General features: G+C 38.3%; 104 protein-coding genes and 1 pseudogene (2 of these 105 cut by a window edge). 62 read left to right on the top strand and 43 right to left on the bottom strand.

Going from position 1 to position 115343, the window contains the following annotated elements; translation table 11 throughout:
* From L0B53_RS15625 to L0B53_RS15615, 3 genes are all read left to right on the top strand, one after another.
* A protein-coding gene (locus L0B53_RS15625) for a TRAP transporter large permease (protein ID WP_235060336.1) crosses the window boundary here: on the top strand, positions 1 to 906 show its 3' portion. It extends 384 nt beyond the left edge of the window; only the last 906 of its 1290 coding nucleotides appear in the window; the start codon falls outside the window, past its left edge; the stop codon is at positions 904 to 906.
* A 50-nt stretch (positions 907 to 956) separates the two neighbouring features.
* Positions 957 to 2006: a TRAP transporter substrate-binding protein DctP gene (gene dctP / locus L0B53_RS15620; protein WP_235060335.1), complete on the top strand. Its 1050-nt coding sequence runs from the start codon at positions 957 to 959 to the stop codon at positions 2004 to 2006.
* Between the two features lie 115 nt (positions 2007 to 2121).
* Positions 2122 to 4140, top strand: a complete 2019-nt coding sequence (locus L0B53_RS15615) for an alpha-glucosidase (protein ID WP_235060534.1) — start codon at positions 2122 to 2124, stop codon at positions 4138 to 4140.
* Positions 4141 to 4237: 97 nt separating this feature from the next.
* Here the strand turns inward: L0B53_RS15615 and L0B53_RS15610 are convergent, their stop codons facing one another.
* From L0B53_RS15610 to L0B53_RS15600, 3 genes are all read right to left on the bottom strand, one after another.
* On the bottom strand, positions 4238 to 5542 hold the full coding sequence (locus L0B53_RS15610; protein WP_235060533.1) for a sigma 54-interacting transcriptional regulator: 1305 nt from the start codon (positions 5540 to 5542) through the stop codon (positions 4238 to 4240).
* The gene (locus tag L0B53_RS15605) at positions 5485 to 6156 is read right to left on the bottom strand and encodes a hypothetical protein (protein WP_235060532.1); all 672 of its coding nucleotides are present in this window, start codon (positions 6154 to 6156) and stop codon (positions 5485 to 5487) included. The genes L0B53_RS15610 and L0B53_RS15605 overlap by 58 nt, the downstream gene beginning before the upstream one ends.
* 286 nt (positions 6157 to 6442) lie before the next feature.
* Positions 6443 to 7183, bottom strand: coding sequence for a sulfite exporter TauE/SafE family protein (locus L0B53_RS15600; RefSeq protein ID WP_235060531.1), 741 nt, complete (start codon positions 7181 to 7183; stop codon positions 6443 to 6445).
* Positions 7184 to 7456: 273 nt separating this feature from the next.
* Here L0B53_RS15600 and L0B53_RS15595 point away from each other — a divergent pair, with 273 nt between their 5' ends.
* The 6 genes from L0B53_RS15595 to L0B53_RS15570 all read left to right on the top strand — a co-directional run bounded on the left by L0B53_RS15595 (position 7457) and on the right by L0B53_RS15570 (position 15924).
* A complete protein-coding gene (locus L0B53_RS15595) occupies positions 7457 to 9988 on the top strand; it encodes a formate C-acetyltransferase/glycerol dehydratase family glycyl radical enzyme (RefSeq protein WP_235060530.1) in 2532 nt (843 codons plus the stop codon).
* A gap of 160 nt (positions 9989 to 10148) precedes the next feature.
* Entirely contained in the window at positions 10149 to 11114 is a 966-nt protein-coding gene (locus tag L0B53_RS15590; RefSeq protein ID WP_235060529.1) for a glycyl-radical enzyme activating protein, read from the top strand.
* Positions 11115 to 11781: 667 nt separating this feature from the next.
* The gene (locus L0B53_RS15585) at positions 11782 to 12642 is read left to right on the top strand and encodes a class II fructose-bisphosphate aldolase (protein ID WP_235060528.1); all 861 of its coding nucleotides are present in this window, start codon (positions 11782 to 11784) and stop codon (positions 12640 to 12642) included.
* Positions 12643 to 12873: 231 nt separating this feature from the next.
* Complete coding sequence (locus L0B53_RS15580; protein ID WP_235060527.1) at positions 12874 to 14124, top strand: AGE family epimerase/isomerase; 1251 nt, start codon at positions 12874 to 12876, stop codon at positions 14122 to 14124.
* A 193-nt stretch (positions 14125 to 14317) separates the two neighbouring features.
* Positions 14318 to 14947: a dihydroxyacetone kinase subunit DhaL gene (gene dhaL, locus L0B53_RS15575; RefSeq protein ID WP_235060526.1), complete on the top strand. Its 630-nt coding sequence runs from the start codon at positions 14318 to 14320 to the stop codon at positions 14945 to 14947.
* 560 nt (positions 14948 to 15507) lie between these two features.
* Positions 15508 to 15924, top strand: a complete 417-nt coding sequence (locus L0B53_RS15570) for a hypothetical protein (protein WP_235060525.1) — start codon at positions 15508 to 15510, stop codon at positions 15922 to 15924.
* A gap of 200 nt (positions 15925 to 16124) precedes the next feature.
* On the opposite strand, the pseudogene L0B53_RS19610 reads toward L0B53_RS15570, so the two are convergent.
* The 5 genes and pseudogenes from L0B53_RS19610 to dhaK all read right to left on the bottom strand — a co-directional run.
* A pseudogene (locus L0B53_RS19610) lies at positions 16125 to 16364 on the bottom strand (ISAs1 family transposase); the annotation flags it as partial.
* 307 nt (positions 16365 to 16671) lie between these two features.
* Positions 16672 to 17772, bottom strand: a complete 1101-nt coding sequence (locus tag L0B53_RS15565; RefSeq protein WP_235060524.1) for a glycerate kinase — start codon at positions 17770 to 17772, stop codon at positions 16672 to 16674.
* A 192-nt stretch (positions 17773 to 17964) separates the two neighbouring features.
* Positions 17965 to 20364: a phosphoenolpyruvate--protein phosphotransferase gene (ptsP, locus tag L0B53_RS15560; protein WP_235060523.1), complete on the bottom strand. Its 2400-nt coding sequence runs from the start codon at positions 20362 to 20364 to the stop codon at positions 17965 to 17967.
* Between the two features lie 2 nt (positions 20365 to 20366).
* Positions 20367 to 21005 carry a dihydroxyacetone kinase subunit DhaL gene (gene dhaL / locus L0B53_RS15555; RefSeq protein WP_235060522.1) on the bottom strand — a complete coding sequence of 213 codons (639 nt, stop codon included), beginning with the start codon at positions 21003 to 21005 and terminating at the stop codon, positions 20367 to 20369.
* Position 21006: 1 nt separating this feature from the next.
* Entirely contained in the window at positions 21007 to 22071 is a 1065-nt protein-coding gene (dhaK, locus tag L0B53_RS15550) for a dihydroxyacetone kinase subunit DhaK (protein ID WP_409202841.1), read from the bottom strand.
* Positions 22072 to 22410: 339 nt separating this feature from the next.
* On the opposite strand from dhaK, the gene L0B53_RS15545 reads away from it, so the two are divergent.
* The gene (locus L0B53_RS15545; RefSeq protein ID WP_235060520.1) at positions 22411 to 23496 is read left to right on the top strand and encodes a glycerol dehydrogenase; all 1086 of its coding nucleotides are present in this window, start codon (positions 22411 to 22413) and stop codon (positions 23494 to 23496) included.
* A gap of 216 nt (positions 23497 to 23712) precedes the next feature.
* On the opposite strand, the gene L0B53_RS15540 is transcribed toward L0B53_RS15545, so the two are convergent.
* From L0B53_RS15540 to L0B53_RS15520, 5 genes are all read right to left on the bottom strand, one after another.
* On the bottom strand, positions 23713 to 24180 hold the full coding sequence (locus L0B53_RS15540) for a 4Fe-4S binding protein (RefSeq protein WP_235060519.1): 468 nt from the start codon (positions 24178 to 24180) through the stop codon (positions 23713 to 23715).
* Positions 24180 to 24785 (bottom strand): molecular chaperone, encoded by a 606-nt coding sequence (locus tag L0B53_RS15535; protein WP_235060518.1) that lies wholly within the window; start codon positions 24783 to 24785, stop codon positions 24180 to 24182. Before L0B53_RS15535 ends, L0B53_RS15540 begins: the two co-directional genes overlap by 1 nt.
* 205 nt (positions 24786 to 24990) lie before the next feature.
* Positions 24991 to 25755 (bottom strand): DmsC/YnfH family molybdoenzyme membrane anchor subunit, encoded by a 765-nt coding sequence (locus tag L0B53_RS15530; RefSeq protein WP_235060517.1) that lies wholly within the window; start codon positions 25753 to 25755, stop codon positions 24991 to 24993.
* On the bottom strand, positions 25755 to 26381 hold the full coding sequence (locus L0B53_RS15525) for a DMSO/selenate family reductase complex B subunit (RefSeq protein WP_235060516.1): 627 nt from the start codon (positions 26379 to 26381) through the stop codon (positions 25755 to 25757). Before L0B53_RS15525 ends, L0B53_RS15530 begins: the two co-directional genes overlap by 1 nt.
* Before the next feature lie 3 nt (positions 26382 to 26384).
* Positions 26385 to 28802 (bottom strand): DMSO/selenate family reductase complex A subunit, encoded by a 2418-nt coding sequence (locus L0B53_RS15520; RefSeq protein WP_235060515.1) that lies wholly within the window; start codon positions 28800 to 28802, stop codon positions 26385 to 26387.
* A 693-nt stretch (positions 28803 to 29495) separates the two neighbouring features.
* Between L0B53_RS15520 and L0B53_RS15515 the strand changes: the two genes are divergently transcribed.
* The 6 genes from L0B53_RS15515 to L0B53_RS15490 all read left to right on the top strand — a co-directional run bounded on the left by L0B53_RS15515 (position 29496) and on the right by L0B53_RS15490 (position 37655).
* Positions 29496 to 31271: a solute:sodium symporter family transporter gene (locus tag L0B53_RS15515; RefSeq protein ID WP_235060514.1), complete on the top strand. Its 1776-nt coding sequence runs from the start codon at positions 29496 to 29498 to the stop codon at positions 31269 to 31271.
* Positions 31272 to 31520: 249 nt separating this feature from the next.
* Positions 31521 to 33845, top strand: a complete 2325-nt coding sequence (locus L0B53_RS15510) for a molybdopterin-dependent oxidoreductase (protein WP_235060513.1) — start codon at positions 31521 to 31523, stop codon at positions 33843 to 33845.
* A 69-nt stretch (positions 33846 to 33914) separates the two neighbouring features.
* The gene (locus L0B53_RS15505; RefSeq protein ID WP_235060512.1) at positions 33915 to 34658 is read left to right on the top strand and encodes a YoaK family protein; all 744 of its coding nucleotides are present in this window, start codon (positions 33915 to 33917) and stop codon (positions 34656 to 34658) included.
* 338 nt (positions 34659 to 34996) lie between these two features.
* A complete protein-coding gene (locus L0B53_RS15500) occupies positions 34997 to 35500 on the top strand; it encodes a hypothetical protein (RefSeq protein WP_235060511.1) in 504 nt (167 codons plus the stop codon).
* A gap of 176 nt (positions 35501 to 35676) precedes the next feature.
* Positions 35677 to 36516, top strand: a complete 840-nt coding sequence (locus tag L0B53_RS15495; protein WP_235060510.1) for an SDR family NAD(P)-dependent oxidoreductase — start codon at positions 35677 to 35679, stop codon at positions 36514 to 36516.
* A 275-nt stretch (positions 36517 to 36791) separates the two neighbouring features.
* A complete protein-coding gene (locus tag L0B53_RS15490) occupies positions 36792 to 37655 on the top strand; it encodes a hypothetical protein (protein ID WP_235060509.1) in 864 nt (287 codons plus the stop codon).
* 278 nt (positions 37656 to 37933) lie between these two features.
* On the opposite strand, the gene L0B53_RS15485 is transcribed toward L0B53_RS15490, so the two are convergent.
* On the bottom strand, positions 37934 to 38269 hold the full coding sequence (locus L0B53_RS15485; protein WP_235060508.1) for a YbjQ family protein: 336 nt from the start codon (positions 38267 to 38269) through the stop codon (positions 37934 to 37936).
* A 149-nt stretch (positions 38270 to 38418) separates the two neighbouring features.
* On the bottom strand, positions 38419 to 38706 hold the full coding sequence (locus tag L0B53_RS15480; protein WP_235060507.1) for a helix-turn-helix transcriptional regulator: 288 nt from the start codon (positions 38704 to 38706) through the stop codon (positions 38419 to 38421).
* Between the two features lie 169 nt (positions 38707 to 38875).
* Between L0B53_RS15480 and L0B53_RS15475 the strand changes: the two genes are divergently transcribed.
* The 5 genes from L0B53_RS15475 (at position 38876) to L0B53_RS15455 (ending at position 43851) form a co-directional block, all read left to right on the top strand.
* Complete coding sequence (locus L0B53_RS15475) at positions 38876 to 39979, top strand: permease (RefSeq protein WP_235060505.1); 1104 nt, start codon at positions 38876 to 38878, stop codon at positions 39977 to 39979.
* A 175-nt stretch (positions 39980 to 40154) separates the two neighbouring features.
* The gene (locus L0B53_RS15470; protein ID WP_235060504.1) at positions 40155 to 40631 is read left to right on the top strand and encodes an MFS transporter; all 477 of its coding nucleotides are present in this window, start codon (positions 40155 to 40157) and stop codon (positions 40629 to 40631) included.
* The gene (locus L0B53_RS15465) at positions 40607 to 41383 is read left to right on the top strand and encodes an MFS transporter (RefSeq protein WP_235060503.1); all 777 of its coding nucleotides are present in this window, start codon (positions 40607 to 40609) and stop codon (positions 41381 to 41383) included. Before L0B53_RS15470 ends, L0B53_RS15465 begins: the two co-directional genes overlap by 25 nt.
* Positions 41384 to 41603: 220 nt before the next feature.
* Positions 41604 to 42383, top strand: a complete 780-nt coding sequence (locus L0B53_RS15460) for a class II glutamine amidotransferase (protein WP_235060502.1) — start codon at positions 41604 to 41606, stop codon at positions 42381 to 42383.
* A gap of 31 nt (positions 42384 to 42414) precedes the next feature.
* On the top strand, positions 42415 to 43851 hold the full coding sequence (locus L0B53_RS15455; RefSeq protein WP_311197301.1) for a glutathione synthase: 1437 nt from the start codon (positions 42415 to 42417) through the stop codon (positions 43849 to 43851).
* Between the two features lie 109 nt (positions 43852 to 43960).
* Here the strand turns inward: L0B53_RS15455 and L0B53_RS15450 are convergent, their stop codons facing one another.
* The gene (locus L0B53_RS15450) at positions 43961 to 44989 is read right to left on the bottom strand and encodes a substrate-binding domain-containing protein (RefSeq protein ID WP_235060500.1); all 1029 of its coding nucleotides are present in this window, start codon (positions 44987 to 44989) and stop codon (positions 43961 to 43963) included.
* 634 nt (positions 44990 to 45623) lie between these two features.
* Here L0B53_RS15450 and L0B53_RS15445 point away from each other — a divergent pair.
* The 8 genes from L0B53_RS15445 (at position 45624) to L0B53_RS15410 (ending at position 56490) form a co-directional block, all read left to right on the top strand.
* Positions 45624 to 47063: a carbohydrate porin gene (locus tag L0B53_RS15445; protein WP_235060499.1), complete on the top strand. Its 1440-nt coding sequence runs from the start codon at positions 45624 to 45626 to the stop codon at positions 47061 to 47063.
* 214 nt (positions 47064 to 47277) lie between these two features.
* Positions 47278 to 48297, top strand: coding sequence for a LacI family DNA-binding transcriptional regulator (locus L0B53_RS15440; RefSeq protein WP_235060498.1), 1020 nt, complete (start codon positions 47278 to 47280; stop codon positions 48295 to 48297).
* A gap of 14 nt (positions 48298 to 48311) precedes the next feature.
* On the top strand, positions 48312 to 49556 hold the full coding sequence (locus L0B53_RS15435; RefSeq protein ID WP_235060496.1) for an ABC transporter substrate-binding protein: 1245 nt from the start codon (positions 48312 to 48314) through the stop codon (positions 49554 to 49556).
* A 236-nt stretch (positions 49557 to 49792) separates the two neighbouring features.
* Positions 49793 to 50779 (top strand): carbohydrate ABC transporter permease, encoded by a 987-nt coding sequence (locus L0B53_RS15430; RefSeq protein ID WP_235060495.1) that lies wholly within the window; start codon positions 49793 to 49795, stop codon positions 50777 to 50779.
* Positions 50780 to 50837: 58 nt separating this feature from the next.
* Positions 50838 to 51647, top strand: coding sequence for a carbohydrate ABC transporter permease (locus tag L0B53_RS15425; protein ID WP_409202840.1), 810 nt, complete (start codon positions 50838 to 50840; stop codon positions 51645 to 51647).
* 10 nt (positions 51648 to 51657) lie between these two features.
* Positions 51658 to 51798, top strand: a complete 141-nt coding sequence (locus L0B53_RS15420) for a hypothetical protein (RefSeq protein WP_235060493.1) — start codon at positions 51658 to 51660, stop codon at positions 51796 to 51798.
* Complete coding sequence (locus L0B53_RS15415) at positions 51798 to 52889, top strand: ABC transporter ATP-binding protein (RefSeq protein WP_235060492.1); 1092 nt, start codon at positions 51798 to 51800, stop codon at positions 52887 to 52889. The genes L0B53_RS15420 and L0B53_RS15415 overlap by 1 nt, the downstream gene beginning before the upstream one ends.
* A 169-nt stretch (positions 52890 to 53058) precedes the next feature.
* Positions 53059 to 56490, top strand: a complete 3432-nt coding sequence (locus L0B53_RS15410; RefSeq protein WP_235060491.1) for a hypothetical protein — start codon at positions 53059 to 53061, stop codon at positions 56488 to 56490.
* A gap of 238 nt (positions 56491 to 56728) precedes the next feature.
* On the opposite strand, the gene L0B53_RS15405 is transcribed toward L0B53_RS15410, so the two are convergent.
* Positions 56729 to 57529 carry a siderophore-interacting protein gene (locus tag L0B53_RS15405; RefSeq protein ID WP_260115552.1) on the bottom strand — a complete coding sequence of 267 codons (801 nt, stop codon included), beginning with the start codon at positions 57527 to 57529 and terminating at the stop codon, positions 56729 to 56731.
* Positions 57530 to 58034: 505 nt separating this feature from the next.
* Here L0B53_RS15405 and L0B53_RS15400 point away from each other — a divergent pair.
* From L0B53_RS15400 to L0B53_RS15350, 11 genes are all read left to right on the top strand, one after another.
* The gene (locus L0B53_RS15400) at positions 58035 to 58814 is read left to right on the top strand and encodes a DUF3450 domain-containing protein (protein ID WP_235060490.1); all 780 of its coding nucleotides are present in this window, start codon (positions 58035 to 58037) and stop codon (positions 58812 to 58814) included.
* A complete protein-coding gene (locus L0B53_RS15395) occupies positions 58815 to 60158 on the top strand; it encodes a MotA/TolQ/ExbB proton channel family protein (protein ID WP_235060488.1) in 1344 nt (447 codons plus the stop codon).
* A 2-nt stretch (positions 60159 to 60160) separates the two neighbouring features.
* Entirely contained in the window at positions 60161 to 60703 is a 543-nt protein-coding gene (locus tag L0B53_RS15390; RefSeq protein WP_235060487.1) for a MotA/TolQ/ExbB proton channel family protein, read from the top strand.
* The gene (locus L0B53_RS15385; RefSeq protein WP_235060486.1) at positions 60694 to 61098 is read left to right on the top strand and encodes a biopolymer transporter ExbD; all 405 of its coding nucleotides are present in this window, start codon (positions 60694 to 60696) and stop codon (positions 61096 to 61098) included. Before L0B53_RS15390 ends, L0B53_RS15385 begins: the two co-directional genes overlap by 10 nt.
* Positions 61098 to 61724, top strand: coding sequence for an energy transducer TonB (locus L0B53_RS15380; protein ID WP_235060485.1), 627 nt, complete (start codon positions 61098 to 61100; stop codon positions 61722 to 61724). The genes L0B53_RS15385 and L0B53_RS15380 overlap by 1 nt, the downstream gene beginning before the upstream one ends.
* Entirely contained in the window at positions 61721 to 62890 is a 1170-nt protein-coding gene (locus tag L0B53_RS15375) for a lipopolysaccharide assembly protein LapB (RefSeq protein ID WP_235060484.1), read from the top strand. Before L0B53_RS15380 ends, L0B53_RS15375 begins: the two co-directional genes overlap by 4 nt.
* A gap of 332 nt (positions 62891 to 63222) precedes the next feature.
* Positions 63223 to 65262: a TonB-dependent receptor domain-containing protein gene (locus L0B53_RS15370; protein ID WP_235060483.1), complete on the top strand. Its 2040-nt coding sequence runs from the start codon at positions 63223 to 63225 to the stop codon at positions 65260 to 65262.
* Positions 65263 to 65335: 73 nt separating this feature from the next.
* Positions 65336 to 66292, top strand: a complete 957-nt coding sequence (locus L0B53_RS15365) for a siderophore ABC transporter substrate-binding protein (RefSeq protein ID WP_235060482.1) — start codon at positions 65336 to 65338, stop codon at positions 66290 to 66292.
* Between the two features lie 160 nt (positions 66293 to 66452).
* On the top strand, positions 66453 to 67409 hold the full coding sequence (locus L0B53_RS15360) for an ABC transporter permease (RefSeq protein ID WP_235060481.1): 957 nt from the start codon (positions 66453 to 66455) through the stop codon (positions 67407 to 67409).
* Complete coding sequence (locus tag L0B53_RS15355) at positions 67402 to 68352, top strand: iron chelate uptake ABC transporter family permease subunit (protein ID WP_235060480.1); 951 nt, start codon at positions 67402 to 67404, stop codon at positions 68350 to 68352. The genes L0B53_RS15360 and L0B53_RS15355 overlap by 8 nt, the downstream gene beginning before the upstream one ends.
* 9 nt (positions 68353 to 68361) lie before the next feature.
* Positions 68362 to 69120, top strand: a complete 759-nt coding sequence (locus L0B53_RS15350) for an ABC transporter ATP-binding protein (protein WP_235060479.1) — start codon at positions 68362 to 68364, stop codon at positions 69118 to 69120.
* A 110-nt stretch (positions 69121 to 69230) separates the two neighbouring features.
* Here the strand turns inward: L0B53_RS15350 and L0B53_RS15345 are convergent, their stop codons facing one another.
* Both L0B53_RS15345 and L0B53_RS15340 read right to left on the bottom strand, forming a co-directional pair.
* Positions 69231 to 69539 (bottom strand): DUF3861 domain-containing protein, encoded by a 309-nt coding sequence (locus L0B53_RS15345; RefSeq protein ID WP_235062269.1) that lies wholly within the window; start codon positions 69537 to 69539, stop codon positions 69231 to 69233.
* 17 nt (positions 69540 to 69556) lie between these two features.
* Positions 69557 to 70324, bottom strand: a complete 768-nt coding sequence (locus tag L0B53_RS15340; RefSeq protein ID WP_235060478.1) for a glutathione S-transferase family protein — start codon at positions 70322 to 70324, stop codon at positions 69557 to 69559.
* Positions 70325 to 70592: 268 nt separating this feature from the next.
* Here L0B53_RS15340 and L0B53_RS15335 point away from each other — a divergent pair, with 268 nt between their 5' ends.
* Complete coding sequence (locus tag L0B53_RS15335) at positions 70593 to 71021, top strand: MarR family winged helix-turn-helix transcriptional regulator (RefSeq protein ID WP_235060477.1); 429 nt, start codon at positions 70593 to 70595, stop codon at positions 71019 to 71021.
* 230 nt (positions 71022 to 71251) lie between these two features.
* Here L0B53_RS15335 and L0B53_RS15330 read toward each other — a convergent pair whose 3' ends face one another.
* The 3 genes from L0B53_RS15330 to L0B53_RS15320 all read right to left on the bottom strand — a co-directional run bounded on the left by L0B53_RS15330 (position 71252) and on the right by L0B53_RS15320 (position 74700).
* A complete protein-coding gene (locus L0B53_RS15330; protein ID WP_235060476.1) occupies positions 71252 to 72001 on the bottom strand; it encodes a YrhK family protein in 750 nt (249 codons plus the stop codon).
* 67 nt (positions 72002 to 72068) lie between these two features.
* Positions 72069 to 73082, bottom strand: a complete 1014-nt coding sequence (dgcA, locus tag L0B53_RS15325; protein ID WP_235060475.1) for an N-acetyl-D-Glu racemase DgcA — start codon at positions 73080 to 73082, stop codon at positions 72069 to 72071.
* A gap of 1 nt (position 73083) precedes the next feature.
* Entirely contained in the window at positions 73084 to 74700 is a 1617-nt protein-coding gene (locus L0B53_RS15320; RefSeq protein WP_235060474.1) for an ABC transporter substrate-binding protein, read from the bottom strand.
* A 103-nt stretch (positions 74701 to 74803) separates the two neighbouring features.
* On the opposite strand from L0B53_RS15320, the gene mpaA reads away from it, so the two are divergent.
* Positions 74804 to 75505 (top strand): murein tripeptide amidase MpaA, encoded by a 702-nt coding sequence (gene mpaA / locus L0B53_RS15315; RefSeq protein WP_235060473.1) that lies wholly within the window; start codon positions 74804 to 74806, stop codon positions 75503 to 75505.
* Here mpaA and L0B53_RS15310 read toward each other — a convergent pair.
* Positions 75502 to 75804 (bottom strand): hypothetical protein, encoded by a 303-nt coding sequence (locus L0B53_RS15310; RefSeq protein ID WP_235060472.1) that lies wholly within the window; start codon positions 75802 to 75804, stop codon positions 75502 to 75504. The genes mpaA and L0B53_RS15310 overlap by 4 nt on opposite strands.
* A gap of 184 nt (positions 75805 to 75988) precedes the next feature.
* Between L0B53_RS15310 and L0B53_RS15305 the strand changes: the two genes are divergently transcribed.
* Positions 75989 to 76588, top strand: coding sequence for a pentapeptide repeat-containing protein (locus tag L0B53_RS15305; RefSeq protein ID WP_235060471.1), 600 nt, complete (start codon positions 75989 to 75991; stop codon positions 76586 to 76588).
* 227 nt (positions 76589 to 76815) lie between these two features.
* Here L0B53_RS15305 and L0B53_RS15300 read toward each other — a convergent pair whose 3' ends face one another.
* On the bottom strand, positions 76816 to 78078 hold the full coding sequence (locus L0B53_RS15300; protein WP_235060470.1) for a carboxylesterase: 1263 nt from the start codon (positions 78076 to 78078) through the stop codon (positions 76816 to 76818).
* Positions 78079 to 78185: 107 nt separating this feature from the next.
* On the opposite strand from L0B53_RS15300, the gene L0B53_RS15295 reads away from it, so the two are divergent.
* Positions 78186 to 78449 carry a DUF1513 domain-containing protein gene (locus L0B53_RS15295; RefSeq protein ID WP_235060469.1) on the top strand — a complete coding sequence of 88 codons (264 nt, stop codon included), beginning with the start codon at positions 78186 to 78188 and terminating at the stop codon, positions 78447 to 78449.
* 27 nt (positions 78450 to 78476) lie between these two features.
* On the opposite strand, the gene L0B53_RS15290 is transcribed toward L0B53_RS15295, so the two are convergent.
* Together L0B53_RS15290 and L0B53_RS15285 are read right to left on the bottom strand one after the other, a co-directional pair.
* Positions 78477 to 78902: a universal stress protein gene (locus tag L0B53_RS15290; RefSeq protein ID WP_235060468.1), complete on the bottom strand. Its 426-nt coding sequence runs from the start codon at positions 78900 to 78902 to the stop codon at positions 78477 to 78479.
* 12 nt (positions 78903 to 78914) lie between these two features.
* The gene (locus L0B53_RS15285; protein WP_235060467.1) at positions 78915 to 79916 is read right to left on the bottom strand and encodes a YeiH family protein; all 1002 of its coding nucleotides are present in this window, start codon (positions 79914 to 79916) and stop codon (positions 78915 to 78917) included.
* A 339-nt stretch (positions 79917 to 80255) separates the two neighbouring features.
* Here L0B53_RS15285 and L0B53_RS15280 point away from each other — a divergent pair, with 339 nt between their 5' ends.
* Positions 80256 to 82082 (top strand): alpha/beta fold hydrolase, encoded by a 1827-nt coding sequence (locus L0B53_RS15280; RefSeq protein WP_235060466.1) that lies wholly within the window; start codon positions 80256 to 80258, stop codon positions 82080 to 82082.
* A gap of 3 nt (positions 82083 to 82085) precedes the next feature.
* On the opposite strand, the gene L0B53_RS15275 is transcribed toward L0B53_RS15280, so the two are convergent.
* On the bottom strand, positions 82086 to 82988 hold the full coding sequence (locus L0B53_RS15275) for a LysR family transcriptional regulator (protein WP_235060465.1): 903 nt from the start codon (positions 82986 to 82988) through the stop codon (positions 82086 to 82088).
* Positions 82989 to 83172: 184 nt separating this feature from the next.
* Between L0B53_RS15275 and L0B53_RS15270 the strand changes: the two genes are divergently transcribed.
* A complete protein-coding gene (locus L0B53_RS15270; RefSeq protein WP_235060464.1) occupies positions 83173 to 83562 on the top strand; it encodes a DoxX family protein in 390 nt (129 codons plus the stop codon).
* Between the two features lie 61 nt (positions 83563 to 83623).
* On the opposite strand, the gene L0B53_RS15265 is transcribed toward L0B53_RS15270, so the two are convergent.
* Positions 83624 to 84043: a nuclear transport factor 2 family protein gene (locus L0B53_RS15265; protein ID WP_235060463.1), complete on the bottom strand. Its 420-nt coding sequence runs from the start codon at positions 84041 to 84043 to the stop codon at positions 83624 to 83626.
* Positions 84044 to 84643: 600 nt separating this feature from the next.
* Between L0B53_RS15265 and L0B53_RS15260 the strand changes: the two genes are divergently transcribed.
* The 8 genes from L0B53_RS15260 to L0B53_RS15225 all read left to right on the top strand — a co-directional run bounded on the left by L0B53_RS15260 (position 84644) and on the right by L0B53_RS15225 (position 92443).
* Positions 84644 to 85234: a sigma-70 family RNA polymerase sigma factor gene (locus L0B53_RS15260; RefSeq protein ID WP_235060462.1), complete on the top strand. Its 591-nt coding sequence runs from the start codon at positions 84644 to 84646 to the stop codon at positions 85232 to 85234.
* Entirely contained in the window at positions 85221 to 85895 is a 675-nt protein-coding gene (locus L0B53_RS15255; protein ID WP_235060461.1) for a ChrR family anti-sigma-E factor, read from the top strand. The genes L0B53_RS15260 and L0B53_RS15255 overlap by 14 nt, the downstream gene beginning before the upstream one ends.
* Before the next feature lie 74 nt (positions 85896 to 85969).
* Positions 85970 to 86686: an SDR family NAD(P)-dependent oxidoreductase gene (locus L0B53_RS15250; RefSeq protein ID WP_235060460.1), complete on the top strand. Its 717-nt coding sequence runs from the start codon at positions 85970 to 85972 to the stop codon at positions 86684 to 86686.
* Positions 86683 to 87969, top strand: a complete 1287-nt coding sequence (locus L0B53_RS15245) for an NAD(P)/FAD-dependent oxidoreductase (protein WP_235060459.1) — start codon at positions 86683 to 86685, stop codon at positions 87967 to 87969. Before L0B53_RS15250 ends, L0B53_RS15245 begins: the two co-directional genes overlap by 4 nt.
* Before the next feature lie 2 nt (positions 87970 to 87971).
* Positions 87972 to 88886 (top strand): DUF1365 domain-containing protein, encoded by a 915-nt coding sequence (locus tag L0B53_RS15240; RefSeq protein WP_235060458.1) that lies wholly within the window; start codon positions 87972 to 87974, stop codon positions 88884 to 88886.
* 9 nt (positions 88887 to 88895) lie between these two features.
* Entirely contained in the window at positions 88896 to 90206 is a 1311-nt protein-coding gene (locus tag L0B53_RS15235) for a cyclopropane-fatty-acyl-phospholipid synthase family protein (protein ID WP_235060457.1), read from the top strand.
* Positions 90207 to 90455: 249 nt separating this feature from the next.
* A complete protein-coding gene (locus L0B53_RS15230; protein WP_235060456.1) occupies positions 90456 to 91778 on the top strand; it encodes a DUF2878 family protein in 1323 nt (440 codons plus the stop codon).
* A gap of 59 nt (positions 91779 to 91837) precedes the next feature.
* The gene (locus L0B53_RS15225) at positions 91838 to 92443 is read left to right on the top strand and encodes an HAD family phosphatase (RefSeq protein WP_235060455.1); all 606 of its coding nucleotides are present in this window, start codon (positions 91838 to 91840) and stop codon (positions 92441 to 92443) included.
* Between the two features lie 62 nt (positions 92444 to 92505).
* On the opposite strand, the gene L0B53_RS15220 is transcribed toward L0B53_RS15225, so the two are convergent.
* The 8 genes from L0B53_RS15220 to L0B53_RS15185 form a co-directional block, all read right to left on the bottom strand.
* The gene (locus L0B53_RS15220; protein WP_235060454.1) at positions 92506 to 93879 is read right to left on the bottom strand and encodes a BatD family protein; all 1374 of its coding nucleotides are present in this window, start codon (positions 93877 to 93879) and stop codon (positions 92506 to 92508) included.
* 65 nt (positions 93880 to 93944) lie between these two features.
* Positions 93945 to 95567, bottom strand: a complete 1623-nt coding sequence (locus tag L0B53_RS15215; RefSeq protein WP_235060453.1) for a VWA domain-containing protein — start codon at positions 95565 to 95567, stop codon at positions 93945 to 93947.
* On the bottom strand, positions 95567 to 96580 hold the full coding sequence (locus L0B53_RS15210; protein ID WP_235060452.1) for a VWA domain-containing protein: 1014 nt from the start codon (positions 96578 to 96580) through the stop codon (positions 95567 to 95569). Before L0B53_RS15210 ends, L0B53_RS15215 begins: the two co-directional genes overlap by 1 nt.
* Positions 96577 to 97164 (bottom strand): DUF4381 domain-containing protein, encoded by a 588-nt coding sequence (locus tag L0B53_RS15205; RefSeq protein WP_235060451.1) that lies wholly within the window; start codon positions 97162 to 97164, stop codon positions 96577 to 96579. The genes L0B53_RS15210 and L0B53_RS15205 overlap by 4 nt, the downstream gene beginning before the upstream one ends.
* Entirely contained in the window at positions 97164 to 98195 is a 1032-nt protein-coding gene (locus L0B53_RS15200) for a DUF58 domain-containing protein (RefSeq protein ID WP_235060450.1), read from the bottom strand. The genes L0B53_RS15205 and L0B53_RS15200 overlap by 1 nt, the downstream gene beginning before the upstream one ends.
* Positions 98196 to 98210: 15 nt before the next feature.
* On the bottom strand, positions 98211 to 99179 hold the full coding sequence (locus L0B53_RS15195; protein WP_235060449.1) for a MoxR family ATPase: 969 nt from the start codon (positions 99177 to 99179) through the stop codon (positions 98211 to 98213).
* A gap of 99 nt (positions 99180 to 99278) precedes the next feature.
* Positions 99279 to 100064: a formylglycine-generating enzyme family protein gene (locus L0B53_RS15190; protein ID WP_409202814.1), complete on the bottom strand. Its 786-nt coding sequence runs from the start codon at positions 100062 to 100064 to the stop codon at positions 99279 to 99281.
* 174 nt (positions 100065 to 100238) lie between these two features.
* Positions 100239 to 101813 (bottom strand): arylsulfatase, encoded by a 1575-nt coding sequence (locus L0B53_RS15185; RefSeq protein ID WP_235060448.1) that lies wholly within the window; start codon positions 101811 to 101813, stop codon positions 100239 to 100241.
* A 483-nt stretch (positions 101814 to 102296) separates the two neighbouring features.
* On the opposite strand from L0B53_RS15185, the gene L0B53_RS15180 reads away from it, so the two are divergent.
* The 5 genes from L0B53_RS15180 (at position 102297) to L0B53_RS15160 (ending at position 107469) form a co-directional block, all read left to right on the top strand.
* Positions 102297 to 102896 (top strand): response regulator transcription factor, encoded by a 600-nt coding sequence (locus L0B53_RS15180; RefSeq protein WP_235060447.1) that lies wholly within the window; start codon positions 102297 to 102299, stop codon positions 102894 to 102896.
* A gap of 10 nt (positions 102897 to 102906) precedes the next feature.
* A complete protein-coding gene (locus L0B53_RS15175) occupies positions 102907 to 104178 on the top strand; it encodes an anaerobic sulfatase maturase (protein ID WP_235060446.1) in 1272 nt (423 codons plus the stop codon).
* Positions 104179 to 104288: 110 nt separating this feature from the next.
* Positions 104289 to 105170, top strand: a complete 882-nt coding sequence (locus L0B53_RS15170; RefSeq protein ID WP_235060445.1) for a LysR family transcriptional regulator — start codon at positions 104289 to 104291, stop codon at positions 105168 to 105170.
* A 185-nt stretch (positions 105171 to 105355) separates the two neighbouring features.
* A complete protein-coding gene (locus tag L0B53_RS15165; RefSeq protein WP_235060444.1) occupies positions 105356 to 106546 on the top strand; it encodes a M20 aminoacylase family protein in 1191 nt (396 codons plus the stop codon).
* 197 nt (positions 106547 to 106743) lie between these two features.
* On the top strand, positions 106744 to 107469 hold the full coding sequence (locus L0B53_RS15160) for an SDR family oxidoreductase (RefSeq protein WP_235060443.1): 726 nt from the start codon (positions 106744 to 106746) through the stop codon (positions 107467 to 107469).
* Between the two features lie 37 nt (positions 107470 to 107506).
* Here L0B53_RS15160 and L0B53_RS15155 read toward each other — a convergent pair whose 3' ends face one another.
* A complete protein-coding gene (locus L0B53_RS15155) occupies positions 107507 to 107650 on the bottom strand; it encodes a DUF2256 domain-containing protein (RefSeq protein WP_235060442.1) in 144 nt (47 codons plus the stop codon).
* Positions 107651 to 107972: 322 nt separating this feature from the next.
* Between L0B53_RS15155 and L0B53_RS15150 the strand changes: the two genes are divergently transcribed.
* Positions 107973 to 109394: an anaerobic C4-dicarboxylate transporter gene (locus L0B53_RS15150; RefSeq protein ID WP_235060441.1), complete on the top strand. Its 1422-nt coding sequence runs from the start codon at positions 107973 to 107975 to the stop codon at positions 109392 to 109394.
* 108 nt (positions 109395 to 109502) lie between these two features.
* Here L0B53_RS15150 and L0B53_RS15145 read toward each other — a convergent pair whose 3' ends face one another.
* From L0B53_RS15145 to yqeC, 6 genes are all read right to left on the bottom strand, one after another.
* The gene (locus L0B53_RS15145; RefSeq protein WP_235060440.1) at positions 109503 to 109844 is read right to left on the bottom strand and encodes a thiamine-binding protein; all 342 of its coding nucleotides are present in this window, start codon (positions 109842 to 109844) and stop codon (positions 109503 to 109505) included.
* A gap of 17 nt (positions 109845 to 109861) precedes the next feature.
* Entirely contained in the window at positions 109862 to 110191 is a 330-nt protein-coding gene (locus L0B53_RS15140; protein WP_235060439.1) for a VOC family protein, read from the bottom strand.
* Between the two features lie 31 nt (positions 110192 to 110222).
* Positions 110223 to 110699, bottom strand: coding sequence for a prolyl-tRNA synthetase associated domain-containing protein (locus L0B53_RS15135; RefSeq protein WP_235060438.1), 477 nt, complete (start codon positions 110697 to 110699; stop codon positions 110223 to 110225).
* A 183-nt stretch (positions 110700 to 110882) separates the two neighbouring features.
* The gene (yqeB, locus tag L0B53_RS15130; RefSeq protein ID WP_235060437.1) at positions 110883 to 112475 is read right to left on the bottom strand and encodes a selenium-dependent molybdenum cofactor biosynthesis protein YqeB; all 1593 of its coding nucleotides are present in this window, start codon (positions 112473 to 112475) and stop codon (positions 110883 to 110885) included.
* Positions 112476 to 112574: 99 nt separating this feature from the next.
* Positions 112575 to 112901, bottom strand: coding sequence for a hypothetical protein (locus tag L0B53_RS15125; protein ID WP_235060436.1), 327 nt, complete (start codon positions 112899 to 112901; stop codon positions 112575 to 112577).
* Positions 112882 to 113370: a selenium cofactor biosynthesis protein YqeC gene (yqeC, locus tag L0B53_RS15120; protein WP_235060435.1), complete on the bottom strand. Its 489-nt coding sequence runs from the start codon at positions 113368 to 113370 to the stop codon at positions 112882 to 112884. The genes L0B53_RS15125 and yqeC overlap by 20 nt, the downstream gene beginning before the upstream one ends.
* Before the next feature lie 34 nt (positions 113371 to 113404).
* On the opposite strand from yqeC, the gene mocA reads away from it, so the two are divergent.
* The gene (mocA, locus tag L0B53_RS15115; RefSeq protein WP_235060434.1) at positions 113405 to 113986 is read left to right on the top strand and encodes a molybdenum cofactor cytidylyltransferase; all 582 of its coding nucleotides are present in this window, start codon (positions 113405 to 113407) and stop codon (positions 113984 to 113986) included.
* Positions 113987 to 114379: 393 nt separating this feature from the next.
* Positions 114380 to 115343: the start of a putative selenate reductase subunit YgfK gene (ygfK, locus tag L0B53_RS15110; RefSeq protein WP_235060433.1), read on the top strand. It continues 2138 nt past the right edge of the window; 964 of the gene's 3102 nt are visible here — the first part of the coding sequence; its start codon is at positions 114380 to 114382; its stop codon lies off the right edge, out of view.

Genomic DNA, 115343 nt, shown 5'->3' with positions numbered 1-115343 from the left:
AAGTATAAGTATGACACGGCTTACTCTGCGGCATTAACGGCGGCGGCAACGGTACTGGGAACGATTATTCCTCCATCGGGTATCATGCTGATTTATGCCTTTGTGATGAACACCTCGGTGGCGGCGATGTTCATGGCCGGTATCGTCCCGGGACTGATTTTCTGTCTTGGTCTGATGGTGGTGAACCGGATTCAAATTACCAAATTCCCGGATGTTCAGCCGATTGAGCGTGCAACCAAGCTTGAACGTAAGCAGAGTTTGCAGATGGCTATTTTACCCTTAATGACCCCAGTGATTATTTTGGGTGGCATTTACGGGGGGATCTTTACGCCAACAGAAGCTGCCGCGGTTGCCGTGCTGTACGCCATCTTCTTGTCTGTTTTTGTTTTAAAAGTGACCAACTTAAAAGCAACGTACGCCCTATTTGCAAAAGTGGCGGTCAATGCGGCCGCGGTACTGATTATCGTGGCGGCGGCGAGTGGGTTTGCATCGGCGATTAGTTTCTCGGGTATCTCGAAAGACGTGGCTGACTTCTTTAATGGCATTACTGATAACCCTTACTTACTGTTCTTCATCATCAACATCTTCTTGTTTGTGGTGGGCATGTTCTTGGATGCGGGCCCAGCGATCTTAATCTTCGCCCCAATCATTGCCCCAATCATGATCAATGCCGGGATTGACCCTGTGCACTTTGGTGTGGTGATGGTCTCTAACTTATCAATCGGTTTAGCAACCCCCCCGATGGGCTTGGTGTTGTTTGTTGCCTCGGGGGTCTCCGGTGTCTCACTGCAGAAGATATCGAAAGCGATTATCCCGTTCTTAATTGTCGAGTTTTTAATTATCTTCCTACTTTCATTCTTCCCTCAATTAGTGATTGGGCTGCCGAAGTTGTTAGGTGTGATGTAATCAATTTAATTTTCAATCGTGATACGGATTTTTTTTAAAGGACAATAAAAATGAAAAAGACATTATTAGCCGTTGCAGCCACCACCCTGTTAATGGCAGGCGCGGCCAATGCAGCCAAATATAAGCTAACGGTTCCCCACGTGACCAACTTAGACGGGTATAACCACCAGTCGCTGCTTGTGTTTAAAAATTATGTAGAAAACCGCTCAAACGGTCAGATCCAAGTGGATATTTACCCATCAGGCCAGCTTTGTGGTACCGCCAAAGAGTGTTTAGCGGGTGTGCAAGCGGGGATGTTTGATTACTTCCAAACCACGGTGCCAGAGCTCGCGTATTACTGGGAGCCAATGAGTGCATTGGATTTACCTTATATTTTACCCAACGATCGCGTTGCTGAGTGTGTTTATAACAACGATGAGTTTGTCGGTGAAATGCGTGGCAAGTTACTGCAAAAAATGCCGAATGTTCGTTTAATGATGGTCTCTAACTCAGGCGGCTGGCGTAACATTGCCACCACCAAAAAAGAGATCCACTCTCCTGCGGATGTTGAAGGCCTGAAGTTACGTACCGTGCCGGCACCCATCCAACAAGAGCTTGTGAAGCAGTTGGGCGGCGCACCAACCCCTATCGCGTGGCCAGAAGTGTATACCGCATTGTCAACGGGTGTCGTGGATGGCACCAAAAATGGCATTACAGACATCGTGATGAACCGTTTCCAAGAGAGCTTAAACTACATCGTGCTTGATGGTCATGCCTACATGGGCGGGGCATGGGTCTTCAATAACGCGAAATTTAACGCTTTCCCGGATGAGTTGAAAAAAGTGGTTATCGACGGCGCAGCGGCACAGAACCAGTACCTGCGTGCTTACCCTAAACACCAAGAATTTGAAGCTTACGAAGAGTTCCGTAAAGCCGGGGGTAAAGTCTATAACCCAACAGCCGAAGAGCGTGAAGCCTTTAAAACGGCGGCAAAACCGGTTCGTGATTTCTTCTTAGAAGAGTCGGGTGCTGAAGGCGCGGCATGGTTACAACGCGTTGAAGATCAAATTGGCTTGTGTGAAGCGAAAATCCAAACCTCATACGATATCCAAACAAAATAGCGACGTGTTATTCGTCCTGTAACAATAAAAATAATAAGCAATAGGGCGCCATCACACAGCGAGGGTGCCCACTTTATACTCAGGTTAAACGAGTAGAGTGACTAAGGAATAAACAGTGAAACTATCTTATAGCGACAACCACCTCACCATCACCCATAAAAATAACACCGTATTTAGCCACTCAACTGACGCGCCAGCGATCTTCTTGGGTGTCGGTGAAGGTAACTTCGATATGTATCGTGGTAACTTTGACATCACAGACTACGTGGTTGAGCGTACCGCTTTGCGTCAATTTAAAGTGGAAGAAATTGAGAATGATGGCAAAGTAAGCTACAGCATTTCATTTTTTGCAAACTCAAACGTTGCGTTGAATCTTCTGGTGTCTGAAACCAAAGAAGAGCGCCTAAAAGTGGCGTTTGAAGCGGCTGATAAGACCTTTAACCGTTTTTGGTTCCGTGTTGCTGCAACAGAAGAGGAAAAAGTCTTCGGTTGTGGTGAGCAGTTAACGTATTTCAACCTGCGCGGTAAAAACTTCCCACTGTGGTCTTCTGAGCCGGGTGTGGGTCGTAATAAAAATAGCTATGTGACATGGCAAGCGGACGTTCATGATAAAGCGGGCGGTGATTACTACAATACTAACTACCCACAGCCGACCTTTGTGTCCGATAAGAAGTATTTCTGTCATTTAGAAACCACCGCCTATGCCGACTTTAACTTTACCAATGACGGCTTCCATGAGCTGCAGTGTTGGGACATTCCACAATACTTATTGCTTGGCAGTGAAGAGACCTTTGTTGAATTAATGACCAATATTACTGACCACTTTGGTCGCCAGCCTGCATTGCCGGATTGGGTCTATAATGGCGTCATCCTTGGTATTCAAGGGGGCACTGACCTGACCTTTGAAAAGATCCAACAAGCAAAAGACGCGGATATTGAGCTAGCTGCAGTGTGGAACCAAGACTGGCAAGGGATCAAGATGACGTCGTTCGGTAAGCGTCTTCAGTGGGATTGGCAGTGGAACAAAGCGTTGTACCCTGAGCTTGATACGAAGATCCACCAACTTAAAGAAGACGGTGTCCGTTTCTTAGGTTACATCAACCCGTATGTACTGGAAGATTTCCCACTTTATAACGAAGCCAAAGCCTTAGGGTATTTAGCGACCAAAGAAGATGGCTCGAAATATGTGGTCGATTTTGGTGAGTTCTACTGTGGCGTGGTTGATTTTACCAACCCGGATGCATGTGAGTGGTATAAAGGGGTGATAAAAACCAACATGATCGATTTCGGCCTAGACGGTTGGATGGGTGATTTTGGGGAATATCTGCCAACAGATTGTTCATTAAGCAACGGCGTGAGTGCAGAAATTGAACATAATAAATGGCCATACCGTTGGGCAAAAGTACAGCACGAAGCGATTGAAGAGTCAGGTAAAACCGACGATATTCTGTTCTTCATGCGTGCAGGCGGTGCGGGCATTCAAGGTTACTGTCACACGTTATGGGCGGGCGATCAGTCTGTTGACTGGTGCATTGATGATGGGTTAGCGTCAGTGATCCCAGCTGCGCTCTCTTCAGGCCTAATGGGGAATGGTATTCACCACAGTGACATCGGTGGTTATACCACACTGCACGGCATGAAGCGTGATAAAGAGTTGTTGCAACGTTGGTTCGAGATGGCGGCATTTACCCCGATCATGCGTACCCATGAAGGTAACCGTCCGGGTGATAACCACCAGTATGATACCGATGCAGAGACGTTGGCGCACACGTCACGCATGAGTAAAATGTATAAGCACCTTAAGCCTTACATTAAAGCTGCCGTTGAAGAAAATGCAGCCAAAGGTATTCCGGTTCAGCGACCACTGTTCATGCATTATGAGCAAGATAGTGAAGCGTACGACATTAAGTTTGAGTACCTATTCGGCCGTGATCTACTGGTTGCCCCGGTTTATAACCAAGGTGAAGTGGAAAAAGCGGTTTACCTGCCTGACGATGAGTGGGTTCATGTTTGGACTGGCGATACTTACACCGGTGGTCACATCACGGTTGATGCCCCAATTGGTCAGCCTGCGGTATTCTACCGTAAAGACAGTGAGCATGTTGAGTTGTTTAAAGCGTTGAACAATATCTAATTGTTACACTATCAACAGATGTAAAACCTAAAACCTAAGAGTTAAAAAAGACCAGCGAGAAGTGATCTCGTTGGTCTTTTTTATTACTTAATTTTAATTAATTACCTATATTATATTTTTTAATTTTCCGCCAGAGCGTTGTGCGGCTTACATTGAGCGCATTAGATATCTCATTTATTTTCCCGTCGAATACTTCCCAAGCATGCTTAATGGCATCTTTTTCAATTTCTTCCAAAGATTGAATTTTTTTACTGAAATTAGCATTATCTTCAATGTTATCACTGAGTTCTTGAGGGATATCTTTCATCGTAATAATATCCTCTTTTCTATTGAGTAAGAGTTTCTCAACTTTATTTTTGAGTTCAGATGAATTTCCGTACCATGTGAAACCCTTTAAACTCTCCATTGCATGGTAATCAATATGAATAGAAGTATTGTGCTTTCGGTTATACTCATTGATATGATTATCAACGAGATATTGGATATCTTCTCTTCGTTCTCTTAATGGTAGGATTTCGATATCATTTGAAGTCAGCTCATAATATAGTTGTCGGCCAAAAATTCCTTTTTCGACGTAAGAGTAAAGATCGATGGTTGTACTGGTGATTAAATTTAACTTCACAGGAATTAAGCGTTTGCTGTTTCTGCGTGAGATTAAACCTGTTTTTAGGTAATTTAAAAGTGCGATTTGAAGCTCTTGGGAAATAAATTCGATGTTTTCGAGATATAAAGTGCCAGTATGCGCCAGTTCTAACTTAGACGTCGAGCCATGACTCTCATCGCTGCCTAATATATTCTCTATAAGCACTTCAGGATCATAATTTTTGCAGTTTACAATAATAAAAGGGCCACTTTTAAATGGGCTTTCATTGTGAATGGCCATCGTGAAATCAAGTTTGCCAACCCCTTCTTCACCATTAATAAAGATAGGTAACCCTGTTTTTACACTGCGCTTTGCTATCGTAATAATGCGTTTAATCGATTTGGACTGAGAAACAATATTGTCAAAAGTGAAATTGGCTGAGTTACCTATTTGTCTCTGTGCTAATTGACGGATCTTTTCCATGGGATGAATGAACATTAATACTGCATCATGCGATAGTGTATGGATAGTAATGAGTAATTCAATAAAACGATTACCTACTTCAACTGTCGTTTGTACTCTATGGACTGTTATTTTTTCTGCTATATGATGGGAGATATTAGGTGGAAATTTAATTATATCTTGATAGTTTTTATTGATGATTTCGTTCTTTTCTACTTGTATTAAACCTTCAGCTTGCTTATTTATTGAAATGATTTTACCATTATTATCCCAAGTGATGAGACCATCATCGATATATTCTAGGATAGAATTGTATTCACTAGAAAACTTATTACTCGATACTCTTTCAAATTCCAAATCAAGAGATAGTGATACCTCTTTTGCACAGGAAGAGATAATAGTGATATTTTCTTGGTTAAAATGTTCATTTCTCGAAAAGAGGAAGATAATACCTTCATTTTTTCCAGTTTGGGAAAAAAAGGTGATGCACAAGACGAGTAGGGGTGCAGTGCTTTTTTGTAATGCTCTGCAGCAAATACTTTTTCTGATTCATGTGATTGAATTGCCAGGTTAATACTATTCGTTCCTACTTGTCCTTCATTAAAAAATGTTCCAATTTTAAAGCCCAGTTGCTCTAGCTCTGTTGTGATATTTCCATTTCCAGATAGGTGCATAATACAACCATAAGCATCAGTCATACCAATAGCGATTTCGGATGAAAGTGTATCTAACGTATTATCAATAATGGGGGATACAATGGAGGTAATTAAATCATTTTTTCTTTGAATTGAACTTAAAGTATAACCACTTGCCGACTGAGGTTTTGTCCATTTATAGGCATTGGACTGTTGGTGGCAACGTTCCCATGATGAGACAATCGCAGTAAAAGAAAAGTCAGGAGAGACCCAATGATGCTTTTGGAAAAAGTCCCAACGTGTATGAGTTTCATCTAAAGTGGTACTTTTTATCATATGGATTCTTACTTCGTCATTTCACATTTATGACTTATTATATAATTATTTTTTCCTTACTGACATAATTACTCTTTGATAAGAGAGATTAAGTTGCTATACCTTTCATACTTGAAGTCGCTAGGCTGTTGGCTGCACTTACTCGCCGCCGACTAGCAACTCCAATTATTTTAGGTATAAGTTAGCTTAATCCGGTTGGTTAAACTGTATTGTTAATATAATAACACCTTGTTAACTATGGAAGGTTAACAAGGTGTTTTGTTATCAACTTTTAATCAGTATTAAATTAAAAGCTAATATTTTTATATATTAACATGCAGCCTAAGAATAATAAGAATAGATGAACAATTTTATGATAATCAATCTTATATTTTTGTAAAAGGTGATATCCGATCATACCAAGTGCTAATCCAACTGCAAATGCAGGGAGTGCCGAAGTAACATGAGAGATAACTTCCTCTGTAATTAACCCTTCATTCCAAAAACCAATGTTAGCGCCAATCATTTGTAACATAAAGAAAAAGGCTAATGTCGATTTTGTCTGATCAGCACTCCATGGTTGCATTGAAGTATAAGCAATGACTGGTGGACCTGATTCACCGACACTGGCTCCTAATACACCAGATGTAAAACCTGCACCGACTGTAATTGGCATTGATGCTTTTTGAAATAAAGGCTTAGTTGAGCGCATAGAATGGATGCTTGATGCAACTAATACACCGCCCATGGTTAATAAAATATATTGTGAAGGCATGCTAGCGAGTAGCTTGGCGCCAACAAAAGAGGCTGGAATTGAGCCGGCAAAAAGGATTAAGCCTGTTTTTATCTCAATTGAAGCTCGCATTTTCCATACGATAGGTAGTGTGACTAACCAACCAAATATACCTGCAATAGGTACAGCGGTTTGAGCGCCAACAAGAATAGAAAGAAGAGGCACTGAAACTAGAGCAGAACCAAATCCCGTTAACCCTTGAGTAAATCCTGCAAGGGCGATGATCATCGAAATTAAAATTATTGTGGTATCCATATCAAATTTTTATAGTTGACTTTTTGTAGGGGTACTATATTCCAATGATAATTAATTACCACAACATACGTCACATTTTGTCGTTTTTTGTGGTTTTTAGTATTTTATAGTTCTTTTTTGTGATGTTTACCCTATCCCTCTGGGTACCACTTTAGTATAGTAAGGTTGTGCGTAATTAGGTATGAAATACTAATAAACAACTGTTTTTAGTTGGTATTTGTATTTTATGTTTATGTTGAATTATGTTTGTTTTTGTAAATTTGCGAGGGTAGGATGGATAACTTTCAAGTAGGTAATGAATACCTAGAAAAGGATAAAACTGGAAAACATACAGATGCAAGAGGAACAGAACCTTTTGATAAAGTCTATGGTTTAGGTTATGAAGTGGGTCATGAAGATTGGTCGCCGTTTCCAAGGGTGAACTATTTAAGACAAACCTTTTTAGATCGCTCTTATGATATTGATGTTGAGCGTTTACGATTGATCACTGAGTCTTATGAACAAAATGAGTCTTTACCAAAAATATTACAATGTGCTTATGCATTCGAAAATATATTGTTAAATTCGTCACTTCATATTTATCCTGAAGATTTAATCTTAGGCGAAATTGCAGCACCAGCGAAAGCATCACCAATTTATCCAGAATTCTCAGTGGATTGGATCATTGATGAAATTTTAAACTCACCATTTGAAGAGCGATCTAATGATCAGTTTTATATAAAAAGTGATCAAGATAGAGAAGAAATACTACAGCTGTGTGAGTACTGGAAAGGTAAGAGCGCAAATGAGTTCATTACTGCCCACCTAGATGAGGACCAAAAGAAAGGTTCTCATATGGGAGAAAAGGTTTTTCAGACCAATAATTATCATTTCGCGGGTATTGGCCACTTTGCGATGGATTTCAGTAAGTTAATGTCTTTAGGTTATAAAGGGGTTATTGACCAAGCCAAAGGTGCATTTAGCCAGCTTTCTAAACAAGATCCCGATTATAGTGAGAAACGAGATTATTATAAAGCGACCCTCATTTCACTTGAAGCGGCAGTAAAATATATTACGCGTTATGCCCTACTTGCAGAAGATCTGGCTTTTGCAGAGCAAGATGAGATTAGAAAACTTGAACTACAGAAAATATCCACGAACTGTTATCAAATCGCATCGGGAATACCACAAACGTTTTGGCAAGCCGCACAATTATTTAATTTTGCAGTAACAATGACTCAAATTGAGGGTAACGGACACTCTATTTCTTATGGTCGAATGGATCAGTGGTTGTATCCTTTCTATGAGAAAGATATTCAAAGTAATAGCACAACAAAAGAAGAGGTCCTTGAGATCCTTGAGGTGCTATATGTGAAGATGAATAATCCGACAAAATTAAAAGATAAAGGTACGGTTAAAGTTCGTAATGGTCGCGGATTTGGCGGGGAAAGTTTAACCATTGGCGGGGTTGATGAACAAGGAAATGACGCCACAAATGATCTAACCATGTTGTTGTTAGAAGCTTCTGCACATACTCGTATGATGAATCCATGGGTATGTCTTAGAATTCATGAAAATACACCTTACGAACTAAAGATTAAAACGGTTGAATGTATTCGTGCGGGTTATGGTCATCCGAAGTTATTTAATGATGGGCCAGCAATTAAAGCCATGATCGGGAAAGGTGTAACTGTAGAAGAGGCACGTAATTATGCTGTTGTTGGTTGTGTAGAGCCAACCATTCCAGGTAAAGAACATGGTTGGCTAGATGCCGGCTATGTGAATACGGTTAAAGTGATGGAGATGGTCATCAATGGTGGACGTGTATTATCTGGCCCGAATGCAGGAATGCAATTGGGCCCAGATACTGGAAGCTTGGAAACTTATCGTACTTTTGATGAAGTATTAGAGAGTATAGATAAACAATTTTCTTACTGGTGTGATCAGCTCTGTAGTTGCCTAAATATAACAGATAAAATTCATCGCCAAATTAAGCCAACACCGTACATCTCAGCATTTTTTGAAGGATGTATTGAGTCTGGTAAAGACATGACAGCCGGTGGCGTAAAATATAATGGAACTGCACCGCAGGCAGCGGGCATTGCTACCTGTGCAGATTCATTATCAACGATTAAAAAGCTGGTTTTTGATGATAAGAAATATACCGGTAAAGAACTTCTTGATGCACTAAAAGAGAATTGGGAAGGGCATAAAAAGTTGTATGCGTTAGTGAATAGCTCAAAGATCCCTCATTATGGTAATGATATTGATGAAGCTGATGAACTCTTCTCCTTTATGTTTGAAAGTTACTGCCGACATATTAAAGGACGTCAAAATCCAAGAGGCGGGAAGTTCAGTCCGGGCGTTTATACCGTTAATGCGAATGTTGGAATGGGGCTATATACCAATGCTTCATTAGATGGACGTAAAAATGGCGAGCCTATCTCAGATAATATGGGGCCTGTACATACTCAAGGTGGCTCACATGATATTAATGGACCCACTGCCGTTATCAACTCCGTAACGAAGGTTGATCATAGCCTTGCGACAAATGGAACATTGCTTAACTTAAGGTTTCCTGAAGATGCCGTTTCAGGTGATGCAGGACGCGATATTTTAGCCAGCTTTATTGAGGAATATATCAATAAGCAAGGTATGCATGTCCAATTTAATATTATGAGTTCTGATAAAATGAGGGCTGCTCAAGAAAATCCAGAACTTTATAAAGACATGTTGGTGCGTGTTGCGGGGTATAGTGCTTACTTTATTGAGTTAGGGAAACCGCTTCAAGATGACTTAATTCAACGAACAGAACTTAGATTCTAATTACTTTATACCCATCATACTTGACGTTGCTAGGTTGTTGGCTGCACTCATTTTCCGCCTACTCGCAACGCCAATTATTTTAGGTATATCTTACCTTCCTCCAAGTCTTAAATTATCAAGTAACTTAAGGCTTGGAGAGTTATTACAGTAGAAACTATTTATGTCAGAACTAGGAACTATATTTAACGTTCAACGATTTACATTGGATGATGGTCCCGGTATTCGCACTGAGTTATTTTTAAAAGGATGCCCTTTACGCTGTGATTGGTGTGGGAATCCTGAAAGCTTCAAGAGAAAAATTGAGGTTGGGGTGTACCATAGTAATTGTATTGCTGTTGATAACTGTGGCTCATGTAAAGAGATTTGCCCAGATAGCAATATGTTAATCTACTCCGATAGTATGCTTAAAGAAATTGATTACTCTCAATGCAGCAATTGCCTAAATTGTGTGGATGAATGTCCCTCTGATGCAATAAAACAGTGGGGCGAAGAGATGACTGTCGATGAATGCATGGCACTTATTTTAAAAGATAAAGGCTTTTATGAGAGATCAGGAGGCGGAGTGACGGTCTCTGGAGGTGAGCCACTACTACAGAGCCACTTTGTTGCTACTCTTTTTGATAAGTGTAACAAGGAAGGAATTCACACGTGTTTAGAATCTAGTTTTTATGCCAATTGGAATCGAATTGAAAAGGTACTTCCTTATACTGATCTGTTTATTTCTGATATTAAATTAATGGATAGCCATGCGCATAAAAAATATACCGGTGTCGATAATCGGAAGATTTTAAAAAATATTAAGCAAGTTGCACTATCAAATAAAGATCTTATTCTTCGTATTCCGGTCATTCCAAATATTAATGATGATGATGAGAATATTCAGGCTACGGCTGACTTTATTGAAACTGAGCTAAAAGGGCGAGTCAAAGTCTTACAATTACTGAGTTTTATGCGATTAGGGGAAGAGAAGTATCGTTCTCTTGGTTTACCTTATAAGATGAAAGATCTTGAGTTCGACCGTCATGAGTTCCAAGATCGTGTTAATGCTATTGCGGATTATTTTAATCGTCGAGGGATTCATTGTACGGTTGGTACTAAAATGAATAGAAACCCTGAACCAGCTTAATAATATATCCCCGTCATACTTGAAGTCGCTAGGTTGTTGGCTACACTCGCTCGCCCCAATCATAGAGTACACCTATGTTCATGAGGCCTCACTTGCTTGCCGCCTACTAGCAACGCCAATTATTTTAGGTATAAGAAGATATGTTAATCAGAATTAATATATCTTCTTACTTGAAGCTGCTAGGTCGTTGGCGTCGCTCGTTCCCCTCAATCATATAGAAAACCTATACTCATGGCGCCTCATTCACTTGCCGCCTACTATCCACTCCAATTACTTTGGGTATATATACCCGTTGCTAGGTTGTTGGCTGTGCTCATTCGTCCCAATCATATAGAGCGCCTATACTCATAGGGCCTCACTCACTTGCCGCCTACTAGCAACGCCAATTACTTGGGGTATATATTGCAAATACATTGCAAGAAATAAAGAGTTAATGAGTCGTTAAGTTTCTAGTTTGTTAAGTCTCTTTTTTTTCATATTTTAACAATGCCACTTTGAATGTTTTTTGTCCACTTTAGAGTTGTTTTGGTGCTTTTTATAACTTCTATGTGATTAATTTAGATATTATTTATGATTATGTGACAAAACCGACAGAAGTGAGCATCTGGTGTTGTATAATTTACACATATCGACAAGTTAGTTATTTAATTTAGAAAGGAATAAACCAATGCCATACGTTTCTGGTAAGACAATGATTCAAACAGCATGGACTAATAACTATGCTATTGGCGCATTTAGTGCACATAATGCTGAGTCTATTAAAGCCATTCTTCTTGCTGGGCAAGCGGAAAATTCTCCAATTATGATTCAAGTTGGGCAAAAAGTTATTCAAACTATGGGTTTGAAACCAATGAAAGATATGATTGATACTTTCATGGCTCAAGAAAATATCACGGTGCCTGTATGTATTCATCTTGATCATAGCCGTAATTTTGACCAAACAATGGAAGCAGTACGAGCTGGCTTTGATTCAGTTATGTTTGATGGTTCAGGTCTTCCTTTTGATGAAAATGTAAAAATCACCAGAACCGTGTGTGATGTTGCACATGCACTAGAAATTGGTTGTGAAGGCGAAATTGGTAAAATTGGTGGAACTGAAGATGACATCACCGTTGATGAAGCTGATGCAATGATTACAACAGTAGAAGAAGCACTGGACTTCTCTAACCGTACGACTGTTGACTATCTAGCGGTATCTATTGGTACAGCACATGGCGTATATAAAACAACGCCTCAATTAAACTTTCAACGTTTAAAAGAGATCCGTGAAGCAGTTAAAAAACCAATCGTTTTACATGGCGGTTCAGGTGTTCCTGATGATCAAATCATGGAAGCTGTAACGTGTGGTGTGGCGAAAATCAATGTTGATACTGAATTACGTCAAGCTTTCACCCATGGTGTTCAAGCTCATTGGGCTGAAAATTCAGAAGATTTTGTTCTTGCTGACTCTTTAGGTGCTGGTCTAGAAACAATGAAAGAAACAGTGAAAGAGAAGATTCGTTTATTTGGTTCTTCTGATAAAGCTTAATCTTTTAATTTTAATATAAAGCTCCTGAAAATATTCTGAATTGGGGCTTTATATTTCAACTTAATTTTTATTTAACTCTCTTTTTAAATTTTTAATCATTCATCAAGTGACATAGTTTTTAATATTAAATACAGCATGACTTTTTATTTCTTTAATTTTTTAATAAAAGAGCATGTCCTATTTAATGACTTTTTAAGTGACTTGATACCTAATAAAAATAGGAACTTATCTATGAAGTGGATCAATACCAAATCTCATAACGCTTGGCTAGATGTTGAAACAGACCGTATTTTTGAATTTGGCCGTAATTCTGTTGTTCCTAATGGTTTCGGTTGGATTGGTAACAATGGCAATGTACGTGAAGAGATGGGAACTCGTCTTTGGATCACGGCACGTATGCTGCATTGTTACTCTTTAGCCGCATTAATGGGACGCCCTGGTGCTTATGATCTTGTAGAGCATGGTATTGCTGCATTAGAAGGTCCACTAAAAGATAATAAACATGGTGGTTGGTATGCGACTATCGATAATGAAGGCGAAGGCATTATCGATGCTTCTAAGCAAGGTTACCAACACTGTTTTGCGCTTCTTGGTGCGGCAAGTGCGGTCACGACGGGTCACCCACGTGCTCAAGCTTTATTAGATGAAGCAATCAATGTTTATGAGAATCACTTCTGGGATGCAGAAAAGCAGATGTGTTACGAGTCTTGGGATGAAACATTCTCAGAAACAGAAGACTACCGTGGCGGCAACGCAGCCATGCACTCAGTTGAAGCATTCCTTATCGTTTATGATGTGACGAAAGATAAAAAATGGTTAGATCGTGCGTTGCATATCACTGACTTCATGATCCATAAAACAGCAAAAGGTCTTAACTACCGCGTTAACGAACATTTTGATGCAGATTGGAATACATTACCCGATTATAATAAAGAGACACCAGCGAGCCATTTCCGTGCATACGGCGGTACACCCGGTCACTGGATCGAGTGGGCGCGTCTGATCTGTCACCTACGTGAAACACTAACGTCAATTGGTGCAGAAACGCCAGCATGGTTACTTGAAGATGCGATTGGTCTATTTGATGCGACGGTACGTGATGCATGGTCTGTTGATGGCGCACCTGGTTTTGTTTACTCTGTCGATTGGGATGGTCAGCCTGTTGTACGTGAGCGTATTCGTTGGGCACCAGTAGAAGCGATTGGTACTGCTTATGCGTTATTTACGGTTACCGGTGATAAGAAGTATGAAGAGTATTACCGTACTTGGTGGGATTACTGCCGTACTTACTTAATTGACTATGAAGGTTGTTCTTGGTGGCAAGAGCTTGATGCAAATAACCAAGCGGGAACAAGCAAGGTATGGGATGGTAAGCAGGATATCTACCACCTCATGCACTGTTTAGTTATTCCTCGTTTACCGCTAACTCCTGGACTTGCACCTGCGTTGGCGAGTGGCTTACTAGATACCACAACGAATTAATATTAGTTTGTAAATTAAAGAAGGGATCTGATTAAATTCGATCCCTTTTTTTGTTTGAAAAATTTAGTTTTGATTACTTGATCTAAGATAACTTATATTGAGAATACCTTAATAAAGAGCATTTATATTCTGGTAATTTTAAGCTAGAAGAGTTTAAATAGATTGAATTCATTTTTTGATGGTAAATGTCATAATGATAATAACAAAAGATAATATCGTTAATTGGTTGTTGATTTTTGTCGACAATATTATTGATAATAAAGACAACCTTAATGCACTTGACCGAGATATTGGTGATGGTGACCACGGCACAAATATGTCTCGTGGGGCTTTACGAATAAAAACTGAAGTAGAACTTTTATCAAATCAGAATACAAATACGTTATTAAAAAATATAGGTCAGCTTTTATATAATAGTGTTGGTGGTGCAAGCGGATGTCTTTATGGTACTTTCTTTAATCAATTATCAAATTATATTGGCAATAGAGATACTTTTTCATTAGAAGAGTTATTTAATGGTTTAAATCAGGGGTGTGAAGGGGTTGTACAAAGAGGGAAAGCAAACCTTGGAGATAAAACCATGTGTGATGTTTTAACGCCGGTGGTGACGGGAACATTGACTGATATTCAGAGTGGAATGTCAGCTCATCAAGTCATGCAAAATATGGTTGTTCAGGCAGATGTTAAAGCGATGAATACAATTGAAATGATAGCAAAGAAAGGACGTGCAAGTTATTTAGGTAAACGTAGTGTTGGTTTTCAAGATCCAGGGGCAACCTCTGCAAACATTCTATTTTTATCATTAAATAAAGCGTTGGTTTAATATTTATTTAAAATGACACATGAGTTGATTATGTTTAAGTCTGGTTAAAGTTGGCACTAATTTGGTCGTTCAAATTCACAAAATATTCTCCAGTTATTTGAAGGTATAAGGTTTTCAGGGCAACCGCATGAGTGGTTTTTTATAAAAAAGCGTGTGATTTGTTGATACACAAAAATATACCTGTATTAACCTTAGTATAAGTTCTCAAATAATGAGCGATTTTAGATGGAGATCATTCAAATATGAACAATATTAGATTAATAAAATCAGGATTTAATATTAATTTAACTTGTTCGATCGCCCTCGTTATCTATAAAGTAGAACTATAGCGATTAAGTTACTCGTTGAGATTTAGTTAATCAGCCAACTTTATCTGATAATAACAATAAAAATATCCATAATGGTATGATAACTATCACAAAAAATTATTTATAAAATGCTATAATCCATGCTTAGATACTTTTATCTACTTACTTAATTATGATTGATATTTAAGCAATATTTAATCTAATTACTCAATACATAAAGAGTTAATTTCAAAATATAACTAAGAGAATATAATGGACAACTTAATTAAAACACTAACAAAAAGCGCAGTTTTTATTAGCTTATATATTGCGCAAGTAGCACTATTTTGGACTGCATTTGAGAAGTTTTCCGGCGCACCCCAATGGTTAACAGACATGTTAGGAAATTCACCATTAGCTTCAATGACAAGTTTAGGTTGGTTCATTATCGGTATTTTAGAATTATTAGTTTTAGTATTGATAATTATAAGTATTATAAAACTTGAATTTATTGGTGAGAATAACGCTATTTATATTAAAGCTGCAATTTCAGTTGGTATGGTTGCATTAGCAGTTATGGCAATGGGTACCAGCTTCGCGAACGACTTTTCAAGCAAGGCTAGCTTTATTTATTATTTAGGTGCTCAAGCTATACTTTATATCATTGCTAATAAAGAGTCACAACGATAAGATATTATTATAAATTCCAAGTAATTAGGCGTAATTAATACGCCTAATTATAATTAGGTTATTTTACTGCTATCCCAACAATCATTCTATTAGCGTTTCCTAACGATAATAAAACAACCATCTATTATAGAAAGTGAACATGCACTCCTATTCTTAAAGGATGTTATGTTACTAAGTAGAAGTGAATAAACTTTCGAAGATAGCTTATTTGATGATGTATAAGGACTCACCATATGGATGGTGCTTGGCTTCATCTTATGGTCATATGAACTGCGAAGTGTCTTACCATCAATGGGAATGACTTGCTCGTTAGTTAATGTATGAATCGATGACATCCAGCTAACGAAACATTCATGAAATTCCTTCGGTTCAATAGTTGAGACAATACGAGTAATGTTGTCACCAATAGGGGTACCGTTTAAAAACAGGTTGTTACGGGGTGTTGTGGAGCTAAATGATGTATCCTCGAATACAAACTAACCTTTTTCACCTTGTCTTTGATCTGTTAGCCATTGAAAATGTTCTTTGAAATAGCCAATATACATATGGCTTCTCCCTAAAAAGAGAGTATATGTTCACATCTAGATATGATCGTCAAATCGATCGTGCATTTGTACGGAAAATATTCATGGTATTGCCCTGAACAGGCTATTCATTTCACTTGCTCATTTGTTTGCTGGTAATACTTTATTTTAATGATTAAATAGGAAAAGAGTAATAAAATTTATTTGTTACTCTTTTTTATGTTTATAACATTGTTATTAAGCTGGCAATACTTTTTGATGTTTGTTCAATATTTATTTTTGCTTCATCTAAGGCTACAGATAACTCAACCGGCCTTGGTGTAATACTAAAGATCGCTTCGATGCCGCTGTCATCAATTACATTGTCATTAGCAGGTATACAACCTGTGATTGCGACAATTGAAGTGTCATATTTCTTTGATAAATTGACGACATTGTGTATTAGTTCATGCTCAGTAAACGGTGATAGTTCACCTTGACCAGTGATAACAAGACTTGCAGTTTTAATGTGTTTATCTAATTTGAACATTTCTGAGAAAATATCAATGATTGATGATTGGTTGGTATTTAGAATTGATGCTAATCCAGCCATGAAATTTTCTGCAGAATTTTCTTTTACTATTATTGGATTTCCGAATTGCTTTTTAATAATATGAGAGAAATTGACTAAGTTATTATTAATACTGCTTTCAATCTCTTTTTCATCTGGAATATTTTGAGATTGAAAGGGGTTTTCATTCATGTTTACCGCGGCGTCATCGTTTACAACGAGATCAAATGTCACATTCTTTAAGTGAGGATGCATAAATCGGGTATCGATTCTGCATAAGTTAATCAGCTCTTGGTTTTCAAACGGTATATTCATCCCTTGATGGTCAATAAGCTGCATTCCTAAGGCTTGAAGAGCCCCAATTCCTCCGTCATTAACGATGTCTTCATTAATGATTAAAACAATGCGTTTAACTCCTTTATCAAGTGCATCCTTAATTTGCTGGCCGACACCCATGCTGGTAGTTGATTTATGGGGTGTTAGTTTATTCAGATTAGATAAGGTGGTATCAATAAACGCAATATGATCATCTTCAGAAAGGCCATAGGTACCTTGAATTTTATCTCCGACTAAATCGACAACTTGGTGTGAAATATTCTGTCCATTGGTTGCAAAAACTAGCGACTGTATTATGTCTGAACGATGAGTAGAAATAGGAAGTTTAATATATTCTTCATTTGGAAGAATACGTTTAAATCCTTTTTCTATTGCCGAGGCAACTTCTATCGCGGTTAAACAATCTTTAAAAGAATCAGGTGCAATAACAATTTTCATAATGTAATTCAACTAATTTTATACCCAAAGTAATTGGCGTTGCTAGTAGGCGGCAAGCAAGTGAGGCCCCATGAGTATAGGTGTACTCTATGATTGGGCGAGCGAGTGTAGCCAACAACCTAGCAACTTCAAGTAAGAAGGGTATAGTTAAGGATCAAAAAAAAGGCCCATGTAAAAACATGAGCCTTAATATTACGCTAAGCTTAACGTTCTAATCTTAGCTTTCATACTTGGTATCAGGGATGAACTGGCACTTAATTTAAGTACACCTGTTTCAATCAATAGCTGAGAAACGTCTGTATCACCCGCCATTTCACCACACATGCTAACGGGAATATTGTTAGCTTTAGCTGCTCGACAGGTCATACTAATCGCTTCGATAACGGCACTCTTGTTATAATCAACAAGGTTACTGACACTGGTATTGCCTCTATCAGCCGCCATAACGTATTGGGTTAAATCATTAGTACCAATACTAAAGAAGTCGGCTTCTTTGGCTAACGCATCTGCATTAAGCACTGCAGCTGGAACCTCAATCATGATACCCACATTCATTGGGTAGTCACTTTCAGGAAGAGCTAATGCTTCTCTACACTCTTGAATCAATGCTTTAACAGTAATGAGTTCTGATGTTTCTGAGATCATTGGGATCATCAACTGAACATTTGGGTAGTCTTTAGCAACACGTAAAACCGCTTTGAGTTGAGGTATAAATAAATCAGTATCGGTTAAACAAAGTCTAACGCCACGCAGCCCTAAGAATGGATTTTCTTCTGATGCCATCGGATAAGACTCAAGCGGCTTATCACCACCAACATCAAGGCTTCGAATGGTTAAAGGACGACCGTCTAATGCATCTGCGATATCACGATAGATCTGATACTGCTCATCTTCGGTTGGTAACGTTTTCGAGTTTTGGAAAATGAACTCAGTTCTTAATAATCCAACACCTTCCGCACCAAATTCAACGGCTTTAATCGCGTCTTGTAAATTACCAATATTGGCGTGAATATCGACTTGTTGACCATCTTTTGTGATCGCTGGCTGATGAGCGCTTTCTTTATCTTGATTACGATCAGCTAACCATTGTTCTCTTTGCTCTTGAATAGACAGACTGAATTGTTCATCAAAATCAATATAAACAAGACCTTGTCCACCATCAATAATAATGGTCTTCTCATTTTCGATTTCAGATAAACATCCTGTGACTTTAACCACCGCAGGAATACCTAATGCTTTGGCAATAATTGCACTATGCGATGTTTTGCCGCCCGCTTCTAAGCAAATGCCAACGACTTTTGTCGGATCAAGTTGAGACGTTTCTGTTGGAGATAGGTCTTTAGCAACAATGATGGAGTTATCACCAATCTCAAGTTTTGATTCTTCAATTCCGTCAAAGCAGAGTAGTGCTTGCTTGGTGACATCCCATACATCAGCTTCTCGTTCACGCATATACTCATTGTCAATTTGACCATAGCTATTTGCCATGTCCGACATAACGGCATAAAACGCATCAATCGCAGGGGTTTCACTTTCAATCTTCTCAATAACAAGTTCTTTGATCTCAGGATCTGAGATTAAAGCTTTGTGTGCCATGAAGATTGCAGCGTGTTCTTTTCCTAATGTCGTTATTGCTTCTTTTTCATTTGTTGTTATTCGTGCAACGACATTCTGTAATGCATCAAGGAAGATTGATTTTTCATTATCGATTGATGTAAATGATGATTCTGGTAAACGAGGCATCATATTTTCTAAGCGTACAACTTGACCAATAGCATAGCCGTCACACACTGGGATACCCGATAAGGCACCATTGACTTTAACTAATGGTTTATCTTCGACTTTGACTGATTCAACTGCCGGTTGATTGATGTCTTCACCAAAGTGATTATTTGCAAGCTCTGTAATACTTGATATTACGTCTTTTGCATCATTGCCTGAAGCCATGAAGGTTATTTCATCGCAACATTTAACACCCATTTTAGCAATTGAATTTAAGCTTTTCGCGTTGGCTTGGTCTTCGCCACGTTTAATCACAATATCAGATTCAAAACCGGCTGTAACGCCAACTAAATTTGCAGTTGGCCTTGCATGTAGGCCATGAGGGTTATGTACTTTCCAACTAAACGCTAACGAATCTGCACCAAGAGTTAAAACCGGTGTCTCTTGTACTGTTTCAACAACATCACCGAGATGAGTCTGCTTCGCTTCTAAACAGTTTCGAGTCTCTTCAAGAATCGTTTCCATCGGTAGACCTGACATCGCTGCAACAGATGCTGCCATCGTGCCTTCTACGATAGGTGCTGAACATAGCGTGATATTATCTACCATACTAGGATCAAGAAGTTCGAGTGCAGTTTCTGTACTTAATAGCGCAGAGCCCATATCCATTAATACAAGAACACCACTATCATCATAGACTTCTTCAATCGCCATCATGATTTTAATCGTATCTGTGCCAATTGGGTTTTCTGGGTCATCAACACCGCCAGCCGCTGCGATGTTGCAGCGACCTTGGGTCATTTGAGACGCCAGTTGTACAACACCATTAGCTAATAATTCACTATGTGATACAACAACAATGCCAGCCATGATTAACCCTTACTAACGACTTTAGATAACGTTTCAATCATTAGCATGGTTGAAACTGAACCTGGATCTTTATGACCAATACAACGCTCACCTAAATAGCTAGCACGCCCTTTTTTAGCGCGTAGTGGTATAGTGCGTTCAACGGCATGATTCGCTGCTTCATTCATTGAAGTTAATGCTTCATTTACGGATAGATTAGATTCATTCGCTTTATTAGCTGCACCAATGACATCCCACCAAACATCACACATGGTTTTATCATTTAATTCAGCTTTACCGCGTGCAACGACACCATCAACACCAGCTTGAAGTGCTTCTGTGAATTCTGCTAACGTTAGTTCTTGTTTACCCATTGTTTTTGTTGCTGCACGGATAAAGAAAGTACCATATAAAGGGCCAGATGCGCCGCCGACTTTAGAGAGCAGAGACATACCTGTTGTTTTGAATATCATGCCGATATCTTTATCAGCAACAGTTGGTAACTTTAATGCGACATCTTTAAAACCACGATCCATGTTTAATCCGTGGTCAGCGTCACCAATGGCAGCATCTAACTCAGTTAGCATTAATTGGTTTTCTGTATATAGTTGGCTACAGTCTGTTAACCAAGTGATGATTTGTTCTTTAGTAATTGTCGACATATTAGCATCCCCAACGCATAGAAGTTGTATTTACAGGTTCATTCCAAAGCTTCATCGTCTCTTCATCCGCTTTTAAAATCGTGATAGAGAAACCTTCCATATTTAAAGAAGTACAATAATTACCAACTAATGATGCAGCAATGTTGAAACCTGCACTTTCAAGCTCAGTATGAACTTTACGGTATGCGCCTTGAAGTTCTGATTCTGGTGTACCACCAAGACCATTAACAAGAACAATGATGTCATCACTGGTACTTAATTCTTCCGTTGTGATCTCATTTTCAATCCACAAACCGTCATTACGATCCCAAGTCTTAAGGGTACGAGTATAAGGCTGAGAACCCAGTAATTCTTCTAGCATTTGAGATGTTACTGAATCAACATCTTTGTAGCTACGGCGCTCAATACCAGCTTCACCATGAATACCAACACCAAATTCAATTTCATCATCTGCTAATACAAATGATGGCTTGCCATTTGCAGGAACAACACATGCAGATAATGCAATACCGAATGAGCGAGCTCGGTTATTTAATTTCATCGCAAGTGCTTCACACTCATCAATGCTATAACCATTTTCTGCAGCGGCACCAACAATTTTTTCAATTAGAACCGTTGCTGCTACACCACGACGACCAGCAGTAAAGGCTGAATCTTTTACGGCAACATCATCATCAATAACAACTGAACCGACTTTTACACCTTCCATATGCAGCATTTCTACTGCCATCTCGAAGTTTAAAATATCTCCGGTGTAATTTTTAATAAAGTAGAGTACACCAGCATCACTTGCTAATTTCTGACCACACTCAATCATTTGGTCTGGAGTTGGAGATGTAAATACAGCACCAAGACATGCACCGGTTAACATACCTTTACCAACAAATCCCGCGTGTAGAGGCTCATGACCAGAACCACCGCCAGAAACTAATGCCACTTTGCCTTGACTCTGTTCGTGGTAAATATAACAAGGGTCTTCATTTAAAATTAGGTTTTTATTGGCTAAAACTAGCCCTTTAGCTTGCTCAGCAACTACATTTTCAACGTCATTGATTAACTTTTTCATCATTAAGCTCTCTTATAGAGTGATTAGAATGACCTCATCCTAATATAGGAATTTTTAAGAACAAAATTAATTGAACTATTTCAAAATGAAACATAATGAGCTGTTTCATATGTTTCAATATGGAACATGAATACGTGGGATAACTTGCTTTTGTGATAGGTATCTAATTTAAATTGATAGTAACAGGGGTGAATAAGGTGATTTGTTTTATTGATCACAACTGCAAAGGAATAATCATTAAAAAGTTTCTATAAATATGAATAAATAAATAAGATGAATTTCTAAAGTTTTTAGTTGTATTTAAATTTAAAATTAATTCATAAATAAAAGGTTAGGATCATGGATAAAATCATTATTAGTCCAAGCAAGTATGTTCAAGGCAAAAATGTATTAGAAAATATTGGAGAATATGTTTCTCCATTAGGTAAAAAAGTCTTAACTATTGCCGATAATTTTGTAACTGGATTGGTAGGCACAACCGTTGCTAAAAGTTTTGATACAGCTCAAATCGATTTTAAAATGGAAGAATTTAACGGTGAATGTAGCCGTCCTGAAATTGATCGCCTAATGTCAATTGCAAAGGAAATGGGCGCTGAAGCTGTTGTTGGTATTGGTGGTGGTAAAACATTAGATACAGCAAAAGCGATTGCTTACTATAATGATATCTCAGTCGTTGTTGTACCAACAATTGCTTCAACTGATGCACCAACAAGTGCACTTTCAGTTATCTATACACCTGAAGGTGAGTTTGCTGAATACCTAATCTACCCAACAAATCCAAACATGGTTATTATGGATACGGCCATTATCGCAGGAGCACCTGTTCGCCTTCTTGTTGCTGGTATGGGTGATGCACTATCAACGTATTTCGAAGCTAGAGCGAATGGAATTTCAGGTAAAGCAACCATGGCAGGTGGTGCACCCACTCGTTCAGCTCAAGCATTAGCTAAACTTTGTTATGAAACACTGCTTGAAGATGGTTTAAAAGCCAAAATTGCATGTGAACACAACCTTTCAACTACTGCAGTTGAAAATATTATTGAAGCGAATACTTACTTATCTGGTATTGGTTTTGAGTCATCAGGTCTTGCTGCGGCGCATGCGATTCATAATGGTCTAACTAAGCTTGAAGAATGTCATCATTTATATCATGGTGAAAAAGTTGCGTTTGGTACATTAACTCAATTAGTACTTGAGAATGCTCCATTAGCAGAAATTAATGAAGTGATTGATTTCTGTCGCTCAGTGGGTCTACCAACAAACTTAGCAGAAATGGGCGTGAAAGAGATCAACATGGATGCAATGATGGCGGTTGCTGAAGCATCTTGTGCTGACGGTGAAACAATTCACAATATGCCATTCGTTGTGACACCTGAAGCGGTTCTTGCTGCAATGTTAACAGCTAATCAACTAGGTACTAAATAATTCTATTCTGAATTAAAATTTTAGTTGTAATAAAAAAGTGAACATTTTTGATGTTCACTTTTTTTATATATAGATAATTTATTTAATTAAAAATGGAGACGCTAAGAATTAAGAACCAGCTTCGGTTTTTTATTCTTCTCTTTTTCTGTTGTATTCTCTTTTAACGGTTGAGATAAGAGTTCTAATTATTTTAGGTATAGAACGCCTTGATGGATATTACCTTGCAACAAGCCTTATTGCGTTAAACTCACACTCATTAATACACTCTCCACAACCGTTACACCTTTCAATATCAATAGCTGGTTGTTTCCCTTGCTCAATAATTAATGCCTTATTTGGACACACTTCGAGACAAGATTGACAATAAATAGCCATTTTTGGTGAGCATTGAGAACCAATTTTTATGATTAAATTAGACTTTTGAAGTGCGCCAGATTTACAACTTTTGACACATGCTAAACAGTCATCGCATCTATTTTTATCTGTCAGAGTGGGGTAGTCGTGTTCCAGTTTGATAATGTTCATTGGGCAAGCTTTGATGCAATCATTACATTGGTTACATAAGCTTAAGAATGACACTTCACTCTGAGCAAAAGGCGGCCGTAAAGCGCCTTTATTTTCCTGTTCAATAGGAGGAGCAAAACGAGAGAAAAGAGCTCTTCTTTTTGGATTAAATGTGGTCACTATTTGAACAATCTCACTTTTATCTCAGTGTCAGAAATACCAAAATCTTGTTGCAGACCATTTAAGCAAAGTTGTGAGTACTGAGCCAATGCTGCATAAAACGGGCTGTATGGATTGTTGCTGAGCAACTCAAGATAACGATAACCCCATGGTAGTAAATGTTCTTTAAGGAGTTCAATAATCGCCTGCTGGTTATCATCGATCTCTTCTTCACATAATGCGGCAAGGGTCCACAACATTAAAGCAAAGTGATCCAACGGCTGATTATGGATGTTAAATTCAATCCTATTTTTATTGATGAATTTTATAAACTCTGCGGTTGTGTCACCCATCACAATATTATCTTTATTTAGGTATACTGACCCCCAAGGTGGTGCCAGCATTTCGCCTTGTCCTTCAAATAGCACTGAATATTCATAACGTGTTAGCTGATCAAGGCTCTTTTGCATTTGAGTGACAAATGTATTGGCCATAATGCTATCTTGCCATGCAAAACGATGACTTAAAAAGCTTAAATCAGACGTCACATCTTTAAATGTTGGATGCTCTGGTGAGTAAAAATATAGCACCCCCAGTGCACGAGGGAGTAAAGCTAGATTATTCATTGATGAACCTTAACTCTTAAATTGAGCATTAAATAAGGAGTCCGCTTTTAACTATCCCTTTCATACTTGACGTCGCTAGGTTGTTGGCTGTACTTGTTCGCCTACTAGCAACGCCAATTATTTTAGGTATAAAGAGTAAAAGTAGAACTCCTTTAATTATTAAGATTTTAAATATTCCCTTTTATAATATTAAAAGAAAATAGGATTACATTCCGATTTGCCAGAGGTCATAAAAGCCAATTCGCCCACAAAACTCAGCCACAATAATAAAGATCGCCGCTAAACTAATTAATGAAACCTCTTTACGCTGTAATGCCAGACTCAATATAGCTAATGCTGACAATAAAACTTTGGCATTGATTAATTGAATATTATTGATCAATAAAGCCGCATCAACATTGGCTAAATGAGCTAAGTAGGTCGGCAAAACAATAAAGCCCACTAATAAGCCCAGAATAGTGAGAAGCGAAAATACGCGACTCTTACAGACTAAATAGACAACAACAGGACCGACTGTAAATGCGGTTAAGATCATTTGGATAGGCGTCAATGGACTATTCCACTGCGGGATGGTGCTGAGCTCATAAATACTTGGGATCACAAGTAATAGAGCAAACCCGACAATAGAGGTAATTAACCCTAATAGCTTAACTAATGATGCAGACTTATTGAGCACAGTACTGACACAAGTTAAAAATAGAGCCGAACCAAAGACGATCACCATAATGATTTCATTACTCATCGGTGAACTGCCGATGCGCGACAAGGCATTAATCGCACGTAATGGTTGACCTAAATGAAATAGGGATGCGATACCACCAAAAGCCATGACCACTAAAGCGATAATCGTTAATGTTTTATATTGCTTATCATTTACTTTACCAATAAAAAGAGCAAGGGTGGCAAATAGCGCAATACCTACGGCAGATTGTGCCAAAACGGTCAAAAAGACCAATGGTAATTCATGCATTATTTCACCTCTTCTTTATTTTGTAGTGAGCCGACACCCTTATTCTTGTTTGAAACCGCGTTAGTGTGGCCTCTAACAATTAGGTTTGGACTGGTTAAACGTGAATCGGGTAGAGGAGCAATGTCACGTTGCTCACCGTACTTTTCACGTAACTCATTAATATCACCAAACTCAATGGCACGTTGTGGACATGAGTCAACACAAACTGGGTTTAGTCCTTGCTCTAATCTATCGATACAACCATCACACTTAGACATGACATTTTTATCAGTATCAAATTGAGGAGCACCGTAAGGACAACGCATTGCACAATATTTACACCCAATGCATTTCTCTTGATCGACCAGCACTAAACCGTTGTCTGTACGTTTGTGCATGGCACCTGTTGGACAACCCTGTACACAAGTTGGATGGCTACAATGGTTGCAAGAAATTGAAAGATAGTAAGCAAATGTTTGATTTTCCCAAACACCAGGTTCAATTTCACTCCAGTTACCACCACCATATTCGTAGACACGACGATATTTACGACCGACATCGATATGGTTTTTATCTTTACAGCTGACTTGGCAAGTTTTGCAGCCTGAGCAGCGAGATGAATCAATATAAAATCCTAGCTGTTTCATCTATTAAGCCCTCATGATTTCGACAAGATTAGTGTGTTGTGGATTACCTTTAGCAATCGGCGAGAAATTATGGCTGGTTAAACTATTGATACAACTTCCAATGTCGACTCCATTTTTGACAACAGACCAAGCACCTTGTGGCATTGCTGTTACACCCGGCATGACACGATTGGTTACCTTAGCGGGAACGAGAATTTTGCCATAATCGTTGAATACTTGAACCATTTCACCTGGTTTAATATGGCGTAATCCAGCATCAATGGGGTTGATCCAAATTTCATCTGGCACGGCTTCGGCAAGTACACTGACACTAGCGTAAGTGGAATGGGTGTGCCCCTTAGTGTGGAACCCTGTCATTTGTAGTGGATACTTGGATTTTTGTGGTTTATCCATGAATGAGTTCGGTACTTCTAAAAACTCTGGAATTGGCGTGATCTTATCACCCGTCGGAAGTGTCCATTTATCTGCCAATTTTTGAAGGTTTTCAGAGTAGATCTCGATCTTTCCTGATGGCGTGGTCAATGGATTTGCAATAGGATCTTGATAGAAATCACTATGAGCAACACTCTTAGACTTTGGTGCACGTTGTTGATCAATAATACCCGACCCTTTCACGTCCTTAAATTCTGGAAGATAAGTACGCTTTTCTCGAATCGTCTGGTAGTTGGTTTCAATCCACTGAGCTTGCGTTTTTCCTAATGTAAACTCTTCTTCGATACCTAAATGTTTAGCAATATCAGCGCAAACATCATAAGTACTTCTCACTTCCCACATAGGAGTAATGGTTTTTTCCATTGAGATCATATAGTGGTTAGAGCCGGATGCATAAGAATTATCAACCAGATCATCGGCTTCTAAATACGTAGTCTCAGGCAGTAAAATATCTGCAAATTTAGCCGTTGGTGTCATATGGTTATCGACGACCACTATCATCTCTAATAACGATTCGTCTGCTAATATCTCACGAGTTCGGTTTAAATCACCATGTTGGTTTGCTAATACATTACCAGCTTGTTGCAGCATAAACTTAATGCCAGTCGATAGCTTTTCTGCATTGCGAAGACCAAAGCCATTTTGGGTAAACTTCTCTGGATGAGCAACGGCATCTGTCCAAGAGAAGACCGGAATTGCCGTTTTCACTGAATTTGTTGCTACAGGTAATCCAGGAACACCATATTTTGTTGAGTATGGCCAGTTACCAGAGTTAGTACCTGCACGACCAAATTGACCTGAGATAATACATAAAGACTGAATAGCACGAACACTTTGTTCACCATTATGATGGCGTTGTGGTCCCCAACCTTGAGCAATATAAGCAGATTTAGCGGTCGCAATTTGACGAGCAAGTTGCTTGATGCGTTTGGCTGGAATACCTGTGATTCGAGCTGCCCATTCCGGTGTTTTTTCAATACCGTCATCACCGCTACCCATAATGTAGTCTTTATAGCTTGCATTCGTTTTAGCTGAAGCTGGTAAAGTATCACGGGTAAATCCTACCGCATATTTACGGATTTCATCGTGATTAATCAGCTCTTCTTTGACCATGGTATGAATAAGGCCTGCAACGAAGGCAGCATCTGATGTTGGTCGAATTGCTAACCATTCTGCATCGTCAACAATGGCTGAGTCGGTATAACGTGGATCGATAATGACTACTTTAGCGCCTGATTTTTCAAGAGCTCGACGTAGTTCTTCAACTTGACCGCCACCAGACATACGAGTTTCTGACAGGTTTAGACCAAAAAGAACCACGAGATCAGAATCTTCAATTTCACTGAAATGAGTGCCGACATATTTACCATAGGTATAGGGAGTGACACCGTTAATTTGAGCAGTAGAGTAGGAGTTATAATAGTTAAGATAACCACCGGCTAGTGCTAATAAACGAACCCAAGCATTACGTCCCTGTGTATGGTAGTAAGCACCTGTGCCATATTGATTATAAATGGCTTCTGAGCCGTACTCTTTACGAATCCGTGTTAACTCTTCAGCAATGGTCTTTGTTGCTTCTTCCCATGTAATGCGTTCAAATTTACCTTCACCACGTTTGCCAATACGTTTCATTGGATATTTCAAACGATCTGGATTATAAACACGATAACGGTTAGATCGACCACGTAAACAAGGTCTGATTTGATGCTGACCAAAAACGGCATCATCCGAGGTGTCTTCTGGCTCTACCTCAATAATTCTATCATTTTGAACTTTAACTTTTAATGCACAACGACTGCCACAATTAACAAGGCAAGCACTATGTTTAAATTCTGTTTTATCGGTAGGGACGGACTGGGCGTGAGCTTTTTTACTTAAAGGTAATGATCCTAGAGAAGCAGCTAGCGTAGTGGCTGCCGCAGCTTTGCTAGAATAATCTAACAGCTTTCTTCTGGATGTTTCTATATTAAGAAACGGAAGCTTTGACATATTTTATCCTATGGTATTTTCTACTGTACTTGTTATGCAATAAATGTAACAAGCGACCAAGAAATGATTATGAACCAATACTACTAAAGTGGTATTGATTTGGCGCAATGTATTAAAAATTTATATTGAATAAGCAGAGCGAAAAATATCATTGATTTTAGTTATATTTATTGTTTGATTATTAATCTCTTATATTTTTAATAATGTATCTATACCTTTCATACTTGAAGTTGCTATGTTGTTGGCGTCACTCATTCGCCCCAATCATATAGTACATCTATACTCATGGGGCCTCATTCACTTGCCGCCTACTAGCAACACCAATTACTTTGGGTATAGTTTCATTTGGGTGCAGTACGCTTTGTTATTATTTGAGATGATTCTTATGGAGTAATAAAATCTTATCAACGCTTATTTGATGTAAAAAACGAAATTTCCATTTATTTTATGATGTTAAATTAATCGTTACCTGTGTTTTATTTGCGCGTTTTCTCATCCTTCTTATGTGATCCCCTTCAGTTAATAGAAATAAATAACCATTATTCTTATTAATTGTTTCGTTTAATTCATTATCAATTTATTTATTACATGTGAAAATGCAAAATGGTAAGTAATGATAGAGTCTGGGGTATCTGCATGTTTATAGATATTTAAGAGAGTAAGTAAATCAGACATCGTAAAGGGAGAACATTGATGCTGACTATTATTTCATTTCTATTTTTTACCGCACTAGTTGCTATTATTTCATATCAGAAAACAAGGAAAGAAAATCTGTCCAATGTGACAGGATATTTTTTAGCTGGACGAAGTTTACCTTGGTATGTTATTGCTGGTTCACTTTTTTTAACCAATATTTCAGCAGAACAATTAACAGGCTTAAATGCGAATGCTTTTCGTAATGGTGCGAATGTAATGGCATGGGAAGCGACTTCCGCCTTAACGTTAATCGTATTAGCATTTATATTTTTACCTCGATTTTTGCGATCAGGTATTACGACTATTCCACAATTTCTAGAGCGTCGTTATGGTAAAAGAATGCGTATTATCTCTTCTGCGATCTTTATCTATGCAATCGTCATTGGATTTCTACCTTTTGTGCTTTATGCCGGCGCGATTACCTTAGGAAAGCTGTTTGATGTTAGCGCAATATTAGGTATCTCTGATTACGCAACGACATGGTTAATGGTAATTGCTATTGGAGTGATTGGTGGTTTATATGCTGTATTTGGTGGCTTAAAAGCTGTTGCTGTTTCGGATACGATTAATGGTGTTGGATTATTAATTGCCGGGTTATTGATCCCTATTGTAGGGTTATATCAGTTAGGCACTGGAGATATTAGTGATGGATTTAATATTCTTCTCACTGATGCCCCTGAACGAATGCAAGCGGCTGGATTAACAGAGAGCAGTAATATCCCTTGGCATGGCCTTATCTCGGGTGTATTAATCATTAACTTATTCTATTGGTGTACAAATCAAGCGATTGTTCAACGAACTTTAGCGGCAAAGAATCTGGCTGAAGGACAAAAAGGTATTTTAGCTGCTGCCGCCCTAAAGATATTAGGTGTTGTGATGCTGGTTCTGCCTGGAATTATCGCATGGCATATGCACCAACGAGGAATGTTAGCGATTCCAATGAAAGCGGGATCTGATATCTTAAACTCAGATATGTCTTATCCGATTTTAGTTCGTGAAGTGCTTCCTACTTGGTTAACCGGTTTCTTTGGCGCGGCCTTATTTGGTGCTGTATTAAGTTCATTTAATAGTGGGGTAAATAGTTTATCAACATTGATAAGTCTTGATATTTATAAACAGTTGATTCGTCCCGCGGCGAGCGATGCAGAAACAGTTCGTATTGGTAAAATCTTTGGTATTGCGACAATTGTGATTTGTATTGTTATTGCACCATTTATTTCTACCGCTGAAAGTTTATATACATTAATGCGAACAATTATGGCGGTGATTAATGTCCCTATTTTTGCTGTGATTTTGATGGGTGTTCTATCTAAACGAGCCCCTGCATTAGCCGGTTATGTAGGTTTAGTGACTGGAATGGTCTTTTTCTTTATCAGTAACTTTATTTTAAAAGGGAATTTTGGATTATTTACTGTTCATTGGTTAAATCTTGTTGGAATGAATTTAATTCTAATGTTAGCGGTCATGACGGTAATTCGATATTGGAAGCCAATGGATAAGCCTTATGTTCAACCAGATAATAGTGCTGTTGATATTGTTGAATGGAAACATGCTCGTTTAGCGAGTTGGATTTTGATCTTCTGTTTTATGGCATTATATATAGTATTCTCGCCACTTGGTGTCACATCAGATACCGGTTCTACTGCAAAAGTAATCATTGCATTAACGGGGAGTATGCTGGTTTTTTATGTTTTATATCATTTGGTAAAAACTGTCTTACTAAGACGTAATCCTGATAATAAAAAAGTAAAAGTACAGCTTCAGTCTGAGTAATAGTCAGTTTTTATTATTCATTATGACGCGAGTGATAACCATCAAAAGCATCTCAAACTGAGATGCTTTTTTATTTCTAATGAATTTGGGCTTTGATGCAAGATATTATCTTTTATGGTGTATCGTTTAACTTTAACAAGCAACTAGCCTCAGTCTTTGATCTATAATTTGTAGCTTCCATGATTAAGATCTGTTTATCTCTCCTTATGCTATTATTGATTATATTTAATTTAGTCACTGAGCCCTTCCATGCAAGAATCGCGTAGCAACTCTGTAGAACATATTCCTTCTTATTGTACTCAATGTATCTCACGTTGTGGTTGCACTGCGATTGTAGAAAATGGTCAGTTAAAAACAATAGAAAAGCTAGAAGGCCACCCGACAGGAAACGTGATTTGTGTTAAGGGTAAAGCGGCACCAGAGATGGTTTATCATCCTAATCGAGTATTAACGCCTTTAAAACGAACAAACACTAAGAGAGAGTTGCCAGCAAAATGGCAGCCGATATCGTGGCAACAAGCTTATGATGAAATAACCACTAAGCTCGCCACTATAAAGTCAGAATCAGGTGCTGAAAGTGTTTGCTGGGGAGTGACAACCCCAAGTGCGACGGCGATGTGTGACAGTTTTATGTGGGTAAATCGTTTAGCTCGTGCCTTTGGTTCTCCTAATGTGTTATTTGCGACAGAGAATTGTAATTGGCATAAAGATTTTTCCCCGACCATTACATCTGGTCAGGGAATTGGAATGCCAGATTACCAACATACCGATTGCATTATATTATGGGGTGTTAACCCGATAGCAAGCTGGCCTAGCCATGCAGAGCAAATATTAAAAGCGAAAAAACGTGGGGCAAAATTAATTGTTATTGATCCACGTAAGACTCAAATTGCACAGCATGCTGATATCTGGTTACCGATAAAGCCATCGACTGACGGAGTTTTAGCGCAGTTTCTTTCATGTTATTTAATTGAACAAAATGTGTTTAATCATGAGTTTATTCAATCTTGGAGTAATGCGCCCTTATTGGTGCGTGAAGATAATGGTGAATTCTTAAAACGATCAGATATCCACTGTTTATCATCGACAGAGCGTGACTCTTTTCTAGCTTGGAACAGTTCTACTCAATCTTATGTGACGTCTTTTATTTCAGAAAATCGTGCAGCAATGCCGCATTTTTCTTGTCCTGAGAGTCAGTTAGCGTTATTGGGTGAATATATGGTTAATGGAATTCAATGTCGACCAGCATTTGATTTTTTCTATCAGTCAGTAAAAGAATTTACAATTGAAAAAACGGCAGAGTTAACAACATTATCTACTGAACTATTACAACAATTAACTATTTTGCTTGCTGATTTAATGAAACAACAAAAAAGTATTAGTTATTTCACATGGACAGGGACTGGGCAACAAAGTGAGTCGACACAAACGGCACGTGCAATAAGCTGCTTGTATGGATTAACAGGATGTTTAGATAAAAAAGGCGGCAATGTCTATTTTAATAAAGTAAAACTGAATAACTTTATTGGTTATGACTTACTTCCTTTAGAGCAGCAAGAGAAAACCTTAGGATTAATGCATACATTGTCACCACAAGCAAAAGGATGGATTAATTCGGCAGATCTATTTCAAAGTGTGGTCAATGGGGCGCCATATTTAACGCGAGCAATGGTCTCATTTGGTGGTAACCCAATAGCGACAAAACCTAATAAAGAGATGATCAGCCAAACATTAGAAAATTTAGAATATTATGTTCATTGTGATCTTTTCATTAATGAATCTGCCAATTATGCTGATATTATTTTACCCGTTTCTTCTGCTTGGGAGCGATCTGGTCTTTATGCTAATTTTCAAGTTAACCAAGAGGCTGAGTCTTATATTCAGCTAAGACGACCTGTTATTTCAACGATAGGTGAATCTAAATCAGATACCGATATTGTGTTTGAGTTAGCCTGCCATTTAGATCTTCAACAACACTTTTTTGAGGGGAAAGTGCCGCAAGCACTAAACGCAGTGTTAGCACCGAGTGGCGTTACCTTGCAAGCGTTGAAAGACAATCCAGCCGGTATTGATTTAGCGTTAAATACTGAATATCAAAAATATCTTAAACAAGGTTTTGCAACCTCAACAAAAAAGTTTGAGTTCTATTCTGAAGCATTATTAAAAGACGGTATTTCACCGGTGCCGACTTTTTCTATGGTACAGACAGATGTTGAATATCCTTTGTTATTAACAACCGCAAAATACCCCTCTCGCTGTCATAGCCAACATACTGAGATTAATCGGTTAAAATCATCTAAAGCATATCCAATCGTGGAAATGTCAACTCAATTAGCTAACGATAAAAGTATCGAAAATAAAGAATTAATTGAGATAAAAACAGCGATTGGAAGTATTAAAGCCATAGTTAAACTCAATCATAATATTCAAACAGATACGATTTGCATTGATTATGGATGGACAGGTGAGAACAACCTTAATGCTATTTTAAATCATCAATTAGCTGACTCAATTTCGGGTTCAAATAACTTAAAAACACAACCTTGTTGTATTAGCAAAATAGAGGATAATTGAATGGAAGGTTATATCCTCCATACGTGACGCTGATAATGTGAACGTCAAATTATTCTTGTTGAATAAGGTATGAGTTTGATTGCAGTCAATGTCATGTTCAATCTCTGTGAGTATAATATTAATCTCTTTTATTTAATCTTTATATTCATGATAAAACGCATTCCTAACTGGTTATTATTTGGCTCTGTCTTATTAGCATTTACGGCAGGTTTTATTAATTCTGTTGCGCTATTATCTTTCCAGCATCATACCGTCTCTCATGTGACGGGCTCAATTACTCAAGCGATGAGCAGTATTGTAAAACCTGGCCATTTAGTGAATAGTCATGTGTTAAGCATTGTTGGGATGTTCTTTTTAGGTGCTGCAACATCGGGGCTTATCATTCGCAACAAAGTGCTTTATTTGGATCATCGGTATAGTATTGCATTATACTTAGAAGCCTTTATTCTGTTTGGGGCAACGTACTGCTTTTATAAGGGGCTAGTGTCTGGTGAAATGTTGGCGTCTTTTGCCTGTGGGTTACAAAATGCGATGTTGGCAACTTACAGTGGTTCAATTCTTCGTACTACACATTTGACTGGCATTATATCGGATTTAGGGACAGCATTAGGACAATGGCTTTCAAGGAAAGAAGTAAAATCTAACCAAGTAGCGATGCAACTTTTTATCCTAGTTGCATTTTCAGTTGGCGCACTGTTAGCTTCAGAATTATTGACAATATATGGACCACTGGTCATGTTGATACCTGCGATTTTAGTATCGTTTATTGCAACACTGTATATGGCAACATTAAATTATAAATTAAAAGCTTAACTACTTTTTAGATTCTCTTTTTCCTTAATAAACTATACCGTTTGTACTTGCTGGACTGAGCGGAAGACCCTGTTTTTATGTGGTTAATGAAGTAAAGGCGTAATAGATGGTATAATTTAATACCTCACCACTAATTAGATAGGCAGCTTATCTATTATCCACATGAATTTATTGATATTTTACGATGGATATTTATATTTCAAATGGCTATATTAATTCTGTTATTTTTTTAATTTTAAATCTTAATATTTATCTGACATAGTTAAATTGTACTTATATAGACTATTCCTGATTAGTACCTTTAGTTTTTTACTTATCGATATAGAAGGATATAAGTTATGTCATTTATTAATAGCTTTACAGAGGGCGATATTGTATACCAATATAAAGTGTGTGCTCTTGAGAAAAGAAGTAGTACGAGTTGGGGTAAGAATGAAAATTACTATCAGCGTGCATTTATTCTAGGGTTTGTGATCACAAAGATTACGATTACTTATTTCTTGGTTGTTGATGCTGAAGGGAATGAACATAAGTTCTCCTCAAAGAATGGAAGAGAATTAACCACTATTGATAAAAATAAGATTCAATTGATCACTAAACAAGAGTTATTAACTAAACATGTTGAGTTATATAAGAGTTTTAGTTTCTACTCAGCTTTCAAAGAAGTAGAGCTGTATTGTGAAAAATTAGATCAACTAGCCGATTACCCTCATCATAAGGATGATCCACGATCCCCATTGAAGGCTAAAGAACTAGATGATGCCTTAACACTACATCAAATATATCAGGATTTTAATCTATATATTGACTCAAAATTAAATGCTATCGAGGCGAGAGTATGAATGCTTATGATTCAATAAGAATTTTAAGTGTTTAATTTAATGTTTTTTTGGTTATTTTTAACAAAATTGAAAAAGGCATTCTCATTTTTGCAAACTCGAACTAGAGGATTTACCAGTTATTCCTGCCACCACTTAATGGATAATGCATCACATATTAGCCAACTCTGGAAAAGTGAATGAACGTAATTATTCTTGGTTTAAACAGTGGATTCAGTAATTCTATTTTAAATAACTTACCTGCGGATACGAAAATTGTAGGAACGGGGCGAGGCGTCAATCGTTATAGTCATGATGAACGTGTTATCGGCTTTCTGAGTATGGATATTACCAACGATGAATCAGTTGAAGATGCGATGAATAATGCGATTTCAATGCTCGATGATAAAGTTGATGCTGTCATTAATTGTATCGGTATGGGTACACGAGGTTATAGCGAAAAGTTCACAACAGATCAGATGAAAAAAGTTTTTGATATTAATATTTTTGGAACGCAGCGACTTTTTAGAGCGATTCTACCGCAGATGAAAAAACAACGATTTGGCAGTATCATCACAGTCACAGCTTTGCTTGGTCGCTTTTGTGTTCCGTTTTTAGGGCCTTATACATCATCGAAATGGGCACTTGAAGGGCTTTTAGAATCATACCGACATGAGTTAAAAAAAATGGGTATCGGTGTTTTTGTTGTTGAGCCAGGTGCACAAAGTACAAATTTTGGTGTCAATGCGATGCTTCCTGACGCTGAAGAGGCGACAAATCGTCACTATGATGAATATGATAGTTTAGAAGTTGAATTCTTCAAAACATTATCATCTGTAATGAAAGAGCATACTGAACAAGATCCAGCACAAGTAGGGAAAGCGATTGCAGATGTGGCATTAAATCCTCTTGATGCCCCTTTCCGGGTTGAAGTTGATACAACCGTGATTGGCGAAGAGATTAAGAAGTTAAATGCCTCTTACGAAGCCTCAATGGACAAAATATTTGAAGGTTATCAAATAAAGTCACTCCTTAAATAAGTTGTCATTAATAATAAATCTTGTTTTCTAGTAATAAGTGAATATTACTAGGAACTTCATGTTTTATTTATCTCTTTTTATAAGGAGGCATAGACGATAATTTAAATTAACCACGACAATGTAATAAAAAAAACACTCTAATCCTTACGGGTTTGTAATAAACATGACTTATCTACATCTTCTTAATTGAAGATATTTTCTGTTGGCGGAATTTGTTTGTCAATTAATAACGTCAATTATTTTATGTATATAAGTGAATAAACTGGAAATACTTAATGAAAAAATTAATCACTAGCTCACTTTTAATTTTAACTTTTATAGCTAGCAATACTTTCGCAGAAACAAAAATTGATAATCACCATAAAACTGAAACACTTGCACAAGTTTCTAAGAAACTAAGTGATCCAACATCGAATGTTTGGGCGTTATTTACTTCGGTAAACTTTACTGGTTATAGCGGTTCAGATGTTACCGGTGACAAATATGGTCAAAATATTGTCTTCCAACCTATTATGCCATTTCATCTTACTGAAGATGTTAAATTGATCACTCGTCCAGTTATCTCTTTTAATAGCCAACCTGCATTGGTGTCAGAAGGGCATACTGAACGTCATTACGGTTTAAGTGACTTACAATTGCCTTTGATGGTTTCTCCTAAAAGCGATACAGATTTCTCTTGGGCATTTGGTCCATCGTTTATCTTACCAACTAATACCGGTGATTTAGAGAAAGGGCATGTATGGCAAGGCGGTGCAGCAGCATTAATGGTTTGGAAACCAAAAGGGTATGTACTTGGTACACTAAACCAGTACTGGCGAAATATCTCTAGTGAAGATAAAGAGAATGAGCAAGATCACGGTCAAATTAATCTGTTTTTAATTAAGTCATTAGGTGGCGCTCAAGAGATTGGTATTACACCAACGATCACTTATGATAATAAAATTAATAATGGTGGTGGCAAATGGAATGTACCACTAGGATTAACCTATTCATTTATGCATCGGTTTGGTAGCACACCAGCAAAAGTTCAAGTTGGACTAGAGAAGTCGGTGATTAAGAATGACGAGTACGGTCAAGACTGGAACCTGAAAATCAATATTATTCCAGTTGTAAACGTTAAAATGGATCCGTTATTCTAATTAGATAACTTGTTTCCCCCCTCGACCAATATCGTTATTAGCGATTAATTCTTAAATCACGATTTGATTGAGGGGAATGACATTTATACCCTTCATTCTTGAAGTTGCTAGGTTGTTGGCTGCACTCATTCGCCCCAATAATATAGTACTCCTATACTCATGAGGCCTCATTCGCTTGGCGCCTACTAGCAACTCCAATTACTTTGGGTATAAGCAGTAAGGATACACCTAAAATAGTTGGAGTTATTAGCCGCTTCAAGTATGAAGAGGATATACATTTAACGAACCACGGCGGCAGTGCCTGTTATCGTCACCATCAGCATCTCTTTATCACCACCGGAAATTTCTTCTACATCAATCGCGATGCCAATCACAGCGTTACATCCCATCTTTTCGGCTTTATTTTTTAAATCTTCAATTGCTTCTTGTTTTATATCGTCCAATTTACTCATATAGCTATTGGATTTACCGCCAAAAAAGTCAGTGAAACCGGCAAAAAAATCTCGGAAAAAGTTAGTACCTGAAACAATAGAGGTAGTAATAATACCTTCTACCGATTCTATGCGTAAATGATCGGGTATCTGAGCGGTAGTCGTGATGATACGATTGTTCATAATGATAAGTACCTTGTCGTTATTTTCGTCAATATTTTAATTTAGTATTTACAGTCAGATACAATAATGAGCTAAAGAGGCTACGTCAAATACGACGTATTCACTCATGGACGATTAAACTTTTCTGTATTTAAGTTAATCGTTCTATTTTACTCTTTAATACAACACTCTTGATGGAGGTATGACATCACGTCATTGAGGGCATTAAACTCTACCACACAGTATAACGACCGTCCGTTACGCTGCTGAGATAATAGACCCGCAGAGCATAGTGTTGAAATATGATGGGAGAGTGTCGAGTTGGGAATATTTAACTTTTCTTGTATATCTCCGACAACTAACCCGTTTTTCCCTTTTTTTACAATTTCCTTGTAGATACTTAATCGTGTCGGATGTCCGAGCGTTTTCAACGCTTTTGCTACCATATCCAGTTTCATAAAATCGATCCTCATCACTATAGGGAAGTCATCAATTCTACCATTAAATCACCCTCTGCACTATATTTCTGGAATCTAGGAAATATAAATTGACAATTAAGTCATTGTAACTATAATTCCAGAACATTGGAAATAAGTGCAAAATAATTGTTAATTAATGGAGATTGAAATGAGTCCTGAATTTATGGATATGGCAAAAGAAGCACTAGGTATGTTTGCATTCCTTGCGACAGAGTTAGTGATTTTATTCTTAGCTATCAGTTATGTTGTTGGTATTCTTCAAGAATATATGACACCAGAAAAAGTACAAAATATATTAAGTTCAAAAAAAGGCAAAGGGTACATTATCTCCGCGTTACTTGGTTCTATTACACCATTTTGTTCTTGTTCAACAATCCCATTTTTAAAAGGATTATTAAGAGCGCGTGCTGGTTTCGGTCCGATGATGGTGTTCTTATTCGCAAGTCCATTACTTAACCCAATTATTATTGGCCTATTTGTCGTAACATTTGGTTGGAAAGTGGCACTTTTCTACTTTGTTATTGCAATGACAGTGTCAGTAACAGCGGGTTATGTACTTGAGAAGTTAGGTTTTGAACGATACGTAAAACCAGAAGCTTATGATTCAGCAATTAAAGAAACGTCATGTTGTGGAACTGAGCCAGCTAAAGAAGAATCGGCTTCATGCTGTACGCCTGAGCCTGTGGCTGAGACTTCTTGTTGTACACCAGAACCAGCAATGGCAACATCTTGCTGTACGTCAGAGCCAGTTGCTGCAACATCTTGTTGTACATCAGCGCCTGCAGTTGAAACTGAAACTTGCTGCGGTACAACAACTAAAAATCCAGCAGTAAAAGAACCTAGTCGCTGGGTACGTATCTGGCACAGCACTTGGGCGGATTTTCTGCAAGTGCTTCCATACCTATTAATCGGTGTGGCGATTGGTTCATTAATCTATGGCTTTATTCCAACAGATTTAATTGCCGAGTATGCAGGTGAGAACGTTTGGTATGCGGTTCCAATTGCAGCGGTAATTGGTATTCCACTATACATTCGTGCTGAAGCGGTTATTCCTCTAAGTATGGCGTTAGTTAAAAAAGGCATGGCATTAGGTTCAGTGATGGCGTTGATTATTGGTAGTGCAGGTGCAAGTTTAACAGAAGTTATTTTGTTAAAAGCGATCTTCAAAAACCAAATGATTGCTGCATTCTTGTTTGTCATCCTATCAATGGCAATTAGTGCGGGCTATCTGTATGGCTTTATCTTTGGCTAAGTTGCTATGCAGACCCAAGGGTCTAGTTGGAACTGACTAGCTATTTAAAAACGGCTAGAGATTTAGAATCAACCTGGTTCTTTAAAATTAAACCGTATCAGTGAAATATTGGTACGGTTTTTTTGTATTCAGCTCAGTTTGTCTGAATTCCCATTGATTTAACAAAGGAATTGGTATGTTGAAATTACCTCGTAATATTTGGTTATTGGCTTTAATGCAACCTTTAGTCGTATCAACGGGAGGATTAAACTCTGTTGTTGCGAGTATTATTGGTAATGATTTGAGTCAAAATCCGAACTTAGCGACGCTGCCTATTGCTGCTTTTATGACAGGTTTAGCACTGTTCGTTGTCCCAGGTTCTAAATTACAAGAGAGATTTGGACGAAAACCACTATTCATCGTCGCCTCACTGTTAAGTGCCATAATTGGTTTGATGGCTGCTATTAGTATAGAACAAGCCTTTTTTTGGGGATTTGTCTCCAGTTGTTTTGCTTTTGGAACACAAATGGCCGTTATTGTACAGTATCGTTATGCTGCGATTGAGAGCTGTCAAGATCAGCAAGATATTACTAAAGCATTGAGTTTAATTTTGATGGGGGAATTTCATCTGCAATCATTGGGCCTGAGTTGGTCGATTTTGCTAAATATTTAACTGTTTTTGACTCTTTATATGCGAATGCCTACCTATTTATTTCTATTTTTCATCTTATTGCGGCTGGATTATTACTGATCTTTTTTGAACCGATCTCTAAAAAGGATGCCAAGAAGCAAGAGCTGTTATCTCCTTCATTAAGTGACAGTGAAATCCGTTCATTATTTAGATTGGCGGTAATTATTGGTGTCATCGCTTATGCAATCATGGCAATGATAATGACAGCAACACCACTGGCAATGAAAGCATCGTTATTTTCAATTGAGCAAATTAAGTGGGTTATTCAAGCCCATATTCTTGCGATGTATATTCCTTCTTTATTTACGGCCAAAATGGTTAAATCGATGGGAATACATAAGATGTTGATAGCTGGGTTACTGCTTATGGTTTTAAGCTTAATGATTGCATTAATATCGCGAACATTTAGTCACTTTATATTCTCGCTTATTTTCCTTGGGTTAGGTTGGAATGTTCTATTTTTAAGTGGCACAACGTTACTTTCTCAAACGTATTCAAATGCGACGAGATTTAAAGCTCAAGGACGGTTTGATTTAATGATTAGTCTCGCTCAAACCTCTTCTGTCTTTGCATCTGGTATTATATTTTCATTGTTTGGTTGGGATAATCTTCTATTGATTGCCTTAATTCCTCTATTCTTTTTAATGATTCATAGTTTAAAGTTCCTCGATCAGTTGCCAAAGTTATTATGTTGTAATACTCGACTAATTCATATCCTAAAAAAACAAGAGTAACGTTTAATTTTAGCTCTGTTGTGTAACGATAATGTAGTCGAATCTATGTTACTTGATCATGAGAGCTTTGATCTTGTGCGCAAAATTGATAAATAAAAAGTGATTAATTCTATGCTCTCGGGATTACTCTTGACTTACTTTATCTGTACTTTATTATTCCACTATTGCGGTATAATCGAATTAAAGTGAAGTTGATTTAAAAACTTATAAGAGGTGATTTATGTGTGAGCTATTAGGCCTGAGTAGTAATAAACCGACAACAATGAATAGAAGCTTTTCTTCACTAGCAGAACGTGGAGGAAACTCAGGTCCTCATCGCGATGGTTGGGGGGTGACCTTTTATGATAGCGTGAAGGGATGCCGTAATTTTAAAGATACTAATCCAAGTTGTTGCTCAGAAATTTCAGCATTTGTGCAGCAACATCGTATCGTTAGCCCATTAATTATTGCACATATCAGACAGGCTAATTGTGGTGAAGTCAGAAGTGAAAACACCCATCCTTTTACTCGTGAACTATGGGGAGAGTGTTGGACATTTGCACATAATGGTCAATTGAATGCTACTCTAAAATTAAACACGGGTGACTTTACACCAATGGGAGAAACAGATAGCGAACTCGCTTTTTGTTGGCTGCTTGATCAAATTAAGACTCATTTTATCACCCGACCAGAATCGGCATTTGACCTTTATGAATTTATCGCAGAAAAAGCACGGTATCTTAATCAGCATGGTGTTTTTAATATGCTACTAACAGACGGACGTTATCTTATGGCGTTCTGTGGCAGCAAATTAGCTTGGGTCAAGCGAGAGGCGCCTTTTGGCATGGTTAATTATTCAGAAGGGAAAGGTGAGCATGATTTAGCGCAACTTTATCAAGATGGTGATCAGGTAAATTTAATCGCCACAGAGCCGCTAACTGATGAGAACTGGCAACGAATGAGTCCCAATGAATATGCGCTCTTTAAAGAGGGGCGTTGTATGAGTTGTGAGTTTAATTAAACTATAAATTTTGGCGAATATAGGATCTTTAATGATGTTTGATGATAATAATAAAAAAGCCGTACAACATGCGATAGACTGGGCAATGTTACATAATGTAATGTTAAAAGCCTCAAATTTTACCAGTCGTCATGCGCCATTTAGTTTTACGCCACTGTTAATAGAAAAAGATCGTTACCAACAGTTAATTGATGCCTCACCGTTATTTGGTAAATTAATTAACCTGATTTCAGACGATCACAAGTTGATACGCGAGGCGATTTTACCCGTTGCAGAAAGTGATGACTTTTTTAGTGCGCTATTAGAAATGCATGAACAGATTCATTTTCAAGGAAAATCAGCTCGCCGAACTCCCTTGTTAATCATGCGTACCGACTTTATGGATGATATCAATAATGGACCGCAATTAATCGAATTTAATGGAATTGCTGCAGGGATGGGGCCTTTTGGTCAACGCATTCATCAGTTGCATCACGAGTTACAACAGCAATGTTCTTCTGTTTATCAGCAATGGACAGATGCACCACAAAGTGAGTTAGTCGATAATATTGCAATAGAAAGATTGGCCGATGGGATACAAAAGGCGACCCTAGCGATTAAACATGGATTTAATGAGTCACAACCGCCGCGTTTTTTAATGGTGACCCAAGAGAATGAAGATAATATTTTCGATCAATTCTTATTAGAAGAGGCGCTGCAACAGCGAGGCATTGAAACGCATCGACGGACCTTTAAAGAGCTTTACCATAAACTATCAACGGGGAAGCAAGATCGTCTGCTATTAGAAGGTGTCGGTTCGATTGATACGGTTTACCTCCGTGCGGGTTACCAATATTCTGATTATTTTTCAGAAGATATTGAAGAGCAAAAGTGTTGTGAAACTTTGATGAAAACCCGAGTCTTTATCGAACAGCATCAAGTGGCGGTTAATGCGACGGTTGGACAGCAATTAGCCACCAGTAAACGAATCCAACTGTTGCTTTCATCGATGAAGATGGAACAATTAGTTACGATTGGTTTAACCGAAGAAGAAGCAATAAAAATTCAGCCACTTATCGGCGAAATGCGTCAAATTGATCAAAATAGTGTCGAATTTATTAAACAGCAGTCGGCAGATGATTGGGTTTTAAAGAATCAAGGCGAAGGGGGAGGTCATTGTGTCTTCAATCAAGATATTTTGCCCGCATTACAAGCCATGTCAAAAAGTGAATATGATAGCTGGGCATTAATGCGACGTCTGCATCCAGCACCAAGAACACATCCGACACTGTTAGTGAGAGATGGCGAACTCACCTCAGTCAATGATTTGATTAGTGAAATTGGTATTTTTACCGTACATATCGCAGGTGAACCCGCGGTGGCTCAACAAGGTTACGCCGGCTATTTAGTCAGAAGCAAACGAGTGACAACAACCGAAGGCGGTGTTCATAGTGGTCTGGGAGTGCTGGACTCGTTAGCGGTAAAATAAAGATTTATTCTCTCCTTATTTGAAGTTGCTAGGTTGTTGGTTGCGCTCATTCACATGTCGCCTGCGAGCAACTTCAATTATTTGGGGGATAGAATATATAATAATTCTTCTAATGGTTAGGAGATCGCTTATCGTCACTTTTGAACTGAATCGTTGTTTGACGAGTAATTAATTCAATAGGAGGTAGCTTTGCTCTGACAACTTGACCCTTTAAAAGTTGTAACATTGAACTTGCACACATCACTCCAATCTCTTCTACTGGTTGTCGTAAAGTAGATAGTGCTGGAGTAAAAAATCTCGAGCTTGGTAAATCATCAAAGCCAATAATTGAAATTTGTTCTGGAACTTTAATCTTCGCATCATACAGTGCTTTCATTGCACCATATGCCATTTGGTCATTTGCAGCAAAAATAGCACTAAACTTAACGTTAGATTTCAGTAAGGTCTGAATTGCTCTGTATCCACCTTCAGAACTAAATTCGCCATTTCTCACTAATCTCGGGTTGAATGTGATTCCGCTGTCGGTTAACGATTGTTTATAACCTTCAAATCGTGAAATTGCATCAGGTTGACTTTCAACGCCTTTTAAATGAACGATGTGTTCATGCCCTAATTGAATTAAATGAAGAGTGGCAATATAACCACCTAAGTTATTATCGACAGAAATAGAGTATAAATTGTCACCTTCAATGTTATATCCAATAGCAACAACAGGGCAGTGTTGAGTAAACGCTAATATTTGTTGGTTAGTCAAACTTCCCATAATGATGATGATGCCATCAACATACGTGTTTTTTAGATAATTTAATGCTGAGATCTCAAGGTTATTTTGCCAATGACCAGAGACAATAACCAAGTTATAACCCTCTCGACTCAATTCCAATTCCATATCTTCTAATATACGACTGGTATAAGGGCTTTCTGGATTTTGTACTAAAACACCGATAGTCATTGTTCTTTGTTGTTTATCTTTCTTTTTGATTGGATTTTTAATCTCAAATTTTAACAGCTGAATGGCTTCTTGGATTGCGTTGGATTTTTCTTCAGAAACAAAAGTTGTTTGATTTAAAAATCGAGAAACAGTACTGGGGGAGACGCTGGCATGTTTTGCCACTTGTTGTAATGTGGTTTTTGTCATTTTTATACCTTTTGCTTTTATTCTGGTTTTTAATGTTATCCCCTTCTTACTTGACGTCTCTAACTTGTTTGCATCGCTCTTTCGTGTACTAGCAAATCCAATTACTTTGGGTATAACAACGTCAATCTATTGTGGTTATCAACTGTTCTAATTTATCAATATCATTTATTTTTATGCGTGAATTAAATGGTATTGTAATCCTATAATTGAAATATTGGCACTATAATCTGTTTTTATTATGAGGCTAATCACATAATTAGCTTGAACAAGATATTGAAGCAATTAAGGGTATTGGATAATTAATGATCGATATCTTTATTATCTCTTTATTTATGCGTGAAACGCCTTTCATTTATGAAAAAATTTTCAGAGATTGGTCGGTAATTGTTCCATTTCTCATTTTTATTCTGTGCTCTCGTTAACAGTTATTCATGAAATAGATATCTTGTTTTTGAAGAGTTCATCTTTTTTGTTTTCTAAGTGTATGTTTTTAAATCTATTTGTCGTTTATTTTTTTTGTTCTATTTTCATGATGTATATCGGAATATGTTATGTGAATAGACTCACATCTTTCATTTGTTTCATAAATAAAATAGCTCTTGATTTCAATAAAACATAAATTATGGAAAATATAATGAATATCAAACTATTACCACTCTCAATCATGGTTGCTGCAAGTTCTATGAGCTTCTCAGCAATGGCTACATCAGATTTGACTATGGAAGAATTAACTCAACGAATTAGTGAGTTAGAAAATAAAGTTAATGAAGGCTATGTACCTGCAGAAATTGTTTCTCCTGAAGCTGAGCAATCACAATCATCTCATGGTTTTGAGTTTCATGGTTATTTTCGTGCAGGCGTATTAGCAAGTGTTGAAGATGACTTTAAACGAGCTAAATTCCCGGCATCAAAAGAGACGTTAGGGCGCTTGGGTATTGAGTCTGATAATCATTATGAGCTTGCGCTTCAAAAGAATTTTGAAACAGATAAAGGCAAAAAGATCCGTATAAAAACCCGTGCCGGTGCTGATAACCATAATACTGCCAATAATCAGCTAGGAGCAAACGTAAACTCTAGTGATATCGGCATTATGGAAACGTTTGTTGAGTTTGAAGGTTTAACCGATACCGGTGTTTTATGGGGAGGTAAACGTTTTTACGGTAAAGATAATTACGTATTTTTAACTGATTTCTTCTACACCGATATGTCAGGCACAGGTGTAGGTATTGAAGGCATTGAGCTTGGTGAAAATAAGTGGGATTTTGCTTATGTAGCGAGTGATAAGAGTGATGATGATGGTGGTCGTTGGGGATCTGATACAAATAATATTATGCATGCTCTTCATGTCGGTGTCGATCTTGGCAAGTTTGAATTCCATACCATGGCTAAATACTTACCAGATAATAGCAATATTACAGGTGAAGACATCAATGGTGGTGATGTAGTAAGTGGTGATTATACTGATTACGGTTTTGAGATTACGGGTATCTATAAATTAGATAGCTTATGGGGACTTCCTGGTAATGGTTTCTCTCAGGTTATTGCTCAAGCAGGTGTTGGTCTAGGATCTGGTCAATTATTGGGTGGTACGGAGACGGAATACAATGCATTTAAGCCGGGTACTAGCCGTGGACAAGGTCAAGCATATATGACACAAGTACAAGATGGTGATTCATCTTATCGTCTTATGACTTGGGGTGGCTATTTCCCTGAGGACAGTAACTGGAACTATTTCACTACTATTCAAGGGCAATATAACTCGTTTGAAAATGAAACCAGTGAAGGTCAAGGCGATGACTACTGGGTGTCTGCTGTTGTTCGACCGACTTATAACATCAACGAATACTTCCATATTAAAACAGAAGCAGGTTACTCATTCTCTTCAAATGAAGAAAATGGCGATTGGACTGGTGAAGGTCAAGTGAAACTAACTGTTGCACCAACAGTTGTTATTAACACAGGAATGGGGCCTGCTCCAGAAATTCGTTTCTTAGCGACTTACCTATCTGATTCAGGTACTAACAATGGTGATGATGACTTTATTGTTGGTATCCAAGCTGATATGTGGTGGTAATAACACGTATAACTGTTAATTAGTTGTTGCTAGTTTGTTTATTTTTAGTGCCTTTTCTTATGAAATGTTTCATGGGTTAGGCGCTATATTGATTGTCCATCATGCTTATCATTTGTTATTAACACATTGTTTAATAGTGTGATTTGTGTCGCTATATGAAGTGTATTTAGATCATATATCATAATTTGAAAGCGTTTTCATTGGGATGTGAATTTTGACGACAATAGCAGATGTATCGAGACATGCAGGGGTTTCAGCCGCGACGGTTTCTCGAGTAATTAACAATACGGCAACAGTTAGTCATCAAAAAAAGCGACGAGTTGAGCAGGCGATGAAAGAGTTAGGGTATAGACCTAATTTGATAGCGCAAGCACTTGCATCAAATCGTAGTGGCTGTATTGGGTTGATTGTTCCATCACTAGGTGGGCCTTTTTATTCTCAAATCCTTCATACCGTTGAGGAGCAGTTACGAAAATATGGTTATCACGTCATCGTCACGGCAGGGTCGCATACTGAAGAAGGACAATGTGAGTCAATTGAGTATTTAATTGGACGCCGTGTTGATGCTTTAATTCTTCATACTCAATTTATTGATGATGATTACTTGATTGATATTGAAGAACAAGGTGTCCCCTTAGTTGCTATTAATCGATTTATCCCTGAATTATCAGGTAGCTGTATCAGTATTGATAATGAAGAGGGTGCATTTATGGCAACGGAACATTTATTACAAATGCATCACCAAGAAATTGCGTGTATTACAGGTCCTTTAAAGCATTCAGATGCAAGGGAAAGGCTACAAGGATATAGAAAAGCATTAGAAAGTTTCGGACATGGTTATTCAGAATCATTAGTCGTTGAGGGAGGCTTCACAGAAGAGTCTGGAAAAGTTGCTATGAGGAAATTACTAAAAAGGAAAGAATCTTTTTCAGCTATTTTTGTAAATAACGATCACATGGCTGCGGGAGTTTATGAAGAGTTGGAAGAGCAAGGATTAAAGATACCTGATGATATCTCTATTGTCGGTTTTGACAATATAACCATTGCTAAATATTTATCACCTCAACTTTCAACCATTAATTTTCCAATTAGAGATATGAGTGAGCAAGCCGTGGAGCTTGTGATTGAGAAATTACATAAAAAAAGAAGAGAGGTAAGAAAAAAACTTTTACCTTCTTTAGTCATAAGAGCGTCAGTTAAAGAACGACTCTTTGAAATGACATCTAATTATTAATTAAGGATAATTTAATGAAACTTAAAAAGTTAGCTATTACTACCGGAGTTGCACTAGGTTTGGTGGCATCAGTTCAAGCTGCCGATGCTGATATTCGTTTTGATGGTTTTCCAGACTTCGATAGTAGCTTAAATGTATTACTTCCTGGTTTTCAGGAAGAGACCGGCATTAGTGTTAACTACATTATGAATAACCACGGTGATCACCACACTAAATTAACCACTAACCTTGCAACAGGTTCTGGTGCGGGTGATGTGATTGTTGTTGATGTAGAAAAAGTAGGTCCATTTGTAAATTCAGGCGGTTTAGTGAATCTGTCTGATAAATACGGTGCAGACAAATATGCAGAAACATTTGCACCTTACGCGTGGGCGCAAGCAAAAGATGAAAAAGGTGATGTTTATGCCATGCCGGTGGATTTAGGTCCAGGTGTGATGTATTACCGTACTGATATCTTAAAAACTACTAACACCACAGCCGGTGCGGTTATTAAGGATTGGGAATCATATATCGCTTATGGTGAAGAACTAAAAAAACAAGATAAATACTTAATTGCTGATGCTGCGGATGTGGCGATGGCGATTATCTTTACTTCAGTTCCTGAAGGCGAAAGTATCTATTTTGATGCAAATGGCAAGCCAACGGTAACGTCTGAGCGTTTTGTTCATGCTCTTGAAGTCGCAAAAGAGATTCGTGATAAAAAGCTCGATGCAAGAATAGGTGCTTGGTCAAACGAGTGGTACGAAGGCTTCCGTAACGGAACTTTCGCAACTCAGCTTTCTGGCGCATGGTTATTGGGTCACTTAAACAACTGGATCGCACCAGATGCTGCGGGCGATTGGGCTGTTTCTGATCTACCTGATGGTTTATACGGTAGCTGGGGTGGTTCTTTCTTATCTATTCCTACCCAATCTAAGAAACAAGATGAAGCGTGGAAATTGATTGAATACATGACAACCCGTCGTGAAGTTCAGTTAGAGAGCTTTAGCACTATTGCTGCTTTCCCTGCAAACGTATCGACCTATGACGATCCAATGTTCAACGAAGAGATTGCTTACTTAGGTGGACAAAAAGCGCGTCTACTGTTTGCTGATATCGCGAAGAAAATCAAGCCAGTGAAACCTGCTAAAGGTGACCATGTTGCTCGTGCAATCGTCTTTGAAAATGCAGTTATGCAAGTACTTAATGAAGACAAAGATATCAAAGAAGCGCTTTCTGAAGCGGAACGTATGATCAAACGTCGTACTCGCAATATGTAAATCAATCTTCAATGATTAGTTTCTACTTTAAGTAAGAAGAGTATAAGGGGGGAAACCGCCTCCTTATACTCAAAATAATTGGAGTTGCTAGTAGGCTGCACAGCCAACAACCTAGCAACTTCAAGTATGAAGGGTATATATACCTAAAATAATTGAAGTTACTCGTCGTCTTTACGTTTATCTATATAGGCTGATTAGTTTCAAATATGAAGAGTATATTTAATAGGATTTAAAACATGACACAATCAACTGGAATAATAGAGAACAGTCAGGCTGGTAACTCTTTTTTATCCAAAAATTTGAAAGCGCTTACACCGTATGGTTTTTTACTACCATTTATTTTGATCTTCTCGGTATTTGGTATTTTCCCACTGCTGTTTTCAATCTTTCTCTCTTTCCATGAATGGAATCCAGTTGAAGGGTTAGCAGCAATGGAGTTTGTAGGTGTTGATAACTATGAGTTAGCACTGACTGACCCTTGGTTATGGCGTTCCTTAAATAATACATTATGGCTAGCCTTAACATCTGGATTTGCTCAGCATTTGGTGGCCATTCCTGTTGCATACATTTTAGTTTCAATGGGGGATCGAATTCGTCACTGGTTAACGTCAGCTTATTTTCTACCATTTATTACTTCTACCGTGGCTGCATCGTTAATTTTCTTCAATATGTATTCACCACACTCTGGGATTATTAACCAAGCATTAATCGAGTTAGCAAACAGCTCTTTATTTGGTTGGGCGTTTGGATGGGTGAATGATTATCAGCCAATTCGTTGGTTGGATGATGCAACATTGATTAAACCTTCTATTGCGATTATGGTTTTTTGGAAATATACCGGCTTTAACATTGTGCTTTATACAACCGGCTTAATGACAATCCCAAAAGATATTTTAGAAGCGGCAAGAATTGATGGCGCCAATGCATTCCAACGTTTCTGGCGTATTTCACTGCCGATGATTCGTCCATTTATGTTTTTTGCAATTACGATGACAATTATTGGTAACTTACAGTTATTTGAAGAACCATTTGTTTTAACTAAAGGTACAGGTGGTGTTGGTCAAGCTGGTTTAACTATCTCGATGTACTTATATAAAGTCGGTTGGGAATGGTTAGAGATGGGTACAGCGTCTGCAATTTCATGGTTACTGTTTTTATTAATTGGCTTCTGTACGCTGATCCAGTTTGTATTCTTCGGTAAAAAAGGGTTAGGGGATAATTAACATGTCACATCAACAACGTTTAGTCTCAAATCGACTAGCAGAATTATTTACTAAAGCGATGTTAGTCGTGCTTATTACAGTGTTAATTGTTTCTGCATTAATGACGGTATTTCCGTTTCTTTGGTCAGCACTTTTATCTACTCGAGATCGATCTGAGATTTTTGGTACTGGGATCAGCTTTGCGATTGGTGACAGCTTAGGCTTTAACTACGAAAAATTGTTAGAAATTATGCCATTTTGGCAGGCGATGTTTAACAGTGTCTATATCGCATTTTTAGGAACTGCAGTTTCTCTACTGTTTTGTAGTATGGGCGGCTATGCCTTTGCGGTATTTAAATTCCGTGGCAAGAGTTTACTGTTTGGGTTACTGGTCGGTTCAATGATGATTCCACCAGTATTAGGCTTAATTCCTTACTTTATGATCGTTAAGTTCGTTGGATTAATGGATAACCATATGGCGGTTTGGCTGCCGTTTACAGCGACACCGTTTGGTATCTTTTTAATGCGTCAGCACGTTGTAGCATCGATACCAAAAGAGCTTTTAGAAGCGGCGAAACTCGATGGTGCAGGTGAGTTTAGAACTTATTGGAGTGTGGTGCTTCCTTTAATGAAGCCAGCATTAGCAACGGTAGCGATTGTTCAGTTTGTTTTCTTCTGGAACAGCTTTATGAACCCGTTAGTGGTATTAACATCACCAGAAAATTATGTGATTACTCAGGCATTGCGTTCAGTTCAAGGAATTCCAAATACTCCTTGGGGCGCGGTGATGTTAGGAACCACAATCTCTATCTTACCTCTTGTCACGGCTTATCTATTTGCATCGAAGCAGATGATCAGTGGATTGACGTCGGGTGCGGTTAAAGGTTAAAAGAAAAACGATGACAAAATCAAAAATAATAACTCTCACCTTGCATCAGTTGGTTGATATTCAATTTACCAATGGTTGCACAACGAACAGTACTGACGTAATAAATAACCAAACAGCGATGCAGCAAAATAACACGAAGGAGAACAAGTAATGGCGAAGGTCGAATTTAGAAATATTCAAAAATCCTTTGGTGATGTTGAAGTCGTTAAAGAGTTTAATTTCACAGTAGAAGATGGTGAGTTTGTGGTTTTCCTTGGCCCTTCAGGCTGTGGTAAATCAACGACACTTCGTATGTTAGCAGGACTCGAATCGATTACTGGCGGTGAAATTTATGTTGGTGACCGTTGCGTTAATCAGGTTGATGCAAAAGATCGTGATTTAGCGATGGTGTTTCAAAGCTATGCTCTTTACCCACACATGTCGGTTTATGAAAATATCGCCTTTGCATTAAAACTGAAAAAAATGCCAAAAGCGGAAATCGACCAAGAAGTACGTCGTGCGGCTAAAATGTTAGAACTTGAACCACTTTTAGATCGTAAGCCAAAAGAGCTTTCTGGTGGTCAGCGTCAACGTGTAGCAATGGGGCGTGCGATGGTACGAACGCCAAAAGTGTTCCTATTTGATGAACCGTTGTCGAACCTTGATGCGAAATTACGTGGTGTGATGCGTGAAGAGATCAAGCAACTACACCGTAATTTAAAGACCACGACTATCTATGTGACCCATGATCAGATCGAAGCGATGACATTAGCGGATCGTATCGTGATTCTCAAAGATGGTTACGTCGCACAAGTTGGCACGCCAACAGAAGTTTTCCAACGTCCAGCGAATAAGTTTGTTGCTCAATTCATTGGTAACCCTTCAATGAATATGTTGGATGCAGAGTTAATTCAAGATAATGGTGAATACTTCGTTCAATTAGGTGGGATTAATATTCCATTACCTGAACGTTTTAAATCTTATGCATCGAAAAATATTCCATTGAACTTTGGTGTTCGACCAACCGATATCCACCTTCGTGCTGAACAGATTGACCATGATCGTGTATTAGCGGTGCCGGTGGCCATTAAAGATAAAGAACTATTGGGTGCCAGCATCCTGTTAAAAACAGAAATCGCCGGTCAACAGTTGATGGTTGAAACTCAAGCCACAGAAGTTAGTGAGCAAGAGTTAACCCTATATTTTGATTTAGATGCCATTCATCTTTTTGATGCATTAAGCGAAAAATCACTGGCAGTGTAAATAATTAAAGGAGGGGGAGAGCTCTCCTTTACTTAACTCATTGTTTAAAAAATTAATTATAAATATGCCCAAAGTAAATAGCGTTGCTGGTAGGCGGGAAATGAACAGAGCCAACAAGCTAGCAACATAAAGTTAGCAGGGTATAAGAATATTGTATTTAGGTTTATATATGACCATTGAAAATAGATCGGTTTCAGGAAGTTTTATTCAATTAAATGACGAGCGTTTCTATATCATCAAAAATTATGATGAGATGCCTCCATTTTTTATTAGTTTAGTATCATCAGATGATCACTGGATGTTTCTTTCATCATCAGGTTCTTTAACAGCAGGACGTGTAAAGCCTGAGTTCGCACTGTTTCCTTATAAGTCTGTGGATTATATCCATGAAAGCAGCAACAATACCGGCAGTTACACCACACTGAAGGTTACCCAGCAACACGGTGTTAAGAAGTGGCAACCTTTTAATCATCATCATGATGGTATCTACTCACTGGAGCGCAATTTATATAAAAATAGCGCAGGTGATAAGATTATTTATGAAGAGAAAAACCATGATTTAGCGGTGACGTTCCGTTATCAGTGGGCGAGCAGTGAAAAGTATGGTTTTGTTCGCACATCGACGCTAATTAATGAAGGAACTGAAACCACAACTATCGATATTCTTGATGGTTTACAAAATTTACTGCCGACAGATGCACCATTAAGCGCAATGAATGACCGCAGTGCGCTGGTGGATGCTTATAAGTGGAATGAGCGTCGCGCTGAAAGTGCATTAGCGATTTATAGCATGTATGCCAAGCTAAGTGATAAAGCAGAACCTGCTGAATCTATGTTGGCAACGACGGTTTTCACTACGTCGACAGAAGCTCAAGCGATTCTTCTTTCTAGCCAGCAAGTGAAAGGTTTTAATCGTGGTGCTGACGTCACGGCTGAAACCTTAACTAAAGGTGTTCGTGGCGCATTTTTATTGAACTTTAACTTTGAATTAGCGGCGAAACAACAGAAAGAGTGGCAGATTGTTGCTGATGTTAATCAGTCTCATTCGGATATTATTGCGCTTGAAAATGAGTTGCAAGAGACGCAACAATTAACGGATCGCATTGTTAAGTCGGTAGCCGAGAATCAAGAAGAGCTGTTACGCTTCATGGCAACAACCGATGGGCTACAAACCACCAATGATCAAGAGACCACGGTGCACCACTATGCTAATGTTCTGTTTAATAACTTACGTGGTGGCGTAAGCTTAAATCAGTATCAGATCGATCGTTCGGATCTACTGAAAACCATTAATGTGCTCAATAAACCTCTGTTCGAACGTTATCAACACGCGTTATCGCAACTGGATGAGACACTCTCTTATTCGGCGCTACTTGAGTGGGCACAGCAACAGCAAGATAACCAATTAACTCGTGTGGTATTTGAGTATCTGCCGTTAACTTTTGGTCGTCGACATGGTGACCCAAGTCGCCCTTGGAACCATTTTGAGATTAAAGTCAAAGATGAGCAGGGAGACAGAAAACTCTCTTATCAAGGAAACTGGCGTGATATTTTCCAAAACTGGGAAGCATTAGCCGTCAGTTATCCAAACTTTATTGAGTCGTTTATTGCTAAATTTGTTAACGCCTCAACCATTGATGGTTATAACCCATACCGTATTACCAAAGAAGGGATCGATTGGGAACTGCTTGAACCTGATGATCCGTGGAGTAACATCGGTTATTGGGGTGATCACCAGATCATCTACTTACTCAAGTTTTTAGAGTTGTCGAAGAAGTTTAACCCTGCGCGTCTGCAAACGTTATTGGCAGAAGATATCTTTGCTTATGCGAACGTGCCTTATGAGATCAAAGGCTTTAAAGCGTTGCTTGATGATCCAAAAGATACGGTTAACTTTAATGATCAAAAACAGTTAAAGATCGAGGCATTAGAGAAAGAGTTAGGGAGTGATGCGCGTTTACTTCTTAATGCGGATAATTCTGTCTATCAAGTCAACCTAACTGAAAAACTGTTAGTTCCACTCTTATCTAAAATGAGCAACTTTGTTCTTGGTGGCGGAATTTGGCTAAATACTCAACGTCCTGAGTGGAATGATGCCAATAACGCGATTGTCGGTAATGGTTTATCGATGGTGACGCTGTACTATATTCGTCGTTATTTGAAGTTTATTAAAGCACTTTATCAGAGTGAGTCAGAGTACCCACTATCGTCAGAAGTGGCACAATGGTTAACGGAAACCATTAAGACGTTGAGTGCTGCGGATCAAAAAATGCAGACTAATGGTATTTCTGATCCTCTACGTACCGAGCTGCTACATCAATTGGGTGAAGTGGGCGAGCAGTACCGTGAAACGATTTATCAACAGGAGCAATTTAGTGGTAAGAAAACGGTCACTTCAGCTCAAATCCTTACTTTGTGTGATGTGAGTTTATCGCTAATCGATGAAACTATTGCGGTAAATAAACGTCAAGATGGCATGTATAATGCGTATAATATCGCGGACTTTAAACAACCAGAGATCTCGGTTTCTGAGCTTTATCCTATGTTAGAAGGTCAGGTTTCGGTACTAAGTTCTGGTTATCTCAATGCTGAACAGAGTATTGAATTATTAGAAACCTTGTTCGCGAGTGATATTTATCGTCAAGATCAACAGAGCTTTATGCTCTATCCAGATCGCGATTTAACTCACTTCCAAGATAAGAATCGTTTGACTCAGCAGCAAGTGAATGAAAATCCACTGCTGGTGGCGATGCTAGAGAAAAACGATCCACGAGTTATTTCTCAAGCAATCAATGGTGATATCTATTTCAATGCCTCATTTGAAAATGCGAAGCACCTTAAAAAAGCGTTAGAGAAAGCGAAGGGTGATTACTCAGAATTCAGTGAGCCGGTTAGCGAGCAGATTTGTGATCTCTATGAAGTGATCTTTAACCATCAGTCATTTACTGGTCGTTCTGGGACGATGTTTGGTTATGAAGGGTTAGGTTGTATCTATTGGCATATGGTGTCTAAGTTATTGTTGGCGAGCCAAGAAGCTTATAACGATGCAGTTGAGCAGCAAGAATCAACAGAAACAATTAACCGCTTACGTGATCTCTATTATCGTGTTCGTGCTGGAATTAGCTTTAATAAAACACCATTAGAGTATGGTGCATTCCCAACCGACCCTTATTCGCACACACCAAAACAAGCGGGTGCGCAACAACCAGGAATGACAGGGCAGGTAAAAGAAGAGATCTTAACTCGTTTTTCTGAGCTTGGTCTTTATGTTGAACAGGGGGTAATTAAGTTTAGCCTTGGTCTTCTACAAAGAAGTGAACTGTTAGTGGATGATGAAACTTTTATTTACGCAGCACCAAGCAAAGGATTTAACCAGCTACCGCTGCACCAGAATGAGTTAGGATTTACATTCTGTCAGACGCCAATTGTTTATACATTTAATCCGGAGAAGCCTTATGGCGTTGAGATTTATGATAATGAGGGTCTGGTTACTCAGCAGTCTGATTATCAGTTATCTCGAGCAGTGAGTGAGCAGATCTTTAATCGACAGTTTACTCTGAATAAGCTAGTTGTTAACTTTAATCCTGAGCAGCTTTTTTAATTAAATAGAAGCTAATGTAACAGGTTTGAACCTGAGTAAATAAAAGAGCAGCGATTTAATTCACTTTTAATTAAGAAAGTGAGTTAATATTTGCTGCTCTTTTTATACCCTTCTTACTTGAAGTTGCTAGGTTGTTGGCTACGCTCATTCGCCCCAATCATATAGTACACCTATACTCATGGGGCCTCACTCACTTGCCGCCTACTAGCAATTCCAATTATTTTGTGTATATATTAACTTATTCACCATTTTCTTCGGCTTCTTGCTCTTCAGCATCTTGTCGCTTAATGACTTTATGGCCATCTTCTGTGACGCCCTGTTTCCAATAACTGCTAATGTAGATAAATTCACGATCGACCTCTTTTTCATTTCTAAAGTAGGTTCTTAGCTCTCTCATTGAGCTAAATTCACACGCTGACCAGACAGAAACTTGTCCTTCTAACCAAGCTAGTTCACGCGCTTTTTCTGCTAATGATTGTTCAGCGGTTAGCCAAATAACTTGAACGCCTTCTGGTGCTGGAATTGTTTGAATATCCTGTTCTTCGAGCACTTTAATAACGGCATAACCTTTAGCATCAGCCGGTAAGTGAATTAATTCTTTGGTTAATGCGGGGAGGGCTGTCATATCGGCAGTCATAAAGAACCAATCTGCCTCTTTGTTTAGTTCACTGCGCAGGCCAGGACCAAAGACATTAACATTATCGCCGACTTTTACATCCGCAGCCCAGCGAGCACCAAAACCACAAAGGGCATCAGTGGTGATATGACGAACAAGATCCAGTTCAATCATTAATGCGTCAGGATCAAATCTGCGGACAGTATAAGTTCTCATCAGTGGTTTATCACCTTCACTTAATGTTGAAAGATCAGTGCTTCCTTCTGACGTAAATAACAACTTGATATAACCGCCCTCACAATCGAGGGAGAACTTGGTCAAATCATCACCCTGTAATCGAACCCTTTGCATATTGGGCGTGATCTGTTCAGTGTGAGTCACAGTTAGGTGCTTTGGAGCGGGCTTTTTTCGTTTTTGATTCACAGGAAATCCTCTTAAGGCTAATGATTATCCAATATGTTCAGCTTGATGATATATTTATCCCCTTGTTACTTGAAGCTGCTAGGTTGTTGGCTGTATTCATTCACGCCTACTAACCAATCCAATTAATTTGGGTCGATGATATCAGTGTAGACCTAAATTTATTCAAGTATGAAAGGTATAAAAACAATGCCAATCATTTTTTGAATCGATAGCAAGTAAGTCAGGTTTATCTCAAATATATTATTGAATTAGATGGAGATATTGTTACTTTTTATCGTATCTTAATGACAATTTGATTACTTGTCTATATGATAATCATTATTATTTGTATTATCATTGCTTTTCTGGTTTATTTTCATGTATTATTGACGAGGATTTAAAACAAATCGAATATAGATCAAAAATAATTGTATTGTAGCAATAAGCTGTAATCGTGATAATGTTCGGTGAGTATATAATTTTAATACCTATTTTGACGATTAGAAATCGTAGGCTGAAATAAAAAATGAAGAAACTTCCGATTTATACCTTATTATCTCCACTGTTATTGGTGGGATGGGTTGCACCTGTTACCGCAACTGATTTAGATAAAGCACAAAGCATTGAGATTCAAACAATAAAGAATAGTGCGAATAGCCAACAAAAGGTTAATAAAAGCAGTGATAAAGCGTTTGAATTGAAGTCAGAAATTACCGCATTAGAACAACAAGTTGCCGATTTAACCATTTATAAAAATCATTTATCTGCACTTGTTGAAAGTCAACAACAAGAAATGGACAGTATCGATCAACAATTGGTCGAGATTAACCAAACAAAGCAGGGCGTTGTACCATTGATGTATAAAATGCTTGAAGGGCTCGAAACGGAGATTAAGCAAGATAAGCCGATTCGTATTCAACTTCGTTTGGCACGTTTAGATGAATTAAACCAATTAATGTTAGCGTCAGATGTCAGTGATGCTGAGAAGTATCGCCGTATTTTAGAAGCGTATGAAATTGAATTGGATTACGGCATTAAAATGGGAACTTATCGTTCAGAAGTGGCGATTAATGAGGGCATTGAAGTCGAGCAACTTTATGTTGGACGTTTAGCGTTAGTCGCCCGCAGTTTAGATCATCAAAACTATTGGAGCTGGGATACTGATAGCCAACAGTGGTTGCCATTAGATAATCAATTTGCACCAGAAATTGATAATGCATTTGCGATTGCTAATAAACAAGCCTCTCCAGCGTTAATTTCTCTTCCAGTTTCATTGCCTGTTTTTCAGATTAAGGACGTTCAATAAATGCGCCTATATTCATTAGTTTTGATATTGTTGGCTTCATTATTTTCGATGCCTTCATACGCGAACGATAACGCAGAGATCGCACCTTTAGCAAAAGAGGCTCAACAGCAACAGAAACAGCATGATCAGCAGAGGGTTGCCCGCTTTAAAACTGAAGAAAAAGCACTTCAATCGACCAAAGATAGATTAGAAGAGCAGAAAAAAGCATTAGATAAAGCGATTGCCGAATTGAGTCGTCAATTTAGTCAAAATGAAGAGACTTTAGCAGATAAAGAGAAACAACTTCATTTAGAGACGGGAAGTTTAGGCGAACTATTTGGTGTGGTTCGACAATCCGCTAAATCCTTGCAACATGAGATCAGTCAGTCTGTCGCGAGTTCAACTCAACAACCGCAATTAATGATGGTTGATGAGGTTGTTGCCGCAAAAACCTTACCTTCACTCCCTCAACTTTACGGTTTATGGCAGGCGTTTGAAGCTCAAATAAAGAGCAGTGGTAATTACCAAAATTTAACGGTTCCTTACGTCAATGGTCAAGGTCAGATTACCGATCAATCAGTGACGAGAATAGGTAATTTTGCACTGCTTTCTGATCATGGTGTGGTGAGTTGGAATGGTGAATTGGCCTCTGATTATCCTAAATTACCAGAGGATACACAAACTCAGCAGCAAGTTCAGACGCTAGTTTCTGGTCAACAAGCAATGGTCATTGATCCAAGCCGTGGCGACCTTTATCGTCAGCAAGCTTCAAAACCAACGTTAGCACAGCGTTTTGAGCATGGTGGTATCGTCGGTAAGATCATTGTGGGTCTATTTATTATTGGAATGGTTATTGCTGTTTACCGTTTTGTCGTACTTGCGGCAACCAAGAAAAAGATCACCAAGCAACTTAAACAGAGCGATAAACCTGATAAGAGCAACCCACTGGGACGTATCCTTTCTATTTATCAAGACAGCAAACAAAAAGAGAAGCAATTGCATGTTGAAGCCCTTGAATTACGTCTACTTGAAGGCGTGATGGATGAGCAACAACACTTAGAACAAGGCTTGAGTATGGTTAAACTGATTGCCGCTTTAGCACCAATGTTAGGTCTGCTAGGGACGGTAACCGGAATGATTCAAACCTTCCAAGTGATCACCGAGTTTGGTAATGCCGATCCACGAGTGATGGCAGGGGGAATTTCGATGGCATTAATCACCACGGTTTTAGGTTTAACCAGCGCAATACCACTGTTACTTTTTCATAATGTTTTAAGCTCAAAAGTTGATGCGATTCGCCATATTTTAGAGCGACAAAGTGTCGGTTTAGTTGCGGAGCAGGCTGAAAAGCAGTTAAGTAGGTAACGATGAACGATCTCTTACAATGGTTACCCAATAGCGATGCCTTGTTACCGTTTATGTATCAAGGTGGGCCAATACTTTGGTGGCTTGGGGCTGTGGTGATTATTTTCTGGCTAATTATTTTTGAACGTGTGATCTTCTTTTCGAAATCTTTTCCAGAAAATAGAAAAGTTTGGATAACTAAATGGCAAGCACGTACCGATCATCACTCTTGGTATGCAAGAGCGCAGCGTGATGGGATGTTAAGTGAAGCAGAAGATCAACTGAACCAGCATCTGAAGTTTTTAAAATGTCTTTTAAGCCTCTGTCCTATGCTGGGGTTATTAGGCACAGTCACGGGAATGATCACGGTGTTTGATACCCTTGCCGCTCAAGGAAATGCGGAACCACGGCTCATGGCTGCAGGAATCTCAATGGCGACTATCCCCACAATGGCAGGAATGGTTGCTGCATTATCAGGTATGTTAGCTTACTCCCGTTTAACGAAGTGGAGTCATATCAGCTTACTCAAATTAGAAAAATTATTAAGGAGTGATGCATGCGCTTAGGTCAACGTCGAAGAGATAACGAAGAGGCTAATATTGATATGACGTCAATGTTAGATATTGTCTTTATTATGTTGATTTTCTTTATCGTTACTAGCTCGTTTGTTAAAGAGTCAGGGGTAGAAGTAAATCGCCCATCAGCGAGTCACTCTGTGAGTCAAAAAGGAGCGGGGATTTTCGTTGCGATTACCGCGAATAATGAAATATATATTGATAAACGCCGTGTTGATGTGGAACGAGTACAAGCAACATTAGAAAAATTATTGATTGAACAGCCAAAAGCGTCAATGGTGATCCAAGCGGACAAACTTGCCTTTAATGGGACCGTTGTCGAAGTGATGGATCAAGCAAAAGGGGCTGGGATTGAACAGATAGCGCTTGCGACGGAGACACCCTAATGGTTCGTTGGTTACTGAGCCTGCCGTTAGCCATTGTTCTTACCGTTGGTCTCTTCTCTTTTATGAGTTGGATGGTTGATTTTGGTGGTCATTCTGTTCCTGAAGATAAAGGACGTTTGAGTTATGATTTGGTGATGATCGAGCCAGAAAGTGAAACTGCTCGTCGTCATCGCCAACTTCCAGAGCCGCCTGAAGTCCCAGAGACACCAGAAATACCAACCGCGGTGAATCAAAGTCAGCAGCAAAAGTCGATCAGTACCGTATCGCCTATTAAAATGGCAAATATTGCGTTATCAACTGATGTTGAGGGCGTCTCTTTAACGGCACCTACGTCGATGAATATTGGTCAAAACCAGCAGATTATGCCCCTCCATCGTCAAAATCCTCGTTATCCAAGAAGAGCATTACAACGTAAAATTGAAGGTTATGTGATTCTCTCTTTTACGATTGATGTTAAAGGTAAACCGAAAGATATTAAGGTTATTGAAGCGGAGCCTACTCGTGTATTTGATCGTGAAGCAAAGTCAGCTTTAAGACGTTGGCAATATCAGCCGATGATTGTGGATGGCCAAGTACAAGATCGTGTCGGACAAACGGTTAAATTAGAATTTAAGATAAATAAATGAAGAAAATCATTCTATCCATCGTATTGCTGTTTAGCTCATTGGTCATATTGCCCGCGACAGCTCAGGATCAACTCTCACCTCGTCTTTCTAGTCAAGTTGCAAAAGCATTTGAGTTAGAGCAATCCGATAAGCTAACTGAAGCGATAATACTGCTTGAGAAGCTCAATGGTCGTAGTCGTTATGAAAAGGCCTATATTGCAAGATTAACCGGGATCTATTATTGGCAAGCAAACCAACCCAAAAAAGCAATTACACAATTAACACTCTCTTTAGAAAGTGAAGGGTTTGATCTGCAACAGAGTTGGCAAACTGAAAAGATGTTAGCGGAGTTACTGCTTTCTCAACATCAGGCAAAGCTATCTCTGCCTCACTTTAAACACCTTATTCAATTAAGTCAGGAACTCGAACTTACTGAAGCGCAGTTAGCGAGTTTGCATTTAAACACGGCGAAAAACTATTATCTGTTAGAGCAGTGGTATCAGGTATTAACGTCGCTAAACAACTACGCTAAATTTGTACCAACATTTCCGCTTCAAGTATTAAAAATGCGTTTTAATGCCGAGTTACAACTAAAGCAGTACAAAAATGCAATAAACACCAATAAACAGATCTTAACATTAGATTCGTCTCAAGCACTGTGGTGGCAGCAGTTGAGTGCTCTCTATTTACAAGTGAAAGATAATCGTTCTGCTCTGGCGACGCTTCTCTCTGCTGAGCGGGCCGGCATTACATTGAATCTGCAATATCAAGAGATGATGGCACAGCTTTATGGGCAGCAGAAAGTACCCGAGCAAGCGGCGTTACGCTATCAATCAATTGACGATCCCAAGTTGAGAGTCTTAGTACAAGAGGCACAAAGTTGGCAGACAGCAAAAGAGTGGCAAAAGGCGCAGCAAGCTTGGTTGGTTGCCGCTAAAGTTGAAAGTAAATATTATCGTCAAGTTTCAGAGTTAGCCTTACTACAAGGGGAGTATCAAGCGGCTTTAAACTATATTGATAAAGGCAAGAATATTGATGAGGAACAGAAATACCGACTCAAGCTCCGCGCTTATGTTGGATTAAAGCAGTATACAAAAGCGCAGAAAATTGCCGAACAACTGCATCGAAAATATCCTACTCAGTCCTCTATTTCATGGCTTGAGTATTTAGACAAGGTCGCAAAATAAATGCCATAGCTGTATTCCCAATCAATTTTTGTCTTAATCAGGCCAGTTAAGAATTAAACATATCCGTTTAATTTCTAACTGGCTTTTTATTTATGGCTGATTAGTTATTTATCATTCGTTTAAGTTTAGCTTTTGACCATTTATATTTCTTCTTTTATCACTGTTAGCAAGTTGTTTTCATTAAAATTCCTTTCATTTATGTAAAATTGCGATAAAGATCTCAATAATAAGAATCATTATCAAGTTAACATTGCTAATGAAAATGATATCAATTATCATTTGCATTATTGTAGTTTGTTTGAATTTATTGAAAATTTCAGGAAGAAAAATAGATGAAGTTACCTCGCCACTTAAACCCCATTTTTACAATGAAACCTTTAAGTTTATTTGTCACTATTTTATGCTCAACAGTGAGTTTCACCGCCTCTGCTGAAATTATTGAAGAAAAAGAAAATAAAGACACAGATGAAGTCATGCAGGTCTGGGGAACCGAGATTGTTAATGATAACTCCCTATTAAAAAATGATATTGAATTAAAGCAAGCTGACCATTTAAGTGACCTTCTTCGTGATGAAGCCGGTGTTGATGTTGGTGGTTCGCATGCCCTTAATCAGAGTATTAATATTCGTGGTTTAAGTGAGTTAGATTTAGATATCACCATCGATGGTGTTGATCAAAGTAACAATGTTTTCCACCACGTGGGTAATTTACTGATTAACCCTGATATTTTGCAAGCGGTTGATCTTCAAGTCGGGAAAAACTCAGTGATCAATGGCGGTTTAGGTGGTGGTGTTGCTTTTGAAACCAAAGATGCTGACGATCTATTAAAGCCAGGACAAAAGTACGGTGCTCGCATTTATGGTGATTACGGTAGCAATGATTACGAAGGGGGATCGGCAACGGTTTACGGTCGCCCGACAGAGCAGCTTGATTTCTTAGTTTATTATAATTACCTCGATCGCCATAATCCAGATGATGGTGATGGCAATGAACAGTTAGGTCAAGATGGGACGTTACAAGATGTTTTAACCAAGTTTGGTTGGCAACCGAATGAAATTAACCGCTTAGAGCTGAGTTATGAATATTATCATGACAAAGGGGATTATACCCAGAAATCAAATATGGGAATGGGCTGGGCGGGTCATGACAGTAACATTTATCCAATTAAATATACTCGCGAGTCATGGGCATTAAATCACGAATTGGATTTAGGTCATACCCAAATTCATTCAACTGCTTATAGTAATAATATGGATTATAATACGGACAAAGTGGGTTTTTATAATCCGAATACAGGAGAGGAGTTGACCAATGAGCATGGTATCACTCAAACATGGGGTGTTAAGTCTCTTGCCGAAACTCATCTAGAAACCGGTTCTGTTTGGCATGAGTTACGTTATGGCTTTGAAGTGACGACCCAGTCAGCGAAGAAAAAAAGTAACGGTGAAACGGTGGGTAAGAAAGATACTTCAGATAGCTATTCAGTCTATGTCGAAGATGAGATAGAAATCGTACAAGACCTCTTTATTACTCCGGGTGTTCGATACGATTATTATAAGCTCAATGCGAACGGTTCTGTGGATGGTTCTATTGATAAATCCTTTGATGACACCAGCTTTGGTTTAGCAGCAAAATACCTTTTAACTCAAGAGTGGACCGTAAAAGCCAGTGCCACAGAGTTATTTAAAGGCCCTGCATTACCCGGCTCTTTCTTGGAGAATGAGACTGTCAATCACGATGAAAATGTTAAAGCAGAGACGGGTGTTAACTACGAAGCTGGTATTGCGTATGAAAGTATCAATATTGCTTGGTTTGATGCTGTTGGTGCCTATGTTAATGGGTTTCAAACCAATATCGATGACTTCATTGATGATACTTATACAGGAAAGTATGGATTAAAAAATGAAGGTGATGTCAGAATTCGTGGTGTTGAATCTGCGATTAATTTACAGAAAAATGATTTCTCTGGTCGTTTAACGTATTCACATTCTGACTCTAAATTTACCTCAGTAACCGCAGATAGTCGTTATGTTGATGGTCAGGCTATTTCGGGCGAAGTCGGTGATAGTTTCTCTTTGAATCTTGGATATGTTATCCCGAATGCTAACCTAACATTCGGTTGGACAAGTTTAGTCACTTTAGATTTAAATAAAGATGTCCCTGAAGATACGGCAAAAGATGGCTATGATGTTCATAATATCTCTGCTCGCTGGACACCAGAATCCATTGATGGATTCATGGTTACTGCAGGAGTAGAAAACATCTTTGATGAAGAGTACGCCTCTCATGCTTCTTATGATAACTCGACTAATGATTACACCGATTATGAACCTGGCCGTAATTATAAAGTTAGCCTAGCTTACGTATTTTAATTCAATCATTAAACAAATAGGGTGATCATTAGTATCACCCTACATTCTAAAGACATCGAAGGTGGAAAATTACATGCTCCGTTCTACAAATCACCCACAAGTTAAGCATATTCAAAAGCGATTATTACAAGGCATGGCAACAGGGCTTTTACTGATGACGGCATCCGTTAGTTATGCCAAAAGCTATGTGCATGATCTTGGCTCGGTAAATATTGATGAAGTTCCACAGCGTGTGGTTGTTTTAGGTTATGGTAGCTTAGATTTTGTTGATGCATTAGGAGTTACGCCTGTAGGCATGCCTAAACAGTTATTACCTGCAACGCTTGAAAAATATAAAGATGCACAATTTATAAATACCGGTAGCTTAAAAGAAGTTAACTATGAAACATTGTTTACGTTAAAACCTGACCTAATTATTGCTGAAGGTCGCATGGCGCGTATTTATAAAGATCTAAATGAAATTGCACCCACTTATATGTTTCAAATCGACACCAAAGATTATTGGAATACCACCAAAAAGCATTGGGAAAATTTAAGTGAAATATTTGGTAAGCAGCAAAAGGGTGCTGAGTTAATTGCGAATATTGATAATAAAATTAATCAATTGCATCAACAGGCGGAAGATAAGCCATTAAAAACATTAACCGTGATGAGTAATGGCAGCAATATTACTAAATTTGGTGCAGTGAGTCGTTTCTCTTTTATCTACCAAGAAGCTGGCTTTAAAACGTCAACGTCTGAAAATGTGAAAACAAAAGCTGCAACTCATGGTAATTTGATTTCATTTGAATATATTGCAGATGCAAAACCCGATGTGTTATTAATTTTAGATCGAGATCAGGCGATTGGAACCGCGAATGGTCATGCCGAAGAATTATTTGATAATTCATTAGTAAATTCAACGCCAGCCGCGAAAAATAATGAAATTAAATATTTAGATCCCTCAGCTTGGTATTTAGCGAGTGGTGGTTATCAATCAACGAAAGTTATGATTGATGATCTTAATCACGTATTTAATCACGCACATTAATAATATATACCTTAAATAATTGGAGCTGTTAGTAGGCAAACAAATATCGCCAAAAACTTAGCAGCTTCAAGTATAAGAGGTATAAATAAAAGAGAATCTAAAAGAGGTATGAAATTTTGCGTAAAGTAAATGATACCTCTCTTTTAGTCATTTAAAAATTATGAAACTAACACACTTTATTGCAGCGATTATCTTTTTTGCGTTAGCGATCGGTTCCGTTTTTATTGGTGTCGCCAATATCTCTTTTTCTGATCTATTAACTGGGGATGGTCACGCCTTAAATATCTTGTTCACTAGTCGATTAGCTCGACTTTTTGCCATTATGTTAGCTGGCGCTGGGTTGAGTATTGCTGGTTTAATTATGCAGCAAATTGTGCAAAACCGCTTTGCTTCTCCGTCGACCACTGGCACCATTGATTGCGCAATGCTTGGTTATATTGTCGCTTTAGTCCTGTTTTCTCAGCAGAGTAACTGGGTACATCTGATCATTATTTTTGCTTTCTCGATGGTTGGTACGATGCTGTTCGTTCAGTTTCTTCAACGCCTCAAGTTTAAGAGTACTGTCATGGTTCCATTAATCGGAATTATGTATGGGAGTGTTATCTCATCAATGACAACATTTATTGCTTATAAATATGACTTGGTACAGACACTCGGTTCATGGACTGTCGCTAATTTTGCTTCCGTACTACAAGGTAATTATGAGTTTCTTTATATTACTTTTCCTGTTGCGGTCATTGCTTATCTATACGCCAACCGTTTTAGTGCGACCAGTGTGGGGGAGAGCTTTGCAAAAAATATCGGTCTAAATTATCAGCGAATAGTGATGATTGGTGTGGTTTTAGTGGCAACACTCTCTTCATCGGTAGTGATGATTGTTGGTATGATTCCATTCTTAGGTTTGATTGTACCTAATGTTGTTTCGTTATTTATTGGCGATAATATGAAACGTAACTTACCTTGGACAGCTTATACTGGAGTGATTTTAGTTTTAAGTTGTGACATTTTAGGTCGTTTGATCATTTTCCCTTATGAAATCCCTATCTCGATGATCATTAGTCTACTCGGGGGATCTATCTTTATTTATCTCATTTTAAGGGATAAGTCGAATGCGTGATAATACAAAAATTATTATTTTAACTCTGGTTGCTATTGCTATTTGTGGGCTGTTTTTAGGAAAAGGACTCACCGTTGATAATTATCAGTTCTTCCTTTCGCGCCGTATACCTAAAGTTCTGGCTATTGTTATTGCTGCGATTGCGATAGCTTCGTCATCATTAATTTTTCAGACTATTACTTCTAATCGCATTTTAACACCGTCTATATTGGGTTTTGATTCGCTGTATGTGATGATCCAAGTATTGCTTGTGGTTGTTTTTGGTGGTTTTAGCGCTTTGATCATTAATAGTCAACTGAACTTTTTAGTGGCAACGGGGATCATGATTGTCTGTGCGATGACCTTGTTTCACTTCTATTTTAAAGGCAAAGAGCGCGATATATTTACATTGCTTTTGATTGGTATTGTTTTAAGTAGTTTATTTGGCAGTGTGACAGGGTTCTTTACCATGGTGATCGATCCTGATGAGTTTAATTATATTCAAAATGCGATGTTTGCCAGCTTTAACAATATTAATGCTTCCTTGGTTTACTGGTCTATTATTCCGATGATAGTGGCTTTTATCTATCTGTTTAGTTTAGCTAATAAATTGGATGTGATGTGGTTAGGGAAAGATAATGCCAAGAGCCTTGGTGTTGATACCCATAAACTCACCATGCAAGTGATGTTTGTGACCACCATCATGGTATCAATTTCAACGGCACTTGTTGGGCCTGTCCTGTTCTTTGGATTGATTGTTGTAGCGTTAACTCGTCAAATATTTGGTCACTATCGTCATCGCTATTTAATTGTCGCATGCTCACTATTATCCGTTGTTCTTCTGACAGGAGGTCAGTGGATTGTTGAAAACCTGTTTGATTTTGATACCACCATTAGCGTCATTATTAATTTCTTAGGTGGCGGTTATTTCTTATATCTATTAACAAAACATAAAATTAATTGAGGCATTCGTGTGATTAAAATTACTGGGTTAAGTAAAAAATATAACGATAAATATGTGGTTAAAAATGCGAATGTGTTATTCCCTCAAGGAAAAGTAACCAGCATCATTGGTCCTAACGGTGCTGGTAAAAGTACCTTGCTTTCAATGGCAGCAAGACTAACTGATTGCGATGCGGGTCAAATAATTATCGCTGGTAAGATGTTGGATGATTGGAATCAAGAAGAATTAGCCAAAACGCTATCCGTGTTGCGTCAATCGAATAATATTAATATGCGTTTTACCGTGCGTGAACTGGTCTCGTTTGGTCGCTTTCCTTACTCGCAAGGGCGTTTAACAGCAAAAGATAATGAAATCATTGATCGTGCATTACAACAATTAGATATTCTAAACCTACAAGATCGTTATATTCAACAACTCTCTGGCGGTCAACGTCAAATGGCTTTTATTGCGATGATTGTTGCTCAAGACACCGATTATATTTTCTTAGATGAGCCGTTAAATAATCTTGATATTAAACATTCCGTCGATATTATGAGAACCTTAAAGCGCTTAGCTAAAGAGAATAATAAAGCGGTCGTGATTGTTATTCATGATATTAATTTTGCCTCTTGTTACTCCGATAATATTATTGCGATGAAAATGGGAGAGGTGATTAAGAGTGGTTCTGTTGAAGAGGTTATCGATGCGGATGTTTTAAGCGACATTTATGATATCCCGTTCAATATTCAAGAGATAGATGGTCAGCGAATCTCTTTATATTATCAATAGATATTCAGTCACTAAACGTTGCTAGGTTGTTGGCTACACTCGTTCGCCTACTAGCAACGCCAATTATTTTAGGTATAGTGTTTAATCAACGTGAAGCTAACAAAGCAAAATTAGCTCAGTGCAGCTTTGACTTTACCTTTTAAGTTTTGCATGAAATTTTTAAAGTGCGGCATAAAATCGATAAATAGAGGATGCTTACGATCTTTCATCATCACTGGCCCTAATAAACGAATCGCGACACCCACTTTCGTGGCATCATCTTCCGCAAGTCCACTTCCTTTTTTCAAGCTCTCAACCACTTTGAATAGATCTTCACGATCTTCTAATTCAAACTGCAATTGATTCACTGACTGTTGATTACTATCGACTTCATCTATCGTAATTCGATAACGGTGACCTTTAATGGCGGTTTTTGTCATCATTTTACTCCTATCACTTAATCTTGTTGTGGAATCCAATCTAAAATCGCGCGTTGATAGCTTGGACGTTTAAAAATAGCCTGTTTCCATGCTTCTAAATGCGGATAATTTTCGAAAGGGTAGTTGGCCATTTTTAATATAATTAGCTGAGGTATCCACGCGATATCAGCTAATGAAAAGGCATCTCCAACTAACCAATCATGATCTTTTAGACGTTGATTCATCTTGGCAAAACAGTCATCGATAATTGCCGTAGCTGTCTGCAACTCCTCTGCACTAAAGCCTTCGTCAGAGTTAAAACGCTGGTGGAATTTAAGTAACCCTTCATCAAATGTCTGTTTACTTTGATACTCGGCAAGTTCTTCACTGCTTTTTTTCATACTGCCAAAAGAGTCGATATTTCCATACATGTAGGTTTTAATCGATAGATGATTATCCCTTGCAAGATACATCCATTCAAACATCTCTTTTTGTTGATTTTCAGCTGCTGGTCGAAGTGAAAAGTGGTTATATTTATCATCCAGATAATCAATAATGTCGGCTGAATCGATAATAACAACACCATTGTCGACTAAGGTTGGAACAACCGCATTTGGATTAATCCCAATATATTCATCGGTTAGGTGTTCCCCTTTCATCAGGTTTAAAAGATGACTCGTCCAAGGTAATCCTTTCTCTTCAAGCGTTAGTCGAACTCGCATCGCACAATTTGAAAAGCTAGCATGATAAAGATGAATACCTTCAAAAGACTCAACACGTTTATTTTTAGGTTTGATAATTGCCATAACGACCTCATAAATTGATGGATAAATATAGTGGCTCACTTGGTTGACGGTATCAACTATATTGCTTTTGGTTGATATTGTCAACCACATTGTGTGGGCTCAGGTAAATTGCTGTACATTTCCTTCTGGTGGGGCGTTTGCAACACGTTCTGTATGTCGCCATAATAATTACTGTTGCGAGTAGGCGAACGATCGGAGCTAACGACCTAGCAACTTCAAGTCAGAAAGGTATAATCTAAAAATAACCCGACAAGACAATGATACTGTTATGCCTAAATCCCGAACCTTAGAAAGTTTGTTCCAACTCTCTCACTCTTTAAAAAGAGCCATTCATGACCATGTTGAAAGCTTAGGATTGGCGATAACTCCAATGCATGTTCGAGTGTTAAAAGTGATTAACCATCTTCCTAACTGTACGGCGATCGATATTTCTCACCGACTTAATCGAGATAAAGGACAAGTGACTCGACTACTTAATACTCTTATTGAGCAAGATTTGATTTCTAAACAACCAAACCCTAATGATAAACGTAGTCAATGTTTGATAATTGAACAACAAGGGAAGCAAATTCTTGAGAAAATTAAAAATTTAGATCAGACCGTATTAAAGCAAACGACGACTGATATTTCAGAGCAAGAGTTGGAAGTCTTTATTCGTACACTCAATAAAATGAATGATAATTTAAGTAGTAAGTAGTAAGTAGTAAGTAGTCATGGTTAGTGTACGTCACCGATTTTAAAGTAGAAGTTTAAGGTTGCAGCAATATTAACTATCCCCTTCATACTTGAAGTCGCTAGGTTGTTGGCTACACTCGTTCGCCCCAATCATATAGTACATCTATACTCATGGGGCCTCACTCATTTGCCGCCTACTAGCGACTCCAATTATTTTAGGTATACAACTTTAAATCTAAAACCTTATCTATCTTATTTGTCTATCTTATTCTGTTTAGTGTCTTTAATTAATTGCTCTGCTTCATTTAATTGGTGTCGCATAATTAAAAAGGCACGCCAATAATTGGTAAAACCGCCTAATAAAAAGAGCGCGCTGCCAATAATGTATTGCCAAGCAAGATATCTAAATAATTGATAAGAGTCGTGACCTGTATCGATATGCCATAAATAGGGTACTGATGCGATAAGGAAAAGTACTGAGCCGACAACAAAGGTTAACGCTGTCAGATTCATTAGCTGCAACGTTAATGTCGATCCTTCATACAGTATTCGAGCAACATTGGTTGCTGCACCATAAACAAATAACCCGCTGCCGATAATAAACATCCATGCACCCGCTGTAACCATATCGACTTCTTTTAAAAAGAAAATACTACCTGCTGTAAATAATACAGAACCAATGAAATAACAAAAAGAGGCAATATACTCCAAATGAAGTTCTCGGCTGTATTCATTATTCTTTTTTCGGTAGGTATTCACCTCAATGATGTCATGAAGAGAGACAATCAGATAGAGAATCGATCCGATAACAAATAAAATAGCCCCAAGGTCAACATGAGCTTCGAAACGAGGAAGAAAGCAGACACTCCCTGCAATAAATATAATGCCACCGATTTTATAGACAATGGCGTTAATCGTTTCCCAAAGGAATTGTTGCTTTAACTCTGGCTTTTGATTAACGACATCATGGACTCGTTCTCGGTTAACAAAAAGGTGTGGCATGGATAAACCTCAACTGACTAAACTTATTGAATAAACTTAAGTGTAGACCTGAAATTAATAAAGGTACTTATCCCCACAACTCATCACTAAATGGCATCATGATACTGCCTTCAAATTCAATCCCTGAATCTATGTCTTCGGCGAGTAATAACGGTCCGTCTAAATCGACAATATCAGCATCTTGAGCAATAACAGAAGCGGGAGCCATACTTAAAGAAGAACCTACCATGCAGCCAATCATAATCTTTAATCCTAAATCTTGAGCTTGTTGCTTTACCGCGAATGCTTCGGTTAATCCGCCTGTTTTATCTAGTTTAATATTGATCATTTGATATTTGGTGGCGAGGCTTGGTAAGGATTCTTGGCCATGACACGATTCATCAGCACAGATAGGAATAGGCTGGGGAAGTGTTGTAAGAATATCGTCATTATCAGCAGCAAATGGTTGTTCAATCATCGTGATATCAAGAGGGAGTAGTTGAGGAATCAGATTACGATAGATCTCTTCTGTCCAAGCTTCGTTAGCATCAAGAATAATTTTGCTTTTGGGGGCTGCATCTCGTACGGCTCTAACTCGTGCGAGATCCAAACTATCACCAGCAAGTTTGAGTTTTAATAAGGGACGAGAGGCGTTAATTTTTGCGGTTTGTTGCATCTCCTCAATCGAGCCAATAGAGAGAGTAAATGCGGTGATTAATGGTTGAGGATTAATATTTAATTGCTGCCAAATTGATTGTTGATTTCGTTTGCAAGTCAGATCCCATAGCGCACAATCGATGGCATTACGAGCAGCACCTGCAGGCAATAATGACAGTAATTGTTGATGAGTCAGTGACGCGTTTTCTATTTGAGGACGAACCGCTTCAATCTGCTCAATCACGGACTGAATAGACTCACCATAACGCGCATAGGGGACACATTCCCCCCGACCAATAATCCAGCTATTTTGAGAATCCTCTCTATCCGTTAACAGATGTTCGGCTAACTCGACAATCACCACATCTGCATGGGTTTTACTGCCACGCGAGATAGTAAATGAACCATTAATTTTCCACTGTTTTTGACGGATAGAGAGCTTCATTTTATTTACTTGCCTTAATATAAAGGTTTTTAGAGTAGATACGGCCTTCAACATTATTCAGAGGGAAACCACCAACCGTTGGGCGTACTAATCGAGCTTGCATGTAGTCATAAATCGGTGCAATTGGCATTTCGGCACTCAATATCTGTTCTGCTTTATCGTAATAGCTATTTCGTTGTTGCTGGTTGGTGGATAGTAGCGCCTGTTCAATCACGTTATCGTACTCTGGGTCACTAAATCGGGCGTAATTTCCAGAGTTACCTGATGTCATTAATGATAAGAACGTTGACGCTTCATTATAATCACCACACCATGATGAACGTAAGACATCAAATGCACCTTGGCGACGAGAAACTAAATAGGATTTCCACTCTTGGTTCTCTAGTTCAACCTCGGCCTTGAGGTTATTTTTTAGCATCGCAGCAATGGCAGTAGCAATCGCTTTGTGGCTTTCGCTGGTGTTATAAAGCAGGTGGAATTTTAGTGGGTTATCTTGATTGTATCCAGCTTCCGCTAACAGTTGTTGAGCTTTTTGGTCTCGCTGTTTTTGTGTCCATTGACTATATTCTGGTTGCGTTGCTTTAAAACCGGCAACATATTTATGGGCAAAAGTATAAGCTGGAACGTTACCTGTGTTAGTGATCCCGTTGGTGATCACATCACGCATAATTGAATAAGAGACCGCTTTTCTTACTCGTGGATCATCAAAAGGTGCTTTAGTGGTGTTGAAGGTGTAGTAATAAGTACAAAGTAGCGGAACGACAGTATAAGCATCACGATACTCTTTTTGTAACTTTTTAGCCATTTGCGTAGGGACATCCGAAGTGATATCGACTTCACCTGCCATATAACGGTTCATCGCTGCGGTTTGGCTTTCAAACGGAATATAGGTCACATCAGTAATAACGGTCTCTTCAGCATCCCAATATCGGTTATTTTTTGCAAGATCGATTCTCTCATTAACAACCCAGTTTTTAAGAGTATAAGCACCGTTTGAAACCATGTTTTCAGGATGCGTCCATTTTACGCCATACTTTTCAACACTGGCTTGATGAATAGGCATCATCGAAGTATGTGCCATCATTGCGACAAAATAGGGAACTTGAGTTTCTAAGGTGTATTGTAATGTTTGGTCATCTAACGCTTTAATGCCGAGGCTATCTAAATCTGCTTTACCTTCTAAGATATCAGCCATATTTTTGATTTTTGTTAGCTTTAAATACCAACCGTTAGCCGAAGCAAAGTCAGGTGATGCTGCGCGTTTTAAACTATAGACAAAATCATCAGCAGTAAGGGGATCGCCATTTGACCATTTTAAATCCGGACGAAGATGGAAGGTGAACGTTTTATTATCACGGGTTTCCCAAGAGGCGGCGACACCTGGGATAACATTGCCATCACTGTCTTGAATAACTAAGCCTTCAAAGAGGTCGCGTAACACATGAATTTCAGGCATACCTTCCGCATTGGCAGGATCTAGGGTTGCTACTTCTGCATCATTTCCGCGAGTGAGGTGTTGTTGTTTTGCTAATGTTACCCCTTCAGGAATTTGAGCGGCGATTGAATTAAAACTCGATGCAAGCAGTGCAGCAGTTAATGTTAAGGTCCATCTCTTCATAATAATCCCAAAATAATTATAATTAATATATTTTCATGTTGACAAAAAGTGGCTCAATTGTAAACATTGATGGGATGATAACGAACGGAATAAGTGTGATTACATGGTGAAATGTCGATTAGAACAAGATAGAGCGAACTTTATTGTTAAACAACAGTTGTTTGGGACTTCTATGTTAGGTGCACCATTATTCTATTTCCCTGCTGAAATCGATACGCCAGAAAGAGGTTTAATTATTGCAGGGACTCATGGTGATGAAACTGCTTCGATGATGTTGATCTCTTCTGCCTTGCGAACCCTCGACACGAATCAATTAAAGCACGATGTAATTCTTTCATTAAATCCTGATGGTAATCAACTTTCAACGCGAGCTAACGGTAATGGTGTTGATCTTAATCGAGCATTTCCAACTCGCAATTGGTTACCTGATGATACGGTTTATCGTTGGAGCATTGAAAGCCCTACGCGCAAGGTTACGATTAAAACGGGTGATAACCTTAATTTAGAACCAGAAGTATCAGGTTTAATGTCATTGATCGCAGAACGAAAGCCTAAATTTGTTGTGAGCTTTCATGAGCCGTTAGCCTGTATTGACACAGAGATCAGCTCGCCACTCGTTGATTGGATGTCAAAAGCGTACCAACTCCCTGTCGTAGGTTCCGTCGGTTATCCAACCCCTGGGTCATTTGGTACTTGGTGTACTGAACAACAACTTCCTTGTATTACGGTCGAGTTACCAGACATTTCCAGTGATGCAGCAGTTAAACAGTATCTTGATGCAACACTGGAGTTGTTGAATTATTAAGTGATATATTTGGAATCTAGCACCATAAAATCGACTGAATTTGAATCGTTATCAATCACCTCCATATAATCATCTAAACCAATAAAACCATACTCAGAGGCTAAAATAATTCTCTTTTCTTTCATACTTAAAGCATTTTTTGAACCTTCCATAATTGCAAACGCATCACAGAAATTTCTTCTTTCATCTTCAGGGAGTGGTGCATCAACCTCCGCCAAAGAGAGCGCTTTTTCTATTTGATTATAGAATGCTTCAATATCGGTTTTATTTAAGTTTTTTAACTTTGGAAATTGCTTCATTGGTTCTCCTTATCGCATAAATAATCACATTATTATACTTAAAATCATTGTTTGATTTTTGCTCATGTGTAAGACGGGAGTGTTAAAGCTTAATTTGGTTGTTATTTCTTTAACTAAGCCTGACATTTTAATAGAAAACAAGTAGAGTGATTGATATTAAAGCGTTTATTAGGGGTAGATGTTGATGGATATAATTGCTGATAATCAAGAGTTCTATGATGTTGTCTTTAGAAAAGAGGAGCTGATTGAGCGCGAGTTTATTAATATTGAATTTGAAGGTTGCCAGTTTGAAGAGTGTGACTTCTCTTCATCTCAATTTAAAAACTGTAAATTTAATGATTGCGAATTTACTCGTTGTAATTTGAGCTTAATCGATTTTTCTAACAGCGTGTTATTTGAAATTGCCTTTCGTGAGTGTAAATTAGTTGGTGTTGATTGGACCAAAGCAGTATGGGCTTCTTATCATGTCGCTTTCGAGTTGAGTTTTCATCAATGTGTGATGAATGACAACTCTTTCTTTGGCTTAACCTTAAATGAGCTTCACCTCAATGAATGTAAATTGCATGATGTCGATTTTCGAGAAGGCAATTTCAATCAATCTGTGATGACAGGTTCTGACTTCGCTTATAGTCAATTTATGCGTACTCAATTGCGAGACAGTGATTTCACCGACGCCACTAATTATGCCATTAATCCGTTAGAGAACGAGATTAAAGGAGCGAAATTTTCTCGCTATGATGCATTGAATCTATTAGAGAGTTTAGGCATCGAGCTGGTGGATTAAACTAAATTTAGATTTGTATGATAAACCTGCCTTTTCTCACACTTTTGCTTTATTTTGAAGCGTAGACTGATGAGTAATAACAACAGTCAGCGGAGTATATATGATGAATAAAGAACATGGAATTTCCGTTATCAACGAGCAAGCGAAAGGGATAGAAGAGATAGAGTGAGGTCTTATTCTCCCTCTTCTCTATCTCTTTTTATTTCTCAACTTTTATTTCTCAACTTTTATTTTTCTGTCGTATTAACAGACTGAGCAGAATCATGAGACATGACATGGTCAATAATCGCTAACATTTCGCTGTAATAGGGATTAAATGTTAAACGGGCATGTACCTTTCCTTCCTCTTGATATCCCCAAGCCGAATACCAAACATCACCACCATCCTGACAAATAGAGGCCATGGCTTCAGTTTGTCCATTATTACAAACTAGAATAGATCCTTCTGTACCGTAATAAGGGTTTTGAGGGTCAAATAGCATCGCCATATGGGAGGCATTTGAAATATGCGAGCCTTCAATTGGCATAGGTAAAAGCGTCACTTGATCTGTACCTTGTTCCGTTATATTTGTTGGTTTATCTTCCCCAAACCAAATCACTTTATTGTTGGGGTTAGTAAAGTGCTTATCAAATGCTTCAGCAGCGTAGTTTCCATCGATAACACTGTCTGCTTCACTGACAATCATAACGACAGGCTTATTAAACTGATGCTGTTCTAACTCATCTTGTACCGATTTCACGGTCTGATAATAAGCAGCAACCCCATTCATCGCCAACGAGTTATAGCGTAGTAAGTTGTCTTCAGGGTCTTTATCTGCCCATTTAACAAAATAGCTGGCGAGAGGTGCATATTTAACCTGAGATGACTCAGGTTCAAATGCGGGGGAGAACAGTAATAATCCAGCAATTTTATCCGACTTTTCTAGGGCGTAAGCTGTCACTAAGTTCGTACCCGTTGAATAGCCACCAAGCCAAATTTGATCATACTGCTTTTTAAGTAATTCAATATGATGCGCTACGGCTTGTTGCCAATCTTGATAAGTTGCTAACGTCAAATCACCTGCTTTACTGCCATGTCCCGGAAGAAGGATCGCACGAACTAAATAGCCTCGCTGGACTAAATGATTGGCAACATCATGGAACGAATAAGGTGAATCACTTAATCCATGAACTAATAGTACCGCTTTACCATTTGGTCGTTCTGGTTTTAATTCAAAAGGACTGTTGAGGGTGATTTCCAGAGCCTTGTCATCAGTAATAAAAGCACGATTCTCTGATAACCAAGCTTGCTGATCTTCAACATACATTGAAAAGTTGGCTTGCTGATAAGAGGGAAGGTGAGATGAGCTTTGGTACTCTGGCGCTTCCTTGTTCGAACAGGCAGTAATAAACAGCAGTAAACAAAGTAAGAAAATTCTATGAGGCTTGCTACAAAGGTTTTTTATTGACCTCAACGTATCGGTAAATAAAGAAAAAAGCGCAGAGGACATTGAGTTATACCTTTTTATTCTGGATTAAAATTGTACGATAAATATATAAAATATAGCATAAAGGGAAAATTTATAAGCTTTTTAATGTGAGGAAAAGCAAGACTGGATTGAGTATCACCACTACTGATGAGTGGGTGATTGCGACATCTCCAAGAGGCAATTGCTATGGAATTTGGTCACAGAAGAGTGGTGAATTATTAGAGTTAGCCTCTCTTTCTGATACTTCTGGTATTTGCAGTCATGGAAATCAGTTCGCGATTAGTTCGGGAAGTGGTGTCATTGTTATTGCAGATGAAAGGCAATCGCGGGCGCAGAGGAAACGTAAAGTAACATCGATTGTTTGGGATAACCATTGGAGCCGAATTAGCTAAAGGCTCCAATGTTATCCATCTGAAATATTAGAGCTTAATCAATGTGATATCACATGGCATATCATGGATTAATGGCTCTGTTGCAGAGAAAAACAATTGAAACAAAGATGAAGTTTTATGTTGTCCAAGCACTAAAAGATCAGCATTGATATTTGTTATTGTCTTTTCTACCTCTTTAGCGACTGCTCCGTTACAAAGTCGATGCTCTGTAATAGGGTAGTTTAACGTCTCTAGAAACGCTTTCATCTCGATGACAAGCTCGTGTTCGACGTCATTCGCTCGTTTCTTTAAATCAATCTCAATCATTCCGGTATAAAAATCTGAAAGATCAGGTTCTACATGAACAACGCTTAATTTTGCTTGCAGATCTTTTGCCAAATCGACAGCTTTATTCAATAAAATCTTTGATTCATCGGTAAAATCTGCTGCTACAAGAATATGTTTATAACTCATTTTGTTGTTTCCTTATAGAATATACATCACGCCGACAGTCATCGCATAACCACCAATAATTAACCAGCCAAATAGAATGATAGCCAATAATATTGGTTTCATCCCAACGCCACGGATTTTACTAAAGTTAGTATCAATACCTAATGCGCCCATTGCCATCGTTAAGAAGAAAACAGAAGCTTGAGTCAGCACACTAACCACTGATTCAGGAATAAAACCAAATGAATTTATCCCTGCGACGATCACGAAGAGTACTGCAAACCATGGAATGGAAACTTTAACTTTTTCACCGTCAGAGGATTGTCCTTTGGCCAGGTAAGCGCTCAAAATGATTAAGAAAGGGGCGAGCAACATGACACGAGTTAATTTAACGATAACGGAAGTGACACCAACATCATGATTGATGGAATTACCTGCGGCGACGACTTGTGCAACCTCATGGATGGTAGCACCAGTGAATATTCCCATTGTTTCATCGTCGATCTCAAATGTATGGTAGATCACTGGATAGATAAACATAGCAATCGTACCAAAGATAACCACGGTAGCAACAGAGACCGCTGTTTGATGAGGTTTAGGTTTAACAATCGATTCAGCCCCTAATATTGCTGCTGCACCACAAATGGCAGAACCAATTGAGGTCAACATGCTGGTTTCCTTGTCTATACCAAGGACTTTCATACCAAGCCATGTACCACCAATAAATGTGGTGATAATAACCAAGATATCAACCACTAAACCAGCAAGCCCGACTTCGATGATTTGTTGAAACGTAATAAAGAAACCATAAAGAATAATACCAAGGCGGAGTAATTTTTGTTGACTAAATTTAATTCCGATAGCGGAACTTTTAGGAAGTGCTTGGGGAATAAAGTTACCGATAATCATACCAATTAATATACAGATAACGAGTGGGCTGATTTGATACTCTTTAAAGAAAGGAACTTTTGCTAACTCGAAAGAGACAATACCCATTATAAAGGTAATGACAATACCAGTGATATATTTTTTCATATGCGTACACTCTACTATTTAAGTTACTTAAACTTAGATGTGAAATTATCGTTTTTCAAATGTTAAAATTACTAATTTTAGTTTTTTAATTAACCGTTATTCTAGATGAGTGGAAGAATAGATTTATCTTACCTTAAATGGAGATTAAAAATATTTGAGTGATAAATTATCTAATTAATTACTATAATTAAGCACTAGTCGTAGAGAGTGAGATATTTAATCAATGATTCTCAAAAAATAGGTAAGGGGTTATTTTGGGCGCGCATTATACAATTAATCAACATAGTTTTGATATTCTTAAACTGTTTGAGCAAGATATAGATAAGATAGCTTTAATCGTTGAAGGGGGGGCAGCGTACTATCTTTTCTGCTGGCGTTTTAGATACCTTTCTTGAAGCAAATTTTAATCCATTCTCGTTATTAATTGGTGTCTCTGCAGGTTCATTGAATCTGGCCTCCTATGTCTGCGAAGATCAAGGTCATGCTTATAATATGATCACTAAAGTGAGCCGTCACCCTGAATTTTTTGATCTTAATAAGTATCTACTTAAAAAAGTTGGAATGGACTTAGACTATTTGATTGAACAGACAGAAAATCGTTTTCCTTTGAGTTGGGGACGAGGGAGGGAGCAACTAAAAAGTAAAACATTTTTAGCAACAGCTTCTCATGCGGAAACCTTAGAAACCAAATTTTTTGATATTAATCATGTCCGTTGGCAAGATGCTTTGAAAGCGACATCGGCAATACCTTTAGTGAGTAATCAACAAGTAATGATTGATAATCATCCTTGGGTTGATGGTGGTGTTTCTTCAGCAATTCCAGCGGAAGAAGCATATCGTCAAGGCTATAAACACATTGTTGTTATTCGCAGTATTCATGAAGATGATACAAGTAGTCATGATTGGGTTCGATTCCTGACTAAATTTAACCTCTTAGGTAAGAAAATCCCCAAATTAGCTGAGATGTTAATGACCCATGAAAACAACTATATTAATAGTCAGCAATTTTTAAAAAATCCCCCTGAAGATGTCAATATTTATGAGATCTACCCACGGAGAAAATTACGGTCTCATGTTCTTTCTTCCAGTAAAAAAGATCTTCATTCTGATTATTTATTAGGCAAGAGAATGGGGCAGTTTTTTCTTTCCACTGTAGCCAAAAAGCTGCACCTCACTAATTCTAATTTGAATGTAAAAAACAATCTGTTGCCATTAATTACCAATGAGCAAAGCTTGATTAGTAATATTAAAGATCATATAAACTTTCTTTGGCAGACGGCCGAAAAAGGTGAATTTATTGGTGTTGATAAAGTGAAAGTTCGTTGGTTACGAATAAACCCACAAAATAAAAAAGATACGATTGTTATTGTTAATGGTCGAAATGAGAGCTTTTGGAAATACCAAGAGTTAATTTTAGAGCTTAGTGAACACTATAATATTTATACTTATGATCATCGAGGTCAAGGCGAATCTGATCGCTTCACAACCAATCCAGAGTTAGGGCATGTTGATGACTTTGCTGATTATGTAATGGATTTATACATATTTATGGAAAAAGTAGTCTACCCAAATATTGATGGAAAGTGTTATCTTCTTGGACACTCTATGGGTGGGGTTGTTACGACAAAATATGTGACACTGTTTGAAAACAGTATCGATGCGATGATTTTAAGTGCACCAATGTTTGGAGTGGTCATCCCAAAAGCGGCTTCGGTAATAAAAAAGCCAGCTCTGAATATATTTGAATATTTCACTAAAAAGCCAAATTATGCATTAGGTGCTATTCAATATAAACATGCTCCATTTGAAAAGAATGTTCTCACTCAAAGTAAAATTAGATATAAACTCTTTAAAGAGCTTTATAAAAATAATAGTCACCTTAAATTAGAGGGGCCAAGTGCTCGCTGGGTCAGTGAATCAATCAAAGCAGGCAAGCAATGTATTCAAAATGCAGAAAAGGTTGATACGCCAACCTTGATCTTGCAAGCAACGAATGATTCAGTGGTTGATAACAAAGCACAAGATAAATTCAATGAACAATGTCAAACGAGCCAAATAATGGAGATAGAAGACGCATTTCACGATATATTAATCGATAAAGATCAATGTAGAAATAAAGCGTTAAATGAAATTTTTCATTTTTTTAATCAATACGATAAAGAGTAATGCTTAACTCTCCCAATAAGGTGTGCCACTAAAATACTGTTGAATAAAATCAATGAAAACTCGATTTTTATGGGGGAGGTAACGACTATTTGGATAGACAATATAGGCATGGGTACGTTTAATTTTATAGTTTGGCATGATTTCGATGAGCTTCTTATCTTTGATTTCTTGCCACACATTAAATGTTGGAAATGCGGATATACCGTGATGGTTAAGAACCATCATTTTTAAGAAGGTCCCATTGTTGGCGTAAATATTAATTTTACCCTTTAGTGTATATTCACGATCATCTTTATCATGAACCGTATAACCAGCACGCTTGACTAATGAATATTTGACTAAATGATGCTGCTTAAATTCTTCAATAGTTTCAGGGTATCCATGTTGGTCTAAATATTTTTTTGTCGCACAAATTTTAAAACTCACTGGTGCTATACGCTTAAATCTAAGAGAAGAGTCTTCTAATATTCCAATTCTAAAGGCAAGATCATAGCCCTCTTTAACTAAGTCTATTTTTGTATCTGAAAAGTCGATATCCAATTGTATATCCGGATATTTTTTATAAAAAAGATCAAAAGCTGGCGCTAAGTGCTCTAATCCAAAGACTAAGGGAGCAGAGATACGCAATATTCCTTTCACGGAGGTTTGTTCTAAAACAACCGCTTCATTTAGTTGAGTGACGTCAGAAAGGATTTGATGTGCTCGTTGGAGGTAGAATTCCCCGGCATCGGTCAGACTTGATGTACGAGTTGTACGATTAATTAGTTTACACTTTAAGTTCTCTTCTAGTTCACTTAATCGTTTACTGACCACAGATTTTGCCATATCAAGTTGTTCCGCAGCCTTGGTAATACTGCCGGATTCAACAATGGTAATAAACAACCGCATGTACTCTAATTCGCCCATAGATTATAAACCCTTACTGTTAGCATCAATGAGCATCTTTTTATCGAACCCTGATGTTGTTTTTAATTGTTCGTAAAACAAGAATAATGTCTTCTTATCGTGCTTGTTTATTAGTTTAATCTGAATGTGTAATATTCGCTACATCAACTACGAATATTAAACAAAACACTTATAGGATTACATTATGAATACTTCATTAAAATTAGCATCACCTTTAGCGCGCCTACTTCTTGTTCTTTTATTTCTTATTTCAGGCTTTGGTAAAGTAACGGGGTATGGTGCTACTGAAGGGTATATGGCAGCAATGGGCGTTCCTACATTTCTATTACCTTTAGTTATTATTACAGAATTGGGCTTCTCTTTATTAATATTAGTCGGTTATAAATGTCGATTAATGGCATTCTTATTAGCAGGCTACTCGATTTTAACGGCATTAATCTTCCATCATGATTTTGCGGATCAAATGCAATTTATAAACTTTATGAAAAATGTATCTATGGCTGGTGGGTTTTTACTCTTAGTTATCAATGGGGCAGGTGCTTACTCAATTGATGAACATAAGAAAAAAGCCTAGTATTATCTGTTTCTAGTTAAAAAATATTTGGTCTGTTTTAGCATTTTTAATCATCAACTGATTAAGACAGACCGCTTTTTATCTTCTTGATAATCATATTTAATAATGGAATATGCTCATATAACATCCCTCCTAAATCATAATAATCTCGGTGATAATTGATTTTATCGATAAATAGTAGATGACTAACTCCGGGGACTGCAATTTCGTTACCTTGGTTTATTTTAGGGTGGGCAAAACGCATGACCCAAGTAATAAAAGCCGTTTGATCTTGAATGACTATAGTCTCAATATCAAATTGACAGTATGAGATATTTTCTAATAATCGAGAGAAATATTCTTCGATATTATTCAGTCCAGTTAGTTTATGAACAGGATCTTCTAAAACGGCATCTTGTTGGTACAAAGTAGATAACGATGAGATCTTATCTTTTGAGAGATCTTGATAATATTTGCAGAAATCATCAATTAATTTACTCATGTTAGCCTCTTTTTTAATTTGATATACCCTTCATACTTGAAGTCGCTAGGTTTCTGGCTGTATTCTTTCGCCCCAATCATAGAGTACACCTATACTCATGGGGCCTCACTTACTTGCCGCCTACTACCAACTCCAATTATTTTAGGTATATGGGTAATCATCATCAAGTATATACTCATATTCAGTTCTTATTTTTAAAAACACTCAACGCGTATATTAATTAAAGTGAAGGGTACGTTTTTTCACCGAAATCATTTTGCGTTATTTCTAAATTGTAAAAAGAGGGTTGTGTAGTAAACAGTTAACCCATTAACTTGTTTAAAGATATGAAGAGGACTAATTTTAATTAAGTAATTTTAAAATAGGGCGTGATCCTTTTAACTCTTAAATGCGTAATAGTTAGTGTCATTAAAATTTACTCCACCCATCGTTTTCGGAAAACACAATGAAATCTTTGATATAGCTAGCCAACTCAATTTATACCTAATGTTACTGAAGTTGCTAGTCGGTGACAAAGGTCTAAGTCTGAACAGAGGTGAATACTGGATGAATATGGACACGACTACATTATTGCGAAGAGTTGTTAGTATCGAGTATAAAATGACCAACTCAATAAGCAATTCAGATAATCATCAACAAGATGAACAACAGCGATTGAATAAACTCCTGTCGCGGGTCGCTGAATTTCAGGATCGGGAAGCTTTTGCCGAGATTTTTCATCTTTCCACAGGACGAATTTATCAATTTGGGCTCAAGCGTTTTCAACATAGTCAGATGGCAAAAGAGTTAGTACAAGAGACGATGATGACGGTGTGGCACAAGGCGGCATTATATAATGCAAGTCGAGGTGATGCTGGTGGTTGGATTTATACCATCATGCGAAACCAATGTTTCGATATGTTGCGTAAGATGCAGAGTAATCGTGAAGATTGTATAAGTTATGACATTTGGCCTCTTTATGAAAATAAGGTCGAAGAATCACCAATAGATTGGCAGCAATCTCATGAATTGAAAAATAAAATTCAACAGTTACCGCAGGAACAACGACATATTATTGATGGTATCTATCTCCAAGGGTTAACTCAACAGGAGTTGGCTGAACGGTTAGACCTTCCGCTTGGTACAATTAAGTCACGTCTGCGTTTAGGGCTGAGTCGATTGAGAAAGGAGTTAAGTTATGGCCTTAATTAAGCATCATCCAACTTTTGAGTTGTTAACATTATTTGTGCAAGGTGAACTTGATGAATCCTTAGCAATCGCAGTGAGTGCTCATTGCGAGCTTTGTGAACAGTGCAATGAACAAGTCACACTCCTTACCCAGCAGGAAGCACATCAAGCCTTTTTTACTGAAGATGACATATCATTAACTTCAACGAATGCTTTAGATGTTAATTTCGATATTCTGCTTGATGATATTTTCTCTTCGGAGCAAAAGCCAACAATACTTTCACCTCAAGAACCTAAAGAAATTAAGGTACAAGGGAAATATTTCTCCTTGCCAAAAGCACTAAATAATTACGATATCCAAGAATGGAAACAAATCGCAGGAGTGAGTAGAGCCTCGCTAAATCAAAATAATCTATTGCGTAGTAACCTTCTTTATATAGAAGCGAATAAAGCAATTCCTGAACACACACATCAAGGATTTGAATTGACGCTTTTATTGTCAGGAAGTTTTCGAGATCAGTGTGGTGAATATCAAGCTGGTGACTTTATTTGGTTAGATGAAAAATGTAGTCATTCACCTAAAACCACAGAAGGTTGTCTTTGCTACACAGTGCAGAATGCGCCAATCTCTTTTACTCAAGGTGTTAATCGGTTAATCAACCCGTTTACAACGATGCTTTATTAGAAAGTGATCCTTTTATTGTTCGACTACGTTGTTTAAAGAACGAGAAAGGGTCACCGTCGTAAGAGGAGTCCAAGATGAAAATTCTTATCACTGGAGCAACATCGGGAATTGGATTGGCGCTAACTGAAGCGTATGGTAAAGCAGGCAACCAAGTTATCGCATGTGGACGTAACATTTCTAAACTCGATCATTTAGTTGATCATTATTCGGTGACACCATTACAGATTGAACTCACCGACTATTCTCAACTAGAACAGAAATTGTCCCAGCAAACCGAACTGGATTTAGTGATTTTAAATGCAGGGAATTGTGAGTATATCAATGATGCGATCAATTTTGATGGTGCTCTGTTTCAACGTGTCATCGAGACGAATGTTATTTCAGTGGGGTACGCTATTGCGGCTCTACTACCAAAGATTAAGATAGGTGGGCAGCTCTCATTAATGGGTTCAAGTGCGGCATATGTTCCTTTCCCTCGAGCTGAAGCTTATGGTAGCAGTAAAGCGGCGATTCACTACCTTGCTAAAACATTACAACTAGATATTCCCATTGAGCGTTGTCAGATTAGCTATATTGCACCGGGATTTGTCAAAACGCCATTAACCGACAAAAATGACTTTCCTATGCCAAACTTAATAACAGCCCAAGAAGCTGCAAATGCAATTATTGATGGTTTAGCTAGCCGAAAAAAAGAGATCCGTTTTCCTTATGGATTTACTCTCTTCTTAAAAATTATGGCGCACTTACCAAGCCTTTTTTGGACGAATTTAGCCAACAGGATGAAGAAATGAAGAAAATTGCGATAGTGGGAAGTGGAATATCAGGTCTAGTTTGCGCGCATTTGTTATCTAAACAACATGCAGTGACATTATTTGAAGCGAATGACTATATTGGTGGGCATACCGCCACTAAAACCGTCCATGCTGAGGGACGTGATTGGAATATTGATACTGGATTTATTGTCTTTAATGACCGTACTTACCCAAACTTTAATCGCTTATTAGAGAAAATTGGTTTGGTAGGTCAAGAGACTGAAATGAGTTTCAGTGTCAAAAATATTCATACGGGTTTAGAGTACAACGGAAATAACCTTAATTCTTTATTTGCTCAGCGTAGTAATTTATTGAATCCGCAGTTCTTGTTTTTAATTCGTTCTATTCTTCGATTTAATCATCAATGTAAATTACTTTATAACAGTGGTGAAGTTTCACAACTCACTAATATTACCCTTGGTGACTTTCTAGAAAACCATAATTATAACCAATATTTTGCTGAGCATTATATTTTACCGATGGGTGCCGCTATCTGGTCTGCAAGTTTGGATGATATGCGTGCTTTTCCTCTCAAATTCTTCATTCAGTTTTTTTATAATCATGGTTTATTGGATATTACTAATCGTCCACAATGGTCGGTGATTCCTGGTGGGTCTAAAACCTATATACCTCTTTTATTGAAAGATATCGAATCTATTGTTCAGTTAAATTCGGCGGTAACAAAAGTTGAGCGAGTCAATGGACAAGTCAAATTAACCATCAATGGCAATGATAATGAAGCGCAAATGTTTGATGAGGTCATTTTAGCGTCACACAGTAATCAAAGTCGGAAAATGTTAGTAGATAAGAGCGAGCTAGAGGATGAGATCCTCTCGATGCTTACTTATCAAGAGAATGAGGTGGTGCTCCATACCGATGAATCACTGTTACCTGAAGCGAAATTAGCATGGGCAGCTTGGAATTATTCATTAGATACTTCTGATAATCGTCGTCCAACTTATGTCACTTATAATATGAATATTTTGCAAGGATTGACGACCGACCATACCACTTTTTGTGTCAGTTTAAATAATGGTCATCGAATTGATCCAGATAAAGTCCTCGGTCGTTATCTTTATGATCACCCTGTTTTTAATCAAAATACCATTTCAGCCCAACAACGCAGAGAGGAGATATGTGGTCATAATCACACCCATTTTGCAGGAGCGTACTGGTATAACGGTTTTCATGAAGACGGGGTGAAAAGTGCATTAGATATTTGTCGGCGTTTTGGTCTTACTCTTTCAGATACGAGTTTATAACCATGAATCGTCGAGCAGGGTTAACTCAGCAGCTCGATAGTCGAGCTAAAAGGACAGTGACTTTATCTGATGAGTTATGGAGGAACTCTTGTCTCTATCGAGGGAAAGTTCGCCATCGACGATTTTTACCCAAATTACACCGCTTTGAATATTCGATGTTTTTTCTAGCGCTCGATCTTGATGAGATAGATCACTACAAAAAAAATCAGGGAGAGAGGTTTAGTTGGCTTTCGTTCTCTAATCAATTGAGCTATTTTCACCGATTAATTAATCCGTTATGGTTTAATTCATCTGACTATGTTGTCGATAACCAGATAAAAAACACGGAATTGAGTCTAAAACAACGGGTTTGGAATAAAGTTAGAGAAATTCCTGCAACGAGCCACTCTATAGTGCTAAATCATCAATCGAATCAAGGTCGGGTACTATTTGTCGGTCAAGTTCGCTGCTTTGGGATCTATTTTAGTCCAATCAATCTCTATTATTGTTATAACAGACAAGATCAGTTGGTGACCTTGTTGGCAGAGGTGAGTAATACGCCTTGGAATGAACGCCATTATTACCGTATTGATATGGATAGTGAGCAGATTGTCGACAAAGCATTTCATGTTTCTCCCTTCATGGAGCTCTCTATGCGCTATCATTGGAAAATAAAGTCTCCAGATGAGCATTTTTTCCTCCATTTAGAAAATCATGATATAGACCCGAAATTAAATGGATTTGGTGATAAAAAAGAGTCGGTTAAGCGATTTGATGCGACACTTTTAATGAAGCGAGAGCCATTAATGACAAAAAATATTCAACAACAAGTGATCCAAATTCCATTGATGACCGTAAAAATAGTTATTGGAATTTATTGGCAAGCTCTAAAGATTTTTCTCAAAAAAATTCCCTTTGTTTCTCATCCTGAGCGTTAGGAGAATAAGATGAATGACGTAGCGCAAACAACTCGTAATCTAAACCAATCAGCAAGAAAGTTAACGCTTCTTGAAACGCTATTCCGTAAAAGTTTATTTAAGGCTCTAGAGTCTCTTAAACAAGTTAAATTAGTCATTATTGAAGATTTTATTTTATCTAATTCGTCTAAAGAGATTAAAGATAGTTCCCGACAATTTGTATTTGGTTTAAACGAGCAACATATTGATGGTGTACACCTTACTGCTACGATAATTATTCATGATCCAAGAGCTTATCAGAAAATAGCCTTGGGAGGTGATATTGGTGCCAGCGAAGCATTTATTGATGGATTGTGGAGTACACCAGATTTAACCCAAGTGATTCGAGTGATGGCAAGAGAACAAGGAACCTGTGATCAAGTTGAAGGCGGTTTTAGTAAGTTGATTAAATGGGGTAGTTTGCTTGAGCACAAATTGAATCACAACAGCCAAGCGGGATCTAAGAAGAACATTTTAGCGCATTATGATTTGGGCAATGAGATGTACAAGCTGTTCCTTGATAGTAACATGCTTTACTCTAGTGCAATTTATCCTTCTGAAACCAGTACATTAGAAGAGGCGCAAATCAATAAAATGGATCTGATTTGCCAGCGTCTAGAATTAAAAGAGAATGAAACCTTACTTGAGATCGGGACTGGTTGGGGTGGTTTGGCGATTCATGCTGCTAAATATTATGGTGTGAATGTTACTACTACCACAATTTCTGATGCGCAATATGAGTACACCAAAGCCCGTGTTGAACAGCTGGGATTAAACGATAAAGTGACCCTTTTAAAACAGGATTATCGATTGTTAACAGGGCAGTTTGATAAGTTAGTCTCTATTGAGATGATTGAAGCGGTTGGGTATCAATATTTCGATCAATTCTTTGACCAATGTAATAGCTTACTAAAACCAACCGGAAAAATGTTGCTACAAGCGATTACTATTGCCGATCAACGTTTTGAAAGCTATAAGAACGGGGTCGATTTTATTCAAAAGTATATTTTCCCCGGTGGTTTTTTACCCTCAGTGTCCGTGATGAGTGAAAAAGTCAGAGACCGTACTGATATGTTAATTACTGAAATTCATGATATTGGTATTGATTACGCTAAAACACTTAATGAGTGGCAAAAGCGGTTTAATGAGAAAGAGAGTGAGCTAAAAGAGTTGGGTTACGGTGATGATTTTATTCGTCTCTGGCGTTTCTATTTTAGCTATTGTGAAGGTGGATTTTTGGAGCGTAAAATCAGTACAGTACATATGGTGAGTGAAAAGCCATTGTATCGAGTGACTCATTAATCGTGTGATATTTACGTATCACTTAAAGTCGATAAGCTAGATTTATACCCCTCATACTTGAAGCTGCTAGGTTGTTGGCGTCGCTCGTTCACCCCAATCATATAGAACCTCTATACTCATGGGGCTTCACTTGCTTGCCGCCTACTAGCAACTCCAATTATTTTAGGTATATAACCGTAACGACTTATTTAATTCGTCCCAATTATTTTAGGAATCAGTTTATAAACAGCAAATTAGATAAGGGGAATTATGTCTAGGTACGATATTAATCAATGGGTTAATCCTGTTTTTCCTTTCCTAAATGCTGTTTGGTTTCAGGGCGTTTGGTTTATTGCCGTTCTTGCCCCTGAAACATCTGCTCTGTTATTTCTCTTCTCTATTTTTTTACATCTGACGTTGAGTTATTACTTTTTAGGAGCATGGCGACGAGACATATTAGTGATGTTGCTGGTGGCTTCGATTGGAATCTTGATTGATGCGACACTTGCTCAGCTTGGCTATTTTACCTTTTATTCTCAACAGATTATGCCACTATTTTTAGTGATGATCTGGTTACACTTTGCGATTGCTTTGAATTATAGTCTAGTTTGGCTCAATCGATTGCCGATGATATGGCTGGCGCTACTTGGCGCGGTTGTTGGTTCAGCGAACTACTTTGCTGCATCAAAGTTAGGGGCAGTGAGTTTCGATAAAGGTGTTGGCATCACATTAACGATTGTTGGAACCATTTGGTTGATTTCTTTAGTGTTATTTATGATGATTCAAAGAAAAGTCAGTAGATTTCTTCCCGTATCGTCTACTTTAGATAAGCCGGTAAATACAAGTTCAGCAGACAAACTTGATAAAGATAACCAAAGAAAACCCCAAGGTGCGCAATTAAGGTTGAAACGATCATTAGTGGTGTTGCTGGCGCAGTTTTTTGCTCTTGTATTCGCTCTGTTGTCGTTGGAACTTTCTGCTGCTGATGCTAATTCAACATCACTTTCAACACTATCATCTACTGAGTTACCCTATTCAAAGAGTGAATCACCAGACGGAACTAATTCAAAAAGTCATCATTTAACCGATAGCCCTAAAATCATCGGAGATAAGCATTTAATTACGCAATCCAGTGAGCAGTTATATGATCAATCAATGCTTAAAGTGGGGGAGACTACATTTCGTTGGTTTATATTTAAGATTTATAAAGTAAAATTATACTCTTTGTCTGGGCGTTATTTAGATCAACCAAGCAATCAACAGTGGCCACTTAAATTAAATATTCGCTATTATCGGAGCATAGACAGTGAAGATTTAGTCGATGCAACACTTGATCAATGGCAAGTACAAAAATTAAGCCATCCGAATCAAGTACAATGGTTAGAGAAGCTCAATACTATTTTCCCTGATGTGAGTGATGGCGATGAAATAACCTTGATAATAGATAAGCAAGGTAAGAGTCATTTTTATTATAATGGGGTATCAATAGGTCAGGTTTTAGATAGCGAATTCTCCCAACATTTCATAGATATCTGGCTCTCGTCACAGACACCTTATAAAACGTTAAGATCTGAATTGGTTGGAGGACGTTAATTTGTTACGTTGTTCTAGTCTTTAACGAATAAAAAATAAATATTAAGGTGTGGAAGTTAATGAAAAAATTTAAAGTTATCTTGTTTGATCTCGGAGGTGTTTTAATTGAGTTGGGCGAAAATTTATTTCCTACTTCATGGCATAACGAAGGGAATAGTTTCCAATTAGCTGACTATTTTCATTCTCCGTTAGCGATGAAATTCGAACGAGGCTTGATCAGTGAACAAGAGTTTGCTCAAGGAATGAATAAAGCATTAACGTTGAATGCAACGGTAGAAGAGACGCTAGCTGCGTTTCGTGCATGGCCTAAAGGTTTTTACTCAGGTGCGCCTGAACTCCTTAATGAATTAAAGAGAAACTTTCAACTTGTCGTGTTAACCAATACGAATGAAACACACTGGCCAAGATTAATTGATGAGTTTAAATTAAAGGATTATAGCAAGGCGATCTTTGCTTCTCATCTTATGCATAAAGCAAAGCCAGATATTAATGTCTTCCAATACGTCCTTTCTCAAGTGGACGTTCTACCTGAAGATATACTATTTTTTGATGATAACCTGAGTAATGTTGAGGCAGCAAAAAGTTTAGGTATTTATGCAGTCCAAGTTAATGGTATTGATGAATTGAAAGTTTCGTTACAAGGTTTAAAACTCATTAAAAACTAAATCTATTAATTAGTATAAATGCCCAAGGGTAATCACTTTGGGCATTTTTATCTGATAATAAATTATTTCCTATCATCGGCTCCTGAATCAAGATCGGGTAACGCTTTTTTGATTGTATATTTAGCAAACCTTCTTTGTTTCGCTGCTCTAATTTGCTGCCACAAGGCTTTATAAAGTCTCTCTGATGGTTGGGTTCTTGTATTATTACCAGTATTCTTCTTACTAAAATCTTTTTCATCTTTTATTGCGGAGAATTGTTGTCGATTCCATGCTTTCAAATCATTTTTCCAATCTTTATTACCTGATGGATAGCGGCTTAATTGTTGCTGCTTATTAGCCTGATACAATTTACGGTAGAGAAGTAATCTCGCCAGAGGGTAATTGGCTTTTTTCAATGCTAATCGGTAATTAATCCAAGCGGGCAGTTGTTGATTTTTATATCTCTTCCGTAATGATAAGATTAAATAGATCAGGAATATAACCACAATCAATAGCAGAGTTAATACCAGCCAATAGGCTTTAATAAAACTGGCTGGAGTATGGATGATTGACCATGTTTGTCCTGCAATGGTAAGGGGCACTAACTGCTTATTTTTGGTATCCCACCATTGAATAGTGATTGCAGGAATCGTTATCTCACCGCTTTTTTCGATAAGATAGGTGAAGTTTACCGATTTTTGTCCCGTGTAATTACCTCGTGTTTGCCCATCTTTGATTATGGCTGGATCTTGATAGAGTCGGGAGACATCGGTTCCACATGTTTGATGACTGTTGTTGGATAATATAGAGTTTTGAGAATGATCTTGGCAATTTGGGCTAAGAGCCGGAAACTGCATCGCTGTGGTATCTGTGCCTTTTAGCATGACGGTGCGCTCGATAGCATCACCAATCTTTAACTTTTCATCTTGAATATTAGATGACCATTTTTGGGTTAATGCTAGTTTAGAGGCGGCTACCCACGGCGTTTCATCAGTAATAAATGGAGAGGGTAATTTAGCACTAAAAGTCATCGGTTGCGTGACGAGCACCCCGCGAACATTTCCCGAACTCTCGGTTGAGACTTGCAGCGAAACCGCAATCGGTGGGATCTGATATTGCCCACTTTTTTGTGGATAAATAGTGAGCTCCCAACGCTGCATTGTCCAAGTTTTACCGTTGATTTTTTTTGTGTAGTTAGTGGCCAGTTTGTTGCGTTGTAGAACAATGGCATTTTTTAGCTCTAGATCACGGATACGAGTGCCAGCACTAAACCATCGATCTGTGCCTAGTTCAATATACAGTTTCACTTGCTCGGTTGTGGCAACATTCTTTTTGCTATCCAACCAACTATTAATCGTCACATGCCCTTGTTGACTGAGTTCTTGGATATTTGTGGCTGATGCAGTACGACAAAATAGCACCGTCACAGTCAACCAAGCCACTAAAAGCCAATGCATTGCAAACCATCTCATTGAAGAGAATGATAGGGTGCGAATTAGGTGTGATCTTATCGAATAAGGCATTAATTGTTCTCCTGATTTGATAATGTTGCTTCAATTTGTGAAGAGGTTGCACTCTTTTGATTGAGTTGGATCTGAAATTTGGTGGCTAAAAAACGAGATGGGTCAGTCGCAACACGATTCATCCAACGTTGGTTTAACGCCTCATCTTGTAATATCTGTTCTGCGGTGAGGGGATCTTCCATAATAAACTCTTTTGCCACCCTCTCTTCTGCACCATCAGAGGTTTTAGGGGCATCACCTAACTCTCTAGATGCCTCATTCTCGGTATTTGCTTGACTCTCACTCATTAGATTGATGTCATCGATAATCTTCTGTAATACGTTCAGATTATGGTTTGCATTAGGATAATCAGGAGTTGCTTTTATTAATACTTTATACAGATCTCTGGCGGCAATATATTCTCGCTGGTGGGCGAGGGCATTGGCGGCATTAAATAACGCTTCTGGCGAATCAACGCGCATAAAATAACTGTGGGCTTTCTTATACTCTTGGGCTTGATAATAAGCGACCCCTTTCCATAATGGATCGATAAATCGTTCAGCTGCGGTAAGGTAATCTTGCTGTTGATAATACCATTGGCCTTGTTGATCGGCAGTTAGCCAGATATCAGCAAAATGCCATTCAGCGGCTTGAACTTGATTGGGCGCAGAAGATCCAAGAATCAACATCGATGCTAAACACCATTGAACCAGCCAACCCTTTCTAAACCACAACAGGAATAACGCCGCGAGAGGGAATAATAGGTAATAACCAACATCTTTCCATGGCAGCGATTTATCTAAGCTTAATAACATATGACGAGTGATCTGTTTATTGATCGATTCAATATCTTGGTTATCAACGCTGATGGTGATGATTTCTCCGTTACTTTGATCCGCTAATCGTTTGAGCCCAGTATAATCCATTGGAATATCGGACAGTTTTTCATTATTTCCAATTGAAAAAACAATCAGTTGATGATCTGAGTGAGCAAAATAGTCACTAAATTTCTGTACGGTTTGTGATCCGAGACCATCTGTAATTAACAGCACTGTCCCTGAGGTTGGGCTATTTTTAAATTCAGCATCAATGAGCGGCAAGCTGTACTCGGCAAATTTCCCTTTTCTTGGCATGATATTTGGTTTAATTGCATGAAGCAGCGGTTTATAAACATCGCTATCTTGAGTGGCAGGCATTGCTAAATGCGCACTGCCTGAATAGACAATTAAACTGGTGTTGCCGCCTGACCTTAACGTCAAAAGATCTTCAATTTTCTGTTTTGCTCGAATAAGACGACTGGGTGGTAAGTCCTTTTGTTGCATCGATGACGAGTTATCTAGAACGACCACCAGTGGCGCTTTATCTTCACCAAAAGGAGAGAGTTGCTGTTGCCACGTTGGACCTGAAGCGACAATAACCCCAAGAAGAATAATTAGATAGAGTAGTTTTAAAGGTAGCAGTTTCTTCCAACCACTATCACCCACCGTCAGCGCTTTGAGAAGATGTTCAGGGAGTTGTTTACTGAGCGTCTCTTGTTGTTCTTGTCTCCACCGCCACACCAGCAGCAGTGAAAAGGGGATCAATAAAAATAACCACTCTGGGCGCATAAAGTGAAATTGTTGCCAAAAAATTGAATCAAACATTATGACTTTCGCTTTGTATTGAGAATAGAGAGAGTGAAAGCGAGCAGGTAGATCAATAAGCAAGCGATAAGTGGCACATAATGAAGACTCACTTTCGGTTGATAATGGCTACTGTTATACACTTCGGGCTCTAATTTTGAAATTTGTTGATAAATGCGTTGCAGTTCTGCAGGTGATAGAGCTTGAAAAGATTCGCCACCGGTAATTTTAGCAACACGATCAATCACCGCCATATCAAGGGCTTGTTCACCGACCGTTTGTGGATCTCCCATCGCAATCATATGAAGACGTATATCTCGACTTGCTGCAATCTTTGCTGCTTCAATCGGTGGAACGAGACTATCGGTATCATTACCATCGGTTAAAATAATCGCGACTTTTTGTGGTTGCTGATCCTGAATGGTTTTTGAGCTGTCAGTTAAATCCTCGCCCTCTTCAAACACTTTAATGGCTAAACCAATCGCATCACCAAGATGAGTGCTTTGGCCTGCCATCGCAACACGGGTCTCATTTAGTAGTGCTAACCACGCTTGATGATCGGCGGTAAAAGGCGCTTGCAGATAGGCGTGATCACCAAATAAAATTAACCCTAAACGGTCGCCTTTTCGGTTTTCACTAAATTGACCTAATACTTTTTTCGCTGCATCAATACGGGACTGTTTTTTGCCGTCAGGAGCAATAAAGTCATTGGTATCCATGGAGCCAGAGAGATCGACCACCACCATCACATCGCGGCCGGTTAGCTCACGAGTTTGAGGTTTACCTAACCACATCGGTTGCATCATCGCGATAACGAGCAGTAACCAAGAGAGGGCTAATGTCAGTTTTTGCCACCATTTTGCACTCAATCGAACAGCTCCAGAGCTTGGTTTCTGTTCAAGAATAGTGATTAATAGTTGAAAAAATGGCACTTTAACCGCAGAACGTTGAGTTTGATAAGCGGGTGAAAATCGATAAACAAAATAGGGCAGAGGCAGTAAAACCAATAGCCAAGGATGAGTAAACTCTATCATGACAGCTCACTTTTATGGTGTTGTAACCAATAGATTAACGCTTTAATTAATTGTCGTTGTTGTTCTTCAGTTAAAGAGGGGGCTGATGGGGATAGAAGCCTCTGTTGCCACAATTGCCCCTCTTCACTATTTAATTGATTGGTTTTTTTGTTCATTTTGCTATCAAGAAAAATCAGCAGCGGTTCGCCCATTAATTGGTTAACCCCTGAATTTGGATAAGCATAATTAGCTGTTATTTTGATGATACGAGAGAGTTGATAATTAAAATCCAAGCTCGCCTCTGCTTTATTTAATTCCGTTTCTGCATCTTGATTTATACCAATAGATTGCTGAGTTGTTTTCTGAACTGAAAGCTGAGATGAATTCAGGTGATTCATCGCTTCGATGGCTTCTCGACGATAGCGATTACGGTACCATTGCTTGATTTTATAGCTAATAAACCAACCAGTGAGGAGCAATGTAAGAATAGCAAGCACTTGCCAGCCAACCGTTTGTGGCATCCAACTTATCGATTCGGGTGTTTTTATCTCGACCAAGTCTCTTAACATATAACTGCTGGTGGTTATTGGGTTTTCATTGCTCATTAACGACCTCCCAAGGCAGATTTAAAGGCTTTTTGATGATCACCTGCGGTATCTAAGCTAATCAGAGGAAGTTGTTGAATCGATAAAAGATTAGATAAAGACTGACTGAGTTGCTCAAAGTGAGTTTCAATTCCTTTTAAACGAGGGTTTTTAGCATCAATATTGAGCTGTAATTGCCCATCACTGGCAATAAAAGCGTGTTGAGAAAAATCAGGATGCATTTTTGACCACGATTGCTCTAATGGATCTGAAATTTGAATACAGAGAAGATCATTGTGATATTGCAAGCGCTTCATTTTTTGTAAGTCGGTGGCGTTCATCTGTTGAAAGTCGCTGATCAAAATAATCACAGAATCTTTAAATTGTGATTGATAAATCCGTTGTAGAGCCTGTGAAAATGGTGAAGATAGTTTTATCGAATCCGTTATCGAGTTTGCTGGCGATGGCTGACTAGCACCCGCTATTGAATTTTCTGCATGCAACTGCTGATTATACGTCTCAACGGTTTTTAAAATTCGCATCATTTGATTGGCACTTCGTTGTGATTTAAACCAGTGTTGTTGATGTTCATTAAAGATCAATGCGCCCACTCGGTCATTATCCGCGATAACCCGCCAACCAATTAGCGCAGTAATTTCCGCAGCAACCACTGACTTCATGGTATCAACCGAGGAGAAAAACATACTCTGCTGTTGATCTACGCAGATAATGACATTGTGATCTTTCTCTTCGCTGTAAGCACGAATATGAGGTTTACCGGTGCGTAGCGTTACACGCCAATCAAGGGAGCGAATATCATCTCCAGCATGATAGTGGCGTAACTCTTCAAAATTGAGTCCGCGACCGCGAAATTTAGATTGATGTCTACCCGCCAATAGACTTCCTGATTGTTGACGAGGAAGCAGGGTAAATCCTCTCGCTTGCTGTTTTAGCTTGAGTAGGTTGCGATATTGACAGTAGAGACGAGGATCTTGATATCGATCTTCGTTCTCAAGCGATTTTTTTGTTGAAGAGACTCTTGATGACAACATAGGGACGTTTGCTCACTAGCCAATGATCACGGAGTTTAATAGCTCATCGACAACCTGCTTAGGAGAGATGTTATCGGCAATCGCATCAAAGCTAACAATTAATCGGTGAGCTAAGACAGAATGAACAACGGCACGAACATCATCAGGTTCAACATAATCTCGACCCGATAACCAAGCATGGGCACGAGAGCAGCGATCTAATGCAATAGAAGCTCGAGGACTTACGCCTACGGTTAACCAACTGGCTAATGGTGAATTGGAGTAACGCTCTGGGTGACGTGTCGCCATCACTAAACCGACAATATAACGCTCTATGATCTCTGAAGTATGAATTTGGTTGAGTTCTGCACGCCCTGCAAGAATATGCTCTGGGTCGACTTTGACTGTTACATTGTGACTGTTTTGTTCTTCATCTCGAACCATTCTGATGATCGCCAGCTCTGCATGATCATCAGGATAATTAACCGTCACTTTCATTAAGAAACGATCCATTTGTGCTTCAGGAAGGGGATAGGTTCCCTCTTGTTCAATGGGATTTTGAGTAGCAAGCACCATAAATGGCGTCGGTAATTGATGGGTAATATCACCGACTGTTAATGTCCCTTCTGCCATCGCTTCAAGGAGTGCCGCTTGAACTTTAGCGGGGGCTCGGTTGATTTCATCGGCAAGGACAATGGAATTAAAGATAGGCCCTGGCTGAAATGTAAGATTCGGTTTTCCGTTAATCTCTTGATATACATCTGTGCCTGTCACATCGGAAGGAAGCAAGTCTGGCGTAAATTGGATTCGACCAAACGAGGCTGATAAGCTATCTGCTAAGGCTTTAATTGATCGCGTTTTTGCGGTTCCCGGTAATCCCTCTAAAAGAATATGCCCATCAGCTAATAGCGCAATAACTAATGCTTTGACTACATGTTGTTGACCAACAACGGATTGGTTAATCGAGCTCATTAGTTGTTGAACAGCGTGTTGTGATGGGTTCATTTTTTACCTCTTTTAGCGGGCGGTTTTTATTAATAACGATTTAAAGTGGGGAGTTACCATTGATTGGTAACTCCAATTATTTTAGGTATCGTCTCTGTTTTACTTAGTATCGATCGCTAAACGTAAACCAATATCGACAAGAATGGTGGATTGACTAGCAAAATCACGTCGGTAGTTTTCTGACTCATTTGCATCATAAGAGTAACCGCCACCACGCAGAGATTTATGAGCTAAGTTACGGTCGGTATCAATATTATTATTTGGATTATTTGATGGTGAAATAAAGTAGAAATCTTTGTCATAAGCATCAGAGACTAATTCACCCACATTCCCCGTCATGTCGTATAGACCGAGTTCATTAGGTTTTTTCTGGCCAACAGGATGAAGTTTGTTGTTGGCATTTCCCGCATACCAAGCCACCTGATCGATGTTGTTAGAGCCGCTATATTTATAGCCTTTACTTTGATTACCACCTTGAGCGGCAAATTCCCACTCGGCTTCGGTTGGTAATCTAAATTTCAGGTGAGTACGTTTATTCAATTCAGCAATAAAAAATTGAACCTGTTGCCAACTAACATTGTTCATTGGGTTATTATCACCCGGGAAGTAAGTGTATGAAGGCCCCATTACTTCGGTAAAAATATCTTGGGTCAGTTCAAATTTACTCATGTAAAAGCTATCAATAGTAACTGGATGAGCGGGCTTTTCAGCTTCACTGGTAGACTGATCATTACCCATAACAAAGCGACCGCCTTGGACTAAAACCATGCTTCCCATGATCTGTTGTGTTAGAGGGTTATCATATTTATCGACATTATTTGTCACAGGAAGAGAGCAGCCTTGAAGAGCAAAAAGAGCGGGGATTAGCAGATAACGTAATTTCATAACAGTAACCAATAATTAATAGAAGTGAAATGGAATGATAATGATATTTTCCATCTAATTTTTTCAAGCTATAGATATGAGTTCTAAGGAGGATAAACCATAATTTTAGAACGAATATCTATAACAAAAATTCTAGGTGCTGAAACAACACCTAGATAATTATTTATTTAAGCTTTACTTCATGGTATTCACTTGCTGTTGAAGTGTCTCAATCTGTTGTAATTTGCTTTGCAGTGTCATTGACCCATAATTGATGTTTGATGGGTTCATTGTTTGACCTTTCTGCATTGGATAGTCAGGCAGTGTCTTCATGAAGTCTTGAATGACTTCACCTGCTGGGACAAATAACCACATATTGTCGGCCATCCAGCGTAGATACATACCAGATTCATGCGGTGCTTTCTCAAATGGGTCTGCACGTAGGTTGATGATTTGTGGCCAGTTTGGTTGGAAACGAACCGCATCAGAAATAGCGCCTTCCATTACCGCAAAGTTCAATTTAAAATCACCCCAACGGATGGCATTTAATTCACCGTTTGCTGAGAAGTAAAGCATGCTATTACGTGGTGACTCTTCAGATTTACCTTCAAAATATGGCTTCATGTTGTAACCATCAAGGTGTACGCGCCACTCTTTACCATTTGCACTGTAACCTTCAGCCAGTTTCTCTTTCACGTCAGGAACACCGGCTGCTGCAAGTAAGGTTGGCAGCCAATCTTGTTGTGCCATCATACCATTGAATTGACTACCCGCTTCGATAGTGCCTGGCCAACGAACAAGCTGAGGAACACGCATACCGCCTTCCCATGTTGTGCCTTTTTCACCGTGGAATGGGGTGGTACCACCATCTGGCCATGTTAATGTTTCTGCACCATTATCGGTGGTGTAGATGACAATGGTATTATCAGCAATCTTTAACTCATCAAGTTTGTCTAATAACACACCGACATGATCATCGGCTTCCATCATGCCATCTGCATAAATACTGACACCAGAGATACCGCGGTATTTCTCTTGTAGGCGTGTCCAAACGTGCATACGTGTTGAGTTATGCCAGATAAAGAATGGCTTATCTGCTTTTACCGCTTTTTCCATGAAGGCAAGAGTTCCGTCTAAGAACTCTTCATCGGCATGCTCCATACGCTTACGTGTCATTGGGCCGGTATCTTCAATACGTCCGTCCGCAAAAGCGTGAATAACACCGCGAGGACCGAAACGTTTACGGAACTCTGGATCTTGAGGGTAGTAGTATGTTTCTGGCTCTTCTTCCGCATTTAAGTGGTATAAGTTACCGAAGAACTCATCAAAACCATGCTTAGTCGGTAAGTGTTGATCTTGGTCACCAAGGTGGTTTTTACCAAACTGAGCGGTCATGTAGCCTTGCTCTTTTAGTAGGTCAGCAATGGTCGGCGCCCAATCTGGGATACCGTGAGTAGAGCCCGGCATACCAATGGTTAATAATCCAGTACGGAACGGTTCTTGACCGGTAATGAATGAGGCGCGGCCAGCGGTACAGCTCTGTTGTGCATAATGGTCAGTAAAAAGAGCACCTTCATTAGCAATACGATCGATGTTTGGTGTTTTGTAGCCCATCATTCCTTGGTTATAAGCACTGATATTGTAGTAACCAACATCATCACCAAAAATCGCAAGAATATTTGGACGAGTTGTATCTTGAGCGGCAATGGCAGCATGAGAAGAGAGAACTAAACCAACCCCAACAGCAACTTTACTTAATGACTTCATCATAAGAAACCTTAAAAATATAATTGAATAAAAATATGAAATGTAACTATGTGAGCTTTATTTATAAGAATGGGCGCTCACTGCCGATGAAGCTATTAAAGGTGATTTGCAAAAAAATTCATACTAGGGAATTTACTATAAATGGAATGTTATATTTCACTTTGTGATGGTGAACACGGTCGAAATAAAAACCGTAATTCTACCAGTACCTATTTATCAATATTTCCATCAAAATAGATTTTATTAAACATCATTAGGTTAACGTTTTAAGTCAAGTTGAAAGGTTATTTTAAAAGGTACTCAGGGTTATTGATGTGGTTTAACGATGGCAAGTGAAGTGCACTAACATTTCGAAAACATCAAATAACGATGGGTATAACAATAACAATAACAATAACAATAGTAATAGCAGGGATGCATGGTTGCGTTTTATAACCATATAAACAGGCAATGTGGCTTGTGAAAATTTTTCGAGAATAGGACGATATGAGTAATTTAATTTTAGCTGATGACCATTTATTAGTTGCCCAAGGCATAGCAACCTTATTAGAAACTGAGCACAATATTATTGCGATTGCAAAGAATGGTGATGAGTTGATTGATTTAGTCAATAAGTACTCGCCAGATATGGTGATTACTGATGTTAATATGCCGGGAATGACCGGTATCGCTGCGATTACTAAATTGAAAAATAGACATAAACAACTGAAAACCATCTGTTTAACTATGCATGATGAAGTTGAGTATGCAGAAGGTGCATTTGCTGCAGGTGCGAATGGTTATGTCTTAAAGCATCAAGCTGGTGAAGAGTTATTGGTGGCCGTTTCTTGTGTGTTACAAGGCGAGCAATATATTTCAAAATCAATCGATCTTAAACTTGAAAAACCAACCCTTTCAAATCGTCAAATCAGTGTATTACAACTACTTGCTCAAGGAAAATCAGCAAAACAGATTGCCGATGAACTTTATATATCATCACGTACTGTTGAATTCCATAAATATTCAATGATGAAACTACTTGGCGTTAAAACGAGTGCAGAACTTATCCAATATGCATTTTATCATGGTCTTATGATCAGAAATTAAGAGATTAAATATGAGTGAATCAATTCAAAGCGTTGTGGTAAAACCTGGGCGTCGATTACATGTTATGGCTAAGCCGATTGGAGCGAGTTGTAATATTGACTGTCAATATTGTTATTATCTAAGTAAAGAAGAATTACTTGATTATAAGAAAGGGTGTTCTCCTGAAATGGATGAAGAGACGCTTGAATTATATATTCGACAATATATTGAAAATCAAAATACGCCTGAAATTATCTTCTCTTGGCAGGGCGGTGAGCCAACGTTATTAGGATTGGCGTATTTTGAAAAGATCGTAAAATTCCAGAAAAAATATCAGCCATCTGGTGTGATTATCTCTAATGATTTGCAAACAAATGGCACATTACTAAATGATAAGTGGTGTAAATTTTTAAAGCAAAACAATTTCTTAGTCGGTTTAAGTATTGACGGGCCAGAGCATCTTCATAATGCTTACCGTAAAAATAAAGCGGGACGCGGCACCTTCAAGAAAGTGATGGAAGCCGTCGATCTTCTACATCGTCATAAAGTCAGTTTTGCTACCCTGACTTGTATCAATGACAAAACAAGCCGTAGCCCACTTGAAGTTTATCGTTTTCTTCGTGATGAAGTTCGTTCACCACAAATGCAATTTATTCCGATTGTTGAGCAGAAAACATTCCGTACCACGGCACCGCAACACTGGGATAAAGGTGATATCGCAGTCCAAGGCAGTATTGAGCTAATTCCTCAGGTTGAAGGCAGTGTGATGGAGTCTTGGTCTGTTTCTGCTGAGAATTGGGGTGAGTTTTTATGTACTGTTTTTGATGAGTGGTTGAGCCATGATTTTGGTCGTATTCATGTACAGTATTTTGAAGCTTTTGTCGAAACATGGATGGGACGGAATAATCCTCTTTGTACGCTGGGTCCAATGTGTGGTAAAGGATTAGCGATGGAGCCGACAGGTGATGTTTTTGCTTGTGATCATTATGTTTATCCTGAATATAAGATTGGTAACATCAAAGAGACTAACTTAGGTGAGATGGCATACTCTTCTGCGCAAGAGACGTTTGGTCGTAACAAATCAAATACCCTGACTAAACAGTGTCGTCAGTGTGATTATCAATTTGCTTGTTATGGTGAGTGTCCGAAGAACCGCTTTATTAAATCTCGTGATGGTGAAGAAGGGCATAACTATCTGTGTGAAGGCTGGTACCGTTTCTACAAACATATCGACCCATATATGGCTCAAATTCTAGAGCATTTAGGTTATCCAGTTGCTAAGGGTAAATATCAAACCAAATAAAGTTTTATTTTGAAATGAGTGGCATAGGGAATCTATAGCCACTCATTTTTTTGAAATTATCTTGAAGTGAAAAATACCTTTAAGTGAAAATGATAAAAGGGAGGTTATTGATGCGATTAGATGATATTAGAGTATTCCACACCGTCGTCGAGGCGGGGGGATTTACTGCTGCTGCCCATGTTCTTGACCTGCCGAAATCTAATATTAGCCGCCGAGTTAGTCAATTAGAAGCCAACCTTAACGTCACGCTATTCCAAAGAACGACGCGAAAATTATTCCTGACAGATAAGGGCAAGACATACTACGAAAGAACTCGAATATTAATGAATGAGTTTGTCGAATTAAATGAAAATATGATGGATCGTGGTCAAGATATTAAAGCAAATATCCGATTGCAAATTTTTAATGAAGCCATCATGTTTATGTCATGCTTTTATAAGTTTCAGCAACGTTATCCTAATATTCACCTCAATATTACCGCTCACAATCAACAAGTATTATTAGAACAACATAGTTTTGATCTCTCAATGCGAGTGGGTATTCAACCAGATTCATCGATGGTAGCTCGTTCACTTGGTGAATTTAAGCGAATTATTGTTGCAAGCCCTACTTATATTGCAAATTATGGGCATCCTGAAACCATTGAGCAGATATCTGACCATAATAGCCTCTGCTTTCGTACTCCTGATGGCATCATCGAGAAAGAGTGGATTATTGGACCCGAGCGAATTCCCGTCGAAATAAAAAGTAAAATTATCTGCAATAGTGCTTTAATCGTTCACCATGCAGCTTGTTCGGGCGAAGGAATTAGTTATCTGCCAGAAGAGCTTTGTGAAGAAGATATTGCTAGCGGTCGATTAATCAACCTTTTTCCCAATATCGCCTCTCACCCTGAAAAAGTATGGCTCGTGTTCCCTTCAAGACAACGATTAAGTTATGCGTCTCGTCTTCTGCTTGAATTTTTGATTGAAGAATTAAAGAGTGATAAGTGAAACAAAAAGTAAAAGCGAGAATAATTTATTGATATTGGTATTGATTGATAGTTATCGACATTGATTGCTCGTTATGGGGAATGACGAGTTATTTGAAGTTAAGGGATCATTGCCGAAACTGATTGCCTTATTTCTATATAACTTTTATTGTTTTGTGAATTTAAAATTAAAACAATAGGCGCTATATGGAACATAGAATTCAAACAGGCTCTGAACGCCATAATGAGATGATTAACTGGCGTCACGATATACATGCCCACCCAGAAATTGCTTATCAAGAATTTAGAACTTCAGATAAAGTTGCAAAAATACTGACTAACTTAGGCTTAGTTGTGGATCGCGGATTAGGTGGAACTGGCGTTGTTGCAACGCTAAAAGGTAAGTTAGGTCAGGGTAAAACAATTGGTTTACGTGCAGATATGGATGCACTACCAATGACAGAATTGAATACCTTCAGTCATTGTTCGACACATCAAGGAAAAATGCATGCCTGTGGCCATGATGGGCATACCACTATGTTACTTGGTGCTGCCTCATATTTAGCCAGCTCGCCTGAATTTAAAGAGAGAAACTTTGCTGGCACCATTCACTTTATTTTCCAACCAGCAGAAGAGAATGAAGCTGGTGCAAAAGCGATGATCGAAGACGGGCTATTTGATAAGTTTCCTGTCGATGCGATTTTTGGACTTCATAATTGGCCGGATCTTCCAGCAGGACAAGCGGCTGTTCATCACAGTGCAGTCATGGCGGCATTTGATACTTTTGATATCACGATCACAGGTCAAGGTGGACATGGTGCAATGCCACATATGAGTTGTGATCCTATTCTTGCTGCGAGCTTAATTACCACAGCGCTACAAAGTGTCGTTAGTCGAAATATTGATCCTCAAAAAGCGGGTGTAGTGAGCGTTACTCAGATCGCCGGCGGGAATGCATACAATATCATTCCAGAAAAAGCAGAGCTAAAAGGCACCACGCGATCTTTTTGTCCTGATGTGAGAGATCAAATAGAAGCGAGAATGAAAACCATTGTTCATTCTATTGCTGAAGCACAAGGATGCAAAGCTGAGTTTAATTATAGTCGACGCTATCCGGCGACAATTAATACCTTTGCTGAGGCTGAGTTGTGTCGTGCTGTTTTAGAGTCTCAGTCTGATGTCGCAAACGTAATGATTAATCCACCAGCAAGTATGGGAGGTGAGGATTTTGCCTTCATGCTTGAAGATAATCCGGGTTGTTATATTTGGTTAGGTAATGGCCATCAAAAGAATAACTATAGTTTACATAACCCTAATTATGATTTTAACGATCAAATATTACCTTTGGGCGCCAATTATTGGGTCTCTTTAGTCGAGCATTTTCTTAACTTAAAATAACAGTCGCGAAATTCGATACTGGAAAAGTTATATGTAATGGCGTGTTTATAGAAATGAAGCTAATGATTTTTAGCTTCATTTATCTCTGTTACCGACATCCCTTATTAATATACCGAACGTAACTTCAAGTCAGAAAAATATAGTTCGATAAATAAAGACTACACTTAGTTTACACTCTTAGTTAATAAGGTTCAGTCATGATTATTTTGATTGTCGGTGGAAATGGTGGAATAGGAAAAGCACTATTAATTGCGTTGTTACAACAATTCCCTTTAGCTCAAATACATGCAACTTATCACTCTTCAAATCCTGATTTTAATAAATCAGATCTTCTAACATTAGAGACGGTTATTTGGTATCAACTCGATGTAACGAAAGAAAATCAAGTACAAGCCTTAAGTGCACAATTCGAAAGAATCGATTGGATAATTAATTGTGTAGGGGCATTGCATATTTATGATAGAGGACCTGAAAAAAGAATTACTGAAGCGACAAAAGACCATTTTATTCACTCTATGACCATCAACACATTACCCACCTTATTGTTAGCCAATTATTTTGATAAGTCGTTACGGTTGAGTAAACAGGCTAAATTTGCCACTATTTCAGCTAAAGTAGGGAGTATTACAGATAATCAGTTAGGCGGCTGGTATAGTTACCGTGCTTCAAAAGCAGCATTAAATATGTTGTTAAAAACGTTAGCCATTGAGTGGAAAAAAACCAATAAAAATGCGACGGTCTTGTCAATACATCCCGGGACGACAGATACCCCGCTTTCTAAACCCTTTCATAAAAATATTCCTGCTGAAAAATTATTTACCCCAGAAAAAGTAGCTAAAGATATAATAAAACTGCTACTTGAATCAACGCCTGAGCTGTCTGGATCTTTTCTTGCTTATGATGGTGAGCATTTACTTTGGTAACCAAGACCATTTATTGAACATCAGAGAAACTGAGTCATTAATTTTTTACCCCTTGTTGCCGACAACGCTTAGAGCAATAAATAACCTGATGCCAATCTTTGCTCCATTTTTTTCGCCAACTAAAAGGACGTTGGCAAACAGGGCAGACCTTCTCGGGCAGATTTAATTTTTTATGAGTCATACTCCTCAATATAATCCTAAGGACCATTTTTAAACAGTTTAATTTATTGTTTATTAAAAAAGAGATTCATAAATCTAGAGCACTATTTGGACTGAAATTTTACCATGATGTTTTTTTGCCCGATATGTACCCAGATGACGATAACTTTATGCATCTTATTTCTTATTGATTTTATTGATATAAATCAATCCAATGTAACACTTTGTAGGTATTCATTAGGAGTGAGATCTTGCTCAAATAATTGAATCGCAACATCGGCATATAATCCTGAAAAATTATAACAATTCATAGAAATTAATCATTTTAAAATTAAGGAAAATATATGTTTTATATTCATATGTTATTGCTACTTAGTGTCATATTTATTGGGATAAGGTATGGGGGTGTTGCATTTGGTCTGTTAGGTGGTTTAGGTGTCTCAGTATTAGCATTCGTATTTGATGTGGCACCGGGTAAGCCGCCAATCAGTGTGATGTTAATCATCCTTGCCGTGGTCGCAGCGTCGGCAACACTAGAAGCAACCGGTGGTTTAAAACTATTAGTTAATTATGCTGAAAAACTGCTACGTAAACACCCGAATAAAATTGTCTTTTTGGGCCCTCTTTGTACTTACTCATTAACGGTATTAGTGGGAACGGGTCACTCTGTTTATCCTCTACTTCCTGTGATTTATGATGTGGCTTATAAGAAAGGGATTCGTCCTGAGCGTCCAATGGCAATGGCAACCGTAGCATCTCAAATGGGGATTACTGCCAGCCCTATTGCTGCCGCGGCCGCCGTTGTGATGGCAACGGCAACCACCAATAACCTTGATATTGGTTTAGTGGATGTCTTAATGGTGACAATTCCTGCAACATTAACCGGTGTGATTATTGCTTCAGCTTGGAGTTTAAACCGTGGTAAAGATCTGGCTAATGATCCTGAGTTCATTAAGCGTTGTGAAAACCCAGAGTTTAAAGCACAGTTAATTGATGAATCTGAACCTGTTGATGAGCAAGCACCAAAAGCTGCTCAAGATACGGCGAAGAAAGGGTTGATGATCTTTGTATTGGGTATTTTAAGTGTTATTTTTGTGGCGATGTTTGGCAAGAGTTTAGGTCTGCTTCCTGAAGGCGTAAAAATGTCAGTCGCGATTCAGTTCTTAATGCTTTCTGTAGGCGCGATTATTCTGTTAATCACCAAAGTAGAGCCGAAGAAAATCGTTAACAGTAATGTCTTTATTGCAGGTATGACGGCGGTTATTATCATATTTGGTATTGCTTGGATGAGTGACACGATCATCTCTTACAATAAACCTTACATTATTAGTTTAGTAGAAGGTGTTGTTAAGTCTCACCCTTGGAGCTTTGCGATTGCAATGTTTGCCAGCTCGGTATTCCTGAAAAGCCAAGCTGCGGTATTAACTATTATGTTACCACTTGGCTTTGCTTTAGGTATCCCAGCTGAAGTATTAATTGGTGTGTTACCAGCCTGTTATGCTTACTTCTTCTTCCCATTCTATCCAAGTGATCTCGCGGCAATTACTTTTGACCGTTCGGGCACAACAAAGATTGGTAAGTATGTATTGAATCATAGCTTCTTATTACCGGGCTTTATTGGTGTGGTTACCGCGACATTAATTGGTTATGCATTGTCGTTGAATATCATTGCATTATGGCAATGGGCAATTGTGATTGCGATTATTAGTTTTATGATTAATAAGATGATTACTAAAAAAGAAGAGTTAATCACGGCAACAAATTAAGATAATTCGTTATTTTCAAGTGATGATGTAAACGTCAAAAAACTTAAATAAAAACGAAAGTCGATGAGATTTCAATGTGATACTGTGATCTCATCGATTTTCATATTTTTATTTATCAACAAACATATGATTAGCTTTGGTAACACCGCGATCGTAAGTACAAAAGGTATCAGTAGCTGCTTCGGTTTTACTATGGATTTTAATATTGGTAATGACCTCTAATGCACCGGCATCATAACACGCCTGTTGGGCGTCTTTAATGATCTCTAATAGATGGTTTAGTTCGCCTTTCATTGTTGTCTCCATGGCACCTACTTGGAAAGGAACATCCGCGTTTTTGACCACTTCAATTGCTTTATCGACAACTTCGAAGTTATTTCCCTCTTTGAGTCTTGGGATAATTTGAAATGCGACAAAAACATCTTTGACTACTGGACTATTTTTAGACATGTTTACTTTACTCTTTGTTATTTAATAGAATTAGATTCTGTTTGTGATAGTTTTAGTATTTCGATGTAATTATGATCTTTATCTTGAATATAAACGGAACGAGTTTGATCCCGATGAGTTTTAGCTTGACCATATTTATCGATATTTTCTTTAATAATTGCAAAGTGATATGGGTGCTGACTGGGTAAAACTAAAGCTAAAGCAGTATTTTCAAATTGTAATAAAGCCCAACTCCCATCTTGGTAAGTAACATCACAATTAAAGTTCTCAGTGTACCAAGTCACAGATTCTGCAATATTCTCGACTTGTATTGCAGTATGATGAAGGGTATCAAGTTTTTTATTCATAATGTTACTCAAGCAAATAATGTCATGATGATTATAGCTTATACACGTTAGCTTCTCGATTTTGAGTATTAAATAATTTTTTAATATCTTCAAGAGAGAGAACGAGAGTTGAAGTATTGGTTTTGGGGTGGCATTGCACCTGTTCAGAATTCCAAACATCTTGGTCAATAATCAATTCAACTTCGTGATTAGGATCAGAGAGAATATCAAGAATAGAAACTGAACCGGGTTTAGACGCTAAATATTTATCGAGTCGTTCCGAAGAAGCAAAACTTAGCTTATTAACACCTAGCTGTTCTGAGAGGAGGTTTAACTTTAACTCTTTATTATCAGACATAACCACCAAGAAGTGATTTCTTCCTTTTCTATCTTTTAAAAAGAGGTTTTTTGTGCTGATGCCTGGAATATCTAAACCTAGTTCATTTGCTTGATCACAGGTATATACGGCAGGATGGTCAAATTTTTTATAGTTAATTTCAAATTGTTCAAAGAGAGAATATAAGTCCATTTTCATTCAATACATTGGTTATTAAAGTAGAAAATAACAATAACAAACAGACGATTATTAGACAATGTGAATGAGTATTGTTTCATAAAAAAGTAGCGTGAATGAGATGATATATATACCCAATGTAATTGGAGTTGCCGCTCGTTACGCAGCAACTCCTACTTTTTTAGGTTTGAAAACAGCCTATAACTGTTGCTCTAACGTTAACATCGCTTCCAAGACACTTCCGCTGATGGCTCTAGCTTTGTCAGATGCCGTTGTATAATCAGCATCTACGCCACGGGGATCGATATCACCCACTTTAAAACCTTCAGTGACCGTTAAGTCATTATTGAGTAAACCGCGAATCATTCCAGTTAATGGCGAAAAAATGGGCGTTTCATCAATCATGGCAATTAAATCGCCTTCATTAACTAAATCGCCAAGTGATAGCTCACTACGGAAGATACCTGCGACGGGTGCTCGCATGACGCGCTGGTGGGAGTAACCGACAATACTGCCCGGAATCCCCGTATTTGGTTGTGTTTCACCGTGATAAATAATTTGTCCTAAATGATGACCGCGATTTGTTTCGATAACCGCATCGCAATCAACGCCTGCATTAAAGCCGGGGCCTAAGGCAATGGTAATCGATGCCATATCCTTTGTTGTGCCTAAGTTCTGTTTTGCTAAAATAGCATCAACAACAAACCGTGGTTTTAAAGCTTTTAAACTAACGCCTTCAGCATCGACCAGTACAGGAATATTGCCGCGCTCTAAAATGGCATATGTCTCTTTTAAGTTATTTGCTTTTTCTGCGGTAACACCTTCGACGGTACTGTGTTGATCAAAAATAGCTTGAGCAAACGCCACTGTACGACGAATCACAGTTGGCTTTTCGATATCACTCATGATGACTTTGAAACCCGCTTTATGCAGTCTAAGAGCAACACCGGTTGCCATATCACCCGCTCCACGCATAAAGACTAATTTATCTTGCTGTAAGCGAACATCATCTTTCAACTGTTCACCACTAGCTTGATTTTTGAACTTTAACACTTCAGCCATCACACTAATGGCAAGCTCTTCGGGGGTTTCTGCTCCAATGTTCAGGCCAATAGGAGAGTGGATTTTATCTAATCGATCCTGACTAATTCCGTTGTCTCTTAATGAGTTAAAGAAGGTTTGAACTTTACGCTTGCTGGCGAGTAAACCTGTGTAGAAAGTGGGCTTTTCAATCACGTGACAAATAGCATCTTTATCTTGATGATTAGTGGCGATAACCACGTAGCTGTTTTGATCGATATCTGTTTTATCTATCGCATCAATCATTGTGTCACCGAGGACTAGGCGAGTCCCTTCAGGAAATTGTTGTGGATCTAAGCTACCAATATAATTATCAGCGACGGTGACAGCAAAACCTAAGGTGTTGGCGCAGTGGGCAATAGAACGGTTAACATGACCTCCGCCAATCAGAATAAGACGAGGGCGAACCCCATAAACATCGACAAAGACACTCATTGCTCCACCGCAATCCATTCCCATGGCTTGTGCGCCTGTTTGTGCCATTCGTCCTTGCACCATGCGTGCTTTACCTTCTTGAATCGCTTCAATTGATTGATCAATTACATGACGCTCAATCATACCGCCACCCACGGTTCCGACAATTGAACCATCTTGTTTTATAATCATTTGCCCTGAATGACGGGGTGTTGAGCCTCGAGTCTCAATAATGTTTGCGAGTGCAAAGGGAATATTTTGTTTTTCTAATTCTGCTGCGTGTGAAAAGATATTCATGATAGTCTGCCTTTAATGTTTGGTAGTTCAGAACATGAATATCTCTCTTATTCAATGTTATTGGCGACCTGCCAGCAACATTAATATAAATCAAAGACGTTATTCTGTTCTTACTACCTGTTCTAATTTAGGTTCAGAATTGTTATTAATCATCGACGTTAGCCACACTTGACTCAATGCCGGACAATCATTGAGAATTTCATTTGCCAATCTTAATGTGGCTTGATAATCCTCAAGTAAATCACTTTTGTTGATTGCCCAAATCATTTTTGTTGCAATTGTCACCCCTTGAAACATACCGTTGGGATGATTGATCAATGAGGTCAGTCTATTTCTGCCTAATAGCTCGCCCTCGATTGATCCAGTAATGGTTGAGAAGTGTTCCCATCGATGAAAGTTCTTACTATCAATAGGTTGGAGTACCACTTCCCCCCGTTACCGCAATAACAATATCTGTACTTGAAGGAATGCAAGGTTCATGCCCTAGTGGTGCTTTGATGGGTCTTCTTCGTGCTCCATCTGCCTCAATGATTAGAACTGTGAACAAATCGAGGTTTTTTATATGATTAATTAATTCCGGATCAACACCCAAGACCTTATCTTTGTCATAATCTATTTTACTGGCACAGTAGGTAATTGAGTGACTATCAATTTGAGTGTCAGATTGTAATAGTGATAGTAATTTCTCATTGTCACTATTAATCACTAAGTTAGATATTTGATCTGAGGTCGGTACGAACATCTTGGTTGTAGTAGAGACTAAGACTTTATGTCCTTGTGCTGCCATTTGTTGGGCGAGCCAAAATGTTAAAGAGGTTTTCCCTCCTCCGCCAATTAATGAAATGGTGATCGGTGTCAATAGATCTGAATTAGGCAGTAAAAATTTTTCCATCATGAAACTTCTCATCAAAATAAAAGGTTAATAAAAAATGACGACCAAACAGTATGACATTGACTGTGTAATGCCTGCAGCGGGTCTATCTTCTCGAATGGGTGACTGGAAGATGATGTTACCTTATAAAGAAGGGACAATCCTTGATATAAGTATCGATAATGCTTTAACTTTTTGTCGTCGAGTGATTCTTGTGGCGGGGTTTAATGCTGAGCAATTGATTGAACGCTATCAAGACCGTGCTGAGATCTTAGTGGTAACTAATGAAACTTATTTATCTGGGATGTTTAGTTCGATTCAGCGTGGTGTTGCTGAAGTGGAGACAGAACACTTTTTTATCGCCCATGGTGATTTACCTTGTTTGACCTATCATATTTATGAACAGATGTGGCAGCAACGTGGAGATGAGGTCGTGATGCCAATTTATGGTGACAAAAATGGTCATCCAGTTATTTTTCCTAACAAATGGCGTTCAGTGCTACTGTCTCAGCCTCTTGATAGTAAAATGAAAAAGTTAGTGATGAGCAGTAACCCGACGTTTGTTACTCTTGAAAGTGCTGAAATACTGCATGATATCGATACGCCAGATGCTTATCAGACGCTATTAAAACAGCGCTAGATCTCGGTATATTTTACTGCTTATTTAATGACTTCTCCCAATAAATCACTATCAATATCATAATGATAGTGATCTACTACCTAATTGATAAAGCCATCTTGTTTGTTAGTTATCATTCTCATTTGGCTCAAAATAGACCCTTTTTTTTATTTTGAGCCAACTCACAATCTGATCCTAAGATTAGACTCCCATCACGAAAAATATCCCTTTCTTATTGTGTTATGACTTTTTGGCTCGATTGTTGCTCTTTGTATATCAAGAATAAAAGTTAATTCGTTTAAATATCATTATCACAGGTTATACCGAGTGATTGAACTATTAGCATTTACCATGATCAACAGAATAACAATGATGATAACTGTTTGATCTTATTGCAGAAGCAAGGAGAGTAATATGGGTGACATTATGCGTCCCGTACCATTTGGTGAGATCTTAAATCGTGTTTTTTGCGAATATAAAGAGAGCCAATCTATTTTTGGGATCCCACAGAAGCAGTTTTACCAAAAAAGAGATGAAAGAAAAATTGATGTCTTTGGTGAAACATGTGAAACACCAATTGGTCCAGCAGCAGGTCCTCACACTCAGCTAACTCAAAATATTATTGCCTCTTGGTTAGCGGGTGGTCGTTTCATGGAACTTAAAACAGTTCAGAAACTAGACCGATTAGAACTTGAAAAACCCTGTATTGATGCAGAAGATGAGTGTTTTAATACAGAATGGTCGACAGAGTTTACTTTAGTTAAAGCTTATGATGAGTATGTAAAAGCTTGGATGGCGCTTTACCTATTAGAAGAAATTTTTGACCCACGCATGAGTGGAGAAGCAAAATCGTTCACTTTTAATATGAGTGTCGGTTATGACTTAGATGGCATTAAAACAGCACCAATGCAGCAATTTATCGATAACATGATGGATTCAAGCAACAGTGATGTTTTTGCTGCTCATAAAGAAGAACTTCGCCGCTGGGTGAATGATGAAGCGTTTTTAAAATCAATGGGTTTAGAAGATCGAGCTGATCGTCTGCAAGCGCTACCTGATGCGATTCCAACGAAATTAGTTGAAGGCGTGACCTTATCGACGATGCATGGTTGTCCTCCACATGAAATTGAAGCGATCTGTCGCTATATGTTGGAAGAGAAAGGCATCAATACATTTGTAAAATTAAACCCAACACTTCTTGGCTTTAAACGTGTACGTGAAATTTTAGACAACAGTGGTTTTGATTATATCGGCTTAAGTGAAGAAGCTTTTTCTCATGATCTTAAGATTGAAGATGCAAAAGCGATGCTTCATCGTTTAGTTGATTTAGGTAAAGAGAAACAATTGGGCTTTGGTGTTAAGTTAACCAATACATTAG

The organism is Vibrio sp. SS-MA-C1-2 (assembly GCF_021513135.1).
Taxonomy (GTDB): Bacteria; Pseudomonadota; Gammaproteobacteria; order Enterobacterales; family Vibrionaceae.
This window is presented reverse-complemented; position numbering and strand designations above follow the sequence as displayed.

Bases quoted from the DNA above. Each gene is read 5' to 3' on its own strand.
- L0B53_RS15285 (WP_235060467.1), bottom strand. From the start codon at position 79,916: ATGAAAAAATATATCACTGGTATTGTCATTACCTTTATAATGGGTATT.
- L0B53_RS15395 (WP_235060488.1), top strand. From the start codon at position 58,815: ATGCGCCTATATTCATTAGTTTTGATATTGTTGGCTTCATTATTTTCG.
- dctP (WP_235060335.1), top strand. From the start codon at position 957: ATGAAAAAGACATTATTAGCCGTTGCAGCCACCACCCTGTTAATGGCA.
- L0B53_RS15590 (WP_235060529.1), top strand. From the start codon at position 10,149: ATGTCAGAACTAGGAACTATATTTAACGTTCAACGATTTACATTGGAT.
- L0B53_RS15605 (WP_235060532.1), bottom strand. From the start codon at position 6,156: ATGATAAAAAGTACCACTTTAGATGAAACTCATACACGTTGGGACTTT.
- L0B53_RS15585 (WP_235060528.1), top strand. From the start codon at position 11,782: ATGCCATACGTTTCTGGTAAGACAATGATTCAAACAGCATGGACTAAT.
- L0B53_RS15200 (WP_235060450.1), bottom strand. From the start codon at position 98,195: ATGTTGTCATCAAGAGTCTCTTCAACAAAAAAATCGCTTGAGAACGAA.
- L0B53_RS15475 (WP_235060505.1), top strand. From the start codon at position 38,876: ATGAGTCCTGAATTTATGGATATGGCAAAAGAAGCACTAGGTATGTTT.
- L0B53_RS15205 (WP_235060451.1), bottom strand. From the start codon at position 97,164: ATGAGCAATGAAAACCCAATAACCACCAGCAGTTATATGTTAAGAGAC.
- L0B53_RS15510 (WP_235060513.1), top strand. From the start codon at position 31,521: ATGCAAGAATCGCGTAGCAACTCTGTAGAACATATTCCTTCTTATTGT.
- L0B53_RS15390 (WP_235060487.1), top strand. From the start codon at position 60,161: ATGAACGATCTCTTACAATGGTTACCCAATAGCGATGCCTTGTTACCG.
- L0B53_RS15455 (WP_311197301.1), top strand. From the start codon at position 42,415: ATGATGTTTGATGATAATAATAAAAAAGCCGTACAACATGCGATAGAC.
- L0B53_RS15375 (WP_235060484.1), top strand. From the start codon at position 61,721: ATGAAGAAAATCATTCTATCCATCGTATTGCTGTTTAGCTCATTGGTC.
- L0B53_RS15140 (WP_235060439.1), bottom strand. From the start codon at position 110,191: ATGAATAAAAAACTTGATACCCTTCATCATACTGCAATACAAGTCGAG.
- L0B53_RS15180 (WP_235060447.1), top strand. From the start codon at position 102,297: ATGAGTAATTTAATTTTAGCTGATGACCATTTATTAGTTGCCCAAGGC.
- L0B53_RS15340 (WP_235060478.1), bottom strand. From the start codon at position 70,324: ATGGCAATTATCAAACCTAAAAATAAACGTGTTGAGTCTTTTGAAGGT.
- L0B53_RS15230 (WP_235060456.1), top strand. From the start codon at position 90,456: ATGTCTAGGTACGATATTAATCAATGGGTTAATCCTGTTTTTCCTTTC.
- L0B53_RS15260 (WP_235060462.1), top strand. From the start codon at position 84,644: ATGACCAACTCAATAAGCAATTCAGATAATCATCAACAAGATGAACAA.
- L0B53_RS15225 (WP_235060455.1), top strand. From the start codon at position 91,838: ATGAAAAAATTTAAAGTTATCTTGTTTGATCTCGGAGGTGTTTTAATT.
- L0B53_RS15380 (WP_235060485.1), top strand. From the start codon at position 61,098: ATGGTTCGTTGGTTACTGAGCCTGCCGTTAGCCATTGTTCTTACCGTT.
- L0B53_RS15300 (WP_235060470.1), bottom strand. From the start codon at position 78,078: ATGTCCTCTGCGCTTTTTTCTTTATTTACCGATACGTTGAGGTCAATA.
- L0B53_RS15365 (WP_235060482.1), top strand. From the start codon at position 65,336: ATGCTCCGTTCTACAAATCACCCACAAGTTAAGCATATTCAAAAGCGA.
- L0B53_RS15435 (WP_235060496.1), top strand. From the start codon at position 48,312: ATGAAACTTAAAAAGTTAGCTATTACTACCGGAGTTGCACTAGGTTTG.
- L0B53_RS15265 (WP_235060463.1), bottom strand. From the start codon at position 84,043: ATGAGTAAATTAATTGATGATTTCTGCAAATATTATCAAGATCTCTCA.
- L0B53_RS15210 (WP_235060452.1), bottom strand. From the start codon at position 96,580: ATGATAGAGTTTACTCATCCTTGGCTATTGGTTTTACTGCCTCTGCCC.
- L0B53_RS15535 (WP_235060518.1), bottom strand. From the start codon at position 24,785: ATGAATAATCTAGCTTTACTCCCTCGTGCACTGGGGGTGCTATATTTT.
- ptsP (WP_235060523.1), bottom strand. From the start codon at position 20,364: ATGGCTGGCATTGTTGTTGTATCACATAGTGAATTATTAGCTAATGGT.
- L0B53_RS15485 (WP_235060508.1), bottom strand. From the start codon at position 38,269: ATGAACAATCGTATCATCACGACTACCGCTCAGATACCCGATCATTTA.
- L0B53_RS15450 (WP_235060500.1), bottom strand. From the start codon at position 44,989: ATGACAAAAACCACATTACAACAAGTGGCAAAACATGCCAGCGTCTCC.
- L0B53_RS15275 (WP_235060465.1), bottom strand. From the start codon at position 82,988: ATGGGCGAATTAGAGTACATGCGGTTGTTTATTACCATTGTTGAATCC.
- L0B53_RS15150 (WP_235060441.1), top strand. From the start codon at position 107,973: ATGTTTTATATTCATATGTTATTGCTACTTAGTGTCATATTTATTGGG.
- L0B53_RS15160 (WP_235060443.1), top strand. From the start codon at position 106,744: ATGATTATTTTGATTGTCGGTGGAAATGGTGGAATAGGAAAAGCACTA.
- L0B53_RS15580 (WP_235060527.1), top strand. From the start codon at position 12,874: ATGAAGTGGATCAATACCAAATCTCATAACGCTTGGCTAGATGTTGAA.
- L0B53_RS15270 (WP_235060464.1), top strand. From the start codon at position 83,173: ATGAATACTTCATTAAAATTAGCATCACCTTTAGCGCGCCTACTTCTT.
- L0B53_RS15595 (WP_235060530.1), top strand. From the start codon at position 7,457: ATGGATAACTTTCAAGTAGGTAATGAATACCTAGAAAAGGATAAAACT.
- L0B53_RS15460 (WP_235060502.1), top strand. From the start codon at position 41,604: ATGTGTGAGCTATTAGGCCTGAGTAGTAATAAACCGACAACAATGAAT.
- L0B53_RS15480 (WP_235060507.1), bottom strand. From the start codon at position 38,706: ATGAAACTGGATATGGTAGCAAAAGCGTTGAAAACGCTCGGACATCCG.
- L0B53_RS15335 (WP_235060477.1), top strand. From the start codon at position 70,593: ATGCCTAAATCCCGAACCTTAGAAAGTTTGTTCCAACTCTCTCACTCT.
- L0B53_RS15360 (WP_235060481.1), top strand. From the start codon at position 66,453: ATGAAACTAACACACTTTATTGCAGCGATTATCTTTTTTGCGTTAGCG.
- L0B53_RS15290 (WP_235060468.1), bottom strand. From the start codon at position 78,902: ATGAGTTATAAACATATTCTTGTAGCAGCAGATTTTACCGATGAATCA.
- L0B53_RS15175 (WP_235060446.1), top strand. From the start codon at position 102,907: ATGAGTGAATCAATTCAAAGCGTTGTGGTAAAACCTGGGCGTCGATTA.
- L0B53_RS15515 (WP_235060514.1), top strand. From the start codon at position 29,496: ATGCTGACTATTATTTCATTTCTATTTTTTACCGCACTAGTTGCTATT.
- L0B53_RS15545 (WP_235060520.1), top strand. From the start codon at position 22,411: ATGGATAAAATCATTATTAGTCCAAGCAAGTATGTTCAAGGCAAAAAT.
- L0B53_RS15310 (WP_235060472.1), bottom strand. From the start codon at position 75,804: ATGAAGCAATTTCCAAAGTTAAAAAACTTAAATAAAACCGATATTGAA.
- yqeC (WP_235060435.1), bottom strand. From the start codon at position 113,370: ATGATGGAAAAATTTTTACTGCCTAATTCAGATCTATTGACACCGATC.
- L0B53_RS15220 (WP_235060454.1), bottom strand. From the start codon at position 93,879: ATGCATTGGCTTTTAGTGGCTTGGTTGACTGTGACGGTGCTATTTTGT.
- L0B53_RS15330 (WP_235060476.1), bottom strand. From the start codon at position 72,001: ATGCCACACCTTTTTGTTAACCGAGAACGAGTCCATGATGTCGTTAAT.
- L0B53_RS15520 (WP_235060515.1), bottom strand. From the start codon at position 28,802: ATGTCAAAGCTTCCGTTTCTTAATATAGAAACATCCAGAAGAAAGCTG.
- L0B53_RS15410 (WP_235060491.1), top strand. From the start codon at position 53,059: ATGACCATTGAAAATAGATCGGTTTCAGGAAGTTTTATTCAATTAAAT.
- L0B53_RS15495 (WP_235060510.1), top strand. From the start codon at position 35,677: ATGAACGTAATTATTCTTGGTTTAAACAGTGGATTCAGTAATTCTATT.
- L0B53_RS15245 (WP_235060459.1), top strand. From the start codon at position 86,683: ATGAAGAAAATTGCGATAGTGGGAAGTGGAATATCAGGTCTAGTTTGC.
- dgcA (WP_235060475.1), bottom strand. From the start codon at position 73,082: ATGAAGCTCTCTATCCGTCAAAAACAGTGGAAAATTAATGGTTCATTT.
- L0B53_RS15145 (WP_235060440.1), bottom strand. From the start codon at position 109,844: ATGTCTAAAAATAGTCCAGTAGTCAAAGATGTTTTTGTCGCATTTCAA.
- L0B53_RS15430 (WP_235060495.1), top strand. From the start codon at position 49,793: ATGACACAATCAACTGGAATAATAGAGAACAGTCAGGCTGGTAACTCT.
- mocA (WP_235060434.1), top strand. From the start codon at position 113,405: ATGACGACCAAACAGTATGACATTGACTGTGTAATGCCTGCAGCGGGT.
- L0B53_RS15500 (WP_235060511.1), top strand. From the start codon at position 34,997: ATGTCATTTATTAATAGCTTTACAGAGGGCGATATTGTATACCAATAT.
- L0B53_RS15385 (WP_235060486.1), top strand. From the start codon at position 60,694: ATGCGCTTAGGTCAACGTCGAAGAGATAACGAAGAGGCTAATATTGAT.
- L0B53_RS15255 (WP_235060461.1), top strand. From the start codon at position 85,221: ATGGCCTTAATTAAGCATCATCCAACTTTTGAGTTGTTAACATTATTT.
- dhaK (WP_409202841.1), bottom strand. From the start codon at position 22,071: ATGAAAAAGTTAATCAATGACGTTGAAAATGTAGTTGCTGAGCAAGCT.
- L0B53_RS15305 (WP_235060471.1), top strand. From the start codon at position 75,989: ATGGATATAATTGCTGATAATCAAGAGTTCTATGATGTTGTCTTTAGA.
- L0B53_RS15445 (WP_235060499.1), top strand. From the start codon at position 45,624: ATGAATATCAAACTATTACCACTCTCAATCATGGTTGCTGCAAGTTCT.
- L0B53_RS15600 (WP_235060531.1), bottom strand. From the start codon at position 7,183: ATGGATACCACAATAATTTTAATTTCGATGATCATCGCCCTTGCAGGA.
- L0B53_RS15250 (WP_235060460.1), top strand. From the start codon at position 85,970: ATGAAAATTCTTATCACTGGAGCAACATCGGGAATTGGATTGGCGCTA.
- mpaA (WP_235060473.1), top strand. From the start codon at position 74,804: ATGGTGAAATGTCGATTAGAACAAGATAGAGCGAACTTTATTGTTAAA.
- L0B53_RS15170 (WP_235060445.1), top strand. From the start codon at position 104,289: ATGCGATTAGATGATATTAGAGTATTCCACACCGTCGTCGAGGCGGGG.
- L0B53_RS15420 (WP_235060493.1), top strand. From the start codon at position 51,658: ATGACAAAATCAAAAATAATAACTCTCACCTTGCATCAGTTGGTTGAT.
- L0B53_RS15240 (WP_235060458.1), top strand. From the start codon at position 87,972: ATGAATCGTCGAGCAGGGTTAACTCAGCAGCTCGATAGTCGAGCTAAA.
- L0B53_RS15530 (WP_235060517.1), bottom strand. From the start codon at position 25,755: ATGCATGAATTACCATTGGTCTTTTTGACCGTTTTGGCACAATCTGCC.
- L0B53_RS15425 (WP_409202840.1), top strand. From the start codon at position 50,838: ATGTTAGTCGTGCTTATTACAGTGTTAATTGTTTCTGCATTAATGACG.
- L0B53_RS15155 (WP_235060442.1), bottom strand. From the start codon at position 107,650: ATGACTCATAAAAAATTAAATCTGCCCGAGAAGGTCTGCCCTGTTTGC.
- L0B53_RS15215 (WP_235060453.1), bottom strand. From the start codon at position 95,567: ATGTTTGATTCAATTTTTTGGCAACAATTTCACTTTATGCGCCCAGAG.
- L0B53_RS15370 (WP_235060483.1), top strand. From the start codon at position 63,223: ATGAAGTTACCTCGCCACTTAAACCCCATTTTTACAATGAAACCTTTA.
- L0B53_RS15165 (WP_235060444.1), top strand. From the start codon at position 105,356: ATGGAACATAGAATTCAAACAGGCTCTGAACGCCATAATGAGATGATT.
- L0B53_RS15195 (WP_235060449.1), bottom strand. From the start codon at position 99,179: ATGAACCCATCACAACACGCTGTTCAACAACTAATGAGCTCGATTAAC.
- L0B53_RS15355 (WP_235060480.1), top strand. From the start codon at position 67,402: ATGCGTGATAATACAAAAATTATTATTTTAACTCTGGTTGCTATTGCT.
- L0B53_RS15345 (WP_235062269.1), bottom strand. From the start codon at position 69,539: ATGACAAAAACCGCCATTAAAGGTCACCGTTATCGAATTACGATAGAT.
- dhaL (WP_235060522.1), bottom strand. From the start codon at position 21,005: ATGTCGACAATTACTAAAGAACAAATCATCACTTGGTTAACAGACTGT.
- L0B53_RS15525 (WP_235060516.1), bottom strand. From the start codon at position 26,381: ATGAAACAGCTAGGATTTTATATTGATTCATCTCGCTGCTCAGGCTGC.
- dhaL (WP_235060526.1), top strand. From the start codon at position 14,318: ATGATAATAACAAAAGATAATATCGTTAATTGGTTGTTGATTTTTGTC.
- yqeB (WP_235060437.1), bottom strand. From the start codon at position 112,475: ATGAATATCTTTTCACACGCAGCAGAATTAGAAAAACAAAATATTCCC.
- L0B53_RS15490 (WP_235060509.1), top strand. From the start codon at position 36,792: ATGAAAAAATTAATCACTAGCTCACTTTTAATTTTAACTTTTATAGCT.
- L0B53_RS15570 (WP_235060525.1), top strand. From the start codon at position 15,508: ATGGACAACTTAATTAAAACACTAACAAAAAGCGCAGTTTTTATTAGC.
- L0B53_RS15400 (WP_235060490.1), top strand. From the start codon at position 58,035: ATGAAGAAACTTCCGATTTATACCTTATTATCTCCACTGTTATTGGTG.
- L0B53_RS15235 (WP_235060457.1), top strand. From the start codon at position 88,896: ATGAATGACGTAGCGCAAACAACTCGTAATCTAAACCAATCAGCAAGA.
- L0B53_RS15135 (WP_235060438.1), bottom strand. From the start codon at position 110,699: ATGGACTTATATTCTCTCTTTGAACAATTTGAAATTAACTATAAAAAA.
- L0B53_RS15470 (WP_235060504.1), top strand. From the start codon at position 40,155: ATGTTGAAATTACCTCGTAATATTTGGTTATTGGCTTTAATGCAACCT.
- L0B53_RS15565 (WP_235060524.1), bottom strand. From the start codon at position 17,772: ATGAAAATTGTTATTGCACCTGATTCTTTTAAAGATTGTTTAACCGCG.
- L0B53_RS15190 (WP_409202814.1), bottom strand. From the start codon at position 100,064: ATGAAATTACGTTATCTGCTAATCCCCGCTCTTTTTGCTCTTCAAGGC.
- L0B53_RS15185 (WP_235060448.1), bottom strand. From the start codon at position 101,813: ATGATGAAGTCATTAAGTAAAGTTGCTGTTGGGGTTGGTTTAGTTCTC.
- L0B53_RS15415 (WP_235060492.1), top strand. From the start codon at position 51,798: ATGGCGAAGGTCGAATTTAGAAATATTCAAAAATCCTTTGGTGATGTT.
- L0B53_RS15505 (WP_235060512.1), top strand. From the start codon at position 33,915: ATGAGTTTGATTGCAGTCAATGTCATGTTCAATCTCTGTGAGTATAAT.
- L0B53_RS15320 (WP_235060474.1), bottom strand. From the start codon at position 74,700: ATGAAGAGATGGACCTTAACATTAACTGCTGCACTGCTTGCATCGAGT.